This window comes from Rhodococcus sp. PML026 (genome assembly GCF_000963615.1).
GTDB classification, from domain to species: Bacteria; Actinomycetota; Actinomycetes; order Mycobacteriales; family Mycobacteriaceae; genus Rhodococcoides; species Rhodococcoides fascians.
The window spans coordinates 769,046-884,388 of record NZ_KQ031376.1 but is presented as its reverse complement, the minus strand read 5'-3'; the positions used below and the strand labels follow the sequence as shown (position 1 = coordinate 884,388).

The 115,343-nt window shown below is 65.1% G+C and carries 93 protein-coding genes, 3 pseudogenes and 1 riboswitch (1 of these 97 cut by a window edge); of the genes and pseudogenes, 52 read left to right on the top strand and 44 right to left on the bottom strand.

Features of this window, described 5'->3' with window-relative positions; translation table 11 throughout:
* From VF34_RS23690 to VF34_RS24430, 6 genes are all read right to left on the bottom strand, one after another.
* On the bottom strand, window positions 1–515 hold the start of the coding sequence (locus tag VF34_RS23690; RefSeq protein ID WP_032374849.1) for an ATP-grasp domain-containing protein. Its footprint begins 772 nt before the window's first position; only the first 515 of its 1,287 coding nucleotides appear in the window; its start codon is at window positions 513–515; its stop codon lies off the left edge, out of view.
* Window positions 512–1,321 carry an O-methyltransferase gene (locus tag VF34_RS23685; RefSeq protein WP_230595361.1) on the bottom strand — a complete coding sequence of 270 codons (810 nt, stop codon included), beginning with the start codon at window positions 1,319–1,321 and terminating at the stop codon, window positions 512–514. Before VF34_RS23685 ends, VF34_RS23690 begins: the two co-directional genes overlap by 4 nt.
* On the bottom strand, window positions 1,318–2,529 hold the full coding sequence (locus VF34_RS23680) for a sedoheptulose 7-phosphate cyclase (protein ID WP_032374848.1): 1,212 nt from the start codon (window positions 2,527–2,529) through the stop codon (window positions 1,318–1,320). Before VF34_RS23680 ends, VF34_RS23685 begins: the two co-directional genes overlap by 4 nt.
* A 57-nt stretch (window positions 2,530–2,586) precedes the next feature.
* A complete protein-coding gene (locus VF34_RS23675) occupies window positions 2,587–3,252 on the bottom strand; it encodes an HAD-IA family hydrolase (RefSeq protein ID WP_032374847.1) in 666 nt (221 codons plus the stop codon).
* A 115-nt stretch (window positions 3,253–3,367) separates the two neighbouring features.
* Window positions 3,368–4,231, bottom strand: coding sequence for an adenylate/guanylate cyclase domain-containing protein (locus tag VF34_RS24435; RefSeq protein ID WP_052063087.1), 864 nt, complete (start codon window positions 4,229–4,231; stop codon window positions 3,368–3,370).
* Window positions 4,141–4,923 carry a hypothetical protein gene (locus VF34_RS24430; RefSeq protein ID WP_052063086.1) on the bottom strand — a complete coding sequence of 261 codons (783 nt, stop codon included), beginning with the start codon at window positions 4,921–4,923 and terminating at the stop codon, window positions 4,141–4,143. The genes VF34_RS24435 and VF34_RS24430 overlap by 91 nt, the downstream gene beginning before the upstream one ends.
* Window positions 4,924–5,077: 154 nt before the next feature.
* Here VF34_RS24430 and VF34_RS23665 point away from each other — a divergent pair, with 154 nt between their 5' ends.
* The 4 genes from VF34_RS23665 to VF34_RS23650 all read left to right on the top strand — a co-directional run bounded on the left by VF34_RS23665 (window position 5,078) and on the right by VF34_RS23650 (window position 10,194).
* On the top strand, window positions 5,078–5,983 hold the full coding sequence (locus tag VF34_RS23665; protein WP_027495752.1) for an AurF N-oxygenase family protein: 906 nt from the start codon (window positions 5,078–5,080) through the stop codon (window positions 5,981–5,983).
* Window positions 5,984–6,036: 53 nt separating this feature from the next.
* On the top strand, window positions 6,037–7,530 hold the full coding sequence (locus tag VF34_RS23660) for an FAD-dependent oxidoreductase (protein WP_032374846.1): 1,494 nt from the start codon (window positions 6,037–6,039) through the stop codon (window positions 7,528–7,530).
* A gap of 99 nt (window positions 7,531–7,629) precedes the next feature.
* Window positions 7,630–8,727, top strand: coding sequence for a ferredoxin reductase (locus tag VF34_RS23655; RefSeq protein ID WP_045842078.1), 1,098 nt, complete (start codon window positions 7,630–7,632; stop codon window positions 8,725–8,727).
* Window positions 8,728–8,751: 24 nt separating this feature from the next.
* Window positions 8,752–10,194 carry a fatty acid desaturase family protein gene (locus tag VF34_RS23650; RefSeq protein WP_027495754.1) on the top strand — a complete coding sequence of 481 codons (1,443 nt, stop codon included), beginning with the start codon at window positions 8,752–8,754 and terminating at the stop codon, window positions 10,192–10,194.
* An 87-nt stretch (window positions 10,195–10,281) separates the two neighbouring features.
* Here VF34_RS23650 and VF34_RS23645 read toward each other — a convergent pair whose 3' ends face one another.
* Both VF34_RS23645 and VF34_RS23640 read right to left on the bottom strand, forming a co-directional pair.
* Window positions 10,282–11,634 carry an MFS transporter gene (locus tag VF34_RS23645; protein WP_027495755.1) on the bottom strand — a complete coding sequence of 451 codons (1,353 nt, stop codon included), beginning with the start codon at window positions 11,632–11,634 and terminating at the stop codon, window positions 10,282–10,284.
* A gap of 121 nt (window positions 11,635–11,755) precedes the next feature.
* On the bottom strand, window positions 11,756–12,643 hold the full coding sequence (locus VF34_RS23640; RefSeq protein WP_032374845.1) for a DUF5996 family protein: 888 nt from the start codon (window positions 12,641–12,643) through the stop codon (window positions 11,756–11,758).
* A 145-nt stretch (window positions 12,644–12,788) separates the two neighbouring features.
* Between VF34_RS23640 and VF34_RS23635 the strand changes: the two genes are divergently transcribed.
* Window positions 12,789–13,628, top strand: a complete 840-nt coding sequence (locus VF34_RS23635) for a class I SAM-dependent methyltransferase (RefSeq protein ID WP_032375084.1) — start codon at window positions 12,789–12,791, stop codon at window positions 13,626–13,628.
* Between the two features lie 31 nt (window positions 13,629–13,659).
* Here the strand turns inward: VF34_RS23635 and VF34_RS23630 are convergent, their stop codons facing one another.
* Entirely contained in the window at window positions 13,660–14,097 is a 438-nt protein-coding gene (locus tag VF34_RS23630; protein ID WP_027495758.1) for an SRPBCC family protein, read from the bottom strand.
* A gap of 21 nt (window positions 14,098–14,118) precedes the next feature.
* Entirely contained in the window at window positions 14,119–14,586 is a 468-nt protein-coding gene (locus tag VF34_RS23625; protein WP_032374844.1) for an SRPBCC family protein, read from the bottom strand.
* Between the two features lie 195 nt (window positions 14,587–14,781).
* On the opposite strand from VF34_RS23625, the gene VF34_RS23620 reads away from it, so the two are divergent.
* Complete coding sequence (locus VF34_RS23620; protein ID WP_027495760.1) at window positions 14,782–16,962, top strand: glutamine synthetase III family protein; 2,181 nt, start codon at window positions 14,782–14,784, stop codon at window positions 16,960–16,962.
* Window positions 16,963–17,060: 98 nt separating this feature from the next.
* Window positions 17,061–18,134, top strand: coding sequence for an alkene reductase (locus tag VF34_RS23615; protein WP_027495761.1), 1,074 nt, complete (start codon window positions 17,061–17,063; stop codon window positions 18,132–18,134).
* A 97-nt stretch (window positions 18,135–18,231) separates the two neighbouring features.
* Here VF34_RS23615 and VF34_RS23610 read toward each other — a convergent pair whose 3' ends face one another.
* From VF34_RS23610 to VF34_RS23600, 3 genes are read right to left on the bottom strand one after another with little or no spacing between them, the layout of a single operon-like run.
* Window positions 18,232–19,737, bottom strand: a complete 1,506-nt coding sequence (locus VF34_RS23610; protein WP_032374843.1) for a tripartite tricarboxylate transporter permease — start codon at window positions 19,735–19,737, stop codon at window positions 18,232–18,234.
* Window positions 19,738–19,753: 16 nt separating this feature from the next.
* Window positions 19,754–20,284, bottom strand: coding sequence for a tripartite tricarboxylate transporter TctB family protein (locus VF34_RS23605; RefSeq protein WP_027495763.1), 531 nt, complete (start codon window positions 20,282–20,284; stop codon window positions 19,754–19,756).
* Entirely contained in the window at window positions 20,281–21,270 is a 990-nt protein-coding gene (locus VF34_RS23600; protein WP_032374842.1) for a Bug family tripartite tricarboxylate transporter substrate binding protein, read from the bottom strand. Before VF34_RS23600 ends, VF34_RS23605 begins: the two co-directional genes overlap by 4 nt.
* Window positions 21,271–21,383: 113 nt before the next feature.
* Here VF34_RS23600 and VF34_RS23595 point away from each other — a divergent pair, with 113 nt between their 5' ends.
* The 3 genes from VF34_RS23595 to VF34_RS23585 all read left to right on the top strand — a co-directional run bounded on the left by VF34_RS23595 (window position 21,384) and on the right by VF34_RS23585 (window position 24,319).
* A complete protein-coding gene (locus tag VF34_RS23595; RefSeq protein WP_027495765.1) occupies window positions 21,384–21,776 on the top strand; it encodes a universal stress protein in 393 nt (130 codons plus the stop codon).
* Window positions 21,777–21,896: 120 nt separating this feature from the next.
* Window positions 21,897–23,303, top strand: a complete 1,407-nt coding sequence (locus VF34_RS23590; RefSeq protein WP_032366789.1) for a hemolysin family protein — start codon at window positions 21,897–21,899, stop codon at window positions 23,301–23,303.
* A complete protein-coding gene (locus tag VF34_RS23585) occupies window positions 23,300–24,319 on the top strand; it encodes a hemolysin family protein (protein ID WP_032374841.1) in 1,020 nt (339 codons plus the stop codon). Before VF34_RS23590 ends, VF34_RS23585 begins: the two co-directional genes overlap by 4 nt.
* A 316-nt stretch (window positions 24,320–24,635) precedes the next feature.
* Here the strand turns inward: VF34_RS23585 and VF34_RS23580 are convergent, their stop codons facing one another.
* Complete coding sequence (locus VF34_RS23580) at window positions 24,636–25,115, bottom strand: DUF6764 family protein (protein ID WP_032366787.1); 480 nt, start codon at window positions 25,113–25,115, stop codon at window positions 24,636–24,638.
* Between the two features lie 207 nt (window positions 25,116–25,322).
* Here VF34_RS23580 and VF34_RS23575 point away from each other — a divergent pair, with 207 nt between their 5' ends.
* Entirely contained in the window at window positions 25,323–25,673 is a 351-nt protein-coding gene (locus VF34_RS23575) for a VOC family protein (RefSeq protein WP_032374840.1), read from the top strand.
* Here the strand turns inward: VF34_RS23575 and VF34_RS23570 are convergent, their stop codons facing one another.
* Window positions 25,674–26,048, bottom strand: a complete 375-nt coding sequence (locus tag VF34_RS23570; protein ID WP_032374839.1) for a winged helix-turn-helix transcriptional regulator — start codon at window positions 26,046–26,048, stop codon at window positions 25,674–25,676.
* Between the two features lie 114 nt (window positions 26,049–26,162).
* On the opposite strand from VF34_RS23570, the gene VF34_RS23565 reads away from it, so the two are divergent.
* Both VF34_RS23565 and VF34_RS23560 read left to right on the top strand, forming a co-directional pair.
* Window positions 26,163–27,017, top strand: a complete 855-nt coding sequence (locus VF34_RS23565) for an SDR family oxidoreductase (protein WP_032374838.1) — start codon at window positions 26,163–26,165, stop codon at window positions 27,015–27,017.
* Between the two features lie 34 nt (window positions 27,018–27,051).
* Entirely contained in the window at window positions 27,052–27,663 is a 612-nt protein-coding gene (locus VF34_RS23560; protein ID WP_080733368.1) for an FKBP-type peptidyl-prolyl cis-trans isomerase, read from the top strand.
* 134 nt (window positions 27,664–27,797) lie between these two features.
* Here VF34_RS23560 and VF34_RS23555 read toward each other — a convergent pair whose 3' ends face one another.
* The 3 genes from VF34_RS23555 to VF34_RS23545 form a co-directional block, all read right to left on the bottom strand.
* Window positions 27,798–29,459, bottom strand: a complete 1,662-nt coding sequence (locus tag VF34_RS23555; RefSeq protein WP_426376107.1) for a transposase — start codon at window positions 29,457–29,459, stop codon at window positions 27,798–27,800.
* Window positions 29,460–29,568: 109 nt separating this feature from the next.
* The gene (locus VF34_RS23550) at window positions 29,569–30,198 is read right to left on the bottom strand and encodes a lipocalin family protein (RefSeq protein WP_080733367.1); all 630 of its coding nucleotides are present in this window, start codon (window positions 30,196–30,198) and stop codon (window positions 29,569–29,571) included.
* Complete coding sequence (locus VF34_RS23545) at window positions 30,195–32,249, bottom strand: MMPL family transporter (RefSeq protein WP_230595388.1); 2,055 nt, start codon at window positions 32,247–32,249, stop codon at window positions 30,195–30,197. The genes VF34_RS23550 and VF34_RS23545 overlap by 4 nt, the downstream gene beginning before the upstream one ends.
* Window positions 32,250–32,396: 147 nt before the next feature.
* On the opposite strand from VF34_RS23545, the gene VF34_RS23540 reads away from it, so the two are divergent.
* Both VF34_RS23540 and VF34_RS23535 read left to right on the top strand, forming a co-directional pair.
* On the top strand, window positions 32,397–32,876 hold the full coding sequence (locus VF34_RS23540; protein ID WP_032374837.1) for a MarR family winged helix-turn-helix transcriptional regulator: 480 nt from the start codon (window positions 32,397–32,399) through the stop codon (window positions 32,874–32,876).
* A 280-nt stretch (window positions 32,877–33,156) separates the two neighbouring features.
* Window positions 33,157–33,495: an STAS domain-containing protein gene (locus tag VF34_RS23535; protein WP_231578265.1), complete on the top strand. Its 339-nt coding sequence runs from the start codon at window positions 33,157–33,159 to the stop codon at window positions 33,493–33,495.
* Window positions 33,496–33,637: 142 nt separating this feature from the next.
* Here the strand turns inward: VF34_RS23535 and VF34_RS23530 are convergent, their stop codons facing one another.
* The 4 genes and pseudogenes from VF34_RS23530 to pruA all read right to left on the bottom strand — a co-directional run bounded on the left by VF34_RS23530 (window position 33,638) and on the right by pruA (window position 38,617).
* Entirely contained in the window at window positions 33,638–33,826 is a 189-nt protein-coding gene (locus VF34_RS23530) for a hypothetical protein (protein ID WP_027495777.1), read from the bottom strand.
* A 231-nt stretch (window positions 33,827–34,057) separates the two neighbouring features.
* Window positions 34,058–35,959 carry an HNH endonuclease signature motif containing protein gene (locus VF34_RS24425; RefSeq protein WP_082079237.1) on the bottom strand — a complete coding sequence of 634 codons (1,902 nt, stop codon included), beginning with the start codon at window positions 35,957–35,959 and terminating at the stop codon, window positions 34,058–34,060.
* Between the two features lie 63 nt (window positions 35,960–36,022).
* A pseudogene (locus VF34_RS23515) lies at window positions 36,023–36,971 on the bottom strand (proline dehydrogenase family protein).
* Window positions 36,968–38,617, bottom strand: coding sequence for an L-glutamate gamma-semialdehyde dehydrogenase (pruA, locus tag VF34_RS23510; RefSeq protein ID WP_032371593.1), 1,650 nt, complete (start codon window positions 38,615–38,617; stop codon window positions 36,968–36,970). The pseudogene VF34_RS23515 and the gene pruA overlap by 4 nt, the downstream one beginning before the upstream one ends.
* Window positions 38,618–38,717: 100 nt before the next feature.
* On the opposite strand from pruA, the gene VF34_RS23505 reads away from it, so the two are divergent.
* Entirely contained in the window at window positions 38,718–40,289 is a 1,572-nt protein-coding gene (locus VF34_RS23505; RefSeq protein WP_032374213.1) for a PucR family transcriptional regulator, read from the top strand.
* Here VF34_RS23505 and VF34_RS23500 read toward each other — a convergent pair.
* The 8 genes from VF34_RS23500 to VF34_RS23465 all read right to left on the bottom strand — a co-directional run bounded on the left by VF34_RS23500 (window position 40,274) and on the right by VF34_RS23465 (window position 48,588).
* Window positions 40,274–41,299: a LacI family DNA-binding transcriptional regulator gene (locus VF34_RS23500; RefSeq protein ID WP_032374307.1), complete on the bottom strand. Its 1,026-nt coding sequence runs from the start codon at window positions 41,297–41,299 to the stop codon at window positions 40,274–40,276. The genes VF34_RS23505 and VF34_RS23500 overlap by 16 nt on opposite strands.
* Window positions 41,300–41,372: 73 nt before the next feature.
* A complete protein-coding gene (mmsB, locus tag VF34_RS23495; protein WP_027495782.1) occupies window positions 41,373–42,701 on the bottom strand; it encodes a multiple monosaccharide ABC transporter permease in 1,329 nt (442 codons plus the stop codon).
* A complete protein-coding gene (gene mmsA / locus VF34_RS23490) occupies window positions 42,698–44,236 on the bottom strand; it encodes a multiple monosaccharide ABC transporter ATP-binding protein (protein WP_032367932.1) in 1,539 nt (512 codons plus the stop codon). The genes mmsB and mmsA overlap by 4 nt, the downstream gene beginning before the upstream one ends.
* A gap of 8 nt (window positions 44,237–44,244) precedes the next feature.
* Entirely contained in the window at window positions 44,245–45,381 is a 1,137-nt protein-coding gene (chvE, locus tag VF34_RS23485; RefSeq protein WP_032374214.1) for a multiple monosaccharide ABC transporter substrate-binding protein, read from the bottom strand.
* 198 nt (window positions 45,382–45,579) lie between these two features.
* Window positions 45,580–46,383, bottom strand: coding sequence for a hypothetical protein (locus VF34_RS23480; protein WP_027495785.1), 804 nt, complete (start codon window positions 46,381–46,383; stop codon window positions 45,580–45,582).
* A 32-nt stretch (window positions 46,384–46,415) separates the two neighbouring features.
* A complete protein-coding gene (locus tag VF34_RS23475) occupies window positions 46,416–46,730 on the bottom strand; it encodes a DMT family transporter (RefSeq protein WP_032374215.1) in 315 nt (104 codons plus the stop codon).
* A gap of 13 nt (window positions 46,731–46,743) precedes the next feature.
* A riboswitch (guanidine-III (ykkC-III) riboswitch) is annotated at window positions 46,744–46,807 on the bottom strand.
* A gap of 45 nt (window positions 46,808–46,852) precedes the next feature.
* Entirely contained in the window at window positions 46,853–47,587 is a 735-nt protein-coding gene (locus VF34_RS23470; RefSeq protein WP_032374216.1) for a TIGR03943 family putative permease subunit, read from the bottom strand.
* Entirely contained in the window at window positions 47,584–48,588 is a 1,005-nt protein-coding gene (locus VF34_RS23465; protein WP_045842076.1) for a permease, read from the bottom strand. Before VF34_RS23465 ends, VF34_RS23470 begins: the two co-directional genes overlap by 4 nt.
* A 97-nt stretch (window positions 48,589–48,685) precedes the next feature.
* Between VF34_RS23465 and VF34_RS23460 the strand changes: the two genes are divergently transcribed.
* Both VF34_RS23460 and VF34_RS23455 read left to right on the top strand, forming a co-directional pair.
* Window positions 48,686–49,393, top strand: a complete 708-nt coding sequence (locus tag VF34_RS23460; RefSeq protein WP_027495789.1) for a response regulator transcription factor — start codon at window positions 48,686–48,688, stop codon at window positions 49,391–49,393.
* Window positions 49,390–50,802 carry a HAMP domain-containing sensor histidine kinase gene (locus VF34_RS23455; RefSeq protein WP_045842074.1) on the top strand — a complete coding sequence of 471 codons (1,413 nt, stop codon included), beginning with the start codon at window positions 49,390–49,392 and terminating at the stop codon, window positions 50,800–50,802. The genes VF34_RS23460 and VF34_RS23455 overlap by 4 nt, the downstream gene beginning before the upstream one ends.
* Window positions 50,803–50,807: 5 nt before the next feature.
* Here the strand turns inward: VF34_RS23455 and VF34_RS23450 are convergent, their stop codons facing one another.
* Genes VF34_RS23450 through VF34_RS23440 form a run of 3 tightly spaced genes read right to left on the bottom strand, consistent with a single transcriptional unit; the run spans window position 50,808 to window position 53,739 of the window.
* Complete coding sequence (locus tag VF34_RS23450) at window positions 50,808–51,911, bottom strand: AbrB family transcriptional regulator (protein WP_052063023.1); 1,104 nt, start codon at window positions 51,909–51,911, stop codon at window positions 50,808–50,810.
* Window positions 51,908–52,318, bottom strand: a complete 411-nt coding sequence (locus tag VF34_RS23445) for a universal stress protein (protein WP_027495792.1) — start codon at window positions 52,316–52,318, stop codon at window positions 51,908–51,910. The genes VF34_RS23450 and VF34_RS23445 overlap by 4 nt, the downstream gene beginning before the upstream one ends.
* 35 nt (window positions 52,319–52,353) lie before the next feature.
* On the bottom strand, window positions 52,354–53,739 hold the full coding sequence (locus VF34_RS23440) for a CitMHS family transporter (protein WP_032374219.1): 1,386 nt from the start codon (window positions 53,737–53,739) through the stop codon (window positions 52,354–52,356).
* A gap of 169 nt (window positions 53,740–53,908) precedes the next feature.
* Here VF34_RS23440 and VF34_RS23435 point away from each other — a divergent pair, with 169 nt between their 5' ends.
* Window positions 53,909–55,573, top strand: a complete 1,665-nt coding sequence (locus tag VF34_RS23435; protein ID WP_032374220.1) for a sensor histidine kinase — start codon at window positions 53,909–53,911, stop codon at window positions 55,571–55,573.
* Window positions 55,570–56,226, top strand: coding sequence for a response regulator (locus VF34_RS23430; protein WP_032374221.1), 657 nt, complete (start codon window positions 55,570–55,572; stop codon window positions 56,224–56,226). Before VF34_RS23435 ends, VF34_RS23430 begins: the two co-directional genes overlap by 4 nt.
* Here VF34_RS23430 and VF34_RS23425 read toward each other — a convergent pair.
* Window positions 56,209–57,591, bottom strand: coding sequence for an MFS transporter (locus tag VF34_RS23425; protein ID WP_032374222.1), 1,383 nt, complete (start codon window positions 57,589–57,591; stop codon window positions 56,209–56,211). The genes VF34_RS23430 and VF34_RS23425 overlap by 18 nt on opposite strands.
* A 74-nt stretch (window positions 57,592–57,665) precedes the next feature.
* On the opposite strand from VF34_RS23425, the gene VF34_RS23420 reads away from it, so the two are divergent.
* Window positions 57,666–58,190: a winged helix-turn-helix transcriptional regulator gene (locus VF34_RS23420; RefSeq protein WP_032386391.1), complete on the top strand. Its 525-nt coding sequence runs from the start codon at window positions 57,666–57,668 to the stop codon at window positions 58,188–58,190.
* A 10-nt stretch (window positions 58,191–58,200) separates the two neighbouring features.
* Here VF34_RS23420 and VF34_RS23415 read toward each other — a convergent pair whose 3' ends face one another.
* Complete coding sequence (locus tag VF34_RS23415; protein WP_045842073.1) at window positions 58,201–58,626, bottom strand: HIT family protein; 426 nt, start codon at window positions 58,624–58,626, stop codon at window positions 58,201–58,203.
* A 121-nt stretch (window positions 58,627–58,747) separates the two neighbouring features.
* Between VF34_RS23415 and VF34_RS23410 the strand changes: the two genes are divergently transcribed.
* The 5 genes from VF34_RS23410 (at window position 58,748) to VF34_RS23390 (ending at window position 65,980) form a co-directional block, all read left to right on the top strand.
* A complete protein-coding gene (locus VF34_RS23410; RefSeq protein WP_045842072.1) occupies window positions 58,748–60,019 on the top strand; it encodes a bifunctional glycosyltransferase family 2/GtrA family protein in 1,272 nt (423 codons plus the stop codon).
* A complete protein-coding gene (locus VF34_RS23405) occupies window positions 60,016–62,001 on the top strand; it encodes a glycosyltransferase family 39 protein (protein WP_045842071.1) in 1,986 nt (661 codons plus the stop codon). The genes VF34_RS23410 and VF34_RS23405 overlap by 4 nt, the downstream gene beginning before the upstream one ends.
* A gap of 76 nt (window positions 62,002–62,077) precedes the next feature.
* Entirely contained in the window at window positions 62,078–63,328 is a 1,251-nt protein-coding gene (gene purD, locus VF34_RS23400; RefSeq protein ID WP_045842070.1) for a phosphoribosylamine--glycine ligase, read from the top strand.
* Window positions 63,329–63,770: 442 nt separating this feature from the next.
* Complete coding sequence (locus tag VF34_RS23395) at window positions 63,771–64,607, top strand: DUF559 domain-containing protein (RefSeq protein WP_045842069.1); 837 nt, start codon at window positions 63,771–63,773, stop codon at window positions 64,605–64,607.
* Between the two features lie 224 nt (window positions 64,608–64,831).
* Window positions 64,832–65,980: a pyridoxal phosphate-dependent aminotransferase gene (locus VF34_RS23390; protein ID WP_045842068.1), complete on the top strand. Its 1,149-nt coding sequence runs from the start codon at window positions 64,832–64,834 to the stop codon at window positions 65,978–65,980.
* Between the two features lie 65 nt (window positions 65,981–66,045).
* On the opposite strand, the gene VF34_RS23385 is transcribed toward VF34_RS23390, so the two are convergent.
* Window positions 66,046–67,059, bottom strand: coding sequence for a threonine aldolase family protein (locus VF34_RS23385; protein ID WP_231578264.1), 1,014 nt, complete (start codon window positions 67,057–67,059; stop codon window positions 66,046–66,048).
* A 58-nt stretch (window positions 67,060–67,117) separates the two neighbouring features.
* Here VF34_RS23385 and VF34_RS23380 point away from each other — a divergent pair, with 58 nt between their 5' ends.
* On the top strand, window positions 67,118–67,765 hold the full coding sequence (locus VF34_RS23380; protein ID WP_032367536.1) for a TetR/AcrR family transcriptional regulator: 648 nt from the start codon (window positions 67,118–67,120) through the stop codon (window positions 67,763–67,765).
* Window positions 67,766–67,791: 26 nt separating this feature from the next.
* On the opposite strand, the gene VF34_RS25145 is transcribed toward VF34_RS23380, so the two are convergent.
* Both VF34_RS25145 and VF34_RS23375 read right to left on the bottom strand, forming a co-directional pair.
* Window positions 67,792–67,938 carry a hypothetical protein gene (locus VF34_RS25145; RefSeq protein ID WP_156158553.1) on the bottom strand — a complete coding sequence of 49 codons (147 nt, stop codon included), beginning with the start codon at window positions 67,936–67,938 and terminating at the stop codon, window positions 67,792–67,794.
* Window positions 67,935–68,585, bottom strand: a complete 651-nt coding sequence (locus VF34_RS23375; protein WP_045842066.1) for a DsbA family oxidoreductase — start codon at window positions 68,583–68,585, stop codon at window positions 67,935–67,937. Before VF34_RS23375 ends, VF34_RS25145 begins: the two co-directional genes overlap by 4 nt.
* A gap of 116 nt (window positions 68,586–68,701) precedes the next feature.
* Between VF34_RS23375 and purB the strand changes: the two genes are divergently transcribed.
* Both purB and VF34_RS23365 read left to right on the top strand, forming a co-directional pair.
* Window positions 68,702–70,126: an adenylosuccinate lyase gene (gene purB, locus VF34_RS23370; protein WP_045842152.1), complete on the top strand. Its 1,425-nt coding sequence runs from the start codon at window positions 68,702–68,704 to the stop codon at window positions 70,124–70,126.
* Window positions 70,127–70,264: 138 nt separating this feature from the next.
* Window positions 70,265–71,464, top strand: coding sequence for a DDE-type integrase/transposase/recombinase (locus tag VF34_RS23365; RefSeq protein WP_231578190.1), 1,200 nt, complete (start codon window positions 70,265–70,267; stop codon window positions 71,462–71,464).
* Window positions 71,465–71,543: 79 nt separating this feature from the next.
* Here VF34_RS23365 and VF34_RS23360 read toward each other — a convergent pair whose 3' ends face one another.
* Entirely contained in the window at window positions 71,544–72,335 is a 792-nt protein-coding gene (locus VF34_RS23360) for an HAD-IIA family hydrolase (RefSeq protein WP_032381794.1), read from the bottom strand.
* Window positions 72,336–72,426: 91 nt separating this feature from the next.
* Here VF34_RS23360 and VF34_RS23355 point away from each other — a divergent pair, with 91 nt between their 5' ends.
* Entirely contained in the window at window positions 72,427–72,843 is a 417-nt protein-coding gene (locus VF34_RS23355) for an HIT family protein (protein ID WP_045842065.1), read from the top strand.
* 72 nt (window positions 72,844–72,915) lie between these two features.
* Here VF34_RS23355 and VF34_RS23350 read toward each other — a convergent pair whose 3' ends face one another.
* Window positions 72,916–74,127: an ABC transporter substrate-binding protein gene (locus tag VF34_RS23350; protein WP_045842064.1), complete on the bottom strand. Its 1,212-nt coding sequence runs from the start codon at window positions 74,125–74,127 to the stop codon at window positions 72,916–72,918.
* Window positions 74,128–74,243: 116 nt separating this feature from the next.
* On the opposite strand from VF34_RS23350, the gene VF34_RS23345 reads away from it, so the two are divergent.
* From VF34_RS23345 to VF34_RS23285, 14 genes and pseudogenes are all read left to right on the top strand, one after another.
* A complete protein-coding gene (locus tag VF34_RS23345) occupies window positions 74,244–77,735 on the top strand; it encodes a non-ribosomal peptide synthetase (protein WP_045842063.1) in 3,492 nt (1,163 codons plus the stop codon).
* A 43-nt stretch (window positions 77,736–77,778) separates the two neighbouring features.
* The gene (locus tag VF34_RS23340) at window positions 77,779–79,434 is read left to right on the top strand and encodes a (2,3-dihydroxybenzoyl)adenylate synthase (RefSeq protein WP_045842151.1); all 1,656 of its coding nucleotides are present in this window, start codon (window positions 77,779–77,781) and stop codon (window positions 79,432–79,434) included.
* A pseudogene (locus tag VF34_RS25935) lies at window positions 79,431–80,855 on the top strand (condensation domain-containing protein); the annotation flags it as partial. The gene VF34_RS23340 and the pseudogene VF34_RS25935, both read left to right, overlap by 4 nt.
* Window positions 80,856–80,933: 78 nt before the next feature.
* Window positions 80,934–82,721, top strand: a pseudogene (locus tag VF34_RS25930) (amino acid adenylation domain-containing protein); the annotation flags it as partial.
* A gap of 105 nt (window positions 82,722–82,826) precedes the next feature.
* The gene (locus VF34_RS23330; RefSeq protein WP_045842061.1) at window positions 82,827–90,476 is read left to right on the top strand and encodes a non-ribosomal peptide synthetase; all 7,650 of its coding nucleotides are present in this window, start codon (window positions 82,827–82,829) and stop codon (window positions 90,474–90,476) included.
* 88 nt (window positions 90,477–90,564) lie between these two features.
* The gene (locus tag VF34_RS23325) at window positions 90,565–91,638 is read left to right on the top strand and encodes an ABC transporter substrate-binding protein (protein WP_045842060.1); all 1,074 of its coding nucleotides are present in this window, start codon (window positions 90,565–90,567) and stop codon (window positions 91,636–91,638) included.
* A 70-nt stretch (window positions 91,639–91,708) separates the two neighbouring features.
* Window positions 91,709–93,580 (top strand): siderophore-interacting protein, encoded by a 1,872-nt coding sequence (locus VF34_RS23320; RefSeq protein ID WP_052068938.1) that lies wholly within the window; start codon window positions 91,709–91,711, stop codon window positions 93,578–93,580.
* 133 nt (window positions 93,581–93,713) lie between these two features.
* On the top strand, window positions 93,714–95,072 hold the full coding sequence (locus tag VF34_RS23315; RefSeq protein WP_082079236.1) for a salicylate synthase: 1,359 nt from the start codon (window positions 93,714–93,716) through the stop codon (window positions 95,070–95,072).
* The gene (gene panD / locus VF34_RS23310) at window positions 95,072–95,488 is read left to right on the top strand and encodes an aspartate 1-decarboxylase (protein WP_027495817.1); all 417 of its coding nucleotides are present in this window, start codon (window positions 95,072–95,074) and stop codon (window positions 95,486–95,488) included. Before VF34_RS23315 ends, panD begins: the two co-directional genes overlap by 1 nt.
* Window positions 95,485–96,780, top strand: a complete 1,296-nt coding sequence (locus VF34_RS23305) for a lysine N(6)-hydroxylase/L-ornithine N(5)-oxygenase family protein (RefSeq protein ID WP_032407155.1) — start codon at window positions 95,485–95,487, stop codon at window positions 96,778–96,780. Before panD ends, VF34_RS23305 begins: the two co-directional genes overlap by 4 nt.
* An 11-nt stretch (window positions 96,781–96,791) precedes the next feature.
* Complete coding sequence (locus VF34_RS23300; protein ID WP_032367936.1) at window positions 96,792–97,850, top strand: FecCD family ABC transporter permease; 1,059 nt, start codon at window positions 96,792–96,794, stop codon at window positions 97,848–97,850.
* 59 nt (window positions 97,851–97,909) lie between these two features.
* Entirely contained in the window at window positions 97,910–98,908 is a 999-nt protein-coding gene (locus VF34_RS23295) for a FecCD family ABC transporter permease (RefSeq protein ID WP_231578263.1), read from the top strand.
* Window positions 98,905–99,714: an ABC transporter ATP-binding protein gene (locus VF34_RS23290; protein WP_032371349.1), complete on the top strand. Its 810-nt coding sequence runs from the start codon at window positions 98,905–98,907 to the stop codon at window positions 99,712–99,714. Before VF34_RS23295 ends, VF34_RS23290 begins: the two co-directional genes overlap by 4 nt.
* Window positions 99,715–99,793: 79 nt before the next feature.
* Window positions 99,794–100,687: a siderophore-interacting protein gene (locus VF34_RS23285; RefSeq protein WP_032371348.1), complete on the top strand. Its 894-nt coding sequence runs from the start codon at window positions 99,794–99,796 to the stop codon at window positions 100,685–100,687.
* Here the strand turns inward: VF34_RS23285 and VF34_RS23280 are convergent.
* Entirely contained in the window at window positions 100,684–101,877 is a 1,194-nt protein-coding gene (locus VF34_RS23280) for an FAD-dependent monooxygenase (protein WP_045842059.1), read from the bottom strand. The two genes, VF34_RS23285 and VF34_RS23280, sit on opposite strands and share 4 nt — an antisense overlap.
* A gap of 116 nt (window positions 101,878–101,993) precedes the next feature.
* On the opposite strand from VF34_RS23280, the gene VF34_RS23275 reads away from it, so the two are divergent.
* Genes VF34_RS23275 through VF34_RS23265 form a run of 3 tightly spaced genes read left to right on the top strand, consistent with a single transcriptional unit; the run spans window position 101,994 to window position 105,664 of the window.
* Window positions 101,994–103,040: an iron ABC transporter substrate-binding protein gene (locus VF34_RS23275; RefSeq protein WP_045842058.1), complete on the top strand. Its 1,047-nt coding sequence runs from the start codon at window positions 101,994–101,996 to the stop codon at window positions 103,038–103,040.
* Between the two features lie 9 nt (window positions 103,041–103,049).
* A complete protein-coding gene (locus VF34_RS23270; RefSeq protein WP_231578262.1) occupies window positions 103,050–104,612 on the top strand; it encodes an ABC transporter permease in 1,563 nt (520 codons plus the stop codon).
* Between the two features lie 2 nt (window positions 104,613–104,614).
* Window positions 104,615–105,664 carry an ABC transporter ATP-binding protein gene (locus tag VF34_RS23265; protein WP_228139151.1) on the top strand — a complete coding sequence of 350 codons (1,050 nt, stop codon included), beginning with the start codon at window positions 104,615–104,617 and terminating at the stop codon, window positions 105,662–105,664.
* 57 nt (window positions 105,665–105,721) lie between these two features.
* Here VF34_RS23265 and VF34_RS23260 read toward each other — a convergent pair whose 3' ends face one another.
* The gene (locus tag VF34_RS23260; RefSeq protein WP_032374019.1) at window positions 105,722–107,125 is read right to left on the bottom strand and encodes an MDR family MFS transporter; all 1,404 of its coding nucleotides are present in this window, start codon (window positions 107,123–107,125) and stop codon (window positions 105,722–105,724) included.
* 63 nt (window positions 107,126–107,188) lie between these two features.
* Here VF34_RS23260 and VF34_RS23255 point away from each other — a divergent pair, with 63 nt between their 5' ends.
* Window positions 107,189–108,073, top strand: coding sequence for a phosphoribosylaminoimidazolesuccinocarboxamide synthase (locus tag VF34_RS23255; RefSeq protein WP_032374034.1), 885 nt, complete (start codon window positions 107,189–107,191; stop codon window positions 108,071–108,073).
* Complete coding sequence (locus VF34_RS23250; RefSeq protein WP_032374018.1) at window positions 108,070–110,202, top strand: S9 family peptidase; 2,133 nt, start codon at window positions 108,070–108,072, stop codon at window positions 110,200–110,202. The genes VF34_RS23255 and VF34_RS23250 overlap by 4 nt, the downstream gene beginning before the upstream one ends.
* 78 nt (window positions 110,203–110,280) lie before the next feature.
* Here VF34_RS23250 and VF34_RS23245 read toward each other — a convergent pair whose 3' ends face one another.
* Both VF34_RS23245 and VF34_RS23240 read right to left on the bottom strand, forming a co-directional pair.
* Window positions 110,281–110,955, bottom strand: a complete 675-nt coding sequence (locus VF34_RS23245; protein WP_032374017.1) for a response regulator — start codon at window positions 110,953–110,955, stop codon at window positions 110,281–110,283.
* The gene (locus VF34_RS23240) at window positions 110,952–112,445 is read right to left on the bottom strand and encodes a sensor histidine kinase (protein WP_230595256.1); all 1,494 of its coding nucleotides are present in this window, start codon (window positions 112,443–112,445) and stop codon (window positions 110,952–110,954) included. The genes VF34_RS23245 and VF34_RS23240 overlap by 4 nt, the downstream gene beginning before the upstream one ends.
* 233 nt (window positions 112,446–112,678) lie before the next feature.
* Here VF34_RS23240 and VF34_RS23235 point away from each other — a divergent pair, with 233 nt between their 5' ends.
* The 3 genes from VF34_RS23235 to VF34_RS23225 all read left to right on the top strand — a co-directional run.
* Window positions 112,679–114,079, top strand: a complete 1,401-nt coding sequence (locus tag VF34_RS23235) for a cation:dicarboxylate symporter family transporter (protein WP_032371343.1) — start codon at window positions 112,679–112,681, stop codon at window positions 114,077–114,079.
* A gap of 131 nt (window positions 114,080–114,210) precedes the next feature.
* Window positions 114,211–114,720 carry a glutathione peroxidase gene (locus VF34_RS23230; protein WP_027495833.1) on the top strand — a complete coding sequence of 170 codons (510 nt, stop codon included), beginning with the start codon at window positions 114,211–114,213 and terminating at the stop codon, window positions 114,718–114,720.
* A gap of 55 nt (window positions 114,721–114,775) precedes the next feature.
* Window positions 114,776–115,343, top strand: a 568-nt coding sequence (locus tag VF34_RS23225) for a DUF2334 domain-containing protein (RefSeq protein WP_045842147.1), incomplete at its 3' end; no start/stop codon positions are given.

Genomic DNA, 115,343 nt, shown 5'->3' with positions numbered 1-115,343 from the left:
AAGTCGGGAACCCGGAGTCCCAATGACGCTGCGTGCTCGGAGAATCGGGACTTGTCGTCGACCATCCGTACGGTATCCGCGTCGCCGTGGATCACCTCGCAGTGCGCATCGAGGAGTGCACGCGCGTCGGCGTCGTGAATACTCGCGGCCGGGCTTGCCACGGGCACGAAGACGTCGACGCCCTCGCGGCGCACGATGTCCAGCAGAGCCTGCGCATATCCCGAATCACCCGGGTCGGGAATGCAATGGAAACGGTCGACAGCGCGGGAGAAACGATGTCCGGTCCAGCGGTACTTCGCCGATTCCACGAGGATCACCCGATGGCCGGCGAGATGGAAGGACCGTGCGAGTTGCAAGGCTTTGGTCATCTTGCCGCCACTGATCAGAATCGTTCTGGGCGAATCGGTTCGATGGGCGACGGGCCGGGTACCGCGCAGCGCCGCCACCCCCACCGCCGCGAGGTCGACGGGGAGGGTGACCGTGAGGCCGATCAGCGCCGCAACGGTGCGGATCATGTGCGCCGGATCAGTGTCACACCGTCGCGCAACGGAATCAGAACCTGTTCCACGCGAGGGTCGTTCGCGACATAGTCGTTGAACTCGGCGATGGCCCGGCCGTTCTCGTTCGGCTGCGGAGCGTAGGGCTGACCCTGCAACAGCGTGTTGTCGACGGCGATCACGGCACCGTCGGAGAGCAGATCGCTCTCGAGCAGGTACTCCACGTACCCGCGGTATCCGCTCTTGTCGGCGTCGACGAACACCAGATCGAACTTCCCGTCGAGCCCGTGCAGAGTATCCAGCGCAGGCCCTACCTGCACCGAGATGGCAGATCCTGCAGTCGATTCCGCGAAGCAGGACTGCGCGAACTCGGCCACGTACGGATCCACCTCGCAGGCGACGACCTCGCCGCCCGCGGGCAGCGCCTCGGCCATCGCCAACGCCGAGTAACCGGTGAACATACCGATCTCGAGCACCCGAGTCGCCCGCGTCATGTGCACGAGAAACGCCAGGAAGCGTCCCTCCACATGGCCGGAGAGCATCTCCATCTCCAGGGGCCCGGAACCGGAGACCACGTTGCGTGATCCCCAATCCGCAGAGCGGGTCCGCGACGCCAACGTGGCCAGTGCCGCAGATTCGGAGGTGGTGCAGGTGTCGAGATACGGGTCGAGTCCCGCGGCGAGATCGAGGGCCCGATGAACACGGGTGGTCAGCTCGTCGGTCACCCCGGCGTCGGCGTCGAGTAGCGCGGCTATCTCGCTGAGCTCGCGCGCCAGGATCGTCGTCGGGGTGACCGGACGCGGCGTCATGGCTGCATCGGTCACGGCGTGGGTGCGGTGAACATGTCGAGACCCTCGCCTGCCCGTGGGAAGTCCAGACAGATCTTCTTGTGCAACGACAGGACGTCGGCCAGTTCGCGAGGTTCCAGGTCGTTGAGGAAGCGGCAGGTGCCGATCGGGTCGGGCACCGCGGCGCGCAGAATCCCGTCCCGAGTCTTGAGGATGGATGCTGTTGCCTCGGTCAGCAACTCGGGTGTCAGGTACGGGCTGTCCAACGCCAGTCCGATGCTGCTCATGACTCCGAGCACGCGGTCTCTATCGGCCGTCGACAGGTGGCCACGTTGTTCGGCGACCGTCGTCGACAGGGCCATGTCGATGTTGATCGCGTGGCCGTGGAAGAACGGCGCGGGCGGCGTCAGCTCGAGCGTGGGACTCCACGTGTGCCCGAATGCAATGACTCGGTCGAGGTCGATCTCGTGCAGGTTGGGTGCCTCGAGCTCGAGCATCGTCGCGATTGCCGAGTACGTCAAACGGTCTGCGACCGAACGCAACTCAGGAGTTCCGTCGAGGTGGCCGAACCGGGTGCGTAGCAGTTCCGGGCCGTACTGCTCGAGCAACTCGAAGATCTCGAGGTTGCCGACCACGGAGATCTTGATGAGCTCCGCCATCCCGTTGCGGACCTGATCCTCGGGCAGTGTGCCGAGGAAGGAGAAGTCCAACAGCACCTTCTGTGAGGCGTGGTAGGCCCCCAAACGATTCTTGTGCTTGCCGTAGTTGACGGCCACCTTGATCGAGACGCTCGCATCGATCAGGCCGATCAACGTGGTGGGAATGCGGATGTAGGGAGTGTTTCGGCGGTAACTCGCGCACGCGAAACCGGCTACGTCCGTGGTCAATCCACCACCCACCACGAGGACCGGCTCGGTTCGCACGAGACCGAACGCGTCGAACTCGCCGACGATGCGCTCGAACGTCTCGAGTGATTTCGCGGTCTCCGCAATGTGGACCGGCACCACCGTCAGGGCGATGCCGTGGTGATCGAAGTATGCACCGATCCGGTCGCCGTAGATGGCGTGCACCGATTCGTCGACAACCATCAGGGCGCGCCCGTACGGACGGTAGCTGTCGGCCAATTCGGTGTTCTCGATCGCGAACACTCCGTCGACGTAGATCAAGTCGTATTCGATCCGCTCGTATCCCTCGACACGAAACGATCTGTCGCCGGCGACGACCTGGGCCTGAAGATTACTCACTTGTTGCTCCTGAGATGGTTGAAGGATCAGGCAAAATGCTCACTCCGCAGGCTCCGCTCAGGCTGAAATCAGTGCGCGGACGCGCTCGGGATCGAGTGCATCGACGGTGTCGGTGGCCGAGCCGAAATCGGTACCGGCAGTGTTCTCGTTCGGGAACGCGACACAGGTGACGCCCGCTGCCGCTGCCGCCTGCACTCCACCGGCGTTGTCCTCGATGGCCACACTGTCGGACGCGTTCTCGCCCAACGTCTTCAGGGCAAATTCGTACGACGCGGGGTCGGGCTTGCCTGCGTCGACCGAGGAGGCGTCGACGATGATGTCGAACGAATCGGCGGTGAGCTCGGGAGACAGGGCAGCGAGCAGTGCGTCGATGTTCTCTCGCGAGGTCGTGGTCACGAAGCCGACCTTCAACCCGTTCGCTTTCGCGGAGTCGATCGTGTCGGCCACGCCCGGTCGCGTCTTGACGTCGGATTCGCCGATCAATCGCTGGAAGATCTCGGACTTGGTGGCGTGCACTGCGGCCGCGTCCACCTCGGTTCCGGTGCTCGACGCGTATTCGCTGATGCGGTCGGCACCGCCGTTCGATCCGAGCATGGACCGGTAGTCGTCCTGCGACCAGTTCCAGTTCAGATTGTGGGCGGCGAAGGCCTCGTTGAACGAGCGTCGCTGTAGCTCGGAGGTGTCGACGAGAGTGCTGATGGAGCCGAACAGAATTGCGGGCATGGGTGCCTTTCGGAGCGAGAGACGTTGTACCAGCAAATGTCTCGCGCCAGCGCGATGGGTGGGTTGGTTCGGGGGGTATGCCCCATCGGCACCGAAAGGGAAACCTTCGAATTTTCTACCGCGTGCTCGCCTGTTCGCCGCGCAGTATCGGAGCCGCCAGAACCGTCGGTGCGGATCGCCCGCGAAGGGTCACGGACCGACCCGATTCCCACAGTTGCCGCTCGTCCGAGGTTGCGTGTTCGAGCACCGTCGACGATGTGAGCACGTCGGTATCGGGGTCGTCTTTTGCGAGATCGGTGAGCCGCGCAGCCTGATTCACCGTGTCGCCGATGACGGTGTACTCGAAACGGGACTCGGCCCCGATGTTGCCGGCGATCACCGGCCCGTACGTGACGCCGATACCGATCTCGAATCCGCCGTCGGCTCGAAGCGCGGCGGCGAGGGTGCGTGCAGTGCGCAGCGCCGCGGTGGCCGGGTCGGGATGATCGACCGGAGCGCCGAAGATCAGCAGGGCGGCATCGCCCTCGAACTTGTTGACGAAGCCGCCGTTGCGCTCGCCGTGTTCGACGACCACTGCGAAGAATCGATTGAGCAGGTCCACTACCGTCGCGGCGGATTCGCGCTCGGCCAGTGCGGTGGAGCCGACCAGGTCGATGAACAGGACGGCGACGGTTCGGTTTTCGCCGCCGAGACGGGGCGCGCTGGCCAACGCGCGCTGGGCGACGTCGTGGCCCACGTGCCGGCCGAACAGCGAGCGGAGTCGCTCCCGCTCGTCGAGACCGACGACCATCTTGTTGAACCCGTTCTGCAGTCTTCCGATCTCGGACGCGTCGTAGACGTCGACGCGGGTATCGGTGGCACCGGCCTCCACTCGCTGCATGGCAGAGCTCACCTGATGCAGCGGATCGGACACCGAGCGACCGACGAGGAACATGCCGCCGAAGCCGACGACGAGGGCGATGGCAGACAGCGAGACCATCGCGGGGGACAGGTCGACGTCCGGGGGTAGACGGTATCGATCAGTCGGCCGAGTCCGATCAGCCCGAGCCCCAGGATGGGAATGGCCGTGCTCAGTACCCAGATCAGGACGACGCGCAGTTTCACGCCGAGCGCCGCGGCGTCGGTGACCTCGCTGACTTCCATCACCGCGGCGGTGATCGGCCGCAGGGTGCGTTCGGCCACCAGGTAGCCCAGCGAGCAGGTCGCCAGTCCGCCGAAGCTGACGGCGATGGCCACGATGATCGACAGCGCAGCCCCGGCCGAGGCGTTGACGCCGACGAACACCGCAACACCGAGCGCCCACAACAGAACGTGCACGCCGAGTTGCCGGAGGGGTAGCCGGATCACGGCGATCGTGGTCTCGTCCGACGGCGTGCCGCCGGTGTGCAGCCACTCGACGAGCGGTCTCGCAACGCGAAGTCCGAGCGCGATCCCTATACCGATCGCGACCGGTAGGTATACGAAGAACGCGAGGTAATTGCGGTCAGGAGCGCAGCCTGCGGAGTGACCTCCAGAGCAGAACAGGATCTCCTCCGATCCGACCGGCAGCGGCAAGATGAACCGCGCCAACACGAAGACGATGACCGCCCCGATGGCGTTGGCCGACACCATTCCCGCCGCGTAGAGGCGCATCGGGGTGCGGGCGAGGGCGGACCTCAGTGCTGCGATCACTGGCGCTTCTTCGTTCTCTGCACGCTCGAACTCTAGGTGCCCCGACGAAAAGAATTCGGGCGATTCTGCCCGAGTGACTATCTGTGTCGACAAGTACCTGGTAATCTCCGTAACAGCTAACCACTCCTGTTCGACGATGAAAGGAACGACGGCGATGACCAGCACACTCTCCAGGAACGATGTCCTCGAGCCCGAGGATGTTTCCGCACGTTTGCTCGATTCCGCCGCCCAGCTGTCGTACGACCCGGCCGAAGAGGTCGACTGGGAGGCCGATCTCGATCCGTCCCTCTACGGTCTCAATCCGGAGTGGAGCACGCTCTACGGCACGAAGTTGTGGGACGAGATGAGCGAAGAACAGCGCATCACGCTCACTCGCCACGAGGTCTGCTCGATCATGAGCACCGGCATCTGGTTCGAGATGATCCTGCAGCAGATGGTGTTGCGCGATCAGTACTGCAAGGACTCGTCCAACTCGGATTTCCAGTTCGCGCTCACCGAGATCGCCGACGAGTGCCGTCACTCGATCATGTTCGCTCGGGCCTGCCAGAAGATGGGCATCAAGGCGTACCTGCCGCGCCGGTCGAGCATCGAACTCGGCCGCGGATTCAAGGCCCTGGCCTCCGCCGAGGTCGCCTACGGCGGCATCCTCGTCGCCGAAGAAGTTCTCGACGTCATGCAGCGCGACTGGATGCGCGGCGAGAACGTACTGCCCCTCGTGCGCACCACCAGCAAGATCCACGTCGTCGAGGAATCGCGACACATGACCTTCGCGCGCGCGCAGATGCGTGAAGACATCGAAGGCAAGAGTCCGGCTCGCCGCAAGGCCAGTGCGCTCGTCGTCGCGATCGCCGCTCGACTGATCGTGTCCAACATGGTCAACAAGGAGGTCTACGCAGCAGCGGGTCTCGACGTCGACCGTGCTGTGAAGGAAGCGAAGAACAACGCCCACCACCACACGATGATGCGCACCTCGAGCGAGCATCTGATGGCATTTCTTCTCGACTGCGGTTTGATCACCAAGCCGGCGGAGATGATCTACCGTCGTCTGCACATGCTCTGACCACACTGTTCGAGAAAACACTTTTCGAGGCCGTGAAGGACATCCGATAACCCATGCCGTTCGCGATCACGCAGAACTGTTGCAACGACGCATCCTGCCTGTCGGTGTGCCCGGTCAACTGCATTCATCCGACCCCCGACGAGCCGGATTTCGGTAAGACCGAGCTGCTCTACATCGATCCACGATCGTGCATCGACTGCGGTGCGTGTGCGGATGCGTGCCCGGTCGACGCGATCACCCGGGTGTCCCGGTTGACTCCGGACCAGCAGATCTACGCCGAGATCAACGCGGATTACTACCGCGACAAGCCGGCGGTTGCGGAGTGGGGTGAGCCGCGCTTTCCGGTGGCGACGGTCAACGAGCTGCCTCCGGTCAGCATTGCCATCGTGGGCACCGGTCCGGCGGCCTGCTACACCGCGCAAGCCCTGCTGCGCGTGCCGGGAACCACGATCACGTTCTACGACCGGCTGCCGACCGCAGGCGGTCTGGCGCGCTACGGCGTGGCACCGGACCACCTCGGCACTCGACGCATCAGCGAGCACTTTCGTGGAATCTTCGCGCACCCACGCGTGACGATGAAGCTCGGCATCGAGGTGGGCAAGGACGTCGATCACGTCGAGTTGGCTCGAAAGTTCGACTCCGTCGTCTATGCCGTCGGTGCCGACAAGGATCGAGCGCTCGAGATTCCCGGTGTCGATCTCGACAATTCGGTCAGCGCGCGCACCCTGGTCGGCTGGTACACCGGGCATCCCGACGTCCCCGCCGACGCCATCGATCTCACGGGCGTCGACCGCGTCACCATCATCGGCAACGGCAACGTCGCCCTCGACGCCGCGCGCATTCTCACGGCCGATCCCGATTCTCTGAACGGAACCGAGATCGCCCCACACGCGTTGGCAGAGCTCCGTCGCAATCGCGTGCGAGAGGTGGTCGTCCTGGCGCGACGAGGACCGGAGTTCGCGGCATTCACACGATCGGAGTGCAAGGCGCTCGTCGATCGCGCCGGAGTCGACGTCGTCGTGGCGGGACCGGACGGAATTTTCGACGCGATCGACCGGCTGCCGTTGTCCGCTCCCGCATCGGCGCTGGCCGGTGCGGCCCGGGTCGATCTCGGATCCGGCGCGCACGGGCGTCGCATCGTGTTCGCCTTCGGGCGGGCACCTTCTGCTGTGCACGGGCAGGGCTCGGTGGAGTCCATCGAGGTGGGAGTGGGTGAACACGCGGTCACTCTCTCGACGGAGCTGGTGCTGCTCGCGATCGGTTATCGCGGAACACCGTCGCCGGGCGTCCCGTTCGACGACATCACCGGCACCATCCGTAACGAGGGCGGCCGCGTCACCGCGGCCGACGGCACTCCGGTGCCCGGGTGTTACGTGGTGGGGTGGGCCAAGCGCGGGGCGACCGGTGGCATCGGCGACAACAAGATCGATGCCGAGGAAACAGCCGAGGCGTTGTTGGCGGATGTACCCACTCGAGGTATCCGGCCGCTGGGCTGGTACGGCAAGGTCAGTGCCGCCTTGGGAGACCGAGTGTCGCGAGCACGCTGACCGGTCGGTATTTCCCGGTTCTGTTCATGTTGTGTAGCAGTCTCATTCGAGTCTGAGCAATTCCGGCGCGCGGCAGGCCGCCCGGGGTTACCGTTGAGTATGGCTGAACGGGGGGCCAAGCCCCAGGTTTCTTTTGTGAGACGGACGATGCTGCGCGCAGTCCGGTCGTTGTTCAATCCGCTCCGGCCCGACGACTATCTGTCGATGATCAATCCGCTGTGGACCACTCGTGAGCTCCGCGGCAAGGTCGAACGTGTGGTTCCCGAGGGATCCGAGGCCGTGTCGGTGTACATCCGTCCCGGTTTCGAGTGGCAGGGTCACACGCCGGGCCAGTACGTACGGCTCGGGGTGTTGATCGACGGCCGCTATCACTGGCGGGCGTACTCGTTGACGTCCGATCCGGACCCGGAGGACGGGTTGGTCAGCGTCAGTCCCAAGCTCGTGCCGTCCGGCACGGTGTCGCCGTATCTGGTGGGTACCATCAGAACCGGCGATATCGTCCGGCTCAGCGAGGTCGAGGGTGAGTTCACGATTCCGAGTCCGGTTCCGGACAAGATGGTGTTCATCAGCGCCGGTAGTGGCATCACTCCGATCATCAGCATGTTGCGATCCCTGGATCATCACGACCAGGTCCGCGACGTGGTCGTGGTGCACTCGGTGCACAACCGTGAACAGTTGATGTTCGCGGATACGCTCGAGGAACTGGAAGCCAAGCACGGCGGACTGACGGTGAAGCTACGTATCACCAGTGACGAAGGTCGGATGAAGGCGTCGGAACTGGACGAACTGGTCCCGGATTGGCGTGAGCGAGAAGCATTCTGCTCCGGTCCGGGCGAGCATCTCGACGACCTGCGCTCGTACTGGAAAGACCAGGGCGAGTCGGAACGCTTCCATTACGAGAGTTTCCAGCCCGTCATCGGCGGTGGAGACGACGCTGGTGAAGGCGGAACCGTGCGCTTCGTCAACAGCGAGAAGGACGTCGAGTGCGACGGCGGCACAACGATTCTCGCCGCGGGCGAGGAAGCCGGCCTGGATTTGACGTACGGCTGCCGAATCGGCATCTGCCATACGTGCGTAGGTACCCTGAGGAAGGGGCGTTTACGTGACCTACGTAACGGGGATATCTCCGAACCTACGGGGCAAGCGGTTCGGATCTGTGTCAACACTGCTGAGGGCGACATCGAAATCGAACTCTGATCTTCCATTCGAACAGGGGAATGTATGTCTATCGACGAAACCACCAGGCGCGTCACCGACACCGATGAGCCGGTGAACCCGCTGGCGCACCTGAGTGACGAGACGATCGCCGAACTCGCCAAGGAGTTCGACGCCATTCACGACGAGGTGTACTCCAGCCTCGGTGACAAGGACCGCAAGTACATCACCTCGGTGATCGCAGCCCAGCGTCAGCTGCTGGTTGCCGGCCGCGTGCTGTTGCTCGGCTCCACCAGCAAGCCGGCGTGGCTGGCCGGCACCGCATGCCTCGGCATCGCGAAGATCCTCGAGAACATGGAGATCGGCCACAACGTCATGCACGGCCAGTGGGACTGGATGAACGATCCGGAAATCCACTCCTCGGTGTGGGACTGGGACACCGCGTCCACCGCCAACTCGTGGAAGCACTCCCACAACTACGTGCACCACACGTACACGAACATTCGCGGCAAGGACAAGGATCTCGGCTACGAGATCATGCGTATCGATCCACGTCAGAAGTGGAGCCCCGTCTACCTGGCCCAGCCGTTCTACAACGTGCTGCTGATGGCGTTCTTCGAGTGGGGCGTCGCCCTGCACGATCTCGACATCGAGGCTATCCGTCGCGGAGAGAAGCCCGTCAAGGAGCTCGTCGAGGACCTCAAGGGCATCGGCGTCAAGGCACGGAAGCAGTTCGTCAAGGACTACGTGGGCTGGCCGCTGATCAGTGCCGGGGCATTCGCGCTGGCGCAGCTCGCCTCGGGTGGTCGTCTACCCGAGAGCAAGAGGTCTCGCCTCGCGTCCAAGCTGCGGGGATCCGCGCGTTTCGGCAAGAACCGCCGGACGGCCGCCCTGTTGGACAGTCGGGTCAGTGGTGTCGAGAGCACGTTCCTCTCGACGGTGGCCGCCAACTTCACCGCCAACATCATTCGCAATGTCTGGTCGAACGCGATCATCTTCTGCGGTCACTTCCCGGACCAGGCATACACGTTCAGCCAGGAAGAGGTCGAGAACGAGACCCGCGGCGGATGGTACGTTCGCCAGCTCGTCGGCGCCGCCAACATCGACGGCGGACCGCTGTTCCACCTGATGAGCGGCAACCTGAGCTACCAGGTGGAACACCACCTGTACCCGGACATGCCCAGCACTCGGTACTCGGACGTCGCGCCGAAGATCAAGGACATCTGCGAGCGCTACGAATTGCCCTACAACACCGGGCCGTTCTTTCAGCAGTGGGGGATGGTCCAGCGGACCATCGCGCGATTGGCCTTCCCGGGTGGCAAGGTTCGGCCGAAGCCGGGCCCCTACCGTCCCGAGGAGAGCTGGCGTCGCAAGTTCGCCGAGGGTGCCACCAAGGACAGTGAGGCCGCCAAGACTCGCGGTCGCGTACCGGCCGAGCACCCCGCGGCGGGACCGGAGCACAACTCCGGTGGCGTCGACGTTCAGCCGCCGCCCCGTGGCGACGACTGAGTCTCGTTCCAGGACAGCTGGTAAGAACCGCGGCCACCCGATTTCCGGGTGGCCGCGGTTCTTTGTGTGTGTGTCGGTTGTGGGCCCTTACGCCATGTCGACATCCTTGGTCTCGATCAGTCTCTTGGTGCAGACCAGACTCAGCACCGACAGCAGAGCCAGCATCACGCCGATCGAGATACTGCCGAACGCGGCCGTGAGCGGTGCGGCAAGCATCGGCGGAATCGCGCCACCGAGAACGCCGGCGAGGTTGTAGCCCAAACCTGCTCCGGTGTAACGGAATCGGGTCTGGAAGAGCTCCGGAAGCAGAGCTCCGGTCGGGCCGTACGCAACACCGAAGATCGCGAGCGTCACGCACATGCCGATCACGAACGCGACCGGTGAGCCCGAGTCCAGCAAGGGGAACAGTGCTATCGACCACGGCACCGCGACGATGCACGCCGCCATGATGACCCGACGTCGGCCGACGCGATCGGAATAGGTTGCCGAGGTGGCGATGGCGATACCGAAGATCACCGCAGCGCCTATCCCGGTGACCAACACGAACGGGCGGTCGAACCCGAGGGTTTTGGTGCCGTAGCTCGTCAGGTATGCGGTCCCCATGTAGAAGAAGGCGAAGAGAGACGCCAATGCGCCTGCCGCAGTGATGATTTCACGCTTCTGGATGCGCCATGCGTCGAAGATCGGCAGTTTGGTCGGTGCCGAGTTCGCCGGAGCGTGCTCCTCGGCGAGCTTGTTGGCTCGAAAGACCGGAGTCTCTTCGATGGCCAACCGCATGTAGAGGCCGATGAGGACCAGAACAGCGCTGAGCAGGAACGGAATTCGCCACCCGTAGTTGAGGAAGGTCTCGTTTGTGTCGCCGAACAGCAGGCCGGTGGCGAGGAAGGTCGCACTGGAGAAGATGAACGCGGCCGAGGGTCCCAGCTGCGGGAACATCGCATAGAACCCACGCTTGCCGGCAGGTGCGTACTCGGCCGTGAGCAGCGTGGCACCCGCCCACTCTCCGCCGACGGCAAATCCCTGCCCGAATCTGAGCAGTACCAGAATGATCGGGGCTGCGACTCCGATGGTCGCTGCGCCGGGCAGTAGACCGATCGCGAAGGTGGACACCCCCATCAACAGCAGGGTCGAGATCAGGGTCTTCTTACGACCGATGCGGTCGCCGAAGTGGCCGAACAGCACCGCACCGACGGGCCTGGCGATGAACGCGACGGCGAACGTCGCGAACGACGCCACGGTGCCCGCGGTCGATCCGAGCGCCGGGAAGAAAATCGTGGGGAAGACGAGCGCGGCGGCAGTGCCGTAGATGAAGAAGTCGTAGAACTCGATCGTGGTGCCGATACCACTGGCAACCGCAACTCGGCGGACGCTCGTCTTCGTCTGCACCGCCGGTGGGGTCGGAGTGGCGACGCCCGGATCCTCGGGCGAGACAGCGGTCATGGTTCCTCCGTTTTTGTCGGGTATCGGGTATATGTGCGATACCGAATGCGACGAACGGTAGTGATCCGGGTCACCCGTGGGATACCCCCGAATGGGGGGAACGATGACCGCCCCACCCGAGCTAGTCCCAGTGGGCGGTCTCGACGGCAGCGCGATAGGTGTTCTCGAGAAAGGCGAGCAGAAGTGCGTCGGGGTCCTCGGCGGTGCGGACGGACTCGTACGGAAGTACGTACTGGCCGAGATCACGATCGAAGTACGCGGGGGCGGTGACGGCCGGATGACTGTCGTAGCCGTCCGGGTTCGGGTAGGCGTACGCGTAGAACGCGCCCTCCGCGGCCCCGCCCGGCCAGAACCCGGCGCTCGACACCTCGTCGCTGTATGCCTCGTGCATCACCCAGTCGGGACAGTTCGGAACACCACCGGGATGTTGTGGTGCAGGCCTTCCGGAGAATCGTGTGACAGCGAGATCGAAAGCGCCCCAGAAGAAGTGGACCGGGCTGGATTTGCGGCGGAAGCCGGCTCGAAACTCCGAGAACACCCGATCAGCGCTGACGAGCGCTCGCCAGAACTTCTGGACGGCATCGGCGTCGTACGACGCGTGCTCGACGTCCTCGGCGAACGGTGTCGCGTGTGGCAGTTCGACCGGCACTGCCACGATCGGAGCCTCCACGCCGAGCCCGGAGAGCAGATCGGTGTACTCGGCGTAGAAGTCGGCAACGGTTCGAGGCTCGAGCTTCATGGTTCGGCGCTCGCCATCGGTGGTGGCGAGGATCAACTGGTGTGCGAGAAAGTCGAAGCGAATCTCGAGGCCTCGATCGCCGAGCGGCATCAGCGACGTCGTCAGGCCCGAGGCGTCGACGTACAGCGCAACTCCCCACCAGTGGTTGAGCGGGGGAGACAACGCCATTCGGGTCTTGCCGACTATCTGGGTCCACAGTTGCACCGTGTCGCGCGTGTCCGCCCAGCTGTCGACTCGAAGTTCGGGCCACGCGTCGTACGAATTCGTCATATGTCGATGATGCACGGACGAGGGGAACCAGACCATACCTGTGCCGAGATGCCGGGGCAGCACCTCAGGCGCGCCTCAGGGTTCGTCGGTACGGTCGTCGGCAGTTGCGGTACGTCCGCAGCTCGTCAACGTGGAGGTGTCCGAGTTGTCCACCGACTCCAACCGGGGTGTTTTCGACGATGCTCGGGTCGCCGCCACGTACGTGGAATTCATGGGACCCACCGACGGATTTCTCGATCGCGGTGAGGCCGCAGCCTTGGTCGCCGCCGCAGACCTGGCCCGCGGGGTTCCGGTGCTGGACGTGGGTGTGGGGAGCGGCCGCACCACACCGCTGCTGCGATTGCTGTCCGAGCGTTACGTGGCAATCGACTACGCCCCCAACATGATCGACGCTTTCCGGAAGAATTTTCCCGATCTTCCGGCGCACGTCGCCGACGCTCGTGACCTGGCGGCGTTCGAGGACGGTGAGTTCGGCTTGGTCGTCTTCAGCAACAACGGACTCGATACCGTGACCCACGAGCAACGCCGCCGCGTACTGGCCGAATTCGCGCGGGTGACCGACGAGACAGGCGTCGTGGTCTTCTCGACGCTCAATCGAGGTGGCCGGTCGTATCTGGAGAGCCCGTTTCAGTTACGGCGACCGACGACTCGGCCACAGTTCTCGCTGCGAGCACTTCTCGTCGCCGTCGGACGTCGTCTGCTCGATCCGTCTGCGCAGGTGCGCGGTGTGCGGAACTGGCTCGTCAATCGGTCGAAAGCCGAGGATCACCGATCGTGGGCTCTGGCCCCGTTGCAAGCCCACGAATTCGCACTCGTCATGCACTTCTCGACCCTCGACGACGTCCGCACTCTGGTGGCCGGCGCGGGCCTCGAACTGATCGCCGTCTACGGCGACGACGGCGAACGCATCGCGCCGGACCGACACGAGTCCTCGGCCGACAACCTCACCGTCCTCGCGAAAAAACCTGCGCTGAAACGAAATTGACCGCGAGATACTGAGCTCGGAAGCGCCGAGGTCACAGTCTTTCCAGCGCGGCGGTCATCTTTTCCACGGTCTCCGGAGCGACCTTCGCCTCGAAGCCCGCCTTCAGGAACGGGCCCGCAACCTTTGCCGCACCGTTGAATTCGACGTGCGCGTGGTAGTCGATCCGGGTCGACCCGGGGCCCTCGGCTGTCAGCGTGATGTCGTCGACGCTGGTTGCCGTCTTGTTCTTTCCCTCGAGCACGACGTGATCGGGCTCGTCGGTGACCAACGTATACGTCAGTTCGGTGGTGACTCCGAACAACTTCGAGACGTTGTGCCACTGCGTTCCGACGGCCACCGGGCCGTCGGAGACCTGGGTGCAGCTCTCGGTTCCCGGATCCCACGCCGACGCATTGGAGAAGTCGCGCAGGAATGCCGCGGCCTTGTCGAGCGCGACAGCGGCGGTGAAGGTTCGGGTGACGTCGACCATGAGGTTCTCTCTTTCGATGGATCAGTTCTCGACGGTGACGCCGAGGTGTTCTGCGAGACGGCGCATCGTGCCGACGATCTGTTCTTCGGTCACCCTCGGAAAGCCGGCCATCTTTCGAAACTCCGGATCGGTGACGCGGGACCAGTCGTAGACCTGCGTCAGCGCTGTCCTGTCGTGGGCGACCTCCTCGAGTTCCCAGGACCACCGCGTGCCACGGGGTTCCATGCCCTGGCGATTGGGAATCCAACCGATGCGTCGGTCCTGCTCGAACACGAAGACGGTGTTCTCCATGACGTACTCGCCCAGTTCCGGTTGATACATATCCATCGCGAAGGTGTCGCCCACCGCGTTCAGCGGCGTCGGATCGATCGCGCCGCGGAGCATTTCCGAGCCGTCGACCGCGGCCTGGACCTCGGGATTGGCGAGCGCGGTGAAGACGGAGGCGGGAGGAGCGTCGATCACGCGGCGGACGGTCAGTTCGTGGGTCATGGGGCCACGCTTTCCGGTTGATTACGCTGGCTACGCAGTTACCCCCGTCTGCGGGGAAGGAAACTCCTGCCTTCCGACGGTTTTGCATTGCAGTGGACACAGCGACGAAACACCACCGCCACGAGGCATTCGTACAGTCGCCGAGTCGGACTCCGCACACACCAGGTGCGGAGCGCACCTTGCCAAGGGGTAGCCATGAGTGGAAATACCGTCCGCCTGCAGGCGATCAAAGACGTCGAGGCGTACGTGCCGCCTGCGGTCAGCTTCGTCGGAGACGAGAAGCCGGGCGAGATATTCGGTGAGAACGTCTTCAGCAAGGTCGTCATGCAGAAGCGACTGCCCAAGTCGGTCTTCAAGTCGGTGATGGCCACGATCGACAAGGGCAAGAAGCTCGACCCCATGGTGGCCGACGCGGTGGCGTCGGCGATGAAGGACTGGGCTCTGGAGAAGGGCGCAACGCACTACGCGCACGTCTTCTACCCGCTCACGGGGTTGACGGCCGAGAAGCACGACAGCTTCTTCGATCCCGTCGGTGACGGCAGTGCGCTCGCCGAATTCGCAGGCAAGACGCTGATTCAGGGCGAGCCCGACGCGTCGAGCTTCCCCAACGGCGGCCTGCGCAACACGTTCGAGGCACGCGGATACACAGGCTGGGACGTCACCAGCCCGGCGTACGTCCTCGAGAACCCGAACGGTAACACCCTGTGTATCCCGACGGTGTTCGTCTCGATGACCGGTGAGGCCCTCGACCACAAGACGCCGCTGTTGCGTTCGCAGCAGGCGATGGGCGGACATGCCGAGCGCATCCTGAAGCTGTTCGGACACGAGAACATCGAGAACATCGTCTCGTTCTGTGGCCCGGAGCAGGAGTACTTCCTCGTCGACCGGCACTTCTTCCTGGCCCGTCCCGACCTGCTCAATGCAGGTCGCACCCTGTTCGGCTCGAAGCCGCCCAAGGGTCAGGAATTCGACGACCACTACTTCGGTGCAATCCCCGAGCGCGTGCTCGGCTTCATGATGGACACCGAGCGTGAGCTGTTCAAGCTCGGCATTCCTGCCAAGACCAGGCACAACGAGGTAGCACCCGGACAGTTCGAGATCGCGCCGATGTTCGAGCGCGGCAACATCGCGGCCGATCACCAGCAACTGTTGATGACGACGTTCAAGACCATTGCCAAGAAGCACGGCATGGAGTGCCTGTTCCACGAGAAGCCCTTCGAGGGCGTCAACGGCTCCGGCAAGCACGTCAATTTCTCCCTCGGCAACTCCGACCTGGGATCGCTGCTGGTGCCCGGCGACAACCCCCACGACAACGCGCAGTTCCTCGTCTTCTGTGCCGCCGTCATCCGCGCGGTGCACAAGTACGGCGGTCTGCTGCGCGCATCGGTGGCGTCGGCGACCAACGATCACCGCCTCGGTGCCAACGAGGCTCCGCCCGCGATCATCTCGATCTTCCTCGGCGATCAGCTCGCCGACGTGTTCGACCAGATCGCCAAGGGCGCAGCCACATCCTCGAAAGGCAAGGGCACCATGATGATCGGTGCCGACACCCTGCCCGTACTGCCGACCGATCCCGGCGACCGCAACCGAACCAGCCCGTTCGCCTTCACCGGCAACAGGTTCGAGTTCCGCGCCCCCGGTTCGATGCAGACCGTCAACGGCCCGATGGTCACGATCAACACGATCATGGCCGAGGCGCTCGACTACATGGCGACCAACCTCGAAGCGGCCGTCGCCGACGGCACCGATTTCGACACCGCCGTGCAGAATCTGCTGACCGAGATCATCACCGAACACGGCGCGGTGGTGTTCAACGGCGACGGCTACTCCGACAACTGGCAGATCGAGGCCGAGGCACGCGGCCTACCGAACCTGCGTACGACGCTCGACGCGTTGCCGGAGTTGATTTCCGAGTCGGCGATGGAACTGTTCGAGAAGTACAAGGTGTTCAACCACCGAGAGATGCACTCGCGCTACGAAATCGGGCTCGAGCAGTACGCGTTGACGGTGTTCGTCGAAGCGCGGTTGACGCTGGAAATGGGTCAGACATCGATCCTTCCCGCTGCACTGCGCTACCAGACGGAATTGGCGCAGAACGTCAGTGCGCTCAAGGGCGCGGGCGTCGACGACGTGGACATGACTGCGCTGCACGCAGTCTCGGCTCCACTGTCGGAGCTGCGCGCAGCGTTGGCGACATTGAAGACCGCCCTCGAAGCGAATCCGGGCGGCGACGCTCTGGCCGAGGCCACCCACGCCAAGGACGAACTGTTGCCTGCGATGGCGGCTGTCCGTTCTGCGGCCGACACCCTCGAGGCAATGGTGGCCGACGATCTCTGGCCGCTGCCGACGTACCAGGAGATGCTGTACATCCTGTGAGTGAGCAATGTCTCGGATCGGAATAGCTTCATGGATCTCGGTCGTTCGAGTGATCAGTGGCAAGGACTGTGCACGCACTCGTAAGGAGATAGAGAACCATGAAGTTGTTTTCCCCGTTGACGCTCGGTGACCTGAAGCTCGACAACCGGTTGGTGATGGCTCCGCTGACGCGGGTGCGCTCAGGACGTGACGGAGTGCCGGGTCCGCTGGTGGTCGAGCACTACAAGCAGCGGGCGTCCCTCGGTCTCATCGTCAGTGAAGGCACCTACCCGAGCCATGCGGGCCAGGGCTTCCCCGGTCAGCCCGGTCTGGTGACCGACGAGCAGATCGAGGGGTGGCGCAATGTGGCCGACGCAGTGCATGCCGACGGCGGGCTGATCTTCGCTCAGGTGATGCATGCCGGGCGCGTGACCCACGAGGCGACGACGGGTGGCCGTGAGGTCGTCGGCCCCAGTGCCATCGCCATCGACGGCGAGACTCACACGTACGAGGGAAAGAAGGCGTACCCCACCCCGCGTGCACTGCGGGAGGACGAACTGCCCTCGGTGATTGCCGATTTCGTACAGGCCTCGAAGAATGCGGTCGCTGCCGGTATGGACGGCGTCGAGGTTCACGGTGCCAACGGTTACCTGTTGCACGAGTTCCTTTCGCCCGCCTCGAACCAGCGTGACGACAAGTACGGCGGTTCGCCGGAGAACCGGGCGCGGTTCGTGGCCGAGGTGGTCGAGGCCGTGGCCGCGGCACTCGGAGCCGGCAAGGTCGGCATCCGCATTTCGCCCGAGCACAACATTCAGGATGCGCTCGAGACGGACTCCGACGACGTGCGTGCCACCTACCGCGCGCTGGTCGAGCGGCTCGCGCCGTTGGGTCTGGCGTACCTCAGTGTGCTGCACAAGGATCCGTCGGGCGAGCTGGTACAGGATCTGCGGCAGGCGTTCGGTGGTGCCGTGCTCGTCAACAGCGGCTTCGGTGAGATCACCACTCGCGACGAAGCGCTGTCGCTGCTCGACGACAACGTCGGCGACGCCGTCGTGGTCGGACGTCCGGCAATCGCGAACCCCGATCTCGCGTACCGCTGGCGTGAGGATCTGCCGCTGAACGAGCCGGACCAGAGCACGTTCTACACCGACGGTGCCAAGGGCTACACGGATTACCCGGCTCTGCAGCACTGAGTGCTTCGCAGTGGTGTGGTTATGCGCCTGCGGGCGCGCAGGAGTGGAGCCTGCGGAACGACCCGAGAACAGAGCCACACCACTGCGCGGGGCGTACTCAGAAGTCGGCGGTCTTGCGGGCGCGGATCTTGCTGACGATCGAGAACACCACGGCGATGATCATCAATGCGTAGAGCACTATGGTGATGCCGCTACTGACCAGAATCGACGGGTCGCCCTCGCTGACGGCCAGTGCGCGGCGAAGTGATTCCTCGGCGAGTGGGCCGAGGATCACGGCGATCAACACCGGTGCGAGCGGAATGTCGTAGCGCCGCATCATGAATCCGACGATGCCGAGCCCGAGCATGAAGATCAGATCCACGATCGACGCACTGGACGCATAGACGCCGAGGGCGGCGAACACCGAGATACCCGCGTACAGGTAGTTCTTCGGGATCTTCAGCAGCTGCGCCCACAACGGTGCGAACGGCAGGTTGAGGATCAGCAGCACGATCATGGCCACGAACAGGCTCGCCAGTAGGGCCCAGACGATGTCGCCGCTGCGCTCGAACAACAGCGGTCCGGGCTGCATGCCGTACTGCTGGAATGCAGCCAACATGATGGCCGCTGTCGCCGACGTCGGCAGCCCCAGCGCCAGTAGCGCTCCCATTGCCGTTCCGGCTGTGGAGTTTCCAGCGGCCTCCGGTCCGGCGACACCGCGAATGGCACCCTTGCCGAACATCGGCTTCTCGCGCTTGCGGTCGAGCCTGCGCTCGGTGCCGTACGCGAGGAAACTCGGCACCTCCGCACCTCCGGCAGGAATGACACCGAACGGCACGCCGAATGCCGTGCCTCGCAGCCAGGCCGGCAGTGCGTCGCGGAACTCGGCCCTGCTCAGCCAGGGGCGGCCCTGCGATTTGATCAACGACCGGTCCTCGGGACGACCGATCTTCGAAGCGATGTGGATGACCTCGCCGAGCGCGAGCATCGCGACGGTGATGACGACGATGTGAATGCCGTCGAACAAGGCAGGTACTTCGAAGGTGAATCGTGAAGCGCCCGACGGACCGTCGATGCCGATCACGGCCAGGGTGAGACCGATCAGCAGTGCGGTCAATCCCTTGAGAGCGGAGTCGGAGACCACCGCGGAGGTAGCGATGAAGGCGAACACTGCCAGCGCGAGGTACTCGGCCGGACCGAAGTTGGTCGCCAACGATGCGAGCGTCGGGGCGAAGAACACCACCAGGGTCGTCGCGACGATTCCGCCGATGAACGCGCCGATGGCCGAGGTGGCCAAAGCTTGTGGGGCTCTGCCGTTCTTGGCCATCCGGTGGCCCTCGAACGTTCCGGCGATGGCGGTGCTGTTGCCGGGGGTGTTCATCAGGATGCCGGAGATGGAATCGCCGAACAGGCCGCCGAAGTAGACACCCGCGAACATGATCAGCGCCGCGGTGGGGTCGAGAGTGAACGTGACCGGCAGCAGAAGCGCCACCGCCATGGCAGAACCGAGTCCGGGTAGCACGCCCACGGCGGTGCCGAGCAGTGCGCCCACGAACACCCACACCAGGTTCATCGGAGTCAGCGCAGTGCCGAACCCGTCGAGAAGATTGCTCAATGAATCCATCGAAAATTCAGCTCCGTCAGAAGATCTGGGCGAGAACGCCGCCGGGCAAGGTCAGGCCGAGGCCCGCGGAGAATGCGATCTGGACGGCGCTCGAGACCAGCAGCGCGACGGCCGCGTCGAACACGTAACGGCGACCACCCAATCCGACCGAGACACCCCAGAAGAGGATGGCACCGGCGAGAACCCAGCCGAGCGGGTCGAGGAGAGCGATGAACACTGCCACCGATCCGACGGTGATCGACAGGGTTCGCCAGTTGCTCACGGTGCCGGTGTGCGGCACGCCGTCGTCGTCGACGCCGCGATCGATGACGTCGGGCTTGACCATGAGTTGGATGGTGACCAACACGGCGACCACGAAGCAACCGCCGGCGACGATGGCCGGAAAGACCTGCGGGCCAGGGGAGGTGGCGGTGGGAGGCACATCCATCGTGATGGTCCCGTAGACCAGGAATGCGCCCAGTGCGACGAGCAGTGCCGGAACGATCAGGCCGCTACGGCCCGTCCAGAAGGAGCGGGAGGTTGCGGTGTCGGGAGTCGTCGTTGTCATACCAGCCCCAGCTCTTCCAGAATTCCGGTGATACGTGCCTGCTCGACCTCGAGGAATTCCCCGAATTCGTCTCCTGTGACGACCGATTCCTTCCAGCGGTTTCGTTCGACGGCCGTCGCCCACTGCTCGGTCTCGACCATCTCGGTGACGATGTCGACGAGCGTCTGCCGGTCCTCGTCCGAAATCCCGGGCGGTGCAACGATTCCGCGCCAGTTCACGAGGTCGACGTTGTAGCCCTGTTCGATGAACGTGTCCACGTCGAATCCTTCGAGCGGCTCGGGCGCGGCCACGGCGAGGGCACGCACGTTGCCGGCTTCGATCTGGTCCCGGAAGTCGTTGAATCCACTGACCGCGACGCCGACGGTGTTGGACAGCAGCGACGTGAGTACCTCACCGCCGCCGGAGTAGGCGATGTAATTGATTGCGGCTGGATCGATGTCGGCTTCCTGGGCCAATTGGCCCGCCACGATGTGGTCGATGCCGCCGAGCGACCCGCCGCCGATCGGCAGGCCACCGGGGTTCGCTCGCCAGGCCTCGATCATGTCCTCGAGATTCTGGATCGGCGAGTCCTTCGGGACGACGAACACCTCGAAGTCCTCGGCGAGCTTGGCGATCGGCACGGTGTCGGCCAAGGTGGTGTCGGAGTTGTTGATCGCGATGCCGCCGAGCATGACGGTGCCGGTGATCATCACCGTGGTGGGCTGACCGCTGAGGTTCTCGAGTTGGCTCAGGCCGATGGTGCCGCCGGCCCCTGGAACGTTGACCACCTGCGCGTTGTTGACGATGCCGTCGCTGCGCAGCGCCTGCTGCGACTCGCGCGCGACCAAGTCCCAGCCGCCGCCGGCGGCAGCAGGTGCTATCAGTGTCAATTTGGCTCGGGCATCGGAGCCGCTGGCACTGCGAGCGGCGTCGATCCCGGCGACGGTGACTGCTCCCACCACCACCAGGGCTCCGGCCGTTCGTAGCAGGGTGGGCGATATCGCCATCAGAGACCTTTCGTGTGGTGTGTCACAGCGTCAGGTTAGATACAGTTTGTCTGATTAGTCCAGTTCACAACATCGAGGTCGATCTTCGGTGGATTCGAGCAACGGGAGAGACCGTGTCATTAGCGAGCGCAGTGGCAGTAGCGATGAGCAACACCCCCGAGGGCCAGGAAGCGTTGCGACGCGGTGCCGCGGAGGCAGAGCTGCGTCGGACCGAGCTGATCGTATTGTCCGTGGTGGACCGCGATTCCGTATCGGCGGAAGACCGTAGCGCGGCGCAGGCCGAGGTGGAGCGGACTCTCCCCGGAACTGCGACGACCGTGCGCGTCGAACCGGACGGCGGAGACCCGGCCGGCGCACTGGTCGATCTCGTCGCAGACGTCGGTGCGGGGATGCTCGTCATCGGGTCCAAGCGCAGATCGGCGGTCGGCAAATTCCTGATGGGCAGCACGGTGCAGCGCGTTCTGTTGGACAGCCCGGTCCCCGTCCTCGTCGTGAAAGCGCCGTGACCCGGTAGTATCGGACAAATCTCCCACCACTCGACCTCGAGGAATCATGGACAGCGATAAACCCGGGCCGGACACGGCTCCCCGCACTACAGCTACTACGTGCGAGGCGGTGTCCGGCGAATGAGCGTTCTGCTCACTCTTCTGCTCGGCCTGCTCGTCGTTTTTCTCATCACCGTCGCAACCGGTTACTTCGTTGCGCAGGAATTCGCTTACATGACCGTCGACCGGTCCCGGCTCAAGGCGCGTGCCGAGGCCGGCGACGCCGTCGCAGCTCGCACGCTGACCGTCACCAAGCGGACCTCGTTCATGCTCTCGGGTGCACAGCTGGGTATCACGGTCACCGGCCTGCTTGTCGGCTACGTCGCCGAACCGCTGATCGGGCAGTCGTTCGGAGCGATACTGGGCGGCGTCGGTGTTCCGACAGCAGTCGGTGTCGGCCTCGGTGCCGTTCTGGCGATCACGTTCGCGACGTTCGTACAGATGCTCTTCGGTGAACTGTTTCCGAAGAACTTCGCCATCGCCCGCCCCGAGCCGGTGGCCCGCTGGCTGTCGTTGTCGACGACCGTCTACCTCAAGCTCTTCGGTTGGCTGATCACCATTTTCGACCAGTCGTCGAACCTGTTGCTCAAAGCGCTGAAGATCGAGCCCGTGCACGATGTGGAACATTCGGCCAGCCCACGCGACCTCGAGCACATCGTGTCGGACTCGCGGGAGACCGGGGATCTGCCCGACGAGCTGTCGACGCTGCTCGATCGCATTCTCGACTTCCCCACGCGCAACGTCGAACACGCCATGATCCCGCGTTCACGTGCGGCGACGGTCCGCGACACCGACACCCTCGGTGAGGTGAAAACACTGATGGGCCAAGAACATTCTCGATACCCCGTGCTCGACGAGGACGACGGAATCGTGGGTGTGGTGCATCTGCACGACGTGTTGGCCTCCACCGCGCCGGATTCGACCCCCATCGCAGACCTCACCCGCGATGCGCTGATCCTTCCCGAGATGCAGAGCCTGCCCGACGCGATGCGCGAGCTGCGGGCGACACGGAACCAATTGGCCTGTGTCATCGACGAATACGGTGGTCTCACCGGAGTGATCACCATCGAGGACCTGGCCGAAGAGCTCGTCGGCGAGATCACCGACGAGCACGACGACGGCGTACTCGACCCGAGCCCGGTCAGCGCCGACGACGGCAGCTGGACGATGGCAGGGGAGGTGCACGTCGACGAGGTCGAGCGCGCCATCGGCGTCGACCTCCCCGACGGTGACTACGAGACCATCGCGGGATTCGCCATCGCCCATCATGGTTCGCTACCCGATATCGGGACCCGAATCGAGGTCGATCTGCCGCCGGACAACGCGGACCTCGCCAACGACGACGAGACGCCGATTCGATTCGTCACGATCGAGGTGCAGGAGATCGACAGTCACGTGCCGTCACTACTGACCCTCACCATCGACGAGCGGACAACCGAGCACGACGAGAATTCGGCCGAGTCCGATACTGCAGGAGCGCACCGATGAGCAACCTCTGGGTCTTTCTGGCCGTCACCATCGGTCTGATCGCTGCGAGCGCCTTCTTCGTTGCCGTGGAGTTCGCACTTCTTGCGGCCAAACGGCATCGCCTCGAGGATGCTGCCCCCAACTCGCGGGCGGCGCGGGCTGCTCTGCGCAGCTCCTCGGAACTGACGGTGCTACTCGCCGGATCGCAGCTCGGGATCACCGTCTGCACCCTCGCGCTCGGCGCGACCACCAAGCCGGCCGTGCACTACTGGCTCACGCCGCTGTTCGAGAGCATCGGCCTGCCCTACTGGTTCGCGGACGTCCTCGGCTTCGTCCTGGCCCTGATCATCGTCACGTTCCTGCACTTGGTCGTCGGCGAGATGGCTCCTAAGTCCTGGGCCATCGCACATCCCGAGAAGTCGGCAACGATGCTCGCAATCCCCATGCGCGCGTTCATGTTTCTCACGCGTCCGGTGCTGACGGCCCTGAACAACATGGCGAACTGGTGCCTACGCAAGGTGGGCGTCGAGCCGGCCGACACCGTCGGCACCGGGCAGAACGCAGACGACCTGCGTCAGCTCGTCGAGCACTCGGTCAACGTGGGAGCCCTGGACGCGAGTTACCAGGCACAGATATCCGGGGCATTGGAATTGCAGGATCTGACCGTCGGTGACCTGGTGGCCGGAAGTGGCGCGCCGACGTCGGTACCGTCATCAGCGTCGATCGACGACGTGCGGGAGGCGTCTCGGATCAGCGGCCATCTGCGCATCCTCGTCAGTGACGACGACGTAGTGAAAGGTGTTGTGCACGTGAGGGATACGTTGACCGAGCCGGAGTATCTCGCCGAGATCACCCGCCCGGCCTACACGCTGGATCGGACGACACCGGTCTACGTCGCCCTGCAGTCGATGCGCGAGACCAGACATCATCTGGCGCTGGTCGTCGAACCGTCGGCCGAGGCGGGTGACAGTGCGCGCACTATCGGCGTTGTCACCCTGTCGGATGTGTTGACGCGGCTGCTGCCCGAGCCTGTCTGATCTTCGGTCACCCCATACGAATCATCCCCGCCCGGCCTACACGGCCGAGCGGGGATTTTTCGTGAGCACCGGGTCCGAATGTCAGATCGGGGCGATGACCAGAAGGTGTGCCCAATACGACGCGACATCGTGGCCGAGTTGGGGGAGCAGAACGTCGTAGAGCAGGTAGGACATCATTGCCGTCGAACTCCTTGTTCAGCGGGCCGTCACCGGCTCGCGTACCGAGACTGTAGTCAGTGAGACTGTAGATCAACCACGGCCCGGCGGCATTGATATGGCCTGCGCAAGTCGTGTTTCACCCCGACGGCGACGGGCATCAGCCGATGCAGCCCTGCAGGGTGGTGAAGCTTCCGGCGAAGCCGGCACCGTTGCAGACGGCACCCTCGGGGGTGAGGGTGATCGTCGAGCCCGGCGCAGCCACGGCGATCGACAGTCCGAGGCCGGCCGCGGTGTTCTGTGCGATGGCACCGGGACCGAAGGCGATCGCAGCAGGCGCACCGCCGAAGCCGGCATTGCTGACGGCAGTTCCGCCGTTGAGACCGAGGGCCAGTGCCGCCGCGTTGTTCATCGCCTCCGCCGAGCCCCATCCCTCGAGGCCGACTCCTGCTGCGGCACTTGCGCCGTCTGCGGAGCTGTCGCACTGTGAACCTCCGACGAGCGCGGCGACGTCGGCCCCTCCGGGTGCCGTGGTGCAGGCGACCGGTGCGGCCGAGGCCGTGCCGGGCACCAGGGCCGCGAAGGTACAGGCGAATCCGAATGCTGCCGCTCCGCCGAGAATTCTCTTGGTGTGGAACATGGTCGATGCCTCCAAGATTTGGCGCAGGCACCGGGCGTGCCGCGCTCCTGCGGTTGCCGGATCGACATGCTCGTGCGCCCCGACGACCTTCCTCGAGTGTTACCCCGTAGCGACGCGCTCAGAGATCCGCATGGTCACGAGTGCATCTCGGTATGATCACAGCGCGGTAAACGGCGTTCCCTCACCCTCGGTGCTTACGATGGCTCCATGATCGGACGTATCGACGAGGTCGTAATCGACTGCACAGAACCGGCTGTGCTGGCCCGATTCTGGGCGGGTGTGCTCGGTGGTCAGCCTGTCGTGCGCGACGACTCGTGGCATTTCGTCGATGTTCCCGGGTTCACCCGGATGGCGTTCCAGCGAGTGCCCGAGGGCAAGTCCGGCAAGAATCGGCTACATCTCGACGTGGACGTTCCCAGCATCGACGTTGCCGTCGAGCAGGCAGTCGGTCTGGGTGCGACGGCGGTGGGGGACCGGCACACCACTGCGGCCGGGTCGTTCCAGGTGCTACTCGACCCCGAGGGCAACGAATGGTGTCTGGTGACGCCCCTCGGCTGACTAGCGGGCGTCGTGCTCGGCGCGCGCTTCGAGTACGGCAGGCATCGAGCCCTCGATCAGTTCGATGAGGTCGGTCAACCGTGATCCGACCGCACGTCCGAGCGGGGTGAGGCTGTATTCGACCTTGGGCGGGATGGTCTCGAGCACGGTGCGCACGATGAGGCCGTCGCGTTCGAGGGTCTGCAGCGTCTGTGCCAACATTCGCTCGCTGACGCCGTCGACGCGTCGGCGCAGGGCATTGAATCGGTAGTCGCTCTCGGTGAGGGCCGCCAGGACGAGCACTCCCCACCTACTCGTCGCGTTCTGCAGCGTCTGCCGTGACCCGCATTCCCGTGCGAAGACGGATGCTTCGAGAGATTCGACGGCCTCGGACATTTCTCCATGTTAGCGCAGGCCGTACCGGCAGCGCTATATTTTGATGTTGCACTGCACGAAAAGTAAGTGCATGATGTAACGGAACTTGACACTTCAACCTTGGGAGCGTTTTCCATGACCACAGCCATCACCGGAGCGACAGGCAATCTCGGCGGGCTCGTCGTCGCCGCACTCATCGATCGCGGCGTCGCGCCTGCCGACATCGTCGCCGTCGTACGCAACGCCGACAAGGCGGCCGCACTCGCCGAGCGCGGTGTGGTGGTACGGGTGGCCGACTACAGCGACACCGACGCCCTGACGTCTGCGTTCGCGGGTGTCGAGAAGGTGCTGTTGATCTCGGGATCGGAGGTCGGCCAGCGAATTGCTCAGCACAACAACGTCATCGACGCCGCCGAGGCAGCCGGAGTGGGCCTCGTTGCGTACACGAGCGTGCTCGCTGCCGACACCTCCGGCATCAGCCTTGCGCCGGAGCACAAGGCCACCGAAGAGCGATTGACGGCCTCTCCGATTCCCGCTGTGTTTCTGCGTAACGGCTGGTACTGGGAGAACTACCTGGGCTCGCTCGGCCAGGCCATCGACGGCGGAGTGTGGCTTGGTGCAGGCGGGAACGGCAAGATCGCCGCTGCCTCACGTGCCGATTACGCCGCCGCTGCCGCGGCTGTGCTGACCCTCGAGAACCAGGGCGAGAAGATCTACGAACTCGGCGGGGACGAGCGCCTGACCTATGCCGAACTCGCGGACGTTCTCGCCGGCATCTCCGGGAAGCCGGTCGTCTACAAGGACGTCACCGAGTCGGAGTACGCCTCGATTCTGCAGGGCGCAGGACTGCCCGATTTCGTGGCGACCATGCTGGCGAGCGCGGATGCCGGTATCTCCCGCGGGGAACTCGACACCGATTCCGGTGACCTGAAGGCATTGATCGGCCGCGCGTCCACCCCGGTCGCCGAGGTGTTCCGCTCCGCAATCTGACGGGATACACGGGGCCCCGTATGCCACTTGTAGCGTGGGCCCCGTGAAACTCACCTCGACTCGCACCCTGTTCCTGGCCGCCACCACCTCACTCGTCCTGTTGACGGGTGCATGCAGTTCCGACTCGGATTCTGGGACGTTGCAGACGACGTCCTCGGCGACGTCCTCCACCGATGCGACGGCTTCGAGTAGCTGCCCCACGGGCACACCCGACCCGTCGGCCACCCCGGAGTGGACACTGGCAGGCGACACCGGCAGCATCGCCGTCACCGGATCGACGGATACAGCGGCACCGGCCGTCGACGTCGAAGCCCCGTTCAGCGTCGCCGAGACGCAGGTGAGAACGCTGAAGGCCGGGGACGGCCCGATCGTCGCCGACGACGCGAACGTGTCCGTCTGCTACCTGGGCGTCAACGGACGCGACGGATCGACGTTCGACAGCAGTTTCGAGCGCGGCGCCCCGGTCGAGTTCCCACTGACCGGCGTGGTGGCGGGCTTCCAGAAAGCCATCGCCGGACAGACCGTCGGCTCGACCGTCGCCGTAGCGGTGACGTCGGCCGACGGTTACGCGACCGGCAATCCGGCAGCCGGAATCGAGCAGGGCGACAGCCTGATCTTCGCTATCTCGATCCTGTCCGCGAGCTGAGTGCCTCCGGCAGTGGCGTGGTTATAAGCCCTCTGGGGGCTGTTGCATTTTGTGTGAGCGGTAGTTCGACGTTGTAAAGGGGTGGCTCGGGTTCGATGCCCGGGTCACCTCTTTTTCGGCCCTGGGGTGCTCATTCAGGCCAGCGCTACGGTGTGTGTTGCGGTCAGGTGGGTGAGAATCTTGCCGATGTTGTGCACCGCGGCGTGGAAGGACCACTCACTCGTCGCCCGGTCGACGCCGCGGCTGGTGAATCGCCGGAATCCGAGGTTGTGTTTGGCATGTCCGAACGGTGTCTCGGCGATGTGAGACCGTTTGCGGTACGTTGCGATTCCCTCCGGGGTGGCTAATCGTTCGGCCATCCTGGTAATCGAATTACCCTGTGGTGGTGCAGGATCCGATACCGGCGTAGCTACGGCCGCGGCAGCGGCGGCTTCGAGTGTCCGCGATTTCCCGGTGGCGATCAACCGGTCCGGGCCCGGTGCGTCGAGGTTCTCGATCGAACAATAGCCGGCGTCGAAGAGCATGATTCCGATCGACGGCGACTCGGCCTCGGCCGGTGCATGGTCGGCGATCACTGCCGCCGCAGCGACCGCTTTGTCGACCATCTGCTCGTAGTAGGTGACATCGGAGGGGCTGGTGCCGACGCCGGTGGCGATGATGATGCCGTCCTCGGCGGTGAATGCTTGGCAGTTGTAGCCCTGCACCCAGCCACCACCTCGCAGCGGCTGCATCCGAGAATCCGGATCGGTGATGTTGCGCCGCACCACCGTTGGCGTTGTCTGCTCACGGGCGGCGGACTGGGCGAGGGCTGCGGCGACCGATGCGCGTGCGGCGATCACGCGGTGATGATCCTCGACCGGAACCGGAACCTTGCCTTTCGGTTTCCCGCCGCGACGCGCAGCGGCGTCGGCTCGCTGCCGATACCGCGCCTCGGTGGCCTCATGGCGTGCAATTTCCCGTGCAAGACGCCGGTGAGCAGCAGCTACCTGCGCGGCAAGCGGTACCCGACCCGCCGGGGACGCTCCCGCGTCGAGACGCTCGAGGTGGCCCTCGGCGGCTGACTTCGCGGCCTTCTCGCGGGCATCGTCTTCGGCTTCGATCTGCGCCAACGCTTCAGCGATCCGCTTCGATCGCGTGGTCGGATCGGCCAACTCGGCCGGAACCCGACCCGGGCCCGGGTCGTCTTCGCCGTAGAGTTCGTCCTCGGCAGCATCGACGTCGGCATGCGCCGCGGCCGCGGCGGCGGCGATCTCGCGCGCCCGGGCCTGAGCAGCGTTCGCTGCCTCGGCTTCGGCGGCGGCGCGCAATCCGTCCGCGCTGCGGTTGGCTCCGATGGAGGCGTTCGAGGCGATCTTGACCCCGTCGAGAGCGATGGTCCCCAACGACCCCAAACCGACCCGCGCTGCCAACGTCAGCACCTGCGCGAACAGCGACTCGCAGGTTGCATGGTTGTCTTTACGGAACCTGGAGATCGTGGCGTGATCGGGGGCATCGCCGGCGCAGATGACCCGGTAGGACACCACATCGGTGCATGCGGATTCGATCTGACGTGAAGACCGCATCCCTTTCGACCAGGCCCAGATCAGCAGCGTGAGCAGCATGTCCGGGTCGTATCCGGCGCGCCCGACCCCACCGGTGCGCCGGCCGGCATGAAAGACAGAGGTGTCCAGATGCGTGTCGACGATGTCGATCAGCATCCATACCGGATGCTCCGCCGGTAACCATTCGCGCATGTCCGGTGGAATCAGAAACTGTTGATCACGATCAACCGGTCGATAACCCTTCGCCACCAACACATTGTCCCGCACCACCGACAATGGGGTGCCTCGACACTCGAGACACCCCACCATCAAAATGCAACAGCCCCTCTGCGGCACATAACCACGCCACTGCGGCTCCGCCGCACTACACGGTCGAGAGCTGCTGAATCGTCGTCGCGCCGCCCGGGGTGGGCGTCGTGGTGATGAAGTTGGAGTCGTAACCCAGCGATTCGACGACGCTGCGGATCTCGCGGAACTGCTCGACGCTGACGTCGGGCGTGCGCTTGAGCACGAATCCGGACGTGCGGTTGGGGCTTCCGACGAAAGCCCACGAGTAGTCGTCTGCGATGTAGGCCACGATGTAGTTGGTCGGCCCCTCCTGGCTCTCCTGCGTGGGGACGCCTGGGAAGCTCACGTGCAGTTGGGCTTTGGTGGCGGTGTCGTTGACCCGAGCATTGCCGACGATGCGATTCTCGCCGCCGGTCCAGGTGGTGCAGGTGTTCTCGACGCGAATGTTGAATTCGTCGATCATCTGGTAGTTCGCCTGCGTGTCACGGGCGCAGATCAGGTTGAACGGCTGCGGCACCGCGGCAACCTGGTTCCAGGTGCCCAGGTACCGTTCGACATCGAGTGACGGGATCGGAGCCAGTGGATCGAGACCGACCGACCCCAAAGGGCCGACCGGTTGCGCTTGCGCCGGGGCCGCGCCGAGCAGGGCACCTGCTGCGACTGCTCCTGCAATTGCGGTGCGGCTCAACATCGTACGTACCTTCATGAATTTCGCTCCTTGGTTGCGGTCGTCTCGTTGTCGATCGTGCTCGGCCACCAAATCCCCGGGCCGATGAGGGTGAACAGGGCGGGAATCACGACGGTGCGTACCACGAAGGTGTCGAGCAGAATGCCGAGACCGACGATGATTCCCAACTGGGTGAGGGTGATCAGCGGTAGGACGCCGAGGACGCAGAACACTGCTGCCAGAACGATTCCCGCGCTGGTGATGACGCCGCCGGTGGCCGAGACCGCCCGCACGATCGCAGATCTGGTGCCGTGTCGAGCCGTCTCCTCCCGGGTCCGCGTGACCAGGAAGATGGTGTAGTCGACGCCGAGGGCGACGAGAAACAGGAACGCGAACAGGGGAGTGTTGTCGTCGAGCGCGGGAAAGCCGAAGACGTGCAGGCTCACCCAGCTACCGATACCGATGGCGGCCACGGCACTCAGGACCGTGGTGGCGACGAGAATCAACGGTGCGACGACAGCGCGAAGAAGTATCAACAGCACGAGCAGGACGACCGCCAGGATCGCCGGGATCACCACGAGCCGATCGCGGGCGGCAGCGTCGGTGGTGTCGAGTGCTTTGGCGTCGCTGCCGCCGACTCGTGCGTCGTCGACACCCGCAAGGGCGGACCGAAGGTTCTCGACGACGGTGAACGATTCGTCGGAGGCGGGGGCCGCGTCGGTGACCACCGACAACCGGGTCAGTCCGGTATCGGAATCAGCGACCCGATCCACCGAGACGACGCCGTCGACGTCCCGGACGGTGGCGACGACGCCGTCGATATCCGAGGTGGGTGCGAGAACCGTGATCGGGTCGGCGGATCCGGCCGGGAAGTGTTGCGAGAGAGTGTCGAATCCTTCGACGGATTCGGCGGTCACCCGGAATTGCTCGGTTTGTGACAGCCCGATCTGTGTGCCGACCAGGGCCGCGCAGCAGGCGAGCAATATGGCGATGGTGATGGACGCGGTCGCCACCGGACGACGTGCGACACCGGCGGCCACCGAATGCCAGACGCCCTCGGTGGTGGTATCGCGATCGGACGGCTTGGGGACGAAGGGCCAGAACAACTTCGGGCCGCACAGTGCCAACAACGGAGGCAGTACGAACAGCACGAACACCGATGCGACGACGAGGCCGGCCGCGGCCAGCGCTCCCAAGCTGCGAGTGCTGGGGAGGATGGCCAGCAACAGAGTCAGCAGTGCGAGGACAACGGTGGCATTGCTGGCGAGGATGGCCGGTCCCGCGTTCCGGACGGCGTGGCGCAACGCGAGCCGGTGATCGGACTCGCGGCGGAGTTCCTCGCGGTAACGAGAGATCAGCAGCAGGGCGTAATTGGTGCCTGCGCCGAAGACGAGCACGCTGGTGATCCCCGAGGTCGAGCCGTCGAACGACAGCCCGGTCGCCTCGGCGAGGGCCGTACCGACGGTGGAGGCGAACCGATCGGCGAAACCGATGACGGCAAGCGGAACCAACCACAGAATGGGCGATCTATAAGTGGCGATGAGGAGCACTGCCACCACGAGTGCGGTGACGGCGAGCAACGTGAAATTGGCCCCGGAGAACGAGTTGGCGATGTCTGCTCCGAATGCCGGCCCGCCGGTGACCTGGGCGTTGAGATCGGACGGTAGGCCGTCCGTCGCCGCGGATCGGAGGCTTGTGATCAGATCGTTCAGGGTGAAGCCGGACAGTTCCGAGTTCACCTGAACGAACGCGATTGCGGCCTTCCCGTCCGGTGCGACGATCGGAGGGGGTCCAGGTTCGTCGCTCACCGACCGGTCGACGGTGAGCAGCCTGGCCTGCGCAGCAGCGGCTGCCTCGATATCGGCCGGGGTCAGGTCACCGCCATCGACGCGGCTCAGAACGAGGATCACCGGTGCGGTGTCGGAGTCCGGGAACTGAGAGAGCAGCTCGTCCACCTGGTAGGACTCGGCGGAGGTCGGCAGAGAGTTCGGTGACTGACCAGCAGAATCGTTGCTACCGACAAGCCCGATCACGGCAATCGAGAGAATCAGAATGGCGAGGGCGAGCGCCCACGATCGACGATGCGTCACGGCCGCGGCGATGCGGTCCCAGGCTGCGGTGGTCTCGGTACGGGTGCTGTCCACGAAGAAACAATCTCATTTACTTAGATATTAAGCAACTGAATCTCTTGCGGGCAGTAGTCTGACCATGACCGCAGCGAAGGAGTTACCACCGCCATGACCGACCGAAACCACCTCGAATCCGCGATATCGGCGGACCTTCGGGCGCTGTCATCGGTGTCGGAACAGATCGGTCAGGTATTCGGTGCGTTGCACAGCTTGCGGCCCAACGACTTTCGCGCTCTGCTGCATGTGATGGTCGCCGACGTCGAGGGCGCGCCCCTCACCGCGGGTGAGCTCGGCACGATGCTCGGCCTGTCGTCCGCGGCGATGACGTATCTGGTGGAGCGGATGATCGCGTCCGGTCATATTCGACGCGAATCCGACGCGTCGGACCGACGTAAAGTCATCCTCCGCTACGACGAGCACGGTATGGAGGTTGCTCGCGGGTTCTTCGGACCACTGGGAGCGCGCACCAGCACTGCGCTTGCGGACCTACCGGATTCGGATCTCGACGCTGCCCACCGAGTGTTCGAAGCGCTCATCGGAGCCATGCGCGAGCATCACGCCGACCTGGGAAACAGCACCCGCTCGTAGCCCGCGTTCGCATCGGGATGTTCGAACCGCTGGTGGGGGCCCGCATTGTGCCAATGCTGGACTCCGAGCGTGCCGGTGCCGTAGGGTTGGCCGTGGTTGAGCTAACAGCCGGTCACGGGGAAACGCAGCGAAGTGTGCGCCCGGGTCAGGCGAAGAATTCTGCTCCCGTTGCGTAGATCGGTTTCCCCTTCAGTTCGACCGATCGATGGGATCTGCCATGAGTGTTGAATCACGAGGCAACAAAGTTCGAACCACTTCGGTGAGCGTCGCGGAGAAGTCCGTGTCCGTTGCAGCAACCGGAGCCATCTTCACAGCGCACGACGGCACCGACGGCTCACTCGTCGTCGCCGTCCACGGCGACATCGACATGCTCAGCGCGCCGATGTTCTCCGATTTCGTCTGCAGTCGCGTGTCCAGCAAACGGCATCTGACTCTCAACCTGTCCAATGTCGAGTTCTTCGGCATCGCCGGACTCACCGTCTTCGATGCAGTTCGTGAATACACGGCTGGCATCGGTGCTTCGTGGTCGATCGTGGCAAGCCGATCGGTGACCCGCCTGCTGCAGGTTGCCGACCTCGAGTCGACGATTCCGACCTCCCGACCGACGACCGACCAGTAGAACTGGCGGCGACATCGCCGCGACAAGAGTTGGGCAGCTCCTGCACTGGGGCTGCCCACTGTCGTTTGCCGTCCCCCCGCACAACGATCGGGCGGTCCCGCGAATCACTGGGACCGCCCGATTGTCGTGTGAAGCACAAGGTCTAGTCCTTGGTGCCTTCCGAGTCGCTGAAGAATGCCCAGTCGCCGTCGTGCTCGACTTCGAGGCGCCAGCCCAACTCCTCGTTGTCGGCGCGGCTGTCCTTGAACCAGGCATGCGCGTCCTCGGAACTGGTGATGTCCTTGGTGGCGACGACGGTTCCGTGCGGGTCGATAACTCTGTAATTTGCCATGCGGTGAGGGTGCCCCGATGTTGCGCAACCTAACCCAGCCGCATCACCGGCACCGGCCGCTACGAGAAGCGGAAGCCAGCGCCGCGCACTCAGGATAGAGCTGGGCAGAAGGCCGGGCTGTGTTGGAGGGCCGGGCTGGGTAGTAAGGCCGGGTTGTGTAGGAGGGCCGGGTTGTGTGGGAGGCGAGGCTGTGTTGAAGGCAGAGCTGTGCCGTGATGGTGGTGTGGGGCGTCATGCGGGTTGTCGTGGTTCTTCGTCGCCGGTGTCGCGGGTGTCGTGGGTGTTGTCGTTGTGGTGGTCGGGTGGGTAGAGGACTTCCTCGGGGTGGTGTGCGTGGTTGATCAGCCCACGGCGTGTGGGGTCCATTCCGGTCGGTGGGTGCCACAGGGTGCGGCCCGGATAGCGATGTCGTGCTGTGGTTTTGGTGGTGGCCCACTTTCCGGGTCCGGTGCCGACGTGTGCGTGGTGCATGTCGCATCCGAAGGTGAGGGAGTCGATGTCGGTGGGTCCGCCCTCGACCCAGTCGTCGAGGTGGTGGGCTTGGCACCAGGTTGCGGGGCGGGTGCAGGAGGGGAAGCTGCAGCCGCGGTCGCGGGCGATGAGGACGATGCGTTGGTCGGCGGAGGCGATGCGTTTGGATCGTCCGAGGTAGAGGGCTCTGCCGTTGTCGTCGAAGATGGTGAGGTAGTGGTGGGCGTGCGAGGCCATGCGGATGGCGTCGCGGATCGAGACGCGGGATCCGGTGGCGGTCATGGCGTAGCCGCAACCTGATTCGAGGTCTTTCGAACTCATGGTGACGATGGCGGTGACGGGCAGCCCGCGGTGGGTGCCGAGGGTGCCGGAGGCGAGGGTGTGCCGGAGTGCCATCTTCAGGGCATCATGACGGCGTTCGTTCTGGGTGCGTACATCTCGCGCGGCGGCAGCGTCGCGAGCAGCGGTGTCCGATGCGTCGGCGTCGGCGTGGCCGCCGGGTTCAGCAGTGCTGTCGGAGCCGGCATCGTCGTTGGTGTCGTTGGTGTCGGGCGTGCTGTGTGGCGTTGTGCCGCAACCACAATCGTTGCTGTCGGTGCAGTCACCCTCACCGCGGTCGTCGCCACTGCGGTCGTCGTCACTGCGGTCGTCGTGACCGTAGAAGTTGGCACCGTTGTCGTCGGTCCCATCCCACAGGTATTCGTCATGCGATCGAGCATCGCTGGATCCTGCCTCGTCGGGCATCGGCCCGGGCTTTGGCGTAGCCGTACTGCCGTCCTCGCCGTCGTCCCTGTCCCCGCCGCCGTCCCCGCCGCCGTCCTCGTCGCCGGTGGTCTCATCCTCGTGGACGATCGATGTCGGGTCGGCAGGATTGTTCACCCCCGGTTTCGCGGCTTTCGAGAACAGGGCTTCGAGGTAGGCCCGTAGTTCGGAGTCGACGCAGAACGTCCCCTCGGACATACCGTCGGAACCCTGCTCACCGAGGTAGAAGAACGCATCCCGTTTCCGTGGCCTCGGCTTCGCGTTCTTGTCCTCGTCTTCGTCCTCGTCGAAGTCGCCGTCGGGGTCGAGGATCGAATCCAGGTGCGCCACCAACGGAGCGAAGTCGTCGGGCCGCCTCGTCGAGGCGAGACCCACCAACTGCTGTTCGGCGCGCTCCCGTGTCTGCGGATCCACACTCGACGGTAGGTGCCGGAAGAATTCGCGGATCATCTGCACGTGCTTGGCATCGAGCAATCCCGCCCGTACCGCTGCAGCGGTGTGCGGCAACAAAGGCGGTAGCGGTTCGCCGGCCAGTGCGGTGCGGTCGCCCAATTCGGCAGCCAGACGTACTCGCGCCCCGGCCGCGCGTGGGGTGATTCGCAGCATCCATGCCACCGAGCACGGCACCGAACCCGGATAGACGTCGAGGCCGTGTTGTGAGATCAGCTCGTTGAGCCAGGTGTGCGAGTAGGCGGTCACCGATCTGGTGAGCTCTTCCATGCGTTGGATCACCGCACGCCGGTCGGCGTTCGACCACGACACCGACGCCTGCCCCGCCAACTCGGCAACCGCCGACTCCACCGCCTCGACCAACCCCGCCAAGACAGGGTCGGACACGACGGGGGCAGGCGGCACCGTGTCGATGCCGTCCACCCCTGATCCGCCGTCCCCCGAAAGCATGAACAGAATCTACCGCGACCCACCGACACACTTTCGAACACACGTTCATCGATCCGAGGGAAGTCAGTTGCGTGAGATCAGCGACCGCGCGAAGAACATCAGGTTGGCCGGCCGCTCTGCAAGTCTGCGCATGAAGTAGCCGTACCACTGCTCGCCGTAGGGCACGTAGACACGCAAGTGCTTTCCGGCGTCGACCAGTCGTCGTTGTTCCTGGTCGCGGATTCCGAACAGCATCTGAAACTCGAAGTCGGCTGCGGACCGTCCGGCGTTCGAGGCGAGTCGCTCCGCCGCCTCGATCATCTCGGGATCGTGGGAGGCGACCATGGGGTAGCCGCTGCCGTTCATCAGCACTTCCAGGCACCGTAGGTAGGAGTCCGACACATCCCGTGCACCCTGGAACGCCACCGACGCCGGCTCGTTGTACGCGCCCTTGCACAGGCGGATGCGAGATCTCGGTCCGGACAGCTCCCTGCAGTCGGCCTCGGTTCGTTTCAGGTACGCCTGCAGCACCGTGCCGAGATCGGGAAAGTCGTGCCGCAGTTCGCGCACGATGGACAGGGTCGAGTCGGTGGTGGTGTGGTCCTCGGCGTCGACGGTCACCCACACTCCCGCCGCTGCTGCGGCGGTACAGATTTCGCGCGCGTTTTCGAGCGCCAGCGTCCGGTCGATGCCCTGACCGAGGGCCGAGAGTTTGAGCGATACCTCGAGCGCGGTCTCGGCGGTACTACGCGTCGAAAAGCGTTGTATCAGTGACAGGTACGACTGCACGGTGGCCGTCCGTCGCCTGCGCGCGGTCGGTGGTGTCCTCGCCTAGATAGTCCACCGAGACGAATCGTCCCGACGCCAGCAGGGCATCGACGGCGGTGACCACGGCGGGCTCCGATTCTCCGGCGACGAAGCGGTCGACGAGCGATCGGGTGGCGCGCAGCCGCGTCACGGTGGCCTGCAATTTCGGTGAGCGTGCGGCCGCCAGCAGAGCCGGCCGCAGTGGGTTGCTCAGCACCGTGGTCATCGTGTGCCCTCGCCTTCCTGATGGGGGTAGCCGTGTGCGGTCGGCGGGACGAACGTTTCCTTGACCGTGCGTGCCGATGCCCAGCGCAACAGGTTCTGCGGTGAGCCGGCCTTGTCGTTGGTACCAGACGCACGCGCTCCGCCGAACGGTTGCTGACCGACGACCGCGCCGGTGGGCTTGTCGTTGACGTAGAAGTTTCCGGCGGCGAATCGCAGTGCCGAATGGGCCTGCTCGACGGCCGTGCGATCGGTGGCGATGACGGCACCGGTCAGTGCGTACTTCGATCCGGTGTCGACGGTGCGCAGTACGTCGGCATAGGCGTCGGGCCGGTTGTCGTCGTAGACGTGCACGGCCAGAATGGGGCCGAAGTACTCGGTGGTGAAGGCTTCGTCGGTGGGGTCGTCGCCGAGAAGAACTGTGGGAGAGACGAAGTATCCTTCCGTGTCGTCGCACGTTCCGCCGGCGGCGATGGTCAGGCCGGTCACGGATTTCGCGCGGTCGAGCGCTGCTGCGTTGCGGTCGAACGCCTTTCGGTCGATGACGGCACCGCCGTAGTTCGACAGGTCGGTGACGTCGCCGTACTTCAGGGCCGACACCTGCTCGATGAACGTCTCACCCATGCGAGCCCACAGCGACTTCGGCACGAATGCCCGCGAAGCGGCCGAGCACTTCTGCCCCTGGAAGTCGAAGGCGCCGCGAATCATGGCCGTGGTCAACACGTCCGGATCGGCCGAGCTGTGCGCGACGACGAAATCCTTGCCGCCGGTCTCGCCGACGAGCCGCGGGTAGGAGTGGTAGTTCGAGATGTTGTTGCCGACCTCGCGCCACAGCGTCTGGAAGGTCGCAGTGGATCCGGTGAAGTGGATGCCCGCCAGGCGTGGATCGGCCAGGGCTACTTCGGAGACCATCGGACCGTCGCCGAGGACGAGGTTGATCACTCCCGGCGGCAGACCTGCCGCCTCGAGCAACTGCAGCGTCAGGTACGCGGCGACTGCCTGGGTGGGCGACGGCTTCCACAGCACCGTGTTGCCCATCAGTGCAGGCGCCGTGGGGAGGTTGCCGGCGATGGCGGTGAAGTTGAACGGTGTGATCGCGTAGACGAAACCCTCGAGCGGGCGGTACTCGACGCGATTCCACACGCCCGGGGCCGACACCGGCTGATCGGCGAGGATCTGTCGTGCGAACGCGACGTTGAACCGCCAGAAATCGATCAGCTCGCACGGTGCGTCGATCTCGGCCTGGTAGGCCGACTTGGACTGCCCGAGCATCGTTGCGGCAGCAATCCTTTCGCGCCACGGACCCGACAGCAGATCGGCCGCGCGCAGGAACACTGCAGCTCGCTCGTCGAACGGAAGATCGCGCCAGGCCGGTGCAGCTGCGGTCGCCGCCGAGATCGCGTCCTGCACGTCCCGGTGCGTTGCCTCGGCGAAGCTACCGATGACCGACGCGTGCTTGTGGGGTTCCACCACATCGGTATCGGTGCCGGCGGCGTCGCGGTGGACACCGCCGATCACCTGATGGATGCGGACGGGGTTCGCACGCAGTTCGTCCAAGCGGATGCGCAGCCTGGCGCGCTCGGCGCTTCCGGGGGCATAGGTGTTGACCGGCTCATTGACCGGGGTGGGAACTGATGTGACCGCGTCCATGGTGACTCCTCGCACTCGGGTGTGTGCTGCTCATTGAAGTCGCCTCGACGTCCCGTTCAATCAGCTCATCGGCCAAAGAATTCGTGGTGTGCTTGTCCGCATGGCCAACTCTGTGACGCTGCGTTCTCTGCTGACGTCGCTGCACAGCGCAGTGGTCGAGCTCGTGGTCGCTCCGGCGGGAACCGAGATCACCGTCGAGTCCGTGGCCCTGCTCGACGGCGACGACCTCCGTCGACCACCGGGAACGGCTGCCGATCTGACCCTGCTGGTCGGCGTCACCGAGACCGATGCGCTGCGGTGGTTCGACGATCTGGCACTGCGTCCGGTGGTCGACAGGCCCCTTGCGGTGCTGACCAAGGTGGCCGACTCGACCGCGTTGGCCCACGCCGCCCGAGAGACCGGAATCGCCTTGGTCGCGGTACACCACCAGACCCGCTGGGAACTGCTGCTGTCGACGATGCGCGGAGTCCTGGATCAGTCCCGCTCACCGGCATCGGACGACGGGCTGTTCGGAGCGGACACCGATCTGTACGAATTGGCGCAGACGGTTGCGTCCTTGACCAAGGGCATGGTGAGCATCGAGGACGAGCGCTCGCACGTATTGGCGTACTCGGCATCGGACGACTCGGCCGACGAGTTGCGGACCCTGTCGATCCTGGGGCGAGAAGGACCGGCCGACTACCTTCGCCGTCTGCACGAGCGCGGGGTGTTCGACCGACTCCGCCGTACCGACGACGTCATCGACGTACCGGCCGATGCCGGACTCGGTATTCGTCGACGCCTTGCCGTCGGAATTCGTCGAATCAGCGGCGCAGCAACGACTCTGGGAACGATCTGGGTTCAGGAAGGCGCGCGTCCGCTGTCGGTGGACGCCGATGCGGTGTTGCGCGGAGCATCGGCGGTCGCCGCCCGGCTGATCACCCGCATCGCGAACGCCCCGACCAACGAGGCGCTGCAGATTCAGAGACTGCTGGGCGCGCGGGGTGGCGGCGTGGACATTCCGTCGCTGGCCGCGGCGCTGTCGATTCCGACCACGGGGACGGCCGCGGTCGTCGGATTCGCCGCCTGTGGTGAATTCGACATCACTGGTCTGGCTCCGTCGATCCGGTTGCACGCCAGCGCATTCAGGCGAGATTCGTTGGTAACCGTCATCGGCGAGAGGATCTACGTACTGTTCTCCGGAGCTGCGTCGGGGACGGCGATTCCGGTGTGGACCGCAGATGCCGTGTCGCGTATCGAGACTCGAACCGGACTGTGCTTGCGCGCTGCGGTGGCCGCGCCGATCGCCGATCTCGACGGGGTGGCTGCAGCCCGGTTCGAGGTCGACCGAGTATTGGACGCGACCACCGGCGACGTTCGGGTCACCACGCTCGCAGAGTCGAGAACGTCTGTGCTGCTGGGTGAGATCGTCGACATCATCTCGAATCACGAGCAGTTGCGGGACCCGCGCATCGCAGCGCTGGATCGGTACGACGCCATCCACGACGGCGCGATGCGCGAGAGCCTCGAGACGTATCTGGCGTGCTTCGGTGACGTACGTGCGGCAGCGGAGAGGCTGCACATTCACCCGAACACGGTGCGTTACCGCATCCGACGCGTCGAGCAGATTCTGGAGTTGGATCTGTCGGATCCGGACGCGCGGTTGTTGGTGGAGATTCAGCTGCGGATGTGAGCGTCGCGGGCCTCGGCAGTGCTGGACCGGATCACCAGGCTCGGCTCGATACGCGAACGTCGGGTACTGCGGTTGCCGGAATCGATCTGGGCCAACAGTATTTCGACGCTGCGGATGCCGACCTCGCTGAATTCCTGACGAATCGTCGTCAGGGGAGGGGAGAAGAACTCCGCGTCGGGAACGTCGTCGAAACCGACCACGCTGACGTCCGTCGGAACTTTTCGGCCGTGCACTTCGAGGGCGCGTAACACCCCGAGAGCCATCGCGTCGTTTCCGGCGAACACCGCTGTGACATCCGGGTTCTCGGCCAATAGGCAGCCGGCCTCGAAGCCGGACTTCGCGGTCCAGTCGCCGGCGAGAACCAGTGGCGGTTCGACACCGGCCTGCTCGTGGGCCGAGCGCCACCCGATGACGCGGTCGGCCGCCTCGTACCAACCCGAGGGGCCTGCGACGTGCCAGACGGCGCGGTGACCGAGTGAGAGCAGATGTGTGGTGGCGGACTGCGCGCCGGCGACCTGATCGACCGAGACGACCGCCAGATCGCCGGCAGGCGATCCTTCGACGGCCACCAGTGGCAGTTCGGCGGCCAACTCGGCGATGTCGCCGCCGTCGGTGCTCAACGGCGCGATGACGACGACGCCGTCGACGCCCTGTTTCTGCAACCTGCGCACGCAGGTGCTGATCGCCACCTCGTCGAACGAAGTGGGGACGCCGACGACGACGGAGTATCCGGACTGTCGTGCGGCCTGTTCGACGCTGTAGAGCGTCGACACCGGCCCGTACAGAGCGTTGCCCGTGCCGACGATCCCGATGGTGCTGCTGCGGCCGGTGACCAGAGCACGAGCTGCGGTGTTCGGCCGGTAGCCGAGCTCCGCGATCGCCTGCTCTACCCTCGTTCTGGTCGCCTCGGTGACGTTGGGATGGCCGTTGATGACCCGAGAGACGGTCTGGTGGGACACACCCGCGAGCCGAGCGACGTCGGTCATGGCCGGTCCTCGGGTCGGCGTCATCGCACGCATCCTCCTTCGCTGGTCGAACACCATCTCAGCATGCCCGGACCGGATCGGCGCGTCACCGCCCGGATCACGTCGTTTTCGTCATCGATGCAGAGGTCGGCGGTGCCGGCTTTCCGGGCTCGCCGGGGGAGAACATCTCGGCGGGTACCGGTACGCCCAGGTAACTGGTGGGGGACGCGGCTTTGTCTCCCTTGCCGCCCTTACCGCTCGCCGCACGACGCTTGGTCCAGATGTCGAACGCCACGGCGGCGAGCAGCACCAGACCCTTCACCAATTGCACTCTCTCGCTGGGTGATCCGATCAGCGACATGCCGCTGTTGATCACGGCGATGATGAGTCCACCGGTCAACGCGCCGACGATGCGGCCGACGCCGCCCTGTACGGCTGCGCCACCGATGAACGCCGCCGCGATGGCGTCGAGCTCGAAGCCGTTGCCCGCAGTAGGACCGGCCTGGTTGAGGCGTCCGGCGAAGATGATTCCGGCCAGAGCCGAGAGGACACCCATGTTGACGAAGATCCAGAACGTGACCGGCTTGACCTTGATACCGGACAGGGACGCGGCGTGAATGTTGCCGCCGATGGCGTACACGTGCCGACCGAATACGGTCTTGCCGGCCAACGTCGAGTAACCCATGACCAACACGGCGAGCAGGATCAGCACGTACGGCAGGTTCTTGAAGCGAGCCAACTGGACGGCGATCGCAAGCACGAGAGCGGCGGCGAACGCCATCTTGATCAGGAACAGCGGCATCGCGTCCACGGTCTGGCCGTACTTCTGCCGGCCCGTTCGGGAACGCCACTGGCTGAACACGATTCCAGCGACCGCGAGAATGGCGACGAGCAACGTGAAGATGTCCGCCCCACCCAATGGCCCGAGTCCCACATTGCCCATGAAGCCGGGCAGGAAGCCGTTGGACAGTGTGCGTACCGGTCCGGGGAACGGCCCGATGCCCTGGTTGCCGAGGACGATGAGAGTCACCGCGCGGAAGACGAGCATTCCGGCGAGGGTGACGATGAACGCGGGAATGCCGAAGTACGCGACCCAATAACCCTGCCAGGCACCGATCAGGCCGCCGACGATCAACGTGATCAGCACCGCCAGTGGCCACGGTACGTTCTGTTGGACCATGAGGACACCGGCGATGGCTCCGGTGGCCGCCACCACCGATCCGACGGACAGGTCGATATGGCCGGCGATGATGATGACGACCATGCCGATTGCCAGAATGAGAATGTACGAGTTCTGCACCACCATGTTGCTGATGTTCTGCGGCACCAACAGCTGACCTCCGGTCAGCACGGTGAAGAGCACGATGATCAGCGCGAACGCGATGAAGATTCCGCTCTGTCGGAGGTTTCGCGTGAGCAGCCCCCGAACGGTCGACAGCTGGTTCATCGAAGTACTCCTGTTCCACGGGTCATGAGATGCATGAGAGATTCCTGGGTTGCGTCCTCGCGGTCGACCTCACCGGTGATCCGGCCGGCGGACAGCGCGTAGATCCGGTCGCACAGACCGAGAAGTTCCGGAAGTTCGGACGAGATCACCAGCACTGCCTTTCCGGCGTCGGCGAGTTGGTTGATGATCGAATAGATTTCGAATTTCGCGCCGACGTCGATTCCTCGCGTCGGTTCGTCGAGGATGAGCACGTCGGGATCGCTGAAGATCCATTTGCTCAGCACGACTTTCTGCTGATTGCCGCCGGAGAGTTTGCCGACCACGGCGGAGACGTTCGGTGCCTTGATGTTCATGCTCTTGCGGAAGCCCTCGGCGACCTTGTATTCCTGGTTGGCGTCGACGAAGCCTCCCGTCACCAACTTGTCCAGCGCCGCGGTGGAAATGTTGCGCTTGATGTCGTCGATCAGGTTCAGCCCGTACCGTTTCCGGTCCTCGGTGGCGTACGCGATGCCGTGATGGATGGCATCGTTGACGGATTTGACGTGAATTTCCTTGCCGTACTTGTAGAGCCGTCCCGAGATGTCGATCCCGTAGCTTCGGCCGAAGACGCTCATGGCCAACTCGGTACGGCCGGCACCCATCAATCCGGCGAGGCCGACGATCTCACCGCGCCGCAGCGTGAGGTTCGCCTTGTCGACGACGGTTCGGCCCTGCTGGGTCGGACTGTGCACGGTCCAGTCCTCGATGCGCAGAACTTCCTCTCCCACAGTCGATTCGTGGGGCGGAAACCGGTGCTCGAGATCGCGGCCGACCATCAGTGAGATGATGCGATCCTCGGTGACGTCCGGGTCTCGCATGTCCAGCGTCTTGATGGTCTTGCCGTCCCGAATGATCGTGGTCCGGTCGGCAATGGCCGCGATCTCGTTGAGCTTGTGCGAGATGATCACGCACGTGATGCCCTCGTCCCGTAGACCGCGCAACAGATCCAGCAGATGTGCGGAGTCGGAATCGTTGAGTGCCGCAGTGGGTTCGTCGAGAATCAGCAGGGTCACGTCCTTGGACAGTGCCTTGGCGATCTCGACGAGTTGCTGCTTGCCGACGCCGAGATCGCTCACGACGTTGACGGGATTCTCCCGCAGCCCTACCCGGTTCAGTAGGGCTGCGGCCTCGGAATTCGTTCGGTTCCAGTCGATGAACCCGCGCTTGGACCGCTCGTTGCCGAGAAAGATGTTCTCGGCAATGGAGAGATGCGGACTCAGTGCGAGTTCCTGATGGATGATGACGATGCCCTCGGCCTCGCTACTCCGGATGTCGGAGAACGAGCACTCTCGACCGTCGAACACGATGTCGCCGTCGAATGTGTCGTGTGCGTACACACCCGACAACACCTTCATGAGCGTCGACTTGCCTGCTCCGTTCTCGCCGCAGATCGCGTGGATCTCGCCGCGATTCACCGAGAGAGTGACATCCTGTAGCGCCTTGACGCCGGGAAATGTTTTGGTGATGCCGCGCATCTCCAGAATCGGGCTCGTCATCGCCGAACTCACTTCAACTGATCCTCGGTGTAGTAGCCACCCTCGACGAGCAGCTTCTCGTAGTTGTCCTTGTAGACGATCTCGGGCTGCAGCAGGTACGCCGGAACGACCTTCTCGCCGTTGTCGTAATCGGTGGTGTTGTTGGTCTCGGGAGTTTGACCGTTGAGCATGGCCTGAGCCATCTGGATCGTGACCTCGGCCAGCTGGCGCGTGTCCTTGTAGATCGTGGAGTACTGCTCACCGGCGATGATCGACTTGACCGACGGCACCTCGGCGTCCTGTCCGGTGACGACCGGGTAGGGCTGACCGGCGGTTCCGTAGCCGTTGCTCTTGAGCGCGGACAGAATTCCGATCGACAGACCGTCGTACGGGGAGAGCACGCCCTGAACCTTCTGGCCCGAGGAGTACGTCTTGGTCAGCAGGTCTTCCATGCGCTTCTGTGCCGTCGCCGGATCCCAGCGCAGGGTGGCAGCGGTTCCGAAGTCGGACTCGCCACTACCGATCTTCAGAGTTCCCTTGTCCAGGTACGGCTTCAGGGTCTCCATGGCACCGTCGAAGAAGAAGGTGGCGTTGTTGTCGTCGGGCGAACCGGCGAAAACCTCGATGTTGAGCGGGCCGGCGGGCGCGTCGGCCTTGTCGGTGCCGTCCTCGTTCTTCAGCCCGAGGCCGACCAACAGTGAGGTGGCCTGGTCGACGCCGACCTTGTAGTTGTCGAACGTCGCGTAGTAGTCGACGTCCGGGGAGTTGCGGATGAGCCGGTCGTAGGCGATGACACCGATGCCGTTGTCCTTGGCTTCCTGCAGCTGGGTGGTGATGGCGGTGCCGTCCACCGAGGCCACGATCAGCAGCTTCGCGCCCTGGGTGATCTGGTTCTCGATCTGGTTGACCTGGGTGGGAATGTCGTTCTCCGCGTACTGCAGGTCGACCTTGTATCCCTGGCCCTCCAACGCGCTCTTGAGGTTGTCGCCGTCGGCGATCCAACGGGCGGAGGACTTCGTCGGCATGGTGACACCGATCAACGCACCTGCGGTGCTGCCGCCCTCGGCCGGAGCCTCGTCTGCGGTCTTGGTACTCGATCCGCACGCACCGAGCGTGAGGGTGAGGGCCACCGCGGCCGTAGCCACGGATAGCTTTCGAAACTTCATCGTTTCTCCCTGTGTTGTGAGGTAGACCGTGAAGCGGAGGCCGTCGGGTGGTCCCGTGTGGTTCGCATCACATCAAAACGAAAGTGTGAGCGATAACATCGGCATTGTCAAAGATTTCTTTTTGCACCCCGCGTGAGCAGTGTGAGCGCTAACATCTGCCGCCGACGACTCTCGGCGAAGCGCCGAAGTTGCGGCCCGTCAGTGCAGCTCGTGCACCGACTGCTTACCGCTCTTGAGCCAGCGGCTCGGCAGCCGGCCGACCAGCTCGCCGAGTGGATGCACCGCCGCCGAGAGGATCTCCACGGAATCCTGCAGGATGTCGATCGAGATACTCATACGCTCGATGTTCGGAGCCACGGACGTCAGCGTCTCGGACAGTTTGACCAACTGGTCCAGCGGCCCGCCCTTGGCCGTCAGACGCTCGACGGCACCGTCCTCGGCCAGCATCGTCTCGAGGATGCCGTTCTCCGCGATGGCCCGTTCGATCAGACCGTCCTGACGCGTCAGCACCTCGAGCGGACCGTCCTTCGCCGTCAGGCGTTCGAGTGGGCCGTTGGTGGCGGTGATCCTGTCCAGAAGACCGCCTTCGGCGAGCAACCGCTCGAGCGGTCCGTCCTCAGCAAGCAGTCGGTCCAGCGGTCCGCCGGGAGCGAGAATGCGTTCGACCGGCCCACCCGGAGACAGCAGACGCTCGAGCGTGCCGTCCTCGGACGTGAGTCGATCGACGACGCCGCCCTGGGCGAGCAGGCGGTCGAGTGGCCCGCCCTCTTTCAGGGCGTTGCCCAACGCGCGGTCGTCGGAGGTGAGCTGGCCGAGCTGGGTGAGCAGCTGCATCGTGCCGCCGCGCGGATTGGCGAGCGACGCCACGCCGGCCGTGCCGGACGCGCCGGTGGCCAACGCCATCCTGGTGGTCGCCAACGCGACCTCTGCGACGCCGATCGCCTGCTCGGCGATGGCCAAGCCGGCCCGTGCGGGCAGTGTGATCGCTGACACCCAGTTCATCGTTTTACTGTAACTGCTTGTAGCCGGGAAAATCAGTGAAGAACCTTCAGGCCCACAACGCAGCCGACGATGCCGACCAGAAGTACGACTTTGAGGAACGACGCTGCTTCGGCACCGGTGATCATCGCGTACGCCACGGTAAGGGTGGCACCGATTCCCACCCACACCGCATACGCGGTTCCGGTGGGCAACGACCGCATCGCTACCGCGAGACCGATCATGCTGAGCACCACCGCGACACCGAAAACGACCGATGGTCCGAGCTTGGAGAAGCCCTCGGACCTACCGAGCGCAGTCGCCCAGATCGCTTCGAGAACGCCGGAAACGACGAGAATCAGCCATGCCATGAGAAATCACCTCTCGGCACCGTCTTGTCGCTGTTCGGGTACGGCGCGCCTCGTCCGATTGTCGGAAGTGACCTGTACGACGGTACCAATTTTTCTTCGGCGGGGACGCGAATTTTCCGGTGTCAGTACGCGTACGTGTTCGTCGGCGGGTCGATGCGCCGGGCCGTCGAGACCGTCATCGTGGGGGTGAAGGCGGCGGCTTCGGTCGCGGTCGATGCGTCGACGGTGCCGGTGAGCTGCAGCCAAGTTCCGTCCGGAACATCCTCGAGGACAGTCGAATTCGAGTCCAGGTGAATTCGGATGGACCGCGCGTCGGCCGCGCAGCAGATGATCAGGACACGGGCGAGATCGAGACCGTCGGTTGTGCCGTCGACGCGCGGCGACCCACCGTTCGCGGTCGCTACGGCGAATCCGGTGACACTGATCTCCCGGCCGTCGAGGCTGTCCTCGGAATCTCGGACCGCCCGCTGTACGACGTCGAGCAACGGGACGTCCGGTGCCTGCCCGTCGGGTAACGGCGGGAAGGGTGTCTTCTCGTGGGTCGAGACGGCGTCCACGGATCGGTCGCCGACCGCCGAGACACCGAGCGCGGGCGGGGCGACGAGGAGGATCACCGCAATCGGCACGAGCAGCAGCCAATACGGGCGTGCGTCGTGATCGTGGCCGTCCGTCGGCCCACCGCGCAGGATGTCGGCGACGATCGAGGCTGCCGCGAGGACGACGATCAGCACGCCCGCGATCAGCAGATACGGATGCAGCGACGGTTTGACGTATCGAACGAAGCTGCCGTCGAGCGAGATCTTCACGATCGCTCCGCCGAAGAGGAACAGCAGGACGTTCTGCACCTCGCGTTTCATCGCGCGCCGATCAGGAATCCGCCGACGACCGAGGCGCACACGATCGCCACGACGAAGGTCAGTGGTGCGAAGCGGACGACGAAACCGCGCCCGAAGCTGCCTGCCTGCATCGCCATCAACTTCAGATCGACGGCCGGGCCGACCACCAGGAAGACCAGGCGCGGGAGCAGCGGCAGCATCGACATACTGGCCGCGACGAACGCGTCGGCCTCCGAACACAGCGCCAACAGAACCGCCAGTACGGCCATCACCACGATGGCCAGCAGAAGCTGACCGGCCAGGTGCTCGTACACCCGATCGGGAATCACCAGGTGCAGGGCCGCGGCCGCCGCGGCACCGAACACCAGAAACGCCCCGGCCTGCAGCAGGTCTGCACGAGCCGACTCGCGGAACGTCTCCCACTTCGAGCCGTCGTGATCGTGACCACGATCCGCCAGCCGCGCGGTGATCCACTCGGCCTTACCGAATCGCGTCCACAGCCAGCCCATCACTACGGCGGTGGCGAGCGAGGCGAGGAACCGGGCGAGAACCATTGCCGGCTCACCAGGAAAGGCCACCGCAGTCGACACGAGAACGACGGGGTTGATCGCCGGTGCCGACAGCAGAAATGCCAGAGCGGCCGACGTCGGCATTCCCTGGTCCATCAACCGCCGGGAGACGGGAACAGCACCGCACTCGCACCCGGGCAATGCCATCCCGGCGAGTCCGCTCACACCGACGGCCGCGGGCTCGTTCTTCGGGACCACACGTCGAAGCACGGCCGGGGAGACGAACGCGGCGATGCCGCCGCTGACGAGCACACCCAGCACCAGGAACGGCGTCGCCTGCACGAAGATCCCGGTGAAGACGGTGGCTCCGGTTCGCAGGGCAGGGGAGGCGGCGACCCACTCGGCGAGGTACGGACCTGTCACGATGCCCAACACGAGCAGAGTTGCGAATACGTGCATGGAAGTGACCGTCGGCCTGCGCCTCGTGCGGCGATCGGTGTTCGCAGGGAGCATCGCGCTCCATCATGCCCTCTCTTGGGGCCCCTCTCTGTCGGGGCTCACAGCAACCTCACAGCGAGAGTCCAGCGGACGAGCAGCAACGCGCGCGATGATGGACACCGTGAGCGAAACCCCCGAAGCGCGTGTACTGATCGTCGACGACGAACCGACCATCGTCGAGCTGTTGGCGGTCAGTCTCAAGTTCCAGGGATTCGAGGTCGCGACGGCGTCCTCCGGCCCCGAGGCCCTGGACAAGTCGCGTACCTTTCGGCCCGAGGCACTGATCCTCGACGTCATGATGCCGGGCATGGACGGCTTCGGTCTGCTGCGCAGGCTGCGTGCAGACGGAGTGGATGCTCCGGCGCTGTTCCTGACGGCGCGAGATTCCGTGGAAGACAAGGTGACCGGTCTGACGCTCGGCGCGGACGACTACGTCACCAAGCCGTTCAGCCTCGAGGAAGTGGTGGCTCGGCTCCGAGTGATTCTGCGCCGGTCCGGTCGGACCGAGGAGACCGAATCGTCGCGAGTTGCGTTCGCGGACATCGAACTCGACGACGACACCCACGAGGTGTGGAAGGCAGGCGAGCCGGTCTCGCTCTCGCCGACCGAGTTCACGCTGCTGCGGTACTTCATGGTCAATGCCGGAACAGTGCTGAGCAAGCCCCGCATTCTGGATCACGTGTGGCACTACGACTTCGGCGGTGAGGTGGGAGTGGTGGAGTCGTACGTGTCGTATCTGCGTCGTAAGGTCGACACGGGCGATACCCGATTGATCCACACATTGCGGGGCGTCGGCTACGTCATGCGGCAGCCGCGGTGACCGGCCTCCGCTCACGGCTGGGGGACATCCCGCTGCGCTTCACTCTGGTTGCTGCCCTGCTGCTGTTGGTCGGGCTCGGACTGCTGGCATCGGGTGTCGCGGTGACGTCCTCGTTGGAGACGTCGTTGATGCGTCGCCTCGATCAGCAGCTGGTCGAGGCATCTCGGGGATGGGCGCAACCGGACTCCCGCCCACTTCCGCCCATCGGCGAGCCCAACCCTGGTCGCCCACCGTCGAATTTCTACGTCCGGTCCGTGGCGAACGACGGCACCGTACGGGGACCCATCAACGATGTGGCAGAGAGTGTTCCGGATCTATCCGGTGTCACCGCCGATCGCCCGACGACGGTCGGCTCCGAGAGCGACCCAGGGAAACAGTGGCGCGTGTTGACGGTGACCAACAGTGACGGATCCACCACTGTGGGAATTCCGCTGGGTCCCAATCAGCAGACCGTCAGCCGACTGATGGTGCTCCAGTTGTACATCGGTGCAGCGGTATTGGTGGTGTTGGGTGTGGTGGCGTACTTCGTGGTGCGGCGCAGTCTGCGGCCGTTGCGCGAGGTGGAGACGACGGCAGCTGCGATTGCCGCAGGCGATCTGCACCGGCGGGTGCCCCACCGCAGTGAGAGAACGGAAGTCGGTCGACTGTCGGCGGCGTTGAACGGAATGCTCTCGCAGATACAGCGGGCGTTCGCAGCGACCGCCGCCTCGGAAGAAGCGGCGCGGGCGTCCGAGGATCGGATGCGTCGGTTCGTCGCCGACGCCAGCCACGAACTGCGGACTCCGCTGACGACCATCCGGGGATTCGCCGAGCTGTACCGGCAGGGGGCGATGAGCGACATCGCATTGTTGATGACGCGGATCGAGGGCGAATCGGCGCGCATGGGACTGCTCGTCGAGGATCTGCTCATGCTCGCGCGACTCGATGCCCAGCGTCCCCTCGAGGTACGTCGAGTCGACGTGCTCACCATCGCCGCCGATGCCGTGCACGATGCGAAGGCCGTCTCGCCCGCACGCGACATCTCGTTGAAGGTATCGGCAGGACCAGGTATTCCGGAGGTCGCCGGCGACGATGCCCGGCTGCGTCAGGTGTTGGCCAACCTCGTGGGGAACGCAGTGCGGCACACGCCCGAGTCCGCGTCGATCACGGTGTGCGTGGGCACCACCGAGGAGTCGTTGGTGCTCGAGGTGCAAGACACCGGCCCTGGGCTGGGTGAGGAGGAAGCAGCTCACGTCTTCGAGCGCTTCTATCGCACCGACTCGTCCCGGACCCGTGAGAGCGGGGGCAGTGGGCTCGGCCTGTCCATAGTCGCAGCCCTGGTCGCCGCCCACAACGGGACCGTGGACGTGCGAAGTACTCCAGGCGCGGGTGCCACGTTCCGGGTCGAACTACCCAGGGCTGCAGACTGATCCGCTCACCCGGCCATGGACCGATCCTTCTTGCGTTCGGCGATCTTGGTGTACGCGGCAGCAGCGAGGGGCGCGGCCACGAGCATCGACACCAGCCGGATCACCTGAACGCAGGCGACGAACGTGACGTCAGATCCCGTCGTCGCGGACACGGCGAGCACTGCGGCCAGTCCGCCGGGCGTCGTCGCGAGATAACCGGTCAACATGCTGACTCCGGTGACGGCGGACAGTGCCCAGCCCAGGAGTGCGCAGATCAGACCGATCGTGAGTACGAGCAGCGCGGCCCACGGGAAGATGCGTCCGATGGCCCGCAGGCTGGCGACGGTGAAGGCAAGTCCTGCTTGCCATCCGATGACGATGAACGCCAGCGGCAGCAGTACTTCCGGGACGGAGATGTCTACGGGCCAGCCGAGTAGCTCGCAGGCTCCGGCGACGATCAGCGGTCCGAGCGTGGCGGGGGCGGGGAGTCGGATCGTCTTCGCGAGCAGGATTCCGACGACGACGGCACCGATCAGAAAGGCCGTGCCGATGTACCACGGTGTCGTCGACGCCTCGTCGGTACCGGACGTGCCACCGGTGTCGGTGTGAAAAGCGAAGGTGACGATCAACGGCATCGTGACGACCACCAACGCCACGCGTAGATACTGGACCACGGCGACGATGCGCTCGTCGCCGCCGAGCTCGCGGGCGACCGACACCAGACCTGTTGCGCCACCGGCAATCAGAGACAGTGCTCCGGTCACCGGATCGACGTCGCGGTGCAGTGCCAGCAGGGCGCCGCAGCCGGCACTGACGATCAGGGTCGCCAACCCGACGGTGACCGCGGGAAGCCAGTTCTCTCCCAGCGCAGCGAGAGTGTCGGTGTCGAGCATGAGTCCGATCGTCACCGCCAGCGTGCCCTGCGCTGCCATGGACGCGGGACGGGGGACCGCGGCCGGACCCAACCCGGTCAATGCGAACACCACGGCGACGACGAGTGCGGCGAACAGCGACGGCGCGGTGAGGCCCAGACTCGCGAAAAGGGCCCAGCCCCCGACGGATACGGCCGCGAGGCCGATCCATCGGAGGCTGTGCCGCACTACGGTCGTCACCTTGCCGGCAACGATCACGCTCCGGACTTGACCAGTAGAACCGGAACCGGAATTTCGAGCAGCAGGCGCTGAATCGTCTGTCCCATCAGGAACTTGCCGACTGCCGAGCGGTGCCGGGAGCCGACGACGAGGATCTCGGACTTCTGCTCCTCCACCAGAGTCAGCAGAGTGTTCACGGCGTCGGGATCGGGGCGACCCACCGCCACGGTCCAGGCCACGGCCTCGGCGTTGTCGATGTCGGCCAAGGCGGTCTCTACTGAGGTGGAGACCGCAGCGGTTTCGCCTGCCTCGGCGGACGGCTCGGCCGATCCCGACAGTGCGTGCAGGACGACCAGATCGGTCTCTCTGATCCGAGCTTCTCGAACGGCGGCCGCGAGTGCTGCGCGGCCCTCGGGTGAGTTGTTGTGCAGTACGCCAACAGTCATGACGGTGTCTCTTTCAGGAAGGTGGGGGTGAGGGATCAGCCGAACGGAATCTGACCGAGGACGATGCCGACCGCCAGCATTGCGAGGGAGACGACCACCGCTCGCCACAACACCTTCTTGTGGTGATCGGCCAGCGAGACTCCGGCCAGGGTCACCAGGAGCAGGATGGCCGGAACCAGCGGGCTCTGCAGGTGGACGGGCTGACCGGTGATCGAGGCACGGGCCATCTCGACCGGGTCGATGCCGTACTTCTCGGCGGTCTCGGTGAGCACCGGCAGGATGCCGAAGTAGAACGCGTCGTTGGTCATGAAGAACGTCAGCGGGATGCTCAGGATGCCGGTGATGACGGCCAGGTACGGGCCCATTCCCGGCGGGATGACGTTGAGCAGCCACTCGGCCATGGCCTCGACCATGCCGGTGCCCTGGAAGACGCCCGTCAGGATTGCTGCGGCGAGCACCATGGCGACGACGGAGACGATGGAGGACGAGTGCCGAGCGATCGCGTCGCCCTGCTCCTTGACCTTCGGGAAGTTGACCGTCAGCGCGATCGAGGCAGCGATCATGAACAGCACCGGGATGGGAAGAATGTCCATGACCAGGATGACGAGGAGAACGACCGTCAGAGCAGCGTTGAACCAGAGCAACTTCGGGCGCAGCGTGTCGCGATTGGGGTCGAGACCGTCGAAGAATTGACCCGATTCGCCGGAGCCGTCCGATCCGCCGGTTCCCGCTCCGCCGGTTCCCTTGCCGCCCTTGCGGATGCTTCCGCCGCCGCCCGAGGAAACAAGTTCGGGTTCGTAGATCAGCTTGCCGATGCGTCGACGCTCCATGATGCCGAGGTGAACGGCGAAGAGCAGCACGATGATCAGGCCGACGATCATCGACGGAACCATCGGAACGAACACGTCGGACGGGGAGATTCCCAGAGCGGATGCAGCGCGAACCGTCGGGCCGCCCCACGGGATGATGTTCATCGTGCCGTTGGCGAGTCCGGCGACGACCGTCAGAATGACCGGGCTGACACCGAGTTTCAGGTAGAGCGGCAGCAGTGCGGACGTGACGATGATGAAGGTGGTCGAGCCGTCGCCGTCGAGCGAGACGACCATGGCCAGAATGGCCGTTCCGACAACAAGTTTCATCGGGTCGTTGCGTACGACACGCAGGATGCCGCGCACCAGTGGGTCGAACAGTCCGACGTCGATCATGATTCCGAAGAAGATGATGGCGAAGAACAGCAGGGCCGCGGTGGGGGCCAGGGACTTGATGCCGTCGGTGATCATGTCACCGATGCCGAGTCCCGCGCCGGCCAGCAGACCGAAGATGACGGGGACGAGGGTGAGTGCGACGACGGGCGTGGCTCTCTTGGTCAAGATCAAGAACATGAAGGCGGCTACCATGAGGAAGCCGAGTATCACCAACATCGTGCACTCCTTCTCGAAATGTGTGAGGTGGGTCCGGTTGGACTGCGTGTTGTGACTGAAGTTACGTAACCGGCATCACATGTTCGCCGTTGTGCGCACTACCCGCGCAAGCAACGTAAAGAGTCTTTTGCGCATTGTGCTCGAGCAGCTCTCGCTCTAGCCTTGGCTGGTGCGATTGAGGACTCAAGTGCTGCTGCTGCAGGCCGCGTTGGTTGCGGTGGCGCTGGCAGTGGCGTTCGGAGTATTCGCGATCAGCAGTGGCGAACAGGCCAGCGAGGAGTACGGCGAGCGGGCACTCGCGGTCGCGCGGACCGTGGCCTCCGACCCCGAGGTGCGTTCGCTCGTGGGGCAGTTCTCGGCCGCGGACACCGCGGGCACCGATGCTGCGCCGGCCGGAGTGCTGGCAGGCGGTGCGCTGCAACGGACGGGCGAAAGCGCCCGGGAGCGCACCGATGCTCTGTTCGTCGTCATCACCGACGACCGGGGACTGCGCCTGGCACATCCGGATCCGACCGTCCTGGGACAACGGGTGAGCACCGATCCGTCCGGGGCGTTGGCCGGCAACGAGGTCGTCGAATCCCAACGCGGCACACTGGGCGACTCCGTCCGTGCCAAAGTGCCCATCCTGGCTCTCGGCTCGGCGAACGTCGTGATCGGCGAAGTGAGCGTCGGAATCTCCACGACGGCAGTGCGAACCGAGCTGGTGAAGGATCTGATCAACGGCGCACTGGTCACCGGCGCAGTGCTGCTGTTGGGTGTGCTGGGCTCGATCCTGCTGGCGCGCAGGTGGAAGCGGCTGACCCTGGGCCTCGAACCCGAGGAACTCGCCGAGCTCGTGCGCGAGCAGGAGGCGGTGCTGCACGGCATCGGCGAAGGCGTGGTGGCCGTCGATCCGGACGGCATCGTCACCGTCGTCAACGACGAGGCGCGCACCTTGCTCTCGATCGAGGGGAAGCCGGGAATGCGCGTGGAGGACATCGGTCTGACGCCCAGATTGCTCGAGGTCATCGAGATCCCTACGGGCGAGCCGGTACTCGCGGCCGTCGACGAGGTCGTCGTCATCGCGGCTGCGCGAAAGGTGCTGCGTGACAATCGAGATCTGGGAACGGTACTCACCGTGCGAGATCGAACGGACGTGGAGGCACTGACGCGTCAACTCGACGCGGTGCAGTCGATGTCCGCGGTGCTGCGCGCCCAGCGACACGAGTTCGCGAACCGGATGCATCTGGTCAGTGGGCTGCTGCACGAGGGCCACCCCGATCGGGCGTCGGAGTACATCGACGAGATTCTCGGTGTCGGACCGAGATCGGAGGCGGTCGAGGGCATCGATGCGGTCTCCGACGCCTACCTACGTTCCTTCCTCACGGCCAAGGCGGCACACGCGCGCGAGAGTGGCGTGCGACTGGTGTTGGGGGAGAACACCTGGGTCGGTGGAGAACTGGTCGGACCGGTGGATGTCACTACCGTGCTGGGCAACCTGATCGACAACGCGATCGATGCGGCACGGCTCGGTGCACGTCGACCTGCCGAAGTGGAAGTGGAATTGGTGCAGGAGGATTCGACCCTGCATATCGTCGTCGTCGATTCGGGCGACGGCGTTGCGTTGGCGCCCGAGCAGGTGTTCGTCGAGGGAGTCTCGACCAAATCGACGGCGGACACGCCGGGTGGCCGAGGCGTGGGACTGGCACTGAGCCGACAGATCGCGCGAACCCGTGGCGGAGAGGTGACGTTGGCCGATGCCGGCGGGCAGATCACGGCCGACAACGATCGCGGGGGCGCAGTGTTCATCGCCTCGATTCCCGACGCACTACTGATCGAAGAGGTGACGCAATGAAAGTTCTCGTCGTCGACGACGACTTCCGGGTCGCAGATCTGCATGCCGCACTGGTGAATTCGCTCGACCAGTACGAAGTGGCCGCAGTGGCGACGAGTATCGCCCAGGCGCGCGAGCTGCTGACGACACAGTCGTTCGACCTGGCACTGGTGGACGTGTATCTGCCGGACGGGTCCGGTATCGACCTGGTGAGAGAACTACCGTGTGACGCGGTGGTGCTCTCCGCTGCTGCGGATCAGGCCACGGTGCGCTCGGCGATGACTGCGGGCGCATGGACGTATCTGATCAAGCCGTTTCCACGCTCGGCGCTGGTCGATCGCCTCACCGGGTACCTCGGCTACCGCGGCGCGCTCGATCGTTCGGACGAACTGACTCAGGCGGACATCGACGGTGGGCTCGACGCCCTCCGCCCGCGCGCTGCGGCTCCGTTACCGGCCTCGCAGTCGGTCACCCGCGACCTGGTGCTCGACGCGGTGCGCGGAACGGCGGAGCCGATGTCGGCCGGAGAAGTTGCTGCGGCCATCGGCATTTCGCGAGCGACGGCCCAGCGGTATCTGGCCATCCTGGTGTCCAAGGGGCGGTTGCGAATGCAGCTGCGGTACGGATCGACCGGGCGTCCCGAGCAGGAGTACTCGCTACCGCCGGGTGCGTGACATCGCCACGACCGCAGCTCCGACGAGCGAAATGGCCGCGGTGATCAGGGCTGCAGTGTTCCAGCCCGTGACCAGAGCGGACGCGGGATGATCGCCGGCAGGCACGGCGACCACAGCAACCACGGTGACCCCGATCGCAGACCCGACGTAGCGCGCGGTGTTGTTGGCCCCGCTGCCCATTCCGCCGCGTCCGGGCGGGACGCTGGCCACAGCCTCGCGTCCCAGCGCGGCGTTGAGGACGCCACTGGCGACGCCTGCCACGAGCAGCCCCGGCAGCAGCCGTGGCCAGGAGGCGTCCGCGGCGAGGCCCGTCAACATCACCATGCCCACTGCCACTCCGATCAGGCCGGCGGCGAGCTGGGTGCGGCCGCTGACGGCGGCCGGGATGCGCCGAGCCAGCAGGGCGGTGACGACCGAGGTCGCAGACCACGCGAACAGCAGAATCGCTGCCCCGAGCGCATCGATGCCGAGCGCGGTGCCCACGAACCCGGCCAGGTACGACATCAGAGCGATGATCCCGCCGCCCGTGGCCAGGGCGGCGACCGTGGCGGCGAGAAACGGTGGATGCCGAAACAACATGAGATCGAGCATCGGGCTCGCACTGCGCAATTCGAGCGCGACGAAGGCCAGCAGCAGTAGCGCGGCGAGAACGAACAACACGATGGGAGTCACGGCGGTCCACCCCTGCCGACCCTCGACCAGCGCGGCCAGTAGTGCGCCGATGCCCGTGGCCAACAGCACCGCGCCGACCGGATCGAGGCCGCGCGGGGCGTCGGACATGGATTCTTCGACGCGCAGCTGCGCGACGACGGCGAGCACGAGAGTGGCGATCGCGAGGACCACGTACGCCTCACGCCAGCTGGCCCACCGGTCGAGAAGCGCGGCGAGCAGCGGGCCGAGCGCGATACCGGCCCCCACGCTGGCACCCCAGACTCCGCTGGCCTTGGCGCGCACCGGCCCGGCCGGGTGCGTGTGCGCGATGATGCCGAGGCTCGATGCGACGACCGCGGCACCGCCGAGGCCTTGCAGGATGCGGGCCAGCACGAAGATGAGGGTGTTGGGAGAGACGGCACAAACGATTGCGCCGACGGCCAGAACGACTGCTCCGAGCACGAAGGTGCGGCGACGGCCGAAGTCGTCTGCGACGGTCCCGGTGGTGAGCAACGCGGCGGCGAGACCGATGCTCATCGAGCTCAAAATCCAGGTCCGTCCCGCCGCGTCCGACATCAGGTCCAGCGCGGTGCTGTTGATCGTCGCGAGCGGAGCGGTGAACGCCATCAGCGTCAACAAGGTGCCCGATGCGGCGACGGCCAGTGCGCGGGTGCCGTTCGTGGTGCCGGCGGGCGTGGGTGCAGTGTCGGTCATCGTCGTCTCTCTGGTCTGGTGATCGAACTGTAAACGGCCAACTTGGTTCGGTCAACAGACTGTACGATCGGCGCATGGCACTCGGAACCGACTACGCCCGCCAGGACTGCCCCTTGGCCCGCGCGCTCGAACTCGTCGGCGAGCGCTGGACCATGCTCATCGTGCGCGACAGCTTCTTCGGGGTCCGACGCTTCGGCGACTTCCAGGTCCACCTCGACATTTCCAAGGCAGTCCTGGCTCAACGGCTCGGCACCCTGGTCGATGCCGGATTGCTCGACCGGCAAGCCCGAGCCCACGGCGGCGGCCACGACGACTACGTCCCGACGCACGCCCTCGAAGGACTGTGGCCGGCCGTCTACGCTCTGAGCTACTGGGGCGAGAAACAGAACCCGAAGCCCACGGGCACACGTCGCCGGTTTCTGCATGCGACCTGCGGGACAGATCTGGGACCGCTCGGACTGTGCCCCGAGTGTGGCGTCGCGCCCGGCCCACGCGACATCGATACCGACATCGGACCGGGTTACGACCCGGACAACCGATCCGACGCGGTATCGACGCAGCTTCGAACGCGCCGACGGCTACTGGCACCTCTGCGCTGAGCGAGGCGCATCAGTTAGGGACGTGAGCCTCGTGCCCGAGGTGGCGTAGCGCTGCTCGAAGCTTGTCGGCAGCCTCGTCCTGTGACTCCGCGGACGGGTTCGGATCCGCACCGGAGATATCGAAATTGCCCATGTCGTACGCCGGAAACACGTGCAGATGCAGGTGCGGCACCTCGAGACCGGCGATCAACAGCCCGGCCCTGGGCGCGTCGAACGCCGTCCTGACAGCCTGACCGATGATCTGCGCGACGACAGTGATCTTGGCGAACACGGCACCGTCGACGTCCTGCCACTGATCGATCTCCGCACGCGGAACCACCAACGTGTGTCCCTGAGTGACGGGGGCAATCGTCAGAAACGCCACGACGTCGTCGTCTTGCCAGACGAACCGTCCGGGAATCTCACCTGCGATGATCTTGCTGAAAATAGAAGCCATGGGGACAGAATGCCTTATGAGCTGTGCCTCTTGGTCACTCCGCAGGCTGCGCTCCTGTCCTCCCAGGTGATTGCCAGGTTCGTCGCAGCGTGGGTCCAGCTGCACACACGAGTGTTGCCTCATGACAACGAACTACCTCGCCCGAGCAGCAGGCCACCGGCCCGGCTCGAACGCAACGGCCACGCTCGAGGTGGTCATCCCGGTGTACAACGAAGAGGAGGATCTCGAGCAGTGCATTCGTCGACTGCACGAGCATCTCGAGGAAAGGATCCCGTTTCGGTCGCGGATCACCATCGCCGACAACGCAAGTACCGACGGCACCCTTGCGGTGGCGCATCGGCTCGCCGACGAGATCGACGGAGTTCGGGTTCATCACCTCGACGAGAAGGGACGCGGGCGGGCACTCAAAGCGGTGTGGCTCGCGTCCGACGCCGACGTCGTTGCCTACATGGATGTCGATCTGTCCACCGACCTCAACGCCCTCATGCCGCTCGTCGCCCCACTGCTGTCGGGTCACTCGGACCTCGCCATCGGCTCTCGGCTGAACCGGTCGTCCCGGGTCGTTCGCGGAGTGAAACGTGAATTGATCTCGCGCAGTTACAATCTCATCCTGCGCACCTCGCTGCGCGCCCGCTTCTCCGACGCTCAGTGCGGGTTCAAGGCGATGCGCACCGATGTTGCTCGCCAGTTGCTTCCACTCGTCGAAGACACCGGATGGTTCTTCGACACCGAACTGCTGGTCATCGCCGAGAAGGTCGGCCTACGGATTCACGAGGTGCCGGTCGATTGGGTCGACGACCCCGACAGCAGCGTCCACCTCCTCGATACCGCCGTCAAGGATCTGCAGGGATGCTGGCGCGTCGGTCGTGCCCTTGCGACCGGAATGCTCCCCGTCGCCGAACTGCGTCGAAGCCTGGGACGGGAGCCGCTCGTGGCCGGTGTACCGCACGGAATGATCGGCCAGCTGGTGCGATTCGGCATCATCGGTGTCGCGAGCACCGTGGCCTACGCACTGCTGTATCTGGTGCTGCATCCCATGATCGGAGCACAGGCCGCGAACTTCGCCGGACTGCTCATCACCGCGATACTGAACACAGCGGCCAACCGTGCCTTCACTTTCGGCGTCCGAGGGCCCGCGAGCGCGGGTAAGCACCAGCTGCAGGGTCTGGCGATCTTCGGTGTCGCGCTGCTGATGACCAGCGGCTCGCTCGCGGTACTGCACGCCTGGTCCCCGGACGTGTCGCGGCACGTCGAACTGGCCGTTCTCGTCGTCGCCAATCTCGTTGCTACCGTGTGCCGATTCGTCGCACTGCGGTGGGTCTTCCGTAGTCCGGAGCCCGATCCTTCGGTGTCCGATCTTTCGGTGTCCGATCCTTTGGAGGAGAACCGATGACCACGACGATCGAACGGCCGTCCGCGGCCGCGCCGACCGAGCCGGCGACCTCCCGGCGGTGGGAACTTCTCGGGTTGGTCACTCTGCTGATCGGCACCGGCGTGGCATACATCTGGGGACTCGGTTCCTCGGGTTGGGCCAACTCCTTCTATTCCGCAGCGATACAAGCAGGTTCGGTGTCGTGGAAGGCGTTCTTCTTCGGGTCCTCCGACGCGGCCAACTCCATCACCGTCGACAAGCCGCCGATGTCACTGTGGCTGATGTCGTTGTCGGTGCGGGTGTTCGGTCTGAACACCTGGGCGATGCTGGTGCCTCAGGCGCTCCTCGGAGTCGCCTCCGTTGCGCTGCTACGAGCCGTCGTCGTCCGCCGATTCGGTGCGGCCGCTGGGCTGCTCGCCGGACTGGTGCTGGCGCTGACTCCCGTTGCCGCACTGATGTTTCGGTTCAACAATCCCGACGCGTTGCTGGTGCTACTGATGATCGCCGCCGTCTGGGCCATGTTGCGAGGCGTCGAATCGGGAAAGACCAAGTGGCTGTTGATCACCGGTATGTTCGTCGGATTCGGCTTTCTCACAAAGCATCTTCAGGTGATGCTCGTCGTGCCGCCGCTGGCCTTGACGTACTTGATCGCCGGGCCGCCCAAACTCGGCACTCGAGTGCTGCAACTGTTCGCCGCACTCGGAGCCATGATCGTCTCGGCCGGTTGGTGGTTGCTGATCGTCGAATTCTGGCCGGCATCCTCGCGGCCGTGGGTCGGTGGCTCGCAGAACAATTCGATTCTGGAACTGACTCTCGGCTACAACGGGTTGGGCCGACTCAGCGGAAACGAGACAGGAAGCGTCACCCCGGGCGGTGGTGGTGGCGGGTCGATGTGGGGCGCGACCGGCATCCTCCGCATGTTCGACGCCTCCCAGGGCGGCCAGATCGCCTGGCTCATTCCCGCCGCATTGTTGCTGCTGGTAACTGGACTTGTGTTGCGAGGCAAAGCCCCTCGCACCGATGCGCAACGCGCGTCGTTGATCGTCTGGGGCGCATGGCTGCTCGTCACCGGTCTGACGTTCAGCTTCATGGCCGGCATCTTCCACTCGTATTACACGGTCGCACTCTCGCCTGCCGTCGCTGCGCTCGTCGGTATCGGCAGTGTGATGCTGTGGCGCGAACGACAGCGGTTGTGGGTCCGGATCGCGATGGCTCTCGCGGTGGCGTCGACCGTCGCACTGGCGTGGGTGCTGCTCGGCCGTAGCGCGAGCTTCGTGCCGTGGCTGAAGTGGGCGATCCTGGTCGTCGGTGTGGTGGCGGTGGTGGCTCTGCTTATACCGGCGCTCACTCGCGGCAGGCTCGCCGCGGTCGCGATTCTCGCGGTGATGTTCGCCGGACTGGCCGGGCCGACGGCGTACGCGGTGGACACGATCGGCACCCCGCACACCGGATCGATCGTGTCCGCCGGGCCGAACACCGGTATGCGCGGTTTCGGCGGCATGGGTGAGGGCCGGCGCGGGCAGGGTGGTCTGCCGGGTGGAATGCAGCTGCCTCCCGGTGCACAGATGCTGGCCGGGATGCAGCCACCGGCGGGACTCCCGGGTCAGGCCGGCCAGCTGCCGGGCGGTGCCGAGATGGGCGGCGGTATGGGTGGACTGCTCGAGGGCAGCACCCCGACCGCCGAGGTCACCGCGATGCTCGAACAGGACGCCGCCTCGTACACCTGGGTTGCGGCGGCCATCGGTGCCAACACCGCGGCGGGCTATCAACTGGCCACCGAGGATCCCGTCATGCCCGTCGGCGGCTTCAACGGAACCGACCCGTCGCCGACCCTCGACGAGTTTCAGCAGTACGTGGCCGATGGCCGAATCCACTACTTCATCGGAGGCGGCGGTATGGGTGGCAGGGAGTCGGGTTCCTCGGCCGAAATCTCGGCGTGGGTGACCGAGAACTTCACCGCGACCACCGTCGACAACGTCACGCTGTACGACCTGACACAGTAATCTCGCCATCCCCGACGGGCCCCGCATCACGACAGGTGCGGGGCCCGACGGCGTCGAGCAGATAGTCTGATGCACTGTGCGCGTACTCGTCATAGGTTCCGGTGCTCGTGAGCACGCCCTTCTACTTTCGTTGAAGGCCGACCCGTCGGTCGACAAGCTGTTCGTCGCTCCCGGCAATGCAGGCACGGCCACGCTCGCCGAACAGCACGCCGTCGACGTGGCATCCGGTGAGGCGGTGACGGCACTGGCCACGAAGCTCGAGGTGGACCTCGTCGTCATCGGACCCGAGGTGCCCCTGGTTCTCGGAGTGGCCGATTCTCTGCGCGAGGCCGGCATCGCCACGTTCGGCCCGTCGGCCGACGCCGCACGCATCGAAGGATCCAAGGCGTTCGCCAAAGACGTCATGGCAAAGGCCGGCGTGCGAACCGCACACAGCGAAATAGTCGACTCGCCCGCACTGCTCGATGCCGCCCTCGACCGATTCGGCCCCAACTGGGTCGTCAAGGACGACGGACTCGCAGCAGGCAAAGGCGTCGTCGTCACCACCGACCGCCTCGTCGCTCGCGACCACGCCGCCGAACTTCTCGAAAACGGTCACCCGGTACTGCTCGAGTCGTTCCTCGACGGCCCCGAAGTGTCCCTGTTCTGCCTCGTCGACGGCGAGACCGTGGTGCCGCTGCTGCCCGCGCAGGACCACAAACGCGTCGGCGACGGAGACACCGGCCCCAACACCGGGGGCATGGGCGCGTACACCCCACTCCCATGGTTGCCCGAAGGTGCCGTCGACGAGATTGTCCGTGACGTGGTGAAACCCGTTGCCGCCGAGATGGTGAAGCGTGGTGTGCCGTTCTCGGGTCTGCTGTACGCCGGCCTCGCGATGGGTGCCGACGGCCCGGCCGTCGTCGAATTCAACTGTCGCTTCGGTGATCCCGAGACACAGGCGGTGCTGGCCTTGCTGGAGTCGCCGCTCGGCGAGGCGCTGAACGCGACGGCAACCGGCACGCTGGCGTCACTGCCGCCACTGCGCTGGAAGGACGGCGCGGCGGTCACCGTCGTCATCGCCGCCGAGAACTACCCCGGTCGCCCCCGCACCGGTGACGAGATCCTCGGCTCCGAGGGCGAAGGCGTCCTGCATGCCGGCACCGCTGTGAAGGACGGCGCGGTCGTCTCCGCGGGTGGACGCGTGCTGAGCGTCGTCGGCACCGGATTCGATCTCACCGCCGCCCGCGACGATGCGTACTCCCGGATCGCCGGAATCCGTTTGCCGGGCAGTCACTTCCGCACCGACATCGGCCTCGCTGCCGTGGAAGGGCGCATCTCGCTGTAGGTCGATGCACGCAAAGCAGGTGTGCTGAGTGTCCACTATTTGCCGTCGTGCACGGGATCCCAATCGTCGGGGCTGAAAGTGGACGCTGAGCCCAGTTGCTGGGGCTAGGTGTGCTGAGTGTCCACTATTTGGCATAGCACACGGGATCCCGATCGCCGGGGCTGAGAGTGGACGCTGAGCCTAATTGCTGGGGCTAGGTGTGCTGAGTGTCCACTATTTGCCGTAGCACACGGGATCCCAATCGTCGGGGCTGAGAGTGGACGCTGAGTCCCGTTGCTGGGGCTAGGTGTGTTGAGTGTCCACTATTTGGCATAGCACACGGGATCCCAATGGCCGGGGCTGAAAGTGGACACTGAGCCCAGTTGTCCACAGGCATTCGCGTTGTCCACATTTCTCGCATCGGGCTCCCGCGAACAGTTCTCGAGCGCAAAGCTGTTCGACCATGGGGGTATTCACGAGGCAGCAACTACTGGACAGTGGCGTCAGCGCAGGGGCAATCGACTATCGGGCCAGGGTCGGCACACTGACTCGGCTGTTACCGGGCGTCTACTGCACGGGCGAGCCGTCGTTCCGAGACCGATGCGTGGCCGCAACGCTGTGGCAACCGGATGCAGTGCTCAGCCACCTGACTGCGGCGTGGTGGTGGAACCTGATCGATTACGAACCCGAACAGGTGCACATCACCGTGCCCCGCAGCACGCGAGCGCGGTGCCCTTCGTGGCTGCGCGCGTATCGTCGCACCATTCGAGAGACGAGTTTCGTCGACGCCCTCCCTGTCGTGACGATCGAGCAGTGCATCGTCGACGTGTCGGCGTCACTCGGTGGAGCAGCCCTGGAACCGTTCGTCGACGCAGCGCTCAGCGGGTCCGTCAGCAAACGCGGATTGGCGGCGCAATGCGCGAAGTCGGCCGGAATGGCAGGAGTCACCGAAGCGAAGAAGCAGCTGCGACAGTGCTGCCCACGCACGCTCTCCGAACCGGAACGACTGGTGGCCCGCGCACTCACCGCGGCAGGCTACTTTCTCGAGATCAACGCGGCGGTGGGGCAGTACTTCGCCGATCTGTTGGACCGTCGAGCCCGGGTGATCATCGAAATCGACGGCCGTGAATTCCACAGCGCGCCGGGGGTGTTCACCAACGACCGTGTGCGCCAGAACGCACTGCAGCTCGAGGGGTGGCTCGTGCTGCGATACTCGGCCGCGCTGGTGATGACCGACCTCGACGCCGTGGTGCGCCAGATCATCGAGACCGTGCGACGTCGCCGGAAGGCACTGAGCTGAGTGTCCACTATGTGTGGCCGGAGGCGGGATCCCGTGCCTGCCGCGAAATTGTGGACAGTGAGCTCACCTGTTCGACCCAACTGTGCTGAGTGTCCACTATTTGTGGTCGGAGGCGGGATCCCGTGCTTGCCGCGGAATTGTGGGCACCCAGCTCACCTGTTCGGCCCGCACAATCCCGTGCCTGCCGCGAAATTGTGGGCGATGAGGTCAGTAGTGTCGATGGAATGCACAGTGAATCGCAGCGATCGAAGGTCGAGCCGTTCCACGTGATGGATGTGTTCGCCGCGGCGGCCGAGCGGGCGCGTACTCACGGTGATGTGCTGTCGCTCGCCGCAGGTCAGCCGTCGACCAGGGCACCCGAGCCGGTGTTGCGCGCCACCCGAGACGCGCTGGATTCGCATCTGCTCGGGTACACCGAAACACTGGGCATTCTGCCGCTACGGCAAGCGATCGCGGAATACCACAGCACGCGGTACGGCATCACCGTCGATGCCGACGACGTAGTGATCACCACTGGGTCGTCGGGCGCATTCACGTTGTTGTTCCTCGCGGCGTTCGACGCGGGGGATACCGTCGTCATGGCCAGGCCCGGGTACCCGGCGTATCGAAACACTTTGGCGGCGTTGGGCTGTCGCGTCGTCGAACTGGATTGTGTGGAGGAGACACGGTTCCAGCCCACCGTGGCGATGCTCGACGAGCTACCGGAGCCGCCTGCCGGGCTCATCGTCGCCAGTCCGGCCAATCCCACCGGCACGATCATCGACCCCGACGAGCTGGCCGCCATCGCACGCTGGTGCGACGAGCACGGAACCCTGTTGATCTCCGACGAGATCTATCACGGCATCTCCTACGGCGACTCGCACACGTCGAGCGCCTGGGAGACGTCGAAGGAATCCGTCGCCATCGGATCGGTGTCGAAGTACTTCTCGATGACCGGATGGCGGCTGGGGTGGATGCTGCTGCCGACCCGATTGCGTAGGGCCGTCGAACGATTGGCGTCGAACATGACGGTCTGCCCGCCGGCGATTTCGCAGGTGGCGGCTATTGCGGCGTTCACCGAAGAGTCACGCCGAGAGCTTGATTCGCACGTCGAGCGGTACGCCGTCAATCGCAGGATCCTGCTCGACGGTTTGCCCGCGTTGGGTATCACCGATCTGGCTCCGGCCGATGGTGCCTTCTACGTCTACGCCGACATCGCGCATCTCACCGACGACTCGCGTGGTTGGTGCGCCCGAGTGCTGGCCGAGACCGGTGTCGCGTTGGCACCCGGCGTCGACTTCGACACCGTCCGTGGGAACCACACGGTGCGATTCTCGTTCGCGGGCACCACGTCCGACGTCGAAGAAGCGTTGGAGCGACTACGTCGCATGTGAATGGAAACTCGTAGCAGCTTACGAGGCAGGAGTGGAGCCTGCGGAACGACAGGAAAGCGCTGCGCTCACATGCGGCGCAGCCGCTCCAGTACCTCGTCGATGTCGGCGGCGGATACGTCGCGATGCGTCACGAAGCGCACCTTGCCGGCGACGGTGACGGCGGCGATGCCCCGATCTGCCAGCTCGGTCACCGTCCGAACAGGATCGGCGACGGCGGCGAGCACGATGTTCGTCTGGGGTTCCGCGACCTCCCAGCCCCGTTCACGAAGGCCGCGTGCCAGCGTCGAGGCATTTGCGTGATCCTCGGCGAGATCGCCGATTCGATCCAGGGCGACGAGCCCTGCCGCAGCGAGCACGCCACCCTGACGCACGCCGCCGCCCAACATCTTTCGCACACGTCGGGCCTCATGGATTCGCGCCGCATCGGAGACGAGCATCGAGCCGACGGGTGCACCGAGCCCCTTGCTCAGGCATACCTGCACCGTGTCTGCGCCGGCGGTCAACGACGCGATCGGAACATCCAGTGCCACCGCGGCATTCCACAGCCGAGCCCCGTCGAGGTGAATTCTCAACCCCGAGTCACGTCCGGCAGCAACGAGTTCCGCCCACTCGTCCGGTCTTAGCACGGCACCGCCGGAAAAATTGTGTGTGTTCTCGAGCGAGAGCAATGTGGTCCGCAAGGCGAAGTACGGTCCGACGCCGCCGGCTGCCGCACGCACCGTCGACGCAAGGGGGCGTCCGGGGCCACCGTCGTGGGGAAGTGCTTCGGGCATTCCGCCCGCCAACCATGCTGCGGTGCCGAGCTCGGAGCCCAGGACGTGCGCGTGCTCGGGGGCCAGGAATCGATCGCCGCGCTGCAGATGGAGCATCAGCGCGATGATGTTGCCCATCGAACCGGACGGCACCCACAGCGCCGCCTCGAAGCCGAGCAGATCCGCCACTCTTTCCTCGAGCGCCGCCATCGTCGGATCGTGATCGAGGACGTCGTCGCCCACTTCGGCGTCGGCCATTGCTTGTCGCATGATCGAATCTGGTCGGGTGATGGTGTCGGAGCGAAGGTCGATAGGTCGATGAGCCACGAACACTGACAATTCCATAGCGCGAAAGCAGTCCGACGAACGGCTGCGAGCTGGCACGATGACTGGAATGTCCGCAGGTCCGACCGAGTCGCAGCACAAGGTGTCGGGTGCGACTCCGAAGGGAGTGCGCCGCCGCCACGCTCTGGCGTCGGCGGCTGCAGACCTGCTGGTCGAGGGTGGATTCGACGCGGTTCGGCACCGGTCGGTGGCCGCTCGCGCCGGACTGCCGTTGGCGTCGACCACCTACTATTTCGAGTCGCTCGGCGACTTGGTGGCCGCGGCGGTCGACGTCGTCGGGACCCGCGAGATCGACGTCATGCGCGGACGTATCGACGACGAGGGCAAGTGCTCGCAGAAGATGGAGTCGACCGTCGACCTCATCGTAGACCTGCTGATCGGGCCGCAGGGCGGCCACGAGCAACTGGTCGCGCGATACGAGCGGTTCATCGCGTCGGCTCGGCATCCCGAACTGCGCGAGGTGCAGTTGAGGCTGCGCGCCCAGATCGACGACCTGCTGACCGATGTGCTGCGGCGATCGGGGCGCACGGTGCAGGAAGAGCAGCTACGACGACTCGTCGCAGTGGTCGACGGTGCAGTGGTGGGCGCGCTCAGCGAAGTGGATCCCGATCCGCGCGAAATGGCGCGCAGCATGCTGTTGGCCGTCATCGACATCGTGGCACCAGCGGAACAGGTGTCGGCCGATTGACTCCGGCCCCCTCAGGTCGGAGGCAATCAGGCCGGCGTGTTCAACCCGAAGTCGTTCTCGCCCGAGTCTGCGTCTCGGATCGTCGGCACCTCGCACACACCGTCCTCGCAGACGGGGCCGCGGTCGTCGCCGACCATCTCCAAGTCGCCGACCATCTCCAAAGGGCCACTCATGAGCCGGTAGCGGCCTTCTGCAGGACGTCGGCGAACACCGACGATTCCTGCGCGCCCGACACACCGAGGCGACCGTCGATCACGAAGAACGGCACACCACTGATCCCGTAGGCGATGGCCTGCTCCTTGTCCGCGCGCACGGCGGGCAGGTATTCCTCGGACTTCAGCGCCTCGACCACCTCGTCACGATCGAGCCCGATCTCCGCGGCCAGGTCGGCGAGGTCGTCGACGCGTCCGACGTGGCGGCCCTCCTCGAAGTAGGCCGCCAGCAGCCGTTCCTTCATCTCGACCTGCTTGCCCTTCGACTTGGCGAAGTGCAGGAGTTCGTGCGCCTTGACGGTGTTGGTGTGCTGCACGGCGTCGAAGTCGTACGCGAGCCCCTCGCCTGCGGCCAGCTCGGTCATCTGCCCCAACATCTGCGTGACCTGGGCGGCCGGCATGCCTTTGTGGGAGACGAGGAAGTCGACTTCGGTGCCGTCGAAGTCGACCGGTGTGTCGGGTGCCAGCTCGAACGAGTGGAACTCCACCTCGAGCGTCCCGCCATCGGCGATGAACTCCGCAGCACCTGCCTCGAAACGGCGCTTACCGACGAAGCACCACGGGCACGCGATGTCGGACCAGATGTCGACCTTCACTGTTCGGCTCACGGCGGCTGCAACATCGGAATGCGGTGCGGTTATTCCACGCTGCGGCGATGCTCGGTCTGACGGCCGAATTCGAGTCCGACCTCATCCGAGACCGACAACTGGGCCACGTAAGCTGGATGCTCGTGAGCATCCCGAATGTCCTGGCCACCCGTTACGCAAGCCCCGAACTGGTGGAGCTGTGGTCTCCGGAATACAAGATCACGCTCGAACGGCAACTGTGGATTGCTGTGCTGCGCGCACAGTCCTCGCTCGGAGTCGACGTGCCCAACGCGGCGATCGCCGATTACGAAGCTGTCGCCGACCAGGTCGACCTGGCATCGATCGCCGAGCGGGAACGCGTCACCAGGCACGACGTGAAGGCTCGCATCGAGGAGTTCAACGCCCTCGCCGGTCACGAGCACATCCACAAGGGGCTCACCAGCCGCGACCTGACCGAGAACGTCGAGCAGCTGCAGATTCTGCGTTCGCTCGAACACGTCCACACGCACGGTGTCGCCGTGGCGAAGCGGTTGGCCGAACGCGCCGCCGAATACTCCTCCCTCGTCATGGCCGGCCGTAGCCACAACGTCGCCGCCCAGGCCACCACGCTGGGTAAGCGCTTCGCGTCGGCCGCCGACGAGCTGCTGCTCGCGCTGTCCCGGTTGCAGGAACTGATCGCGCGTTACCCACTGCGCGGTATCAAGGGCCCGATGGGCACCTCGCAGGACATGCTCGACCTGTTCGGCGGAGACTCCGCGAAGCTGGTCGCACTCGAGCGCATCGTCGCTGATCATCTCGGCTTCCGGCACACGCTCACCAGCGTCGGCCAGGTGTATCCCCGCTCGCTCGATCACGAGGTCGTGTCCGCGCTGGTCCAGGTGGGTGCCGGGCCGTCGTCGTTCGCACACACCGTCCGTCTGATGGCGGGCCACGAGCTGGTCACCGAGGGCTTCCAGCCCGGCCAGGTCGGGTCGTCGGCGATGCCGCACAAGATGAACACGCGCTCGTGTGAACGCGTCAACGGCTTGCAGGTGGTGCTTCGCGGCTACGGATCGATGGCCGCCGAGCTCGCCGGAGCGCAGTGGAACGAGGGCGACGTCTTCTGTTCCGTCGTGCGTCGCGTCGCGCTGCCCGACGCGTTCTTCGCCATCGACGGTCTCATCGAGACCTTCCTGACCGTGCTCGACGAGTTCGGCGCGTACCCCGCCGTCATCGCCAAGGAACTGGATCGCTACCTGCCGTTCCTCGCGACGACCAAGGTGCTGATGGCGGCCGTACGTGCAGGCGTCGGCCGCGAGACCGCGCACGAGGCGATCAAGGAACACGCCGTCGCCGTCGCGTTGGCCATGCGTGAGCAGGGACTCGAGCCCGACCTGCTGGATCGGCTGGCTGCCGACGACCGACTGCCGCTCGACCGCGCTGAACTCGATGCGGCGCTGGCCGACAAGACGGCCTTCGTCGGTGCAGCGGACGCACAGGTCAGTGCGGTCGTCTCGGCCGTGGAGCGGCTGATCGCGAAGTTCCCGGCCGGTGCGGCCTACAGCCCGTCGCCGATTCTCTGAGTTCTCTGTTGTGAGTGGAAACTCGTAGTGGGCTACGTGTTCAGTCCGGGGACATATGAGACACGAGATGTCCACGGACATGTGACACACGGGCTGTGATGATGCTGCGGGGCACTGTGACCGGCTATGGAGTAATCCATGGCCAGATCGGATGCCCGGATGAACCTGCTCGACGCCACCTTGACCGCATGGATCATCGAGGGAGCCGACGTCTTCGACGAACGAGGCCTGTCAGGCTTCTGCGCCGATCACGGGCTCTCCCGCAGTACCGCCAACCGTCACGCCGCCCGGATCCGAGAACGGGGCCGGTGGGAACTCGACTCCCGCCGGCCCCGCTCGAGCCCGGCACGCACCCCCGACGCTGTCGAAGCCCGCATCATCGCGCTCCGCGGCGAATTGGGCCGCGACAACGGTGCCGACAACATCCGCTACGAGCTGACCAAGATTGCCGCCGAACATGATTGGGCCGGCAAAGGCTGGAAGGTCCCGGCCCGATCGACCATCAACAACATCCTCACCCGCCACGGCCTGGTGACCCCGGAACCCAAGAAGCGACCCAAATCGTCCTACCGCCGATTCCAATACGCCCGACCCCGTGACTGCTATCAGATCGACGCCACCGAAGTCGTACTCGCCGGCGGCGGGAAAGCCACCGTCTTCGAGGTTCTCGACGACTGCACCCGCACCCTCGTCGCGACGTACGTCTGCCACGCCGAGACCACCGCCGGAGCCATCACCGCCATCGGCAGAGCGTTCACCGACTACGGAGTACCGGCAATCGTGTTGTCCGACAACGGAATGGCATTCTGCGCGACCGCGTCGAAGGGCCGCTCGAAGTTCGGCGCGTTCGTCACCGGGTCCGGTGCCAGGCTCATTCACTCGAGCCCGTACCACCCGCAGACCAACGGCAAAGTCGAACGCCACCACCGCACCTTCAAACAGTGGCTCACCGACCAACCCACCCGGCCCGCCACGACCGCCGAGTTGCAGACATCGTGCAATCGGTACCAGACGTTCTACAACAACGACCGCCGCCACAGTGCCGTGAACATGCCCCCGCAGCAGGCATGGAACGGCGCTGCAACCTTGGGCGGTCCGCAGCACCTACCCGCCCAGGTCGACGCCACAGTCGGTACCCACTCCGTCTCCGGCTCCGGCGTGATCTCCGTCGGCGACCACACGATCTCGGTCGGACGGTCCCACGCTCACAGTCGCGTGACCGTCCTGCGCGACGGCAACCACATCACCACCTACACGGCCAGCGGAGAAGTCCTCGGCCATTTGCACTTGAACATCGACAAGCGCTACCAAGGACAACTCCACCGCCCCGCAGCCTAGAATCGTGTCTCACATGTATCGAGACACCCGTGTCCCGCATGTATCAAGACAGCACACGTAGTGGGCTACGAGTTTCCACTCACATCAGGACGTCCGGCAGGTCTGCGACGGAGTCGATCACGTGATCGGGTTCCATCGCGAATTCGTCGGTGATGCGTCGATCGAGCACGTCCTGACGGAACTTTCCGGTGCGCACCAGAACACCGGTCATGCCGACGACCTGGGCGGCGAGGACGTCGTTGTCGAGGTCGTCGCCGACCATGACGACGTCGTCCGGGTCGACGCCCATCCGCTCGGACGCCGTGCGGAAGCCCAGGGGAGCGGGCTTGCCGATGGCTTTCGCGGCGTGTCCGGACGCTTGCTCCATCCCGGCGAGGTACATGCCGGTGTCGATGCGCAACCCGCCACCGGTACTCCACATCAACGATCGATGCATCGCGACGACGGGAATGCCGCGACACAGCCAGTCGTAGACGCGGCTGAGCCGTTCGTGCGTGAACTCCGGGCCGGCACCGCCGACGACCACGACATCCGGATCCCCGGACGACTCGTCGACGAATTCGATGCCCGGCATATCGGCCGCGATCTCGCCGTTGTTGATCATGACCACCCGAGCATCCGGGTAGTTCTCGCGTAGATGATCCGCGGTGAGCGACGCGGCGGTGACGATCTCGTCGGAATGGACGTCGAGTCCGACGTCGCGCAATGCCGCTGCTATCTGCTCGCGCGTCTTCGAGGTCGTGTTGGTCAGGAACGCGCGTGCAATGTCGTTGTTGTCCAGGTACTTCAGCGTCGCGGCTGCTCCGGGTACCGCCTGCCACGACGTGACGAGTACGCCGTCGATGTCGAAGAGAACCCCGCCGATGCTCATCGGCAAACAGTAGTCGGGTCGAGTCAGTCGTGCAGTTTCAGCAGTCGCGGTGTCGTTCGTGCAGTCTGCGCTCACGCCTAGGCTCGATGCCGTGAACCCCTACACGATTTTCTCCGAGATCATTGCCGGGACCGCCGAGGCGTCGCGCGTCCACGAGGACGACACCGCGATCGCGTTCATGGACATCAGGCCTCTCACCACCGGGCATGTGCTCGTGGTGCCCAAGCAGCAGTATCGGACGCTGGCCGAGTTGCCGCCCGAGGTCGGTGCGCATCTGTTCGTCGTCGGGCAGAAGGTGGCTGCCGCTGTGCGAGCGAGCAATCCACGCGTCGCCGGGGTGAACCTGTTCCTCGCCGACGGCACGGTGGCAGGTCAGGAAATCTTCCACGTGCATCTGCACGTCATCCCGCGCATGATCGGCGACGGATTCGGCCTGCGGGCTCGGCCGTCGTCGCCGCATCGATCCGAACTCGACCGACTGGCGGCGGAGATCGCGGCCGCCCTGTAGTGATGACGAACGAACACAGAACGGGACCACCGGCAGCGATCGCCGATGGTCCCGTGGGTGTGCTCGATACGACTACTCGGCAGTGACCTTCTGCGCCTTGGACAGTGCGTCGGCGTAGACGTCGATGGTGTTGGTGTAGCGGCTGTAGCTCTTGTTGGCGCCGTAGTCCCACAGCACCATCTGTTGCTTCTCGACGGCGGAGATGGTGTCGAAGCCGGGGTAACGGCTCGGGATGTCGGCAAGCTTCACGTCGGATGCGTTGGCAACGTCGTGGTAGACGAACGCGACATCGGCATCGACACTCGACACGTTCTCCCAGGACACCTTCTTCCAGTAACCGTCGTCGGTGCCGTCGGGGGTGTACATCTTCAGGCCCCAGCTTTCGTAGTCGCTGAAGTCGGGATCCGCCGACGGGTCGAGTACGTAGGCGACGTCGAGGGGCCAGACTCCGACTCCGGTGAGGTCCTGACGTTCGGACGCAACCTTCTTGAAGTTGGTGACAGCAGCGTCGTAGTCGGACTTGATGTCTGCCAGCTGTGGGGTGTCGAGGTCGACGCCGAGCGACGACGCCAACCCGGCGTAGTTCTCGATGGTCTTCGCGGTCGACGTCGTGTCCAAGGTGACCCCCAGGGTGGGAGCGATCCGATCGATCGTGTCGGCCTTGGACGAATCGGCCGTCGTGGTCAACTTGCCGAACTGGCCGAATCTCGGGTTGAACTCACCGATGACGAGATCCGGGTCCAGGCTGGCGGCTTTCTCGAAATCGAAGGTGCCCCAGGTCTCGCCGACCGATTCGATGCCCGTCAGATCGGAGCAACTCAGAATCGGGCTGGTCCCCATCGGCGTCGTCGACCAGATGGCGATCGGCTTGATTCCGTACGACATCAGCGCAGCGGCGGATTCCTCGTCGGCGATGATTCTGGTCGGTTGTGCATCGAGGGACACGGTCCGTCCGCGGCCGTCGGTATATGTGAACGGTCCGGACGCTCGGTCGACCGAATCGACGCGGTCGTTCGCACTGCACGCGGCGGGGTTCGCGTTCAGGTCGACGGCCTGGCTGCCGGCGTCCTCGGTGTCGGTGGTGCCGCTGCTGCACGCGGCAGCAGCGAGAAGCACGAGAACCGCTATGCCTCCGGTGAGGGCGCGGGGTGCGGAGCCGAATCTGCTCGAAATCGGTGTCACGTGTCTGCTTTCGTCGAGGCCGAGATGGCCGATGTCGAGTGGAGCGCCGTTCTTCCTGGTGTCGAGGTAGGGGCCGAGGGCACCCTCCTCGCGGTAGCCCACAGATGCTAGCCTCCTCAGGGTCGACTAAGCGAGGGTAGCCTTTCCTTATGGACTGGCTCTGGATATCGCCTGGTCGCGCGCATACGCAACACAGTCGATCGAAGGGGACTCACCGAATGGATCAGCGGGGAATCGGACGGGACGAACTGCGGGCGGTGGTTGCAGAACTGATCGGTGCGGAACCCGGGGCTGTGTCGATGGACGCGGATCTGTTCCAGCTGGGTCTCGAATCGATCGTTCTGATGCGGTTGGTCGGGAGATTCCGCAAGCAGGGGTCGACGGTGACGTTTGCCGAGCTCGCTGCGCAGCCGAACATTTCTGCCTGGTCCGAACTGATCGGTGGTTCGGCCGAATCGAGTTCCCGAAACCCGGAGCGACAATCGACGCTGGTCGAACCGGACACGTCGGAGTTCGATCTCGCACTGTTGCAGCACGCCTACTGGATCGGGCGCAGTGCCGAGCAACGGTTCGGCGGGGTCGCACCGCACCTCTACACCGAATTCGACGGCGAGGCAGTGGATCCCGATCGACTACGTGCGGCGCTCGATGCCGTCGCACAACGGCACGAGATGTTGCGGGCCCGGATTTCGGACAACGGGCAGCAGCGCATCGAACCGACCTCGGGGTGGCGCGGGTTGACGGTCCACGACCTACGATCCGAGTCCGACCCGACCGACCGCCTCGAAGAAACGCGGCTCCGTCTGACCCACCAGATGCTCGATATCGAAGCGGGCGAGATGTTCTCGGCCGATCTGTCGCTCCTGCCGAACGGTCGCACGCGTCTGCACCTGGACATCGACATGATCGCCGGCGACGCAGTGAGTTTCCGTATTCTGGTTGCAGACCTGGCGCGGGCCTACGACGGCGATCCCCTCCGGGCAATCGAGTACAGCTATTCGCGGTACCTCGCCGACCGGCCGCTCGATCGACGCAGCGCCCGTGCTCAGGCCGAACGCTACTGGTCCGAGCGCCTCGACTCACTGCCCGGAGCGCCGACTCTTCCGTTGCTGGAACATGATTCGGGTGCTCCGGTAGCATTGCGTCGGGCATTTCATCTCGACTCCGCGGCATACGGCGATCTCCAGACGCACGCCAGAGCCCACGGAGTCACCCCGGCGGTGGCAGTGGCCACGGCGTTCGCCGAGGTGATCGGTGCCTGGTCTCGCGAACAACGGTTTCTGCTCAACGTGCCCATGTTCGATCGCGCTCCGACGCATCCCGACGTCGAGAATCTCATCGGTGACTTCTCGTCGTCGGTCATGCTGGAAGTCGATCTGAGCGAGCCGCTCTCGTTCGTCGAACGTTCCCGTCGGATCCGGTCCCGACTGCACGAAGACGCCTCGCACGCCGACTATTCCGGGGTCGAGGTGCTGCGCGACCTCGGTCGCCGTCGAGGAGAGCCGGTGCTGGCTCCCGTCGTCTTCACGAGCGCGCTCGGTTTGGGCGAGTTGTTCGACGCTCGCGCGCGGCAGGTCTTCGGTGATCCGGTGTGGATCATGTCGCAGGGGCCGCAGGTGGTTCTCGACGCGCAGATCACCGAACTCGACGGTGGCGTGTTGGTCAACTGGGACATACGCGAGAACGAGTTCCTCCCAGGAGTTCCCGACGCGATGTTCGACGCGTTCGAGACGCTGGTTCGCGCACTCGTGGTCGACGGTGACTCCGTGTGGGCGGAGCCTGTGGGTCAGCTGGTTCCACCGCGTCAGCTGATGTCGCGAACTCCGTCAGCCGATGTACCCCGAACGGACGCGTCGCAGTCGGCCGGGAACGAGACTCTGCACCGCGCCTTCTTCGATCGCGCGTCGCAGCATCCCGACGCGGTGGCGCTCGAGTGGGGCGAGAACGAGTCGATGACGTACGGCGATCTGTGTGACCGGGCACTGAGAGTTGCTGGGGCACTGAGGGACCGAGATATGACAGTGGGCGACACGGTGGGGGTGACGCTGCCGAAGGGTCCCGATCAAGTGGTCGCAGTTCTCGGTGTGCTCGCCGCGGGCGGGGTGTACGTACCGATCGGCGTCGACCAACCGTCGAGCCGTGCTGCGCTGATCGCCCGAAAAGCGGGGTTCACGGTGACGATCGGCGGATCGGGCGACGACGGTCTCGCGGTGTCCCACGCGATCCTGAGTGAGCCTCGGCCCGCCCCGCACCTCGGCCCCGACACCGCGCCCGCGTACATGATCTTCACCTCCGGCTCCACGGGTGAACCGAAAGGTGTTGTGGTCTCGCATCGCGCCGCGATGAACACGATCATGGATCTGGTCGAACGTTTCGACCTGAACGAGGGCTACCGTCCATTGTGCCTGTCCGAGTTGGACTTCGACCTGTGCACGTTCGACCTGTTCTCGGTGTTCGCGGCCGGCGGTACGGCCGTGCTAATCCAGGAACACGAGCGCAAGGATCCGCAGCGCTGGGCCGCTCTGATTCGTGCGCGTCGCGTCACGGTGATCAGCTGCGTGCCCCCGCTGCTGGACATGATCCTGTCCACCGGTGACGATGTGGGCGGTTCGCTCGAGGTCGTCATGCTCGGCGGCGACAAGGTGAGTATCGACCTTTACCGGCGGCTGACGGCGGCGGTTCCCGGATGTCGGTTCGCCGGACTCGGTGGCGCTACGGAAACCGCGATCCACAACAGCATCTGTGAGGTCGTGGACGTCGATCCGAACTGGCGCACAGTCCCGTTCGGGGTGCCGCTCGCGTCGACGGCTCTTCGGGTGGTCGATGCGCGTGGGAACCAGGTGCCGGACTGGGTGCCCGGTGAGTTGTGGGTCGCGGGCGTCGGTCTCGCCGACGGCTACCTGGGCGATCCCGAGCGTACGAACGAGCGCTTCGTCGAGGCCGACCGCTACCGCTGGTACCGCACCGGAGACCTGGTTCGGTACTGCCCCGGCTCGACGGCCGAGACCGGCTCCATGGTCGAATTCGTGGGCCGTGTGGACAACCAGATCAAGATCAACGGATTTCGGATCGAACTCGGAGAGATCGAAGCGGCACTCACCGCGGATCACGAGGTGGCAAGTGCCGCAGCCGTTGTCGACCGCACCGCAGCTCCGATCCTGCTGGCCGCCGTGGTGCCGACCGATCGAGACGCGGATCCCCGTGAGACGGTAGCGGCCGTGAGGGCCAGGGCCGCCGAGCGTCTCCCAGCGCACATGGTGCCGGAGCAGATCGTGACGGTCTCCGCGCTGCCGCTGACCGTCAACGGCAAGATCGACTCCGCTGCCGTCGTCCGGCTGTGTCGCGCAGCGGGAGAAAGCGAACGGGTCGATGCCCGGATTGCGCCCAGAACTCACCTCGAAAGCGCCCTCGCCCTGATCTGGCAGAAGGTACTCGGGGTCGACGGCATCGGTGTGACGGACACGCTCTTCGCGCTCGGCGGCGATTCCGTCCTGGCGACGACCATCGTCGCCCGCATTCGCGAGTCCTTCGACATCACGTCGGTCACCGTGCGCATGATGTTCGCGGCACCCACCGTGGCCGGGCTCGCGGACCGGATGATCGGCGCAGAAGGTGACGCAGAATTCCTCGAGGCCACCGCCGAGATCTTCCTGTCGGTCGAAGCGATGTCGGAGGACGAACTGTCGGCCGCGCTCGAACACCATTCCTGACCCGCTTCGCATTCCCGGAGGACGAGAATCCATGGTGCAGAACATGACCGAACTTGCCGAGCCGGAAACCGACGTCGACGGTTTCGTGCCGTTCGACGACGAGCGTGCCCGCAGGTACTTCGACGCCGGGTTGTGGCGAGGTGAAACCCTTCCGGAGGTGTTCGCAACGTGGGCGACGCAGTTCGGCCCTTCGAGTACCGTCGTCGACGATCGCACGGAGCTGAGGTACGACGAGCTGCTTCGACGAGTGCGGAGCGTCGCAGCCGGATTCGCCGATCGCGGCATCGAACCGGGCGACCGGGTGGTCGTGCAATTGCCGAACTCCGTGAACTTTGCGGTCGTGCTGTTCGCATTGCTCGAATGCGGAGCAGTTCCGGTGCTGACGCTGCCTGCACATCGCCGACGCGAGATCACCCATCTCGCCGCCACCGCATCGGCGGTGGCGTACGTGATCTCCGATCGGGACGGCGACTTCGACTATTGCGAACTCGCCGATGAGGTCCTCGCGTCGGTGACGAGTGTTCGGCACGTCTTCGTCGACAGTTCCGGACCCGAATCGAACGGCGGCGGGTCCCATACCTCTCTGTCCGCGGTGGCCGGGGTGCCCCGACAGTTTCCGCGCGCCCGGCCGACCGATCCTGCGTTACTGCTGGTCTCCGGTGGCACGACGGGATTGCCCAAGCTGATTGCCCGTACGCACAACGATTACGAATACAACGCCAGGGCCAGTGCGGAGGTCTGCGCTCTCGGTCCCGAGGACGTGTATCTTGCCGTTCTCCCTGCCGCACACAACTTTCCGCTCGCATGCCCCGGGCTGCTCGGTGCCCTCGGGGTAGGGGCAACGGTGGTGTTCTCCGGCAGTGCCAGCCCGGACCACGCGTTCGCGCTGATCGAGAGGTATCGCGTGACGATCACGGCGCTGGTTCCGACGTTGACTCATCTGTGGTGCGAGGCAACGGAATGGGAGGATGCAGACCTGTCCAGCTTGCGGTTGTTGCAGGTCGGGGGAGCGAAGCTGGCACCGGAGGTCGCCAAGCTGGTCGAGCCCGCGCTCGGATGCCGGCTGCAGCAGGTGTTCGGCATGGCCGAAGGACTACTGAACTACACCCGAGCCGAGGACAGCCCGGAACTGGTGATCGGAACGCAAGGCAGGCCGTTGTCCCATCTGGACGAGGTGCGCGTCGTCGATGCGGACGGAAACGATGTATCGCCCGGGGAAGTCGGTGAATTGCTGACGCGGGGCCCCTACACCATCAATGGCTATTATTCTGCGGCAGAACATAATACGACTGCCATCACCCCTGATGGGTTCTATCGCAGTGGGGATCAGGTGCGCGAGCTCGAGTCCGGCCATCTCGTCGTCACCGGTCGCATCAAGGACGTGATCACCCGAAACGGCGAGAACGTCGCGGCCGACGAGCTCGAAGACCTGCTGCTCACCCATCCTGCAGTAGCGCGGGTCGCGGTGATCGGGGTGCCCGATGCCGCTGTGGGCGAAAGTGTCTGCGCAGTCGTGGTGCCGAACGGAAGTGGTCCGACCGTCGCCGACGTGCGGGCCTTCCTGACGGCGGCCGGCTGCGCCGGATTCAAACTGCCCGATCGCGTGGTGACACGAACATCGCTGCCCGTCACCGCCATCGGCAAAGTGGACAAGTCCTTGCTCGTCACACAGTGCACGCAACAGCAGCCGACTCGATGAAGGAACCCATGGATCTCGACGACGTCAGACGTAGGTTGGTGCAGGAGCGGTTGCGGCGTGCCCGAGGCGACGAGGCCGCACCCGAGGCGAGCCGCGGCCCACTCGCAGACGTCGAGTCCACCGAATTCGATTCGTTGAGGGAGCAATTCGGATCGATCGACGACGTCTGGCCACTGTCACCACTGCAGCTCGGGCTCGTCTTCCAGGTAGGTGTCGACGCCGATGCCACCGAGCTGTACACCGTCCGCACCGTCGTCGAGGTCGACCGCGTCCTCGACGACGACAGGATCAGGCGAGCTCTGCAATCGGTCGTCGATACCACCGCGGCGATGCGGACGGCCTTCGTGACGCCGGACGACACCGCGCCGGCCCAGGTCGTACTCTCTGCGGTGCAGGCACCGTTGACGGTGGTGGATCTCCGTGCGTGCCCGGCGAGCGAGGTGGACGATCGATGGAGCCGGATTCTCGCGGACGACCGGGCGCTCTCGTTCGACATCGCTGCGCCGCCACTGTTTCGGGTCACCCTGGTGCACCTTCCCGGAGGGGTCGACCGACTGTTGACCACCTACTGGTTCGGGTGCTTCGACGGCGGATCCTCGGCACTGCTCGTGGCTCGAGTCCTGGAGCAGCACGACGAGAACGGCACGCCCGTTACTACGGACCACGGCTACCGTGAGTATCTGCGTTGGCTGGCTTCTCGCGACCGTGCCGAGTCCGAGCAGGCGTGGCAGCGGTACTTCGGCGATATCGACAGCCCGACCTCGGTGGCTGCGGAGGCCACCCGCGGGGACGGTTCACCCCGCAGGATCGAACGCAGAGTGACGGCAGCGGTGTCCGGCGCGCTGGATCTGCACGCACGTCGATCCGGTTCGACTCTGTTCACGGTTCTCGCAGCGGCCTGGGCGAGTGTGTTGATGCGTGTGGTGGGGCGGTCCGATGTGGTGTTCGGTACCGCCGTCGCCGGTCGGCCCATGGATGTGGCCGGTTCCGACACCGCGATCGGCGCGTTCATCAGCACGGTGCCGATCCGGGTGACGGCAGGTGGATTCGATTCGGCCACCGATGTGGCTGCGCGCGTGCAGGATCAGCGTCTCGACCTGATGCCGCACGACACCCTCGGTCTCGGTGGAATTCAGCAGGCCATCGGTGCGGGGGCTCTGTTCGACACCCTGCTCGTCCTGCGTAACGCTGCCGGGCCTGCGGGACGACAAGAATCGACGTCGGCAGGGAACGAGCGCCGCGTGCGACACATCTCGACCGTCGATGGGTCCGAGTTCCCGGTGTCCATCGCAGTGGATCCCGGCGATGAACTGAACCTGTCGGTGACGTATCTACCCGATTCTGTGGACGACGAGCGTGCCCGATCGCTGCTCGACTCGTTCGCATCGGCACTCGATACCGTTGCAGCGCAGCCCGATCTGCCGATATCGCGCTGGCCGTCTGCCCCGGGCGACATGCCAAGTGTCGTCGAGAACGAGTTCGACGGCCGATCGGAACGACTGCAGGACAACACGATCGCCGAATTGCTCGCCGCACGCGCCGCGGCCGTTCCCGACGACATCGCGTTGGTGTTCGGAGACCGGCGGCTGACCTTCGGCGACCTCGACCGGCGGGTGAACGCCTGCGCACTGGCGCTGCTTCGCCGGGGTGCCGCTCCCGAACGAATCGTGGCCCTCGCTCTGCCGAGATCGGTGGAGATGGTGGTGGCCCTGTTCGCGGTGCTGCGTACCGGTGCCGCGTACCTGCCCCTCGAACTCGACTATCCGACAGAGCGTCTCGACGTCATGTTGGCCGACGCGCAACCGGCCGTTCTGGTGACGACGGTGGACACGGAGAGCCGGGGGTTGGCCACCACCGCCACACGGATGGTCGTCGACTCCCCTGAGGTCGCAACAGAGTTGGCGTACGACATCGACGCGTCGGAAGTCGAGGCGGCCACAGCGTCGGTCGGTTTTGCGTCCGGCACCGTCGGCCGACTCGAGCACCCCGCCTACGTCATCTACACCTCCGGCTCGACCGGAACACCGAAGGGCGTCGTCACTCCGTATCGCGGTCTGACGAACATGCAGATCAATCACCGGAACGAGATCTTCGCTCCCACCGTCGCCGTGGCAGGAGACCGCACCCTGCGGATCGCACACACGGTGTCGTTCTCCTTCGACATGTCGTGGGAGGAGTTGCTGTGGCTCGTCGAAGGTCACGAGGTACACATCTGCGACGAGGAATTACGCCGCGACGGTGAGGCATTGGCTCACTACTGCGAGCAGAACAGAATCGACGTGGTCAACGTGACGCCCACGTATGCCGGACATCTGCTCGATCTCGGACTGTTGGACGAACGCGACGGACATCGAATTCCCCTGGTCTTGCTGGGTGGTGAGGCGGTACCGGATGCACTGTGGAGTCGGCTCGACGGCATCGGCTACAACCTGTACGGGCCTACCGAGTACACGATCAACGCGCTCGGTACCGGAACAAGGGACAGCGTCGGGCCGTCCATCGGTTCGCCGATCCTGGGCACACGTGCGTCCGTCCTGGACCAGTGGCTACGGCCGGTCCCGATCGGTTCGGTGGGGGAGTTGTACCTCTCCGGTGTCGGTCTTGCGCGGGGCTATGTGAACCGATTCGGCGACACGGCAACGAGATTCGTGGCCGACCCCTTGACTCCGGGCGCACGGATGTACCGCACCGGTGATCTGGTTCGGATTCGAGCCGACGGTCTGTTCGACTACCTCGGTCGCGCGGACGACCAGGTGAAGATTCGCGGCTATCGAGTGGAGACCGCAGAGGTCGAACGCGCCGTGGCCGCATGCGAGGGTGTGGTGGGCGCGGTGGTGCGTACGGTGCAGATCGGGAGTGGTACTCGCGCCCTGGCCGCATACATCGTTCCTCGCGACGGCGGTACGACCGACACGTCCGTGCTGTTCGGTTCCATTCGAGACCGGCTGGCAGCGACGTTGCCCGAGTACATGGTGCCGACGTTGTTCGCTGCCCTGGAACGCATTCCGATGACGATCAACGGCAAGCTCGATGTGCGGGCTCTTCCGACCGTCGACGCCGTGGGCGGAGGCACGTTCGTACCGGCCCGAACGCCGGTGGAAACGATGTTGTGCGAGATCGTCGCGGCGGTTCTGGGTGTCGGACGCGTGGGGATCGACGACGACTTCTTCGCGCTCGGCGGCGACAGCATCACCTGCCTGGCCGTGGCATCGCGGGCGCGAAAGGCCTCGATTCCGCTGGCACCGCGTGAGGTGATGCGCAAGCGGACGGTGCGAATGTTCGGGGCGGAGCTCACACCGGACGCCGACGCACGCCCCGCTGTCCACGCCGCCGCCACGGTGGAACTGTCCCAGGACGAGCTCGACGAATTCGAAAGCAGTATGTGAGCAGACATGACGACCGATACCGCGGCCACGTCGCAGTCCAAGATCGCCGCCGTACTCCCACTCACCGCACTGCAGGTCGGGATGTACCTGCAATCGACGCTCGCCGAGCGAGCGCAGGATCCGTACCTGTCACAGACGGTGCTCGACCTGTCCGCCGCGGTGGATCGCGGCCGGCTCGATCGTGCCCTCGAACTGCTGTTGGATCGCTACCCGAACATCAGAGCGCTGCTGCGGCAACGCCGTAACGGTGATCTGGTCTGGGTGGTACCGCGCGCGTCGACGCCGGTCGTCACGGCCGTCGACGACGAGTGGGATGATCATCTCCGACGAGACCGCTCGGCCGGGTTCGCGTTCTTCGAGCAGCCGCTGATTCGCTTCTCCTACTCCACTTCTGCGCGCGCCCCGCGAGTTCTGATCACCTACCATCACGCGCTGATGGACGGGTGGTCCGAGGCCATCTTCGTCAGGGAGCTGATCGCTCTCTACGAATCGGGCGAGGGGGCGCAGTTGCCGCCTGCACCCGACTTCGGCGATTATCTCGCATGGACAGCGTTGCAGGACAACGTCACTGCGCGTCAGCGGTGGGCCGACTACCTCGACGGGTTCGAGTCCGCGACTCTCGTTGCCGGGGACCGAACGAATGGGTCCAGCGCGGGCACGCGCTCGCGCCTGGACGTCGATATCGACGATGCGTTGGCCCAGCGGGTGTCCGAATACGCGCGTCGTACCGGCGTGACCACGAACGTCGTCGTGCAGACAGCCTGGGCGGCGATGCTGTCGGCGAGAACCGGTTCCGACGATGTGGCCTTCGGGATGGCGACGTCGCTGCGGCCGTTCGATCTCGATGGTGCCGAGGCGATGGTGGGTTTGCTGCTCAACACCGTGCCTGTCCGCCTGCGGTGGAACTCGGCTGCAACGGCGACCGAGATGCTCGCACGCGTGCAGGCAGACCACCTCGACCTGGACGAATATCGGTTCCTCGGGCTGTCCGACATCGCCGGAACAGTCGGCGGCGGAGAGCTGTTCGACACCATAGTCGTGTACCAGAACTATCCCGCACCGATACCCGAGACGAGCGGGACCGTCGACGAGATCACGGTGCTGGGTGCGCACATGAGCTTCCCGATGGCGTTGATCGTGGGCCCCGATCCTGCTCTGTGGGCGTTCGTACTGCACGACGAGGCCGCTGTCGGCCGGCGGCAGGCCGCCATGTACGCCGAGACGTTCGTCGAGATGCTCGATCGGATGACGACAGTGTCGGACATCGACGTCACTCGACTGGTGGCCGCCCCACATGGCCAGGGGCGCAGCGTCGGACCGGACCGAACCGTGGTGCCGATCGAGACCGCTCTGGCAGCGCGCTTCGAGCAGTCCCGCGATGACGTGGCACTGCTGATCGGCGGCGAGCACATCACGTTCGGGCAGTTGTCCACGCAGGTCGGACAGGTGTCCGCACTGCTGCGTGCGCACCACATCGGTGTCGAAAGCCGCGTCGCTGTTGCGGTGAGCAGAGGTCTCGACATGGTGGCGACGCTGTTGGCGACCATCGACGTCGGCGCAGCGTTCGTACCCGTCGACATTCGCTACCCGCGTGAGCGGATCGAACTGATCCTGTCCGATTCCGGGCACGACCTGCTGTTGATCGACGATGCGACCCCCGCGGCACTGGCGGATATGGAGACTGCGGTCCGTGTCGATACCGCTGTACGACAACAGGACTGGACGCCGCCGTTCGGTCGCAGCGTCCCGGGTGAGTGCGCGGCCTATCTCGTGTACACGTCGGGTTCGACCGGAACGCCCAAGGGTGTGGTCGGCACCAGGAACGCGTTGGCCAACCGGCTGCAGTGGGCGGTGACGCGGTGGGGCAGACCGGGCAGCCGAGTTGCCAAGAGTTCGCTGGCGTTCATCGACGGCGCGACGGAGTTGCTCACCGGCATTCTCGCGGGCCAACGTGTGGTACTCGCACAGGATCACCAGTACGGCGATTCGGGTGCCGTGGCCTCGCTCATCGGACGGTCCGGTGCCGAACAGGTCACCGCCATCGGTTCTCTGGCTGCCGCGTTGGCCGCTGCGGCGCCGTTGGACTGCGCTTCGGTGACCGGTTGGATACTCAGCGGAGAACCGTTGACCGACCACATGATCGACGTGATCCGAGCGGTGACGCCGGACGCCACGATCGACAATTCCTACGGATCCTCCGAAGTCGCAGGCGACGTCGCCGTCCAGCGGGTCGACGGCGACCCTGCGGTCATCGGAACCTCGGTGGACAACACCACACTGCGGCTGCTCGACTCTCGGCTACGCCCGGTTCGGAACGCCGTTCCTGCCGACCTGTACGTGTCGGGCGTGCAGCTCGCCCGCGGATACTCCGGGAAACCGGCCGAGACCGCGACTAGCTTCGTCGCAGATCCCGGCGGCGATGGCGCGCGAATGTACCGCACCGGGGACCGTGCCCGTCTCGTCGACGGCGTCCTGGTATTTCTGGGTCGAGACGATCGTCAGGTCAAGATCAGAGGCCATCGCGTCGAACTGGGTGAGGTCGAAAGTTGGACGGCCAGTGACCCTTCGGTCGACGAGTGCGCCGTGGTCGCTGTGTCCGACGGTGACGGCGTCGGTGTGCTGGTGGCCTACGTGACTCCCGACTCGGTCGACACCGCGTCGGTGCGGGAGGCGCTTCGTCGCCGGGTTCCCGACTATCTGGTGCCCGCATTCTGGGTGGCCGTCGACAGTATTCCCAGAACCCCCAACGGCAAGGCCGATCGAAAAGTTCTGCAGGAGCGCGGAATACCCGACGGTGGTCCCAGCCGATCGCGACCGGCTGCATCCGAGGACGAGCGAGCGCTCGCGGCGCTGTTCGCAGACACCACCCGTGCGGGGAGCGCCCAGTCCATCGGCGTCGACGACGACTTCTTCTCGCTCGGCGGCGACAGCATCACCGCCATCACCCTCGTCCATCACGCGCGCACCGCCGGACTTCCGATCACCACCGCAGACGTCTTCGAGTGTCGAACGGTCGCAGGGCTGGTGGAGCGGGGCCGAAGCGCCCGGGCCGTTGCGATCGTCGACCGGCCCGACAGTTCGGCAGCGCTGCTGACCGATGCCGATGTAGCCGAATTGCGCTCTCATGGAATCGATCCAGAGGCAGCTCGCCCGGCCACTCCGCTGCAGCGGGGCTTGGCATTCCAGTCCGTAGCCTCGGGCGACGGAGTGGAGGAAATCTACGTCATCGCCACCGAATTCGAGGTGCACGGGCTGCTGGATCCGCGACGTCTCGGGGGCGCACTCGACGCGCTCCTCGACCGTCATCCAGCGCTGCGCTCGCGCTTTCTGACGTTGAGCACCGGGACGACCGTCGCGATCCGCGATACGGGTCGAGTCGTACTCCGCCGTCATGTCGTCGACGATCCGACATCGCCTACCGCCCGTGACCTGATCGACCAGGACAGGCGTGCGTTCGACATAGAGCAGGACTCGCTCGTCCGAATTCTGCTGCTGGACTGCGGGAACGATCGTCACCGGGTGGTGCTGACCGTCCACCATCTTCTCGTGGACGGGTGGTCCATGGGCACTGTGGGTACCGAGCTGTTCAAGCTCTACCGAGGCCTGGCACTGCCGGAACCTGCGCGGTTCGACGACTACCTGCGGTGGCTCGCGGGCCGCGACGACTCGTCCGTCGACGCGTGGCGTCGCGCGCTCGGCGCGGACGTGGCACCGACGATGGTGGCAGCGTCGGCATCGGCATCGGCATCGGCATCGTCGTCGGTACGTTCCGAGGCGCACGAGATCGACCTCGAGTGGAGTGCGCAGGACACCGCTCGGCTCATCGAGTCGGCGCGTCGTCGATCGTCGACGCTGAGCGAACTGGTCGATGCAGCATGGGCCGTGGTGCTCTCGGCATTCACGGATTCTCCGTCGGTCGTGTTCGGCTCGACGGTCTCGGGGCGTCCCACCGACCTCGATCGTGTCGCAGACATGGTCGGACTGTTCATCAACACCGTTCCCGTCCGTGTCGACGTCGGACCCGATGCACGTCTGTCGACCGTGCTCGCTGGTCTGCGGGACTTCTCGATCGCCGTGGCTCCGCATCATCACGTGGGCCTGGCAGACATTCAGAAGGCCGTCGGACGGGGAACGCTGTTCGACACACTCGTGGTGTTCGAGAACTTCGCTGCTGCAGACACTTCGGGTGTCGATGCCGAGAACTTCTCGGTGTCGGTCGCCGGATTCCACACAGTGACGCACTACCCGCTCGTGTTGACGGTCCATCCGGGCGAACGGATGCGGCTGGTGGTCGAATACCGCAGCGACTCGGTGCCCGTGGCTCGCGCCCGCGCAGTGGCGTCCGCACTGACCTCGGTGTTGGGTGCGTTCGCCGACGAAGGCGACCCGCCGATCGCCGCACTGTCTCTCGTCGACGAGACGACGACTCGGATTCTCCGCACCGAGTACGCCGGCTCGCAGCGTCGGTATCCGGACGGGACGATGGTGGACCTGTTCGCCGACCGCGTCGCGTTGCAACCGGACACCGTTGCTGTTGCAGACGCCGCCACGGCTCTGACGTTCGCCGAGCTCGATCGCGTCTCCAATCGAATTGCGCGATGGCTCCTCGGTTTCGGTGTCGGCGCGGAAGATATCGTGGCCGTCGAGGCCCCACGAACCGTGACGACGATGGCGACGATCCTCGGGGTCATGAAGTCCGGGGCCGCCTACCTCCCGATCGACCCGAACTGGCCCACCGAACGCGCGCGGCAGATTCTCGACGATGCGCAGCCGGTGATCACGGTGACGGCATCGGCGGTCGAGGCCCTGACGCCGTCGTCGACGGACAGGATTGCCGTCACCGATTCCGAGCGTCGGTCCGCATTGCATCCCGACCACCCGGTGTACTTCATCTACACCTCCGGTACGACCGGTGTGCCCAAGGGAGTCTCGGTACCGCACCGAGGACTGGCGAATCTCTATCACTCCCATCGCGAGAGCGTGCATCTGCCGACGGCGGCGCGCGCGGGCACGGACACTCTGAACGTGGCGCATGCCTGGTCGATGGCCTTCGACGCATCCTGGCAACCGCAGTTGTGGATGTTCGGCGGGCACACAGTACATCTCATCGATCCCGAGGTCGTTCTCGATCCGAGAGAACTCACCGAGCGACTGCGAACGCTGTCGGTGCATTTCATCGAGGTCGTGCCGTCGTTGCTCGAACAGATGATGCGGTCGGGATCGATCGACACACTCACGTCGGTCGGGGTCGGCGGCGAGGCGGTATCGGTCGAGTTGTGGAACAGGTTGCGCGCGAACGAATCTGTGGTCGCGTACAACTTCTACGGACCCACCGAGGCCACCGTCGATGCGGTGTTCACATCGACGGATCTGTCGCCCGAGCCCGTGATCGGTAGGCCGGTGACCAACCTGAAGGCATACGTGTTGGACGCCTGTCTTCGGCTCGCGCCTCCCGGGGCGCTCGGCGAGCTCTATTTGGCCGGGCCGGGCGTGGTGCGCGGGTATCGCAACGCGCCGGGGCGCACCGCGCACCGCTTCGTTGCCGATCCCTTCGCCGCGGACGGTACTCGGCTCTATCGGACCGGGGATCTCGTGTCGTGGACCGAATCCGGCACATTGAGGTATGCCGGTCGCGCGGACGACCAGGTCAAGATCCGCGGGCACCGCGTCGAAGTGGGGGAAGTCGAAAGTCGATTGCGAGAGATCGATGCCGTCGCAGACGCGCGGGTGCTGGTGCATACGTCGGGTATCGCTACCGGGCAGGCGACCCTCGCTGGATACGTCGTTGCTGCGCCGGGACGGACGATCGACGTGAGCGCCGTGCGCGCGGGTCTGGGCGAACTCCTTCCGTCGTACATGGTTCCATCGTCGGTGACCGTGCTCGATGCGTTCCCTGTGCTGCCGAACGGAAAGCTCGATGCGGCCGCGTTACCCGACCCCGTCCCGACCCTCGGTTCCGGGCGCGCGCCGCGCACCGACGTCGAGCGGGAGATATGCCGCGCAGTAGCCGCTGTGCTGCATGTGCCGGAGGTCTCCGCGGACGACGACTTCTTCGATCTCGGGGGCGACAGCATCATGGCCATGGAGTTGTCGGCGCGGCTGCGGACGGTGGGCATGGCGGTCTCGCCCCGTCACATCGTCGCTCGGCGCACGCCGGAAGCACTTGCTCAGCAAGCGGAGTCGGCGCAACCGATGGCCTCCGGCGTCGAGGAACTGTCGCCGTACGGAGAAGTCCCGTTGACACCGATCCTCCGCTGGATGGACAGCCTCGATGGGTCCGTCGACGAGATCTCGCAGGCGGTGTTGCTGGAGGCTCCCGCCGATCTGACCGAGAACTCGCTGATCGAGCTTCTCGATCTCGTGGTGGCCAGGCACCCCATCCTGCATTCGAGTTTCGACCGTCGTCCCGGCTCCGAGTCCGTGTTCACCGTGTTGCCGGACGGTACTGCCGACGTGGCCGAGTGGGTCCGTACCGAGTATGTGGACGGGCTCACCGAATCGCTGCTCGCAGAGCGTGTTGCCGCCCAGTCACGCGCGGCACGTGGTCGGCTCGATCCCCGGATCGGCCGGATGGTCGATGTGGTGTGGCTGCGCCACCACGGTGACACCGACTCCTTGGGTGAGCTCCTGATCACGCTGCATCACCTCGTGGTCGACGGGGTCAGCTGGCGAATACTGCTGCCGGACATCACGACTGCGTGGCAGCAGCGGTTGTCGGCGGATCGCGGCCCGATCGGGCCCTCCATGCGGCAGTGGGCGCACGAGATCCACCGCCTCGCCGGCTCTGCCGAGGTGCTCGCCGATCTGGAGTACTGGACACGCGTCGGCGACGGGGCGGAACGGGTTCCGATGGTGCGTCCGGTCGATCCGTCGATCGATACCGGTGCAGGCGTACGCACCACCACGTTCGCGCTCTCCCCTCAGGAAAGCGCGCGGATTCTCGCCGCAGCCCGCCCGCGGCTCGGGGTGTCCGTCGAACATCTGTTGTTGGGAACGTTCGCGGCCGCGACAGTCGAGTGGATGGACAGCGGTGCGGCGGGTCCGCAGTCGTTCGTCGTCGACGTGGAGGGGCACGGGCGGTCGGGAATCGCGTCCGATCGGGTGGACGGCTCTTCCGTGGTCGGATGGCTCACGGCTGTGTTCCCGCTCCGCCTGACCGCTGACGCGACCGACCATCGCGCCCTGATGTCGCACCGGTCCGATCCTGTTGCCGCAGAATCGGTTCTGCGTACGATCGCGACGGACGCGGCTCGGTCGAGGGATTCGGTGCCGGGAGACGGGTCGACGTACGGCATGCTGCGGTGGTGCAGCGGTGAGGCGGGTGCGGTGCTGCGGCACATGCCCACGGCCGACATCGAATTCAATTATCTGGGCCGTTTCGACACCGCGACAGGCGGTCCGTTCGGGGCCAGCCGATTGCGTAGCAGTCTCGACACCACGCCCGGCACCGAGACGCCCTGCGGCTATGCATTGGTCGTCGACAGCTACGTGCACGAACAGGACGGGTCGTCGGTACTCGGTGTGACGTACACGTGGCCGGCAGGAGTGCTCGACGGTGTGGAGGAACTGGCCGGGCTCTGGCGGGAGGCCCTGTCGGCCGCGTGTCGAATCGTGGAGGACAGGGAGTCCGAGGACGGCCTAATGAGGCAAGGGTAACCTCATTAGTGCTACCTTGTCAGTCGCCTCGCCCGGTCGGGTGTGGACGCAGTCAGTGCGTGGTCGAGTCGAGAGGTTCCGAGGAACGATGAAGGTTCGTACGAAGTGGATGAGGAGCGCCGCGTCGATCGCGCTCGCCGGAGGGCTGACCATCGCCCTCGCCGCCGGATGCAGCAGCGACACCGAGGAGACGCCTGCCGCCGACTCCACGACGTCTGCGCAGGAGTCCGCATTTCCGGTCACGATCGACTCGGCACTCGGATCCGCGACGATCCCCGAGGCACCGAAGCGGATCGCGACCTGGGGATGGTCGAACCAGGACGCGATTCTCGCCCTCGGAGTCGTACCCGTTGCGATGCCTACATTCGACGGTGCCCAGTACGGTGCGGACGAACGCGGCGTTCTGCCGTGGGATGCGAAGGCTCTCGCCGACCTGGGCGGCGACGCGCCGACACTGCTCTCCGGTGACGGCACCGGAGCGGTTCCGGTCGAGCAGTTCGCTGCCGCCGCACCGGATCTGATCTTCGCGCCGTACTCGGGGTTGAGCCAGGAGGAGTTCGACAAGCTCTCCGACATCGCGCCCGTCGTCGCGTACCCGGACAAGCAGTGGACCACGTCGTGGGAGGACCAGCTGACCATCGCGGGCAAGGCGCTGGGCAAGGACAAGGAGGCCGCCGACCTGGTTTCCGGAGTCGAGGGCTCGATTGCCGATGCGGCGACCAAGTACTCTGCGCTGCAAGGCAAGACGGTCACCGTCGCGCTGCCCAACGCACCCGGCACTTTCGCCGTCAGCAAGGACAACGACGTACGAGTCGAGTTCCTCGAGCAGCTCGGTCTCGTCAACGAGCCCACCATCCAACAGGCCGACCCGGCCAAGGACCCCGACGCCGTGTACTTCGAGCTCAGCCTCGAACAGGCGTCGTTGCTGAAGTCCGACGTGCTGTTCGTCGTGGCGTACGACAAGGAATCTCTCGCCGGGTTCCTGGCCGAACCCGCCGTGGCCTCGCAGCCCGTACTTTCGCAGGGGCGTACCGCCTCCACCGAGGCCCTCAGCGCCGACAAGAACTTCGCGTTCGGTGGCCTGACGGTGCTGACGATCCCGTACATCCTCGACGACGTGGCCTCGGCGCTGAACACTGCCGCCGAGAACGTTCAGGGCTGACAACACTCGGGCGGCCCACTCGACGCGAGCACAGGCGTATTCACTTTCGACGACAGGAGCGTGTTCCACCGTGGCAAGGTCCCATCGACTTCAGGTCGTCTTTCCCGAAGTCCTGCGCACGGCAACGGTGATCGAAACACGTCAGCTGGGTTCGGGTATGCGCCGAATCGTGTTGGGTGGGCCGCAGCTGCGCGAGTTCTCGCGCGGCGACTACCGGTTCCCGGCGTTGCGCAGCGAAGGATTCGACGACTTCGTTCGGTTGTTCTTCCCGGCGGAGACCGACGGCACGGTGGTGCTTCCGACCCAGCACGAGCGCACCGTCGAATGGCCGCGTGATCCGCGTCCGGTGACCCGCAACTACACCGTGCGCAGCGTCGATCCCGAGACCGCGCAGGTGACTCTCGACTTCGTCACCCACGACACCGGCATCGCGTCGACGTGGGGTCGGCGTTGCCGCGTCGGCGATTCCATCACCCTGCTCGGACCGGTGCGGTCGGGCCATGCTCCGGCCGATGTCGACTGGGTGTTGCTCGTCGGCGACGAGACCGCGTTACCTGCCATCGCTCGGTATCTCGAAGAGGCATTGCCGGGCCGGCGAATTCGGGTGTTCGTCGAGGTCGCCGACGTCGAGCGAGAGTTGCCGTTGCCGACGGCCGCCGACGCCGAGATCACGTGGGTCCATCGTGACGGCGTCACCGCCGGCACCGGCGACTTGCTCGACAGTGCGGTGCGGGCGGCACCCTGGTGGGACGGAACGGTGTTCGCCTGGGTGGCAGGGGAAGCGACCGCTCTCAAGGGAATCCGTCGGTATCTGCGCGAGGACCGCGGCCTGCCGCCGGAGATGGTCGACGTCACCGGGTACTGGCGTCGCGCCGAGGTTCTGACCCGCGCCGACGATCCCGAGGTGCCCGACCTCAGCGGCGGTGAGTCCGAGCCGTTCGACAGGCTCGCCGAACGTGCGGAAATACTGTCGCCCTTCGCTTTCAGGGCGGCCAACACGTTACGTATCCCGTTGCACGTGTCCCGAGGGGCGTGCTCCGTCGAATCGCTGGCGGAAGCCACCGAGACGGACGCGCGCGCCCTCGCGAAATTCGTGCGCTATCTGCGTGCCGTCGACGTCCTCGCCGAGAACTCCACCGGTGATCTGATTCTCGGCGATATCGGTGAGGCGATGCTCGGCGACGACTGGATCTCGCACTGGCTGGACCTGGACGGGATCGAGGCACGGGTGGAACTGTCGATCACAGGTCTGGTGGACAGCCTGCGGACCGGTACCGCCAGCGCGAGCCTGCTGACCGGCAACACGTTGACCGAAGACCTCGAGGCGTCCCCGCGGCTCGCCGAACTGCATCACAACCACATCGCCGACGAGGCCGCGTTCCTGGGTCCTGCTCTGGTGCAAGACTATTCGTTCGACGGGGTCTCGACCCTGTTGGTGGCGGGGGCAGGATCCGGAGTGGTGCTCGGTTCCGTTCTCTCCCGGTACGACGGAGTATCGGCGGGTGTGCTCGGGTTGCCCAGCGAACTCGACCTGATTCGACGCGACCTCGGGAAATGGCCCGAACTCGAAGGGCGAGTGGTGAATCACCCGCAGAGCGTGATGTCCGAGCCGCATGTGGAGCACGGGAACGGATTCGACGCGTATCTGTTGCTCGAGGTCACCGGACACTATCGAGACGACGATCTCGCACTGCTGTTGCGCAACGCGGCAACAGGATTGGCCGACAACGGAAAATTGGTGGTCGTCGAGCGACTGTCCAACGACGGGTCGTTCAACGAGGACCAGTCGGAATTCGATCTGCTGATGCTCTGCATGCACGGCAGCGGTGTACGAACGAAAGCCGAATTTGCCTGCGTAGCAGCCGATGCCGGCCTCGAGGTCGCGGCGTCGACGCTGGTCGGCTGGGGTATCTCGGTGCTCGATCTACGCCGTGTTCGCTGACACCGAGGAAGCCGTTGTGCTGCCGAGTCGGTTAGGTTAGCGTTCCCTATCGAAGGCGCGCGCCGATGCCGACCGCAGACGTTGCGCGCAATGCGCGGTCACGGACCGATTCACCGTCAGGAGTGCACACACAATGACCGTTGTCGAAGAAACGACGATGGACACGGCCGAGGGGACCGAACTGCAGCGGGGACTGCGTACGGTCGTCGCGTTGGCGGAGTCCGGATTGTTCGACGAGTACGTCGTGTACGAGGACCGGGGACGCTGGGTGTTCGCGGGCGGCGTGGTCGCTCGCATCGTGCTTCGGCCCCACCTCGTGACCACCACCTGGGGGGCCGGAGAACCGACCGAGCGGAGCTGGTCCGGTAACCCGGCAGCGGCCCTGAGCGAGGCGTGCACGGGCCTGACCCGAGAACAGTGGAACGCTTACGGATTCGTCGGTTTCGGGTTCGCAGAGCACCTGCACGACGTCGATCGGTCCACTGCCGCCGGGCGCGACGCCGACGACATCCTCGCGCACCTGGTGGTGCCCCGCGTCGAGGTCCGCTTCGGCCGCGAACACGATGCCGTCGAGGTGACCGGCAGCGACGAGGACCGCGCCTCGGTACTGGCCGCGCTCGACGCGATCGTCGGCGACGAGCTGCCGACCGTGCACCCTCTCGACGTCGGCGGAGATCTCGACGACTACCGCGGCCGCGTCGAACAGGCCGTAACGGAAATCCGACGGGGCGACTACGCCAAGGTCATTCTGTCCCGGAGCGTGCGTATCCCATTCGATCTCGACATGCCGGGCACCTACCGCGCCGGGCGTACGGCGAACACTCCGGCCCGCTCTTTTCTGCTGCATCTCGGCGATCTGCGTGCCGCAGGCTTCAGCCCGGAATTGGTCGCCTCCGTCGACGCACACGGGATCGTCACCACCGAGCCGCTCGCGGGAACGAGAGCGTTCGGACTCGGTTCCGATGCCGACTCGGCAGCGAAGTCCGATCTCGAACAGGATCCGAAAGAGATCACCGAACACGCTGTGTCCGTGCGTACCTCGTTCGAGGAACTCGAATCGATCGCCAGCCCGGGGTCGACGGCCGTCTCGGACTTCATGAGCGTGCGCGAACGGGGAAGTGTCCAACATCTCGCGTCCACCGTGCGCGCACGCCTGCGCGAGGACCTGTCCTGCTGGGATGCCTTCGGTGCCCTGTTTCCGGCCGTCACGGCGTCGGGGATCCCGAAGAAGGAGGCCATCGACGCCATCGGTCGGCTCGACGACTCACCGCGCGGCCTGTACTCCGGTGCCGTCGTGAAGGCATCGTCGACGGGAGAATTCGAAGCAGCACTCGTGCTGCGCGCCGTCTACGAGCAGCAGGGTTCCGCATGGCTGCGTGCCGGAGCCGGCATCGTCGGCCAGTCCAAGCCCGAACGTGAATTCGACGAGACCTGCGAGAAGCTCGCCAGCGTTGCCCCATATCTCGTCCGTAAGAAGGAGAACGACGCCTGATGCACCGCACCATGCTGGGTGGAAAGATCCACCGTGCCACTGTCACTCACGCCGATCTGCACTACGTCGGGTCCATCACGATCGATTCGACTCTGATGCAGGCGGCCGATCTGATCGAGGGCGAACAGGTCCACGTCGTCGACATCACCAACGGCGCTCGCTTGGTCACCTACGTGATCGAAGGCCATCCGGGATCCGGCGTGATCGGAATCAACGGTGCCGCGGCCCATCTGGTGTCTCCGGGTGATCTGGTGATCATCATGTCGTTCCGTCAGGTCGAGAACGCCGAGCTGCCCACACACAGTCCCTCCGTGGTGCACGTCGACTCGGACAACAGCATCGTTGCCCTCGGAGTGGACCCTGCCGAACCGGTCCCCGGTGCGCTCGATCAGATGTCGGGGGCGAGCATCCGATGAGCCCGAGCGACGACTACAGCAGCGACCTCGACGGCGAATACGACATCGTCGGGGTCGGCTTCGGGCCCTCCAACCTCGGCTTGGCCATCGCGATCGAGGAACACAATCGACAGTGTGCTCCGGCCGAGCGCCTGACGTCGTGCTTCGTCGAGTCGAAGGACGAGTTCGCTTGGCACCCCGGAATGTTGCTGCCGGGAACCACGATGCAGATCTCCTTCCTCAAAGACCTTGCCACCCAGCGCAATGCGAGCAGCGAGTACACGTTTCTGTCGTATCTCGCCGAACGGGGCCGGCTCAACCACTTCATCAATCTGCAGACGTTCTTCCCCAGCCGGCTCGAGTTCCACGACTACCTGTCCTGGGCCGCAGGCAAAGTCGACGCCGCGGTGCACTACGGCACGCGGGCGTCCGCGGTCGTCGACACCGGTGACGGTTACGGCGTCCGCACCGAGGGGCGGCGCACCGGGACCGTCCGCGGCCGCAACATCGTGCTCGCAGGCGGCCTGACCGCGGCCCTGCCGGACGGAGTCAGCGCGTCGGCGCGGCAATTCCACAATCACGACCTGCTCGGCCACCTCGACCGGCTGCCGTCGCGCACTCACCGCACGTTCGTCGTCGTCGGTGCCGGGCAGAGCGCAGCCGAAGTGGTCGACTACCTGCATTCGACCTATCCGGACGCGTCCGTGCATGCGGTACTGCGCAAGTACGGGTACAGTCCGGCCGACGACAGCCCCTACGCCAACCGCATCTTCGATCCGACCGCCGTCGACGACTTCTACTCGTCCTCGCATTCTCTGCGCGATCAGCTGCTGCACTATCACCGCGGAACCAACTACTCCGCCGTCGACTTGCCCCTGATCGAGGAGCTGTACGCGCGCGAGTATGCCGAGCGGGTCAGCGGACAGCGCCGGTTGTTCGTGCACGGAGCCTCCCGACTGGCCGATGTCACGGAGGAGGCGTCGGGCGTGCGGGCATCGGTGGAACACGGGCCGACAGGACTGGCCGAGGACGTGCTGTGCGACGCTGTCGTCTATGCCACCGGCTTCACGTCCCTCGATCTGCCCGACATCCTCGGGCCGTTGTTCGACGCCGTCGAATTCGATGCGCACGGTCCACGCGTGACGCGGGACTACCGGCTCGTCACGCGTGGATCGACAGCGGGTTCGATCTACCTGCAGGGCGGCACCGAGCACACCCACGGTCTGACGTCCTCTCTGCTGTCCAACATCGCTGTGCGCAGCGGTGAGATCGTCAAGTCCGCGGTGGGTGCGAGGGTGCGTTCGGTGGTGTGAAACGGCGGGGTATCACTGCGGGCGACGAGCCGGAACAGAGCGATGTTCCGGCTCTCGTCGGTGGTCTGGCCCGAACCGATGCCGGCAGGACCGCCGGTCTGATTCTCGTCGTCGTCGTCCTCGCGATTCTGTGCCTGGTGAGTATCGCTGTGGGAGCCGAGAACATCGCTGTCGGTGACGTGTGGCACGCACTGTGGTCTTCGAACGGTTCCACCGACGCGGTGATCGTCCGCGAGCTCCGAGTTCCACGGACCGTGCTCGGTGTGCTCGTCGGTACCGCGCTCGGCGTCGCGGGCGCGCTGATCCAGGCGATGACGCGCAACCCGTTGGCCGACCCGGGCATTCTGGGCGTCAATGCCGGAGCGGCACTCTTCGTCGCCTTCGCAGTCGGGGTGTTGGGCGTGACCGACGTTCGGTTCTATGTGTGGTTCGCGTTCGTCGGTGCCGTTCTCGCCACCGTCGCGGTGTACGCGCTGGGTTCGGTGGGACGAGCGGGCGCCACTCCGATTCGCTTGACGCTCTCCGGTATTGCCCTCGGTGCGGTGCTCGGCGGCGTCACCTCCGGGATGCTGCTGCTGGACCCGGACGCCTTCGCCAGGATGCGGTTCTGGGGCGCAGGCTCGTTGGCGGGTCGAGGCCTCGACATCGCGGCGGCGACCGGCCCGTTCGTCGTACTCGGACTGTGTCTTGCGGCGCTCGTCGCGCGTCCGCTCAATGCGATCGCACTGGGCGACGAGCTGGCCCGGTCGTTGGGAGCCAATGCGCTTCGGACGCGGACCGTCGGGGTCGTTGCGGTGACCCTGTTGGCCGGAGCAGCGACTGCGGCGGCGGGACCGGTCGGGTTCGTGGGGCTGATGGTGCCGCACATGGTGCGCTGGTTCGTCGGGCCGGACCAGCGTTGGATTCTGATCCACACCGTGTTCGCGGCACCGGCACTGCTGTTGTTCGCCGACGTCGTCGGCCGAATCGTCATCGAGCCGGGGGAGTTGCAGGTCGGTATCGTCACCGCCTTCGTCGGGGCTCCCGTTCTGATCCTGTTGGTCCGCCGAAAGAAGGCGAGCGGGCTGTGATCCGGGCACCGCGCGCCGGGAACATCGACTTCGGCAGAAGGGTGTGGATCGTTCGCACAGTGCTGGGCGCACGAATCGACGTTCGTACGGTCCTCGTCTGCGCGGCCCTGCTGTTGCTGACAGCGGTTGTCGCCGTCCTCGCGATCGGCACCGGCGATTACCACGTTCCACCGGGCCAGGTGCTCGCAGCGGTGTTCGGCGACGCCCCGCGCATCACCGAGATCGTCGTGATGCAGTCGCGGTTCCCCCGGGTTGCGCTGGCATTCCTGTTCGGAGCTGCCCTGGGGGTGTCGGGTGCGATCTTTCAGTCGTTGACGCGAAATCCGTTGGGCAGCCCGGACATCATCGGCTTCTCGACCGGCGCGTACACCGGCGCTCTCGTCGTCATCCTGACGCTCGGCGGCGGTTACTACCGGACCGGAGCGGGCGCGCTCGTCGGCGGACTGGTGGCCGCCGCCGCGGTGTACGTGCTCGCCTACAAGCGCGGCGTGCAGGGCTTTCGATTGATCATCGTCGGTATCGCGGTCAGTGCCGTCCTGGCGTCCGTCAATACCTGGCTCGTGGTGAAAGCCGATGTCTCCGAGGCAATCGCAGCCGCCGTCTGGGGCGCGGGCACACTCAACGGGTTGGGGTGGCCGCAGGTGGTTCCCGTTCTCGTGGCCCTGGCTGTCGTGACCCCCGCGGCGGCGGCGCTGTCGACACGGCTACCGGTACTCGAGATGGGTGACGACGCGGCGAGAGCGCTCGGAATCCGCGTCGAGCCGACGCGTCTGATGCTGGTGATTCTCGGGGTCGCCCTCACGGCACTGGTCACGGCCGCAGCGGGGCCCATTTCGTTCGTTGCGCTCGCGGCACCGCAGTTGGCTCGGCGACTCACCGGTACCTCGTCGGTGGCGATGGTGCCCGCGGCGTGCATGGGCGCTCTGCTCCTGATCGTCAGTGACGTTGCAGCGCAACGAGTGTTCGCACCCACTCAGCTTCCGGTCGGCGTGGTGACGGTCTGTGTGGGCGGCGCGTACTTCGTCTGGTTGTTGGCACGAGAAGGGCGGAAGCAATGACGACGAGGCCACGCCTGTACGCGGACGGCATCACCGTCGGATACGACAAACGAATCATCAGCGAGAAGTTGACCGTCGACATTCCCGACGGCAAGTTCACCGTGATCGTCGGGCCGAACGCCTGCGGCAAATCGACACTGTTGCGCGCGTTGTCGCGGCTGCTGAAGCCGACCGGCGGCACGGTATTGCTCGACGGCAAGTCCATCTCGTCGTACCCGGCGAAGGAGGTCGCCCGCCGACTCGGGCTCCTGCCGCAAACCTCCATCGCGCCGGACGGCATCTCGGTGGCCGATCTCGTTGCGCGAGGCCGCTATCCGCATCAGAAGTTGATTCGGCAATGGTCCGTCGCGGACGAGGCCGCGGTGGTGGAGGCCATGACTGCGACCGGAGTGGCGTCGCTGTCGGCCCGTCCGGTCGACGAGCTGTCCGGTGGACAGCGGCAAAGAGTCTGGGTGGCAATGGTTCTCGCGCAACAGACCCCGCTGTTGCTCTTGGACGAGCCGACGACGTTTCTCGACATCGCGCACCAGATCGAACTTCTCGACCTGCTGGCGACGTTGAATCGGGACAACGGCAACACCCTCGTCGCGGTGTTGCACGATCTCAACCATGCATGTCGATACGCCGACCACATCATCGCGATGAAGGACGGCGCGGTGGTCACCGAGGGCCCACCGGCGGAGATCGTCACTGCCGACTTGGTCGAGGCGGTGTTCGGACTGCCGTGCCGCATCATCGACGATCCGGAATCGCACACCCCGTTGGTGATACCCAAGGTGGCCGCTGGCAGGCTAGGCAAGGCTTAGTTTAGAATTGACCAGAATTGCCGCCGAGTTAGCCTGAGGGTTCTCGCACAGTCGGACGAGAGATGTATCGAGGACGAAGATGACCGATCAGCAGCGTGGTTTCCACTACGCCGACGTCGTTGCGGTGGAGCAACTCACCGTGCACATGGTGCGCGTCACCTTCGGCGGCGAGCACGTCGCCGGTTACCGCACGATCGGAGCACCCGACGAGTGCGTCGGGGTCTACTTTCCGCGCGAAGGCGAGTCGGCACCGCCGCCGATGACCGAGGTCGACGGCCTGTGGTGGTTCCACGGCCTCGAGAACGCGCCGGAGGGCCGGAACTACACGATCCGCCGCGTCGATCCCGACCGCGGCCAGTTGACCATCGACTTCTTCGCACACGAGGGCGGCGTCGCGGCCACCTGGGCCCAGCAGGCCGCCCCCGGCCAGACGGTGCTCTTCACCCGTCCGCGGTCGTGGTACTCACCGCCCGCCGACGTCGATTGGCTGCTGCTGGTGGCCGATATGACCGGAGTTCCTGCGCTGGGTCGACTGATCGAACAGTTGCCCGCAAACACCCGCGCACACGCGATTGTCGAGGTACTCGAGCGCGGTGACATCCAGACGTTCGAGACAGCCGCCGATGTGACGTTCGATTGGCGTATCGGATCCGGAAACGGAGACAGCGCCAGCGTGCTCGACGACGCGGTGCTCGCCTACCCGCTACCCGAGGGACGCGGCTACGTGTGGTTCGCCGCCGAGGCGTCGTCCTCGCGCCGGGTACGAAAGTACTTCCGCAAGGACCTGGGCTACGACAACAAGTATTTCGACATCATCGGCTACTGGCGCGCTGACTCGGAGAAGTGGCTCGAAAAGTACAAGCAGTACCAGGAGGAGGCGCTCGCGGTGTACAACGGCGTCATCGAATCCGGCCGCACCGAGCAGGAAGCCAGCGAGGCGTTCGACGCGCTGCTCGAGCGGGTCGGGCTCTAACGCCGAAACTCGTAGTCGGGCAATTCCAGCGTCGCCGCGTCGGGACCGAGGAATCTGCTCGTGACCGCCTGGACCGGCTTCGATCCGGCCAGACGCAGCACCGTGCGAAAAGCAGCGACTCCCACAGTCGTTTTCGGATGCGCGACGCGAGGCACGCCGGGCGGCAGCTTCTGAGCCTGATTCACGAACGGCCGCATGCGCGCCTCGAAGGCCTCGAACCCGGCGCGATGATCGCGCGCTCGGGCGAGTTCCCCGGCGAGCACGTAGGCCCCGGTGACCGACAATGTGGTGCCCATCCCGCTCAATGGTGTTGCGCACCAAGCAGCGTCGCCCAGCATGCCGATTCTGCCGTTCGACCAGCGTGGGGCCTGCACCTGGGCCAGATAGTCGACGTAGAGCTCCGAATCCGGTCCGAGCGAATTCAGCATTCTGGGCACTTCCCAGCCGACGTCGGCGAACGTCGCTCGCAAGGCGGCCACGACTTCTTCGGTGGACGCGGTTTCGTACCCGCCGTCGTCGGACACCCAGGACAGGCTGAAACGCGTCGTGCCGAGGTTGTCCGGGCGCAGATTGGCGACCCTGGATCCGGGGGCGTTGTACCACCGCCACCAGCCGTCGTCACTCGGTCCCTTCGGCAAGACCCCGTAGGCGGTGTACAGGCCGACGGGCGTGGTCTCCGCCTCGGCAGGAAACGCCAGTTCTCTGCTACTGGAACGGATTCCGTCGGCGAACACGACGAGGTCGAACCTCTCCGCTGCGTTCGACGCGAACGTGACATCGACGCCGTCGGCATCCTGAGCCACGTCGACGACGCGATCGCCGTACCGGTACTCGGTTCGCGGACCGGCTGATTCGACGAGAATCCGCGCGAACTCGCCGCGCAGAATCTCCATCTCCGCCGTCGGTCCGTCGTGTGATCCGTCTCCGGCCGGAAAGGCCGCGATGGTGGCGTCGGAATCGTCGACGAATCTGGTGCCCTTCTCGGTGGTGCCGTTGGCCAGCAGGGTCTGCTCCAGGCCCATGCGCCGCAGCACCTCGCGTCCACTACCGCGGACGTCGATGTTCTGGCCGCCCAGACGCAGCTGCGGACTGCGCTCGACGACGACGACGTCGTATCCCGCTCTGTCGAGCCAGTAGGCGACGGTGGGGCCGGCGATGCTGGCACCGGTGACGAGCACGCGTTCGGTCATCGGGCGGGAATGCCCGGGCTGCCGGTCGTTCAATCCAGGGGGGAAAGTAGCTGAGCCTCACCTTGGTGGTGTACTTTCTCGAATTGTCCGTTTAACCCGTTTTCGTCAGGAGAACCGTGTTCACCGTTCGCCGTCTGGCGCTGCTCTCGTGCAGTGCAACCCTTGCCCTCGGTTTGGTCGCCTGCAGCTCTTCGGACTCCGGTGACACCACCTCCACCTCCACCTCCGAGTCCGCCACCGCAGAGTCCGCCCTGGTGGTGTACTCCGGCCGCGGCGAAGAACTCGTCGACCCCCTGATCGAACGCATCGGCGGCGGCGTCGAGGTCGACTACTCGGGCAACACCAACGCCCAGGCCGCGAAGATCCTCGAAGAGGGCGACGCGACGCCGGCCGACGTCTTCTACGGCCAGGATGCAGGTGCACTGGGGGCCCTCGACGAAGCAGGGGCGCTCGCCCCGCTGCCCGAGGACATCCTCGCGCTCGTCCCCGAGCAGTACCGCGGCACCGACGGCACCTGGGTCGCCACGTCCGCACGGGCCCGCGTGCTGGCCTACAACTCCGATTCGGTGCAGGCAGCAGACCTGCCCACCGGTATCGACGGACTGCTCGACCCACGCTGGCGCGGACAGATCGGCTACGCACCCACCAACGCGTCGTTCCAGGCGTTCGTCACCGCATTGCGCGTGCAGCGCGGCGAGGAGGGTGCGCGCACCTGGCTCGAAGGATTCGTCACCAACGAGCCGGTCGCGTTCGAGGGCAACGGTCCGCTGCTGACCGCCGTCAACGACGGGCAGGTCTCCACGGGACTGCTCAACCACTACTACTGGTACCCGTTCAAGGACGAGAACGGTGCCGACGCTCCCGTCGAGCTGCACTACTTCGAGCCCGGCGACCCCGGCGCATTGATCAACGTCGCCGGTGCCGGTGTGCTGGCGGCGTCGGACAACCAGGAAGCGGCATTCGATTTCGTGCGCGAGCTGCTCTCGACCGAATCGCAGACGTACTTCGCCAACGAGACCGCCGAATACCCCGTCATCGACGGCGTCACGTCCGACTACGACCTGCCGCCGCTGTCGGACCTGGGTTCGACCGACCTCGACCTGGGCCGACTCTCGTCCCTCGAGGAGACCCAGACCCTGCTCACCGACGTCGGCATCATCTAGTCGGTGTTCGTGTCCGCACTCCAGCCGCTTCTGCGGCGCCACTTCGGCGGTCGTCCCGTTCTCGGGACGACCGCGTTGTGCGTGGGAGCGCTGACGCTGACACCCTTGGTGTACCTGTTCGTTCGAGCGTTCGACGGCGGAACCGAGAAGGTACTGCGGCTGCTCCTGCGGCAACGCACCCTCGACCTCGTTGTCCGGACGGCCACGCTCGCGCTCACCGTGGTGGTCGCCTCCGTCGTGGTGGGCACGCTGCTCGCCTGGTTGACCGTCCGAACCGATCTACCGGGTCGACGCATCTTCTCGATGATCCTCGCGGCACCGCTGGCCATCCCGTCGTACGTGTCCGGTTATCTGTGGATCGCTGAATTTCCCTCCCTTGCAGGATTTTCCGGTGCTGCGCTGGTGCTCACGTTGTCGTGCTTCCCGCTGGTGATGTTGCCGGTGTCCGCGGCGTTCGCCACCGCGGACCCGTCGTTGGCCGAAGTGTCCCGCACCCTCGGCCGCGGGGCGGTACGCACCGCACTGACCGTCGAGTGCCGTCGCGTCGTTCCGGCTGCGGCAGCAGGCGCGTTGTTGGTGGCGCTGTACACTATCAGTGACTTCGGGGCGGTGGCACTGATGCGGTACGACGCCTTCACTCTGGGCATCTACAGCGCCTACCGCGGCGGGCTCGATCGCACCGCGGCCGCTGTTCTCGGGTTGGTCCTCGTGGTGGGCGCGTTGGTGTTGACCCTCCTCGAACGGCGTGCTCGACGCGGGGCCACGGCGCGGGTGGGATCGGGAACCGACCGGATGGCCGAGCCTGTGGTTCTTGGCCGGTGGCGCGTGCCTGCTCTGGCCGTTATCGTTGCAGCCCTCGGTGTTTCGGTGCTGGTACCGATTCTGGCCCTGGCGCGATGGCTCACTCGATCGCTGCGCTTCACCGTCGACTGGTCGGACGTGCTGGCTGTCAGCGCAAAGACGGTCCAGTACTCGGCGACTGCTGCTCTGCTGGTCGCCGTGCTTGCGTTGCCGGTGGCGTTGTTCGCGGCCCGGTCCACGTCCCGCAGTGCGCGCACCGCCGAGTTGTCCACGTACATTGCGCACGGTCTCCCGGGTATCACCGTGGGACTGGCGACGGTGTTTCTCGGAATCAGATTTCTGCCGTCGTTCTATCAGACCGCGGTGCTGCTGGTGCTGGCGTACGTGGTGCTGTTCCTGCCGTTGGCCGTCGGCAGCACCCGATCGGTCGTCGACGCCACTCCGGTTGTGCTCGAGGATGTTTCACGGACCCTCGGTGCCGGGCGAGTGCGCACCGACCTGCGGGTGACGATTCCTGTCGCCGCGCCCGGCATCGCGGCCGGAGCCGCTCTGGTGTTCCTGACCGTCGCCAAGGAATTACCGGCGACGTTGATGCTGCGTCCCCGCGGTGTGGACACGCTCGCGACCACGCTGTGGTCCACCACCGAGGCATTCCGCTACGGCGAGGCAGCCCCCTACGCCCTCGCATTGATCCTGATCTCTGTCGTCCCGACGATCGTCCTGACCCGGGCGCTGCGGCGTACGACGCGAAAGCGAGTGACACTGTCATGAGCATGGTGATGTCCGATCTCGTTGCCTCGTACGGCAGTACGACGGTGCTGCACGGAATCGATCTCGACCTCGGCGACGGTGAGATGCTCGCCGTTCTCGGACCCTCCGGCTGCGGCAAGACGACTCTGCTGCGATCGATCGCAGGCCTGCACCGTATCGACGCGGGCCGCATCACCGCCGACGGGCGCGACCTCTCCGTCGCCGGGCGTGTTCAGGTGCCACCGGAGAAGCGGGGAGTAGGCCTGATGCCGCAGGAAGGTGGACTGTTTCCACATCTGACGGTGCGCCGGAACATCGAATTCGGTTTGCGCACAGGGTTCGTGCGGCCGTACCTGTCCGGCCGAGCCGAGCGGGCCCGACGCGTCGACGAGATGCTCGAGCTCGTCGGACTGCCCGACGCCGGTGCGGTTCGACCCAGCGAACTCTCGGGCGGGCAGCAGCAGCGGATCGCGTTGGCGCGCGCGTTGGCCCCGGCTCCCTCGGTGGTGTTGATGGACGAGCCGTTCGCTGCTCTCGATGCAGGTCTGCGGACCTCGATTCGGCAGGACGTGCGAGAGTTGTTGCTCACCAGCAAGACCGCGTCGATTCTCGTCACCCACGATCGGGCCGAGGCTCTGGGCACCGCGGATCGGGTTGCGGTCCTGCTGGGCGGGCGCTGCGCGCAGGTCGATACGCCGCGTGCACTGTACGAGCGGCCCACCACGCCGGCTGTGGCGAGCTTCGTCGGCGACGCCTATTACGTCGACGCTGCCGCGCGCGACGGTTGGGTCGACACCGTTCTCGGTCGTCTCGAATCCACCACCAGGGCAACGGGTATGGGGCAGGTCTTGCTCCGGCCCGAACAGTTGGTGGTCTCGGAGCGCGAGGACGGCGAATTTCTCGTCGAACACGAGGTTTTCACCGGCCCCGAATGCTCGGTCACTGTGCGACACCGCGATACCGGGCTCCGGCTGCGTGTCGTCGCTCGGGCCTGCGACCGATTCGCTCCCGGTACAGCCGTGAACGTCTCGGTGACCTCACCGGTGCACTGGTTTCCGCGTTCGGTGCGTTGATGCCGTGACGCAGGGTTCCGGTTGCGGTACGCGGCGGAACCCTGCGCAGTGGGCGAGTTATCGGGCCGTGCGCTTGGGCATGAACACCGCAGCGACAGTCATCAGGACGGCGGCGACCAGCACTCCGATGAAGACCAGATGGATGGCGTCGGACAGTTGTTCGGGTTCTGGATCTCCGGACACACGGGCGTTGACGATGGCACCGAACACCGCGACGCCGACGGCGCTACCGAGTGAACGGGCGAACATGTTGGTGGAGGTGACGACGCCGCGTTCGGCCCACTCGACGCTCGACTGTGCGGCGATCAATGTGGGGCTCGCGATCAACCCCATGCCGAGGCCGATGACGAAGCACATCGCCGCGACGTGCCAGATCTGCGAATCGGCGTCGAGCAGAGTCGTCAGTGCCGTACCCACGATCCCGATCGAACCGCCGACCACTGCCGTCGTGCGGAAGCCGAAGCGCAGGTACACCCGCCCGGACTGGGATGCCGCGATCGGCCAGCCGAGGGTCAGCGTGGACAGCGAGAAGCCGGCGATGATGGCTCCGGTGCCGAACACGCCCTGTACGAAGGTCGGGACGTAGGACGTCAGTCCCAGGATCAATGCGCCGACGAGCAACGAGATGACGCTGCTGACCACCAGCACCCGCCGGGTGAACACCCACAGCGGCAGGATCGGCTCCTCGGCGCGGGACTCGACCCACGCGAACACCGCCAGCAGTAGGAAGCCCACGACGAAGATCGCGATGCTGATCGGCGAACCCCAGGCCCAGGACTGGCCGCCTTCGAGCAGGCCGAGGAGCACCATCGTCGCGCCGACCGTGAGCAGAGCGGCACCGAGGTAATCGATCTTCGGCTTGGTGCGTTCGACTGCGCCTTCCTCGAACTTGCGCAGCAACATGAACGCCGCCACCGCGCACAGCGGAATGTTGATGAAAAAGATCCACCGCCACGACAGGTACTCGGAGAAGACGCCACCGAGGGCGGGGCCGAGCACCGAGGAGATCGCCCACACGCTGGCCAGGTAGCCCTGCACCTTGGCGCGCTCGGGCAGCGTGTAGATGTCGCCTGCGATGGTGATGGACATCGGCTGGACGGCACCCGCGCCGAGTCCCTGAATCGCGCGGAAAGCAATCAGAGCAGGCATGCTCCACGCCAGGCCGCACAGAATCGAGCCCAGGCAGAACACCGCGATGCCGAACACCATGATCTTCTTGCGCCCGAACAGATCGGACAATTTGCCGTAGAGCGGCACCGAGACAGCCTGTGCCAGCAGGTAGATCGAGAACAACCAGGGGAACTGCGCAAACCCGCCGAGGTCGCCGACGATGGTGAGCACCGCAGTGGCGATGATCGTCGCGTCCAGCGCAACCAGCGACGAGCTGAGCATCAGCGCGATCAGGATGGGACCGCGTTCGGAGCGGAATCCGATGTCCGGGGTCGATTCGGTCGTTGCCATTGCTACTCATTGTGATCCCTGCCCGCCGACGTGGCGGCACCGGCCCAGATAGTGTTGAGCCTCGTGCGACCATCACTGAGTAGCTACGAGCATCTGGCCGGCGGCAAGGTCCGCGATCTGTACACGATCGACGACGCGCATCTGCTGCTCGTCGCGAGCGATCGAATCTCGGCCTACGACCACATCCTCGACACCCCGATCCCGGACAAGGGACGGGTGTTGACGGCGATGAGCGTGTTCTTCTTCGAGGAGCTCGGCGGCGTCAACCACCTGGCCGGTGATCCGCTCGACGAACGCATCCCCGCCGAACTGCTCGGCCGCGCCCTGGTGGTGAAGAAGCTGAACATGGTGCCGATCGAGTGCGTTGCTCGCGGCTATCTCACCGGATCCGGGTTGGCGGATTACAACGCGACCGGTGCCGTGTGCGGCGTCGAACTGCCGCCCGGCCTGATCGAATCGAGCAAACTCGACGAGGTCATCTTCACTCCTGCCGCCAAGGCCGAACTGGGCGAGCACGACGAGAACATCACCTTCGACCAGGCCGTCGAACTGGTCGGTGCCGAGCTGGCCTTCAAGCTCCGCGAAGACACCATCGAGATCTATTCGCGTGCAGCCAACTTCGCTCTGGAACGCGGAATCATTCTCGCGGACACCAAGTTCGAGTTCGGGACCGATGCCGACGGCAACCTCGTTCTCGCCGACGAGGTGCTCACCCCCGATTCCTCGCGCTACTGGCCTGCCGATTCGTACGAAGAGGGTCGCGTTCAGCCCAGTTTCGACAAGCAGTTCGTTCGCGACTGGCTGACCGGCGAATCCGGCTGGGACCGAGCGTCCGACACCCCACCGCCACCGTTGCCCGACGACGTCGTCGCCGCAACGCGCAGCCGCTACATCGAGGCTTACGAGCGCATCTCGGGCCTGAACTTCGACGATTGGGTCACGCCATGACGATCACCCCTCCCATTGCCAAGAAGGTGCCGCAGGGGCGCACCCATCACGGCGACACGTTCATCGACAACTACGAGTGGTTGCGCGCCAAGGAAGACCCCGAGGTGATCGCCTACCTCGAGGCCGAGAACGCCTACACCGAGCAGCAGACGGCCGGACTGGAATCACTCCGCGGCAAGATCTTCGACGAGATCAAATCGCGCACCCAGGAGACCGACCTGTCCGTGCCGACGCGCATGGGCCAGTGGTGGTATTACTCGCGCACCGTCGAGGGTAAGTCGTACGGCCTCCAATGCCGTTGCCCCGTCGACTCTCCCGACGACTGGACACCGCCGACGCTGTCTTCCGACGTGGACGTGCCGGGGGAGCAGATCCTGCTCGACGCCAACGTCGAAGCGGAGGGTCACGACTTCTTCTCGCTCGGGGCATTCTCGATCAGCCTCGACGGCACGTTGCTGGCGTATTCCACCGACACCGAGGGCGACGAGCGGTACACGCTGCGTTTCAAGAACCTCGAGACCGGTGAACTGCTCGCCGACACCATCGAGAACGTCGCGCCGGGTGCCACCTGGACTGCCGACGCCACGCATGTCTTCTACCTGACGGTCGACGAGTCCTGGCGTCCCGACACCGTCTGGCGGCACACGCTCGGTAAGGCCGAGGACGTCAAGGTCTTCCACGAGCCCGACGAGAGCTACTGGGTCGGATTCGGTTCCACCCGTAGCGAGAAGTACCTGATGATCTGGGTCGGCTCGAAGATCACCTCCGAGTGCCTCGTCCTCGAATCCACCGATCCCGAGGGCGAATTCCGCGTCGTACTGCCGCGCACGGACGGCATCGAGTACAGCATCGAACACGCCGTCGTAGCCGGTGAGGATCGCTTCCTGATCACCCACAACGGCTCGGTCAACGGCTGGGGCACCGAGGGGGAGAAGGCCGAGAACTTCCTGCTCGCCGAGGCCCCGGTCAGCGATCCACTCGATCAGCGCATTCTGGTTCCACACCGCGACGACGTCCGAGTCGAGGACATCGATGCCTTCGCGAGCCACCTGATCTTCACCTATCGCCGAGAAGCGTTGACTCGCATGGCAATCTGGCCGTTGACCGACGAGGGATACGGCGAGTACCGCGAGCTCGAATTCGACGAGGAGCTCTACTCCGTCGGTGCGGGCTCGAACCCGGAATGGGACCAGCCGCTGCTGCGGATGGTCTACACCTCGTTCATCACCCCCGGCCAGGTGTACGACCTGGACATCGCCAGTGGTGAGCTCCTGCTCCGCAAATCGCAGCCGGTTCTCGGTGAGTTCGACGCCGGCGACTATGTGCAGCACCGAGAGTGGGCGACCGCGCCGGACGGAACACAGATTCCGCTGTCGGTCATCGCTCGCAAGGACGTCCCCGAGGGGCCTGCTCCCACGCTGCTGTACGGCTACGGATCGTACGAAGCATCGATGGACCCGTCGTTCTCGGTAGCGCGTCTGTCCCTGCTGGACCGCGGCATCGTCTTCGTCGTCGCACACGTGCGCGGCGGCGGTGAGATGGGTAGGCACTGGTACGACCAGGGCAAGACACTGCAGAAGAGGAACACGTTCACCGACTTCATCGCTGCCGCACAGCATCTGATCGACACCGGCCGTACCTCACCGAAGCATCTGGTCGCCGACGGCGGCAGCGCAGGTGGTCTGCTGATGGGTGCGGTGGCCAACCTCGCACCCGAGCTGTTCAACGGCATCCTGGCCAACGTTCCGTTCGTCGACCCACTCACCTCCATCCTCGACCCGTCGCTGCCGCTGACGGTGATCGAATGGGACGAGTGGGGAAACCCGTTGGCGGACAAGGAAGTGTACGAGTACATGAAGTCGTACAGCCCCTACGAGAACGTCGAGGCCAAGGACTACCCGTCGATCCTCGCGATCACGTCCATCAACGACACCCGCGTCCTGTACGTCGAACCGGCCAAATGGGTTGCGGCCCTGCGAGCCACGAAGACGGGTGACTCGGACCTGCTCCTCAAGACCGAAATGAGCGCCGGACACGGCGGAGTGAGCGGACGCTACGAGAAATGGAAAGAAGCGGCTTTCGAGTACGCCTGGATCGTCGAGAAGACCGGTGCCCATGTGAGTGGCTGACTTTCGGGTCGTTCCGCAAACTCCACTCCTGCCTCGTAGCCTGCTCCGAATTTCCACTCACATGCGGCGCCAGCCGCTCTAACGCCACACGTAGCGGACCTGCGGTCGCCCGGCCTTACCGTATTCGGTGTGCCGGGTGACCAGGCCGTCGTCGGCCAGTCGTTCGAGGTAGCGCCAGGCCGTCACCCGGGATACGCCGACAACCTTGGCCGCCTCGGAGGCGTTGAGGCCGTCGACGGATTCCTTGACGCTGGCTGTGATGCCGTCCATCGTCTGTGGGGCAATGCCTTTGGGGGTGGAGACGCGTTCGTCGGCCGTGCGCAGATGTGCCATCGCACGGTCGATGTCTCGCTGACTGGACGCGTTCTCGCCGGCGGGTAATGCATCGTGGAATTCGCGATAGCGCTCGAGCTTGTCTCGGAACGCAGCGAACGTGAACGGTTTGAGCAGATACAGCACGATGCCGTGCGCCACTGCCGAACGCACCACCGACAGATCACGTTCGGAGGTGATGGCAATGACGTCGGGGCTCGGACGCAGACCGCCGAGCGCCGCGGCGACGTCGATGCCACTGGCGTCGGGCAGGCCGATGTCCAGCAACACCAGATCGACGGGTTCGGTGCTGGCGAATCGCATGGCCGCAGCGCCGGTGTGCGCGACGCCGGCAACGTCGAAACCGGGCGTCCGCTCGACGTACGTCTTGTGGGCCTCGGCGATGAGCGGTTCGTCGTCGACGATCAGTACGCGGATCACGACGTCGCCCCCGGAATGGTCGCAACCAACACCGACCCGTACGTCACTTCCGAGGTCAACGTGCCACCGTGCCGCGTGATCACCTGCGTCACCAACGCGAGGCCGAGTCCGCGAGATCCGGATTTGGTCGAATATCCGCGCCGGAGAGCAGCTTTCAAGGTTTCCGGCGGCATGCCGGGACCGCTGTCGGCCACTCGGACGACGAGTTCACCGTCGGCGTCGCGGACCGTCACTTCGACCCACGGCTGGTCGGATTCTTTCGAGGCATCGATCGCATTGTCTATCAGATTGCCGACCAGCGTCACCAATTCGCGAGCAGTCAGAACCCCTTCGTGTTCCATCGCCGTGTCGTCGGTGATCGTCAGCTCGACGCCCTGTTCGGCAGCCTGGCTGACCTTGCCGAGCAACAGCGCCGCGAGCGCAGGCTCGCTTACCGCGTTCATCAACCGGTCGATGAGAGTCTGCGAGAGTTCGAGATCGGCCGTCGCGAATTCGACGGCTTCTTCGGGCCGACCGAGCTCGACCATCGTGATGACCGTGTGCAAGCGATTCGCCGCCTCGTGCGCCTGCGAGCGCAGTGACTCCGCGAAACTGCGCACCGAATCCAATTCGCCCATCAACGAACGCAACTCGGTCTGATCGCGAATCGTCAAAACGTTACCCAGGCGTTTGCCCTCCCACATGACCGGATCCTCGTTGACGACGAGTACACGATCTTTCGTCAGGTGCAGCTCACCGCGGACGATCCCGGTGTCCATCTGTTGCATCGACTCCGGCAACGACGTCAGCGACACCGGCCCGTCCGGTAGGTCGAGAAGGCGTCGGGCCTCGTCGTTGACCAACTCCGCCTCGTCGCTGCGTCCGAACACCAACAGACCCTCGCCGATGGAATGCAGAACGGCGTCGTGATGCTCGTACATCGTCCGCAATTCGGCCGGAGCCATTCCCAATGTCTGACGCCGTAGCCGGCGGCTGAGCAGCGTCGAACCGGCCGCAGCGACGACGAAGGCCGCGAGCACGACGGCGAGGATCAACGGCAGGCCTTGTAGGAACTGATCGCTGATCTTCTGGCGGGTGACTCCAGCGGACACGAGACCGACGATCTCGCCGTCGGTATCGGTGACGGGTGTGACCGCTCTGATCGACGGGCCGAGAGAGCCCACGTACGTCTCGGTGAACGTCTCACCGAGCAGTGCGCGATCGATGTTGCCGCTGAACGGTTTACCGATCAGGTCGACGGTGGTGTGCGTGAAGCGGGTGCGATCGGGAGCCATGACGACGATGAAATCGACCCCGGTGACCTGCCTGATCTTCTCCGTTTCCGGCTGCAGACGAGACGTCGGGTCGTCGGATTCGATGGCCAGCGGCGTCGACGGTTCGTTGGCGATACTCACCGCGATCGCCGTCACCTCACGTCGGGTGGCGTCGTCGCTGTTGGACCTCTCGTTGAGGATCGTCAGTATCCCGCCGGCGAGAACGACGACGGCCATGACGACCAGTTGCAGGACCAAAACCTGGCCCGCCACGCTCAGCGGCCGCTTCGAGGACAACACATTCCTTTCGGACAAGAAACATCGATGTGAACAGAATGAACGTATAGGTGACTCCAGTCACTGGGTGCAGCAACATCATCTCTCAGCAGGGGTGACCCACCTCACTCCACTCCGGCGATCACGAAGCCACCAGCCACATTCACGCACCACCGGAACACTAAGGAACGTCCATGACTATCAGCACCGACGCTGAGCGGAACGACAATCCGTCGTCCGAGCCGAAGAAGAAGCGCGACAGAACGCACTGGCTCTACATCGCGGTGATCATCGCCGTCATCGCCGGCATCATCGTCGGGTTGGTGGCCAAGGATTTCGCGTCCGACCTGTCGATCCTCGGCACGCTCTTCGTCAGCCTGATCAAGATGATGATCAGCCCGGTCATCTTCTGCACCATCGTCCTCGGCATCGGATCGGTACGCGCCGCAGCCAGCGTCGGCCGAGTCGGCGGCCTGGCGCTCGCTTACTTCATCGGCATGTCGACCATCGCCCTCGGTATCGGCATGGTTGTCGGCAACCTCATCAAGCCCGGTGACGGACTGAACATCACGCCGAACGACGCCGGACTCAAGCTCGCCGACACCGCCCACGAGGCCGGCGGGACGATGGACTTCATCGCCGGAATCATTCCGACGTCGCTGCTTTCGTCGCTGACGGCCGGTTCTGTTCTGCAGACGCTGTTCGTCGCCATCCTCGTCGGTTTCGCCCTGCAGGCCATGGGCAAGCAGGGTGAAGGCATCCTCAAGGGCATCGGCGCAGTACAGAAGCTCGTCTTCCGCATCCTCACGATGATCCTGTGGCTCGCCCCGATCGGTGCCTTCGGTGCCATCGCCGGTGTCGTCGGCAAGACCGGCTTCGACGCAGTCATTCAGCTCGGCACTCTGATGCTGGCCTTCTACATCACCTGCTTCATCTTCGTCTTCTTCTTCCTCGGCCTGATTCTCAAGTTCGTCTCCGGCTTCTCGATCTTCAAGCTGGTCAAGTACCTGGCCCGGGAGTACCTGCTCATCGTTGCCACGTCGTCCTCCGAATCGGCCCTGCCGCGTCTGATCGCCAAGATGGAGCACGTCGGAGTCGAGCGCACCACCGTCGGCATCGTCGTCCCCACCGGTTACTCGTTCAACCTCGACGGCACTGCGATCTACCTGACCATGGCCTCGATCTTCATCGCCGACGCCATGAACATGCCGCTCTCCATCGGGGAGCAGTTCTCGCTGCTGCTGTTCATGATCATCGCCTCCAAGGGCGCAGCCGGAGTGTCCGGAGCAGGCCTGGCGACTCTCGCCGGCGGCCTGTCGAGCCACCGCCCGGAACTGCTCGACGGTGTTCAGCTCATCGTCGGAATCGACCGCTTCATGTCCGAAGCCCGCGCCGTCACCAACTTCTCCGGTAACGCCGTTGCCACTCTGTTGGTCGGTACGTGGACCAAGACGATCGACGCCGCCCGAGTCACCGAGGTGCTCGACGGCAAGCACCCGTTCGACGAGGAGACCATGGTCGACGACCACCTCCCCGAGGACGACCGGCCTGCCGACAAGCAGGTCATCATCGAAAAGAACGCCGCCAAGGCATAAGAACCTGCCGGGCGACGCGCATCCCCCCGTCGCCCGGTTCGGAAGAACGCAAGTACGGCCCTGCCACCAGCGGGGTCGTACTTGCTTTTGTGCGTCGGTTCCATTCTGTCGGTACTCACAGGTAAGTTCGGATGATGACTGAAGTTCAGAACATCGGCATCAACACGCTGGGTGGTGCGCCCACCTCGCTCGACGAGTACGCCGGACGGGCCGTCCTCGTGGTCAATGTCGCATCCAAGTGCGGACTGACCCCGCAGTACGAAAAGCTGGAGAAGCTCGCCAACGAGTACTCCGCCAGTGGCCTGTCGGTCGTCGGGGTGCCGTGTAACCAGTTCGGTGGCCAAGAGCCCGGCACCGCCGAAGAAATCGAAACTTTCTGCTCCACCACGTACGGCGTCACGTTCGCGATGACCGAGAAGGTCGACGTCAACGGTGACAACCGGCACCCGCTCTACGCCGAACTGACCAAGACCGAGGACGCCGACGGCACCGCCGGAGACGTTCAGTGGAACTTCGAGAAGTTCCTGATCTCCCCGGATGGCGTCGTCACCAACCGTTTCCGCCCGCGCACCGAGCCGGACGCACCCGAGGTGCTCGCCGCGATCGACAAGATCCTGCCGAAGGAAACGATCGCCGTTTAGCTTCTGTCTGCATCGACGTCGAGCCTCGTTCACGCTGGTGTGCGAGGCTCGAGTCATGTCTGGACGCCTGATCGTGTCGGTGAGCGGAATCAAGAACGACACCTACGAGCACGCCGCCGAGTTCGCACGAGAACTCGACGGACGGGGCGTCCCGCTGTCCCTCCTCGTCGCTCCCCGGCTGAAAGACAAATACCGTCTCGCAGCCGACGTGCCCACCCAGGAATGGCTGCGGACGCGACGCGACGGAGGCGACGCCATCGTTCTGCACGGCTACGACCAGGCCGCGACGAAGCGTCGACGCTCCGAATTCTCCGCACTGCCGCGTCACGAAGCTCGACTGCGCTTGATGGCCGCCGACCGCGTCATGGAACAGACCGGCCTGCGTACCCGAGTGTTCGCCGCTCCGCGCTGGATCGCCTCACCCGGAGCCATCGAGGCGCTCCCGGATGCAGGATTCCGAATGATCGCCTCGCTGAACGGTATTCACGACCTCGACCGCGACGGCACCATCCGCGCCCGGGTCTGGGGAATCGGCGAAGGCTTCAAAGCCGAACCTTGGTGGTTCAAAGCACTCGTACTCGGGGCCGGTCGCAACGCCCGACGCGGGGGAGTGGTGCGCCTGG

Excerpts from the sequence above, each read along its gene's own strand:
- VF34_RS23675 (WP_032374847.1), bottom strand. The coding sequence starts at position 3,252 with ATGCCCGCAATTCTGTTCGGCTCCATCAGCACTCTCGTCGACACCTCC.
- VF34_RS24435 (WP_052063087.1), bottom strand. The coding sequence starts at position 4,231 with ATGGTCTCGCTGTCTGCCATCGCCCTCGTCGTCGGCTTCGGCGGCATG.
- VF34_RS23665 (WP_027495752.1), top strand. The coding sequence starts at position 5,078 with ATGACCAGCACACTCTCCAGGAACGATGTCCTCGAGCCCGAGGATGTT.
- VF34_RS23660 (WP_032374846.1), top strand. The coding sequence starts at position 6,037 with ATGCCGTTCGCGATCACGCAGAACTGTTGCAACGACGCATCCTGCCTG.
- VF34_RS23655 (WP_045842078.1), top strand. The coding sequence starts at position 7,630 with ATGGCTGAACGGGGGGCCAAGCCCCAGGTTTCTTTTGTGAGACGGACG.
- VF34_RS23650 (WP_027495754.1), top strand. The coding sequence starts at position 8,752 with ATGTCTATCGACGAAACCACCAGGCGCGTCACCGACACCGATGAGCCG.
- VF34_RS23645 (WP_027495755.1), bottom strand. The coding sequence starts at position 11,634 with ATGACCGCTGTCTCGCCCGAGGATCCGGGCGTCGCCACTCCGACCCCA.
- VF34_RS23640 (WP_032374845.1), bottom strand. The coding sequence starts at position 12,643 with ATGACGAATTCGTACGACGCGTGGCCCGAACTTCGAGTCGACAGCTGG.
- VF34_RS23630 (WP_027495758.1), bottom strand. The coding sequence starts at position 14,097 with ATGGTCGACGTCACCCGAACCTTCACCGCCGCTGTCGCGCTCGACAAG.
- VF34_RS23625 (WP_032374844.1), bottom strand. The coding sequence starts at position 14,586 with ATGACCCACGAACTGACCGTCCGCCGCGTGATCGACGCTCCTCCCGCC.
- VF34_RS23620 (WP_027495760.1), top strand. The coding sequence starts at position 14,782 with ATGAGTGGAAATACCGTCCGCCTGCAGGCGATCAAAGACGTCGAGGCG.
- VF34_RS23615 (WP_027495761.1), top strand. The coding sequence starts at position 17,061 with ATGAAGTTGTTTTCCCCGTTGACGCTCGGTGACCTGAAGCTCGACAAC.
- VF34_RS23610 (WP_032374843.1), bottom strand. The coding sequence starts at position 19,737 with ATGGATTCATTGAGCAATCTTCTCGACGGGTTCGGCACTGCGCTGACT.
- VF34_RS23605 (WP_027495763.1), bottom strand. The coding sequence starts at position 20,284 with ATGACAACGACGACTCCCGACACCGCAACCTCCCGCTCCTTCTGGACG.
- VF34_RS23600 (WP_032374842.1), bottom strand. The coding sequence starts at position 21,270 with ATGGCGATATCGCCCACCCTGCTACGAACGGCCGGAGCCCTGGTGGTG.
- VF34_RS23590 (WP_032366789.1), top strand. The coding sequence starts at position 21,897 with ATGAGCGTTCTGCTCACTCTTCTGCTCGGCCTGCTCGTCGTTTTTCTC.
- VF34_RS23585 (WP_032374841.1), top strand. The coding sequence starts at position 23,300 with ATGAGCAACCTCTGGGTCTTTCTGGCCGTCACCATCGGTCTGATCGCT.
- VF34_RS23580 (WP_032366787.1), bottom strand. The coding sequence starts at position 25,115 with ATGTTCCACACCAAGAGAATTCTCGGCGGAGCGGCAGCATTCGGATTC.
- VF34_RS23575 (WP_032374840.1), top strand. The coding sequence starts at position 25,323 with ATGATCGGACGTATCGACGAGGTCGTAATCGACTGCACAGAACCGGCT.
- VF34_RS23570 (WP_032374839.1), bottom strand. The coding sequence starts at position 26,048 with ATGTCCGAGGCCGTCGAATCTCTCGAAGCATCCGTCTTCGCACGGGAA.
- VF34_RS23565 (WP_032374838.1), top strand. The coding sequence starts at position 26,163 with ATGACCACAGCCATCACCGGAGCGACAGGCAATCTCGGCGGGCTCGTC.
- VF34_RS23550 (WP_080733367.1), bottom strand. The coding sequence starts at position 30,198 with ATGAAGGTACGTACGATGTTGAGCCGCACCGCAATTGCAGGAGCAGTC.
- VF34_RS23540 (WP_032374837.1), top strand. The coding sequence starts at position 32,397 with ATGACCGACCGAAACCACCTCGAATCCGCGATATCGGCGGACCTTCGG.
- VF34_RS23530 (WP_027495777.1), bottom strand. The coding sequence starts at position 33,826 with ATGGCAAATTACAGAGTTATCGACCCGCACGGAACCGTCGTCGCCACC.
- VF34_RS24425 (WP_082079237.1), bottom strand. The coding sequence starts at position 35,959 with ATGCTTTCGGGGGACGGCGGATCAGGGGTGGACGGCATCGACACGGTG.
- pruA (WP_032371593.1), bottom strand. The coding sequence starts at position 38,617 with ATGGACGCGGTCACATCAGTTCCCACCCCGGTCAATGAGCCGGTCAAC.
- VF34_RS23505 (WP_032374213.1), top strand. The coding sequence starts at position 38,718 with ATGGCCAACTCTGTGACGCTGCGTTCTCTGCTGACGTCGCTGCACAGC.
- VF34_RS23500 (WP_032374307.1), bottom strand. The coding sequence starts at position 41,299 with ATGACGCCGACCCGAGGACCGGCCATGACCGACGTCGCTCGGCTCGCG.
- mmsB (WP_027495782.1), bottom strand. The coding sequence starts at position 42,701 with ATGAACCAGCTGTCGACCGTTCGGGGGCTGCTCACGCGAAACCTCCGA.
- mmsA (WP_032367932.1), bottom strand. The coding sequence starts at position 44,236 with ATGACGAGCCCGATTCTGGAGATGCGCGGCATCACCAAAACATTTCCC.
- chvE (WP_032374214.1), bottom strand. The coding sequence starts at position 45,381 with ATGAAGTTTCGAAAGCTATCCGTGGCTACGGCCGCGGTGGCCCTCACC.
- VF34_RS23480 (WP_027495785.1), bottom strand. The coding sequence starts at position 46,383 with ATGAACTGGGTGTCAGCGATCACACTGCCCGCACGGGCCGGCTTGGCC.
- VF34_RS23475 (WP_032374215.1), bottom strand. The coding sequence starts at position 46,730 with ATGGCATGGCTGATTCTCGTCGTTTCCGGCGTTCTCGAAGCGATCTGG.
- VF34_RS23470 (WP_032374216.1), bottom strand. The coding sequence starts at position 47,587 with ATGAAACGCGAGGTGCAGAACGTCCTGCTGTTCCTCTTCGGCGGAGCG.
- VF34_RS23465 (WP_045842076.1), bottom strand. The coding sequence starts at position 48,588 with ATGCTCCCTGCGAACACCGATCGCCGCACGAGGCGCAGGCCGACGGTC.
- VF34_RS23460 (WP_027495789.1), top strand. The coding sequence starts at position 48,686 with ATGGACACCGTGAGCGAAACCCCCGAAGCGCGTGTACTGATCGTCGAC.
- VF34_RS23445 (WP_027495792.1), bottom strand. The coding sequence starts at position 52,318 with ATGACTGTTGGCGTACTGCACAACAACTCACCCGAGGGCCGCGCAGCA.
- VF34_RS23440 (WP_032374219.1), bottom strand. The coding sequence starts at position 53,739 with ATGTTGGTGATACTCGGCTTCCTCATGGTAGCCGCCTTCATGTTCTTG.
- VF34_RS23430 (WP_032374221.1), top strand. The coding sequence starts at position 55,570 with ATGAAAGTTCTCGTCGTCGACGACGACTTCCGGGTCGCAGATCTGCAT.
- VF34_RS23425 (WP_032374222.1), bottom strand. The coding sequence starts at position 57,591 with ATGACCGACACTGCACCCACGCCCGCCGGCACCACGAACGGCACCCGC.
- VF34_RS23420 (WP_032386391.1), top strand. The coding sequence starts at position 57,666 with ATGGCACTCGGAACCGACTACGCCCGCCAGGACTGCCCCTTGGCCCGC.
- VF34_RS23415 (WP_045842073.1), bottom strand. The coding sequence starts at position 58,626 with ATGGCTTCTATTTTCAGCAAGATCATCGCAGGTGAGATTCCCGGACGG.
- VF34_RS23410 (WP_045842072.1), top strand. The coding sequence starts at position 58,748 with ATGACAACGAACTACCTCGCCCGAGCAGCAGGCCACCGGCCCGGCTCG.
- VF34_RS23405 (WP_045842071.1), top strand. The coding sequence starts at position 60,016 with ATGACCACGACGATCGAACGGCCGTCCGCGGCCGCGCCGACCGAGCCG.
- VF34_RS23395 (WP_045842069.1), top strand. The coding sequence starts at position 63,771 with ATGGGGGTATTCACGAGGCAGCAACTACTGGACAGTGGCGTCAGCGCA.
- VF34_RS23390 (WP_045842068.1), top strand. The coding sequence starts at position 64,832 with ATGCACAGTGAATCGCAGCGATCGAAGGTCGAGCCGTTCCACGTGATG.
- VF34_RS23380 (WP_032367536.1), top strand. The coding sequence starts at position 67,118 with ATGACTGGAATGTCCGCAGGTCCGACCGAGTCGCAGCACAAGGTGTCG.
- VF34_RS25145 (WP_156158553.1), bottom strand. The coding sequence starts at position 67,938 with ATGAGTGGCCCTTTGGAGATGGTCGGCGACTTGGAGATGGTCGGCGAC.
- purB (WP_045842152.1), top strand. The coding sequence starts at position 68,702 with ATGCTCGTGAGCATCCCGAATGTCCTGGCCACCCGTTACGCAAGCCCC.
- VF34_RS23365 (WP_231578190.1), top strand. The coding sequence starts at position 70,265 with ATGGCCAGATCGGATGCCCGGATGAACCTGCTCGACGCCACCTTGACC.
- VF34_RS23360 (WP_032381794.1), bottom strand. The coding sequence starts at position 72,335 with ATGAGCATCGGCGGGGTTCTCTTCGACATCGACGGCGTACTCGTCACG.
- VF34_RS23345 (WP_045842063.1), top strand. The coding sequence starts at position 74,244 with ATGGATCAGCGGGGAATCGGACGGGACGAACTGCGGGCGGTGGTTGCA.
- VF34_RS23340 (WP_045842151.1), top strand. The coding sequence starts at position 77,779 with ATGACCGAACTTGCCGAGCCGGAAACCGACGTCGACGGTTTCGTGCCG.
- VF34_RS23330 (WP_045842061.1), top strand. The coding sequence starts at position 82,827 with ATGACGACCGATACCGCGGCCACGTCGCAGTCCAAGATCGCCGCCGTA.
- VF34_RS23325 (WP_045842060.1), top strand. The coding sequence starts at position 90,565 with ATGAAGGTTCGTACGAAGTGGATGAGGAGCGCCGCGTCGATCGCGCTC.
- VF34_RS23315 (WP_082079236.1), top strand. The coding sequence starts at position 93,714 with ATGACCGTTGTCGAAGAAACGACGATGGACACGGCCGAGGGGACCGAA.
- panD (WP_027495817.1), top strand. The coding sequence starts at position 95,072 with ATGCACCGCACCATGCTGGGTGGAAAGATCCACCGTGCCACTGTCACT.
- VF34_RS23305 (WP_032407155.1), top strand. The coding sequence starts at position 95,485 with ATGAGCCCGAGCGACGACTACAGCAGCGACCTCGACGGCGAATACGAC.
- VF34_RS23290 (WP_032371349.1), top strand. The coding sequence starts at position 98,905 with ATGACGACGAGGCCACGCCTGTACGCGGACGGCATCACCGTCGGATAC.
- VF34_RS23285 (WP_032371348.1), top strand. The coding sequence starts at position 99,794 with ATGACCGATCAGCAGCGTGGTTTCCACTACGCCGACGTCGTTGCGGTG.
- VF34_RS23280 (WP_045842059.1), bottom strand. The coding sequence starts at position 101,877 with ATGACCGAACGCGTGCTCGTCACCGGTGCCAGCATCGCCGGCCCCACC.
- VF34_RS23265 (WP_228139151.1), top strand. The coding sequence starts at position 104,615 with ATGGTGATGTCCGATCTCGTTGCCTCGTACGGCAGTACGACGGTGCTG.
- VF34_RS23260 (WP_032374019.1), bottom strand. The coding sequence starts at position 107,125 with ATGGCAACGACCGAATCGACCCCGGACATCGGATTCCGCTCCGAACGC.
- VF34_RS23250 (WP_032374018.1), top strand. The coding sequence starts at position 108,070 with ATGACGATCACCCCTCCCATTGCCAAGAAGGTGCCGCAGGGGCGCACC.
- VF34_RS23240 (WP_230595256.1), bottom strand. The coding sequence starts at position 112,445 with ATGGCCGTCGTCGTTCTCGCCGGCGGGATACTGACGATCCTCAACGAG.
- VF34_RS23235 (WP_032371343.1), top strand. The coding sequence starts at position 112,679 with ATGACTATCAGCACCGACGCTGAGCGGAACGACAATCCGTCGTCCGAG.
- VF34_RS23230 (WP_027495833.1), top strand. The coding sequence starts at position 114,211 with ATGATGACTGAAGTTCAGAACATCGGCATCAACACGCTGGGTGGTGCG.